This is a genomic window from Pedobacter alluvionis (assembly GCF_003664035.1).
Classification (GTDB): domain Bacteria; phylum Bacteroidota; class Bacteroidia; order Sphingobacteriales; family Sphingobacteriaceae; genus Pedobacter; species Pedobacter alluvionis.
Genome location: NZ_RCCK01000012.1, coordinates 1 through 115,343, shown reverse-complemented (window position 1 = coordinate 115,343; position 115,343 = coordinate 1). Strand labels below are relative to the sequence as shown.

Here is a 115,343-nt window from a genome sequence, read left to right as displayed (position 1 = left end):
AGCCATCGCCACAATAAAAAGTAGGCCTGTAACCCATTCCAGGTAAAATCTGAATCGTTCTGTTGTAAATATTCTCTTGTCTTTCTATCGTAAAAACGGTAGCACCCAGCTCCATTAAAATACAGGTTTGATAGCCCGATCCCGTTCCGATCTCAAGTACTTTATCTCCTTTTTTAATGTGCAGCAATTCACTTTGGTAAGCAACCGTGTAAGGTTGAGATATGGTTTGCCCATCCCCTATTGGAAAAGCAATATCTTTGTAAGATTGGTTCCAAAAAGTTTCGTCAAAAAAGAAGTGCCGCGGAACTTTACCTATGGCTTTTAAGACATTTTCATCTTCAATTCCGCGAGATTTTAGCAACTCAACCAGTTTTTTTCTCGCTCCACGTTCCCGGTAATTATCAACAAATTTATACGCCATGAGCTTCAAAATTAGCTTTTTTTAACGGTGATGCAAGATAAAGAAATCCACATTACCGTAAGTAACACTAAATCAAAACTTAAATCCGCAATTAATTTAATCTGTCATTCTGAACGCAGTGAAGAATCCATTGCCTAAACGCATCAACCTCAAAAACAGTGCTGTGCTTAATTAAAGTTTAGTACTTATCGCTTGCAGATGCTTCACTATGTTCAGCATTGACAATACACTCTCCCTTTCTAATACGGATCTACGTCTATTTGTGTAAAAACACCTTTAAATTCTTTGGTGGCATTAAATTGGGTCAGGGTTTCTTTTAATGCATCTTTAACCTTTTGAATGGCCGTATGCTTATCAGCTTTGATAATGATCTGTTTGATATAAAGATTCCGTACACGGCTTACTAAAGGTTGTTCGGGGCCTAAAACACGTTTACCAAATTTTCCTTTTAGGATGTTAGCCAAAGTGAATGCCGCGTGATCTAGTATATGAGAATCTTTATGTTTTACATACAAGAATATCATTCTGGAAAAAGGTGGATACAAGAATTTCTCGCGTTCAACGATTTCGTCGTTGTACATCCCTTCGTAATCATTGTTTACCACTTGTTTTATGATTCGGTTTTCGGCATCGTAAGTCTGGATACAAACATTACCCTGATCGGCCCTTCTACCGGCCCTACCCGCAACCTGTGCCAACAACTGGAAACTCCTTTCGTAAGCACGGAAATCAGGGTAACCTAAAAGTGTATCGGCATTAATTACCCCAATAAGATTCAGGTTGTCGAAATCCAATCCTTTGGCCACCATCTGTGTGCCAATTAAAATATCGGTTTTCTTCTCTTGAAAGTCGTTTAAGATCTGCTGAAGCCCATTTTTTGTCCGCGTACTATCCATATCCAGCCGGGCAATGGTCACTTCGGGATAAAGTAATCTGAGTTCTTCTTCAATACGCTCGGTACCAAAACCTTTTTGCTCTACATGTACCGAACCACAAGCCGGACAAATATTTACACTGCTTTGCTGATAACCACAATAGTGACAATGTAATTTCCCACTGCTTTTATGATAGGTTAAACTTACATCGCAGTTTACACATTTTGGGGTATAACCACAGGTTGCACAGATTAAAATAGTGGCATAACCTCTCCTGTTCTGGAATAACACAATCTGCTCTTTTTTAGAAAGTGCCAGGTCGATATCTTTGATCAACACGCTCGAAAAATACGAACTCATCGTTTTTTTCTTTGTTTCTTCCGAAATACTTACCACTTGCTGATTAGGAAGCTGAACACCTCCAAAACGCTCTTTCATCTCTACAAGTCCGTATTTTCCCTGCAAAGTATTATAATAACTCTCTAAAGATGGCGTAGCTGAACCTAAAATCACTTTCGCCTGATGCAGGTATCCTAAGTAAATGGCTGCATCCCTTGCCTGGTAGCGTGGTGCCGGATCGTATTGTTTATATGAGGGTTCATGTTCTTCATCAACCACAATTAGTTTTAAATCCTGAAAGGGAAGAAAAACAGCTGAACGTGCGCCTAAGATTACTTTATAGGCACCTGTTCTTACTTTATTCCAGATTTCTACCCTTTCGCTATTGTTGAATTTAGAATGGTATACGCCTATCGAATTGCCAAAATAACGTTTAATCCGCTCTACAATCTGTGTGGTTAAGGCAATTTCGGGCAACAGGAACAATACCTGTCCATCTGTATTTTGAATAATTTTTTCAATCAGTTTAATATAAACCTGTGTTTTTCCTGATGCAGTGACACCATGCAGCAAAACCACCTCTTTCTCTTCAAAGTGTTGGTTAATCTGACCTAATGCTTTCTGTTGACCTTCGTTCAGTTCAAAATTAACACTAAACTCTTCATCGTGAGCGGCCAGGCGACTAACCGGCCTTTTCATTACCACAAAAATATCTTTGTCGGTTAAAGCTTTTAATGCTGCTGGTCCGCAATTACTTTCTTCCAAAAGCTGTTCTTTGGAGATCGGGAGATTTGATTTTTGTAATTTCAGGTAAGCCAGTAAAGCGTCTAATTGTTTAGGCGCCCTATCCAAAACATTAAAAAGCTGTTTCAGATTTTCTTCATCGCTATAAAAATCATTTAAAATGATAAATGATTTAAGCAAAGGTTTATATTTCTGCACTACCTCCTCGGCAACCAGAATCAATTCTTTATCGAGTAAATGGTTGATGATCGGATACACCGTTTTCTGTCCCAGTAGCTTAGAAACATCATTAACTGTAAGTTTCTGTTGCTGTTTCAGTGCATTGATGATGATTTCTTCCTTATCAGTAAGCGCAGTATCTTCGTTATAATCTTCACGAAGAATCAATATAGTTTCGCTGGCCAATTTTAAACTTGCAGGTAATGCAGCCGCCATTACATCACCTTCATTGCACATATAATAATTGGTCATCCATGTCCAGAATTTAAGCTGCATGGGTGTAATTACAGGTTCGGCATCTACAACATCGATAATATATTTCGCCTCATAAGCCACTGGTGGTACCGTGCTGATTCCGCTAATTAAAGCCGTATAAATTTTATGCTTTCCAAATTGCACCACCACCCGTTTTCCAACAGCAATCTGGTCGTTTAAATCAAAAGGTACCCGATAAGTATAGTTTTTCGCCAAAGACAATGGCAAAATAACTTCCACAAAAAGTGTTTCTCTTTCTGAAAAAATATCGTTTTCGAAAGTATTCATTATTTATCTTTAAATGCCGCAAAAAAGAGCATTATCCATCCCAATACAAATAAAAGGCCGCCAATTGGTGTAATTGGGCCAATAAATTCAGTAAATCCTAAATGCGATATGCTTCGGGTAGCCAATAAATATAACGATCCTGAAAAAAGGATGATTCCAAATGTGAAGCAGAAATAAGCAATATTAATGAGTTTGTTCCGATAACGGGCGAAGGTAGAAAGGTACAATAGTGCAAATGTATGATAGAACTGGTAATCAACACCTTTTTGCCAGATTTCTAATGATGGTCCATCAATTAGGGCCTTTAGGCCATGGGCACCGAATGCACCCAGTAAAACAGCAACAGCACCAAAAAAAGAAGCAGTAAGGATTATTCGTTTATTCATAGTTAATTGCTAGTAGCAATCGCTAAATTAATAAATTGGCAAAGAACTTCTCACTAATCAATGTAATAAATTAAATTTGTTGCACAGCAGATGAAAAAAATCGTAATTCTAACAAGTGCATTATTTTTAAGTGTAGCCTTTATGGCCTACCTCTATTTTTCGAAATTGGGAATTGATAATGATGCGAAAGACCTGGCGCTGCAATCGGCAACCAATAATGCCGCTTTGGTGTTTTCTTTTCAAAACGATAAAGGTTTTTACGATATCATTGAAGGGCAGCAGCTTCTCCAACAGGTTTTAGGGAAAGATAAAATGAACCTGTTAAAACAGCTGAAAGCAAGCATTATCGACGATAATCTGTTTAACAGATACCTGAAAGATCAGCAGGTTTATATTAGTGTACTGCCGGACTCGAATAAAACGCTGAACTTCTTAATCACCGTGCAGATACAACGTGATAATGACATCAAAAAACTCTACGAACAGTTAAAATTAAAAAAAACGATCAGCGAAAATGCTAAGGACCTGTACACGGTGAAGCTCAATGACAGCTTATCGGTTTATTTAGGTATTCATAACCAGGTATTAACTGCATCAACATCACTCAAACTGATTAATGATGCCAATGTACGTTTAACAGAAAACCCATTTACCGAATACATTAAGGAGAATAACCGTCAAATTAAAAATGTGCTCAGCCATGTTTATATTAATTTTAACCAGGCTACCTTATTGCTCAAAAATATTATTGCAGGTAACATTAATGGCGAAATTGCCCTGTTTAACCAGCAGAACAGTTTCGCTGTACTCAATTACAATTTCAGTAAAGAGAAAATTCTTTTCAACGGGAGTACCGAATTAAAAGATCAGCATAATTATCTTAAATTATTCGAAAACACCGCGGCCCAAAATACATCTATCCAAAATATCCTGCCTGATAATACTGCGAATTATGTACTTTATGCTTATGATGATTATGGTAAATGGCTCAAAAAACTGAATAGCTGGCAGGAACAGACGAAAATACTTTCAAAAACCAATGCCGCAATAAAAAAAGTAAAGGATGATTACAGAACAGATTTAAATTTGATATTCACTACTTACACGAAAAATCAGTTTATTCTTTTTCAGTTAAGCACCAGCGAAAAACTAGGCGCAATTTCATTATCAAATGGTGAAAAGGTAAAACAGTTATTGCTGGATGTAAGTGCAGAGTATAACGAAGAAATTAAGCTCTTTAAATCGACAGATATCTTATACAGTTATTTTGGTGAGCCTTTTAAAAAATTTGCACGCCCTTATTACGTCATTATAGATAATAATTTAGTTGTAGCCAATAATGCCAGCACGTTGCAATCATTTCTAAATAATTATAAAAACAACAGGCTTTTAATACAAACGCCACAATATTTAGGTGCAATGAACCAGATTTCTACCACGTCGAATATCAGCTATTACATCAATACTAAAAATTCTGCAGATATTTTCAGGCACAACATTCAACTGAATTTCTACAAACATTTACGGGCCGATAGTGGTTTAAAAAGTTTCGATACCTTTTGCTACCAAATGAGTTCAGATAAAAACAAGTTCATCACTAACTTGCTTTTAAACAAATATATACAACCAGAAATACCAGATTCATTAAGTAACCGTTAATAAGGAAACCATCCCTGGAAACTATTTTACATGAAGAAACTTTTACTTGCGTTACTGGCAATAGCCAGCTTCGGGGTTGCAAATGCACAACAATATGCGCTTTTTGACACAAAAACCATGTTTGATGCATTCGAAAATCCATCTCAAAACTCTTTCACCCTGAATTCATCACGAAGATTTTCTTCCAATTTCTTCTTACCCTATCTTGGAACAAATGCCATTAATAAGGGAAGCTCCGGGCCAACCATAAGAAAATTAACACAGACAGGTGTTTTTGATAGCAGAAGTTTACCGATTGGCACCGGAGAAGTAAATCATTTTTTTGAGAACAGCAATATCTATGTAGCAGCCTTCAGGCTTTTCATGTCTTATAACGATCAAAATGAAATGGGGTTTTCGTGGCAGATCAGATCTGATGCAAATATAGATTACACTAACGAAACTTTGGTTATTTTTAATTCTTTCGAAAGATTTAATACCGCCCAACTGTATTCCGGGATATTGGATACCAAGGGTTATGAACAAAGCTACCATCAATTTAGCTTTACCTATCGGGAAAACTGGAATAAAAGGCTGGCATTTGGTTTAAAAGCAAGTATATTGAGCGGAATACTTTATAACAAATTAGATGTTTCTGATTCTTATTTATATATCACACCCGGATCAAATGATCCGTTAATTAGCTTGAAAGGAACCTATTCCGCTAACTTCTCTGACTTTAAGGAGGTAGATCAGAAAAACTTCTTCCCAAATTTTAAAAACCCTGGTTTATCATTAGGTTTTGGAACAAATTATACCACGGAAAAGGGTTTGTTTTTAATGGCTAACATTAAAGATTTAGGATTTATCTGGTGGCGCAGTAATACCCAACGTACTACTATAAATCAACCGGACGGTATTCCGAATATAGTAAACAACCAGTCGAATATCAATCAGCAAATAAAAGACATTTTCCTCCGTTCAGGGCAACCCAAAAAGTTTTTGGCCCCAACAAATGCTAAACTGGATGTTTACCTATCTAAACGTTATGATTTTTACAAACCCGCATTGGCCGTTTCGAAAAACCTGTTTTACAAAGGCGGGGACATCGCTTTTGTAAATACCTTTATTTTTAACGATCTTTCAGGAAGTATTACCCCATTATATAATTTAAATGGTGTTTTTATGGTTGGCCTGCAAGGAAAATACCAGACGCCAAATTTCGAATTGTTTATGGGTACCGATAATTTAGTGGCTACCAGTTTCCAGGCTTATGGACTACTTAAAAAAGATGCTACAATAGGCAATGGCCCCAACGGTGCTTCTTTTTATATGGGTGTAGGCATTAAATTCGGCAATGAGGTTAACCATCCGCAGTTTGCCGATGTAATACCTGGCATAAATAACAATGAAGGGGGGAGTTTCTTTAAAAATTTGTTTTCGATCTTTAAAAAACGATAAACGTTTTAACCCTGTGCTTGTTGTTTTTTAGATTGGGTAACTACAAAATCTTTCAGGTAAAAGGGTTCGAAATAGGCTACATCTTCAAATTTACTGTTGCTGAAAGCTTTGTTAGCTAAACGCGACATATATGTTGCAGAATTAAAGTTAGCTTCATCGAATTTTGCATTTTGATGTGTTAAAACTTCTGCACACTTGGCTGCGCCATCACCTATAAAAGTAAGCGTGTCCTGTGCCAGATAATCTGTAAAACTTGTTTCATCAATAATTTTAGCTTCAGTTGGTAAAATTATGTTTAACGATAGGTCGAAAATTGAGGTATAAACTTCCATTCTACGGGCATCAATCATCGGACAAATTAAACCAGAATAATCCGGGTTCTGTGCTAAGTAACCGGCAGCCATCATTTCTAATGTTTCAATTGCAATCAGGGGTTTATCTAAGGCATAACAAAGTCCTTTAGCAGTAGAAACACCAATTCTCAATCCGGTATAAGATCCAGGACCTTTACTTACAGCGATGGCATCAATCTCCTGATAGCTTAGTCCTGCAGTTCTAACTACCTCATCAATAAACAGGGTTAAATTTGCTGCGTGCAGGTTTTGTCCGTGCTCTTCTTTAAATGAAATTGTTTTCCCGTTAACAGATAATGCTACAGAACAGATCGCTGTAGCGGTTTCTATTTGAAGTATTTTAGCCATGGACCAAAGATAAGTAAAAATGAAAGATGTAATAGGGATTGTAGAAGATGGGCGCTGCTTGTCCGCAGTCTTTAGTCCTAAGTCCCGAGTCAAATACCCTTCGTGCCGTGTTATACTGAGGGATAATTTATTTAAAAAAAATCAATATTTTGACGTATAATTGATTTCTTTTGCCGTGCACCACGGTCTTGCCTCGGCTCGCCGCCGCCGAAGGGCTCTTTCTTTTTGGCATCAAAAAGAAACAAAAAATGCCGGCTGAAAATTTATTCATTTGTTGTTTATAACTTTCAGCTGCATTCATGAGGGCTTCGCCGTTTTCTTTTGAAGCCGGTTGTACGGCCAGAACAGTGCAGCCCGAAAAATTTGTTAGGCCGGATTTAAGTAGAACGGGGATACCGTGCTATGGCCTAGTTGGGCGGAAATGCGAAAGCAGTTAAAATACTGATTAATAACAATTTGTAAAATAACATCAATGGCAGTGTAGTCGAAGGATCTTTACCCGAATCTTTCAATTGTGATAATTGAGTGCAAAACTGAATTAGTTAGCCTGCAGTCCTTGACAAATCAACCATCAATAAAACAATAACCGATCGATTAACCGATTAGAAATAAACTAATGACAAATGAACTAATGACTAATGAACGATTAATCCTCACTATGGAACCGGATCGTGCCCATGTTTGCCCCAGGGATGGCAGCGGCCTATACGCTTCAGTGCCAGCCAGCCACCTTTAAACGGGCCATGTTTTTTAATGGCCTCTATCCCATATTGGGAGCAGGTTGGTGTAAAGCGGCAGTTTGCGCCAAGCATAGGTGAAATGGCGTATTGGTAAATTTTGATTAACCCTAAAAAAAACCATCCAAAAATTTTATTGATGAATTTCATTGGGCTGGATTAAATTTTGGAAACGCTTAAAGGTAGCAATCAGTTTTTTCTCGATGAAAGCAAATTCATACTTATCCTTTCCTACAAACTGGATTGAAAACAAAAGCAATCCCCGATCTGCAGGTAATGACATGTAAAATTTATCTTGTTTATTTAGGCGATAAGCTTCGCGTATGCGGCGTTTGAGCAGATTGCGGTCTACTGCCCGTTTATATCTTCTTTTAGGAACATTGATCACCACCTGTGCTTGTACATTAGCAGGTGCATCAACAAAAAGATAAGAAATCCGGAAGGGATATAATAAAAAAGAAGAACCGTTTTTAAACAACAGGTCTAAATGTTTCCTGCTGCATAACCGTTCTTCTTTCTTGAATGTGTACATATATTTTGATTGATAATTGCAGATTTTGATCTGCCAATTCCGAATTAACGGAAAAGCAATCAAAAATTATGCTTTATGCTTGCGTTCGTCAGAAACTGTTAATCTTTTTCTTCCTTTAGCACGACGTGATGCTAATACTCGTCTGCCGTTAGCTGTTGCCATTCTTTCGCGGAAGCCGTGTTTGTTTCTTCTCTTTCTTTGCGAAGGTTGGTATGTTCTTTTCATGACTGTATATTATCTATTGTAAAATTAAGAGGTGCAAATATAAAGCGATTTCTCTACAAATGCAAGAGTGATTAATTATTATTTTTTTCTATTTAAATGCAAATGTAATAATTCTTTTGAAAAAGATGCCTTGTGGGCATTTAAAATATGTGCTTGTATGTTTTATTGTTTCACCAAACATGTCTACCTATGATTCGTCCCGATGGGACGGGCTAGTATTCTATTTCGCATGTGGCGCTAGAAAAGCGCAAAACATTAATAGCAGCACGGCAGCTGTAAAATAAACCTGATTGGAGTGATCCCGATTCTTCATCGGGAGTAACGAAAAGCAGGACTAACAATAGTTCTAGCACTCAATTGCTTTGCAAAAAACTAATGACTACATAGTGAGCTAACATCTTTCTGGCAATGAAGGTCATGATCCCGAAGTTTCGGGACAGGGTGACGCCAGTTATAAACATTACTTTTTTACAAGCCCAGCGCGGCCTTCAATTTTACATAGCCTGTTTTACTCACCGGCAACCAGATATCAGACTTTAACAAAACCACATAACTATCTTTCTCTTTAAGCTCTATTTTAGTTACCTGAGCCAGATTAATGATGTATGACCTATGGATACGGATAAACTGGCTCACATCGAGTGTTTGTTCAAAATAAGCCATCGTTTTATTCTTATAGAAAGCACCATCAACAGTACTTAATTTCACATAATCATCATCGGCCTCTAAATAGTTGATATCGGCAACAGGAATAATCTTAATTACGCCATCTTTTTTAACCACTACCCTATTATTTTGGGCCGGACTTAAAGCTGCAGCATCCAAAACGGCCTCTGTATTTGCTGTTTGATTTAATTTGCCCGGTAACTTTTTAATAGCAGCATCGAAACGCGACTTATCAATCGGCTTAAGCAGATAATCTACTGCATTAACTTCAAAAGCTTTAATGGCATATTCATCAAAAGCTGTGGTAAAAATTACCGCAGGTTTGTCTTCCACCAGTTCGAGCATTTCGAAACCACTGATTTTAGGCATTTGTATATCGAGAAAAATTAAATCAGGCTTATGTAAGGTAATGGCTTTTAAACCTTCAAACCCATCCACACATTCTGCTACAATCTCTATTTCTGCATGATCTGAAAGGTAGTATTTTACAATATCTCTCGCTAAAGGCTCATCGTCAATTAGTATTGTTCTGATCATTTTTCTGTGGAATTTTTAGGGTGGTAATATATAAATTATTTGCCTCAATATCGGTTTGTAATAAATGGGTATTTGCAAATAACAGATATAACCTGCGCTTAATGGCACTTAAACCAAATCCTGTACCTCCGGCAGCTTTCATCTCCGGATCGAAAGGATTTTGTACGCGCAACTGTAAAATATTGTACTCTACAGTAACATCAACTTTGATGGTAATGCCTGCAGATGTGTTATACAGTCCGAATTTTATGGCGTTTTCTACGATAGGTTGCAATAATGTACCGGGCAGGCAAAGGTTTAAAGTATCTTCAGCAACGTTAACTTCAATGTTTAACCTATGGCTAAACCTTACTTTTTCGATATCAAGATACAGCTGAATATACTCCATTTCTTCCTCCACAGAAACCCATAATTCATCATCGCGTTTTAGGGTACCACGTAAAAAAGAAGCTAATTTTGTAATCATTACCCCCGCCTCTTTTGGATTAACCATGGTAAGTGCAAATACCGAATTTAAACTGTTAAAAAGAAAATGCGGCTGTAATTGGTGTCTTAACTTATTTAACTCAGCTTCTTTGGCTAAACTTTTAGCTGCCGATAGTCTTTCGTGTGTTTCTGATTGTTCTTCTAGCCTATACCATAAAATATTAGCTAAGGCACACCAGGCTAAACACATAAAAGAAATTAAGCCTCTAAAGGCAAAAGAGAAATTGTAAAAATCTTTGTATTCTTTATAATCGGCAAAAATATAAAGCACGCTGTATTTAGCTGCATAAATAATTACAAATGTTAGGGCCAGCGTAATAATCAGTACATAGAGAATCCGTTCATTTTTTGGCTGATAATAACCCAGCATATTGCTTAACCCTATACAAGCCAAGGCCAGCAAAAAGTTATTGGTTAAGCTATCGGTTATTGCTATCCACCAGGAAAAATTAACTACATAATGCAATCCGGCACCACACAGTACCGTCCACACTATTGCAATGGTAAGCGATACTTTCTGTATTTGTGGAACGGATAAAGGTCTAGTTGTCAAAATCGTTTTGATTAGTTAATGATTTATTACGGTGTGCCAGCTTTTCCAGGTATTGTGTAACTGATTTGGGCTCAACAATCCTGGAACTTACTTCAACACCATCGGTAAGTTTTGCAACTTCCGATATTCCACCTACACCTAAAAACTTCCATATTACCTGCTCTCCCTGGCAATTATTAAAAGAGGGATTAAAGTGTACGGCATTCAAATTAGCTTTGCTTAAAGCCTGCTTTATACCTTCTGCCTGGATTAAACGCGTTTGTTCATTAAATTGGGGCGTATGGTTTCCTTCACCACAAATTACCTGATAGATACAATTTACTGCAAACCATTTCATCGGCAATGTTTATAATAAATATTTAGAAACTTTTAATTTCAATCCCGCCAAATAAAGCCGTCCCATCTAAAATTAATGTTTTTTTCAACTCTGCTACCGGCATCACATGTGATCTTTTATCTTCAACGCTCCCAAAAAGTGCCGTTACGTTCGATTTTATTGCCCAGTTTTGGGGTACAACTAATTTAATTCCTCCAAAAACTGCTGTTACATCAAGCGACACAGTTTCAGGAAAATCTGCCTGGCTCATTACAATATCCGCTCCTCCAAACACAGCCGTAATATCGCCTCCCTGAAAGTTTTTAGAGTAAACCGTTTGGTTACTGCCCCCAAAAACCGCCATTACATCAATAACATCATTATTATTTGCCGTTTTCTGATCGCTGGCTGTTTCAAAATCAAAATCGGCTTTGTTTTTATCTTTGCGTTTTTTCTTATAACCAAAAGTATCCTTTGGTCTGAAGATTAAAAAACCGCCTACTATCACTAAACCAATACCTAATGCATATTTAGATAAGTCGAGATCTAATCCGGGAATATTACATAAAGTATTGTAAGCGCCGATCAAAATCAAAATCAGCCAGGCTATTCCTTTAAAGTTACGACGAACGCCGAGAAATACACCAAGTAAAATTAAAAAATTAGACCAGCTGAATATCCACCTCGGAATCGCTAATCCCATATTGTTCAATAAAAATGCAAATCCGATGATGACTATGACGAAACCGCTCCAAACCCTTCCTGAGTTTTTAAGCTGGCTGTTATCGTTATTATTTATATTTTCCATTTGTGCTCGTATTTAATAATCCAAAAATATTGATAAGCACCCAATCATAATATATATAACATGCAAGAACCCGGTAAAAGGCGGTAAGTGCCCCTATTTTATCGGTGAAAATTATTTTGTTATTTTGATGGCATGAAATTTCTCTTATTAATGTTTGTTCTTGTTACTTCTACCTGTTTACAGGCACAGGAAATGAGTAGCCATTATCAGATCTACGATGTAAAAAAACAAAAACTGATAGCAATAGACGATATTGTTGCTGATATGGAGCAGGCAGATGTTTTATTCTTTGGCGAAGATCATAACGATTCTGTAGGGCACTACCTTGAAGCGCTGCTTTTCAGAAAACTCCATTCAAAATATCCATTAAAAACGGCGCTATCTTTAGAAATGTTCCATACCGATGTACAACCTGAGTTAGACGAATACCTGGCAGGATTAATATCAGAAAAAAATTTTATTAAAGAAAGCAGGGCGTGGGGAAATTACAAAGATTACAGACCTTTAATTGAGTATGCCAAACAGAACGGGTTAAAAGTTGTTGCCGCAAATGCGGCAACACGTTACAGCAATGCTGTTACACTAGGCGGACTTAAGGTTTTAGAAAATTTCCCAAAAATATCATCCAATTTTTTACCTCCCTTGCCTATTGATACGGCTCAGGGTAGATATTATGAAAAATTTACAGAAACTTTAGGTGGACACAGTATGGGTTCGATGAAAATTTATCAGACCCAAAATTTATGGGATGCGACCATGGCCTGGTCTATTAATAAGTTTATTAAAGCAAATAAGGGCATAAAGGTTTTTCAACTTAACGGGCGTTTCCATAGCGATGAAAAACTGGGGACACTGGCAAAACTCAAACAATTAAATCCAAAATTAAAAATCCTGAATATTTCGTCGTTTTCTGATGAAAGCTTTATCAACCCCAATTGGGAGAAATTTAAAAATCTTGGTGATTATATCATAATAACAGATCCAAAGGCAAAAAGGAGTTATTGACCTGAATCAGTTAAAAAGATGTTCAGCAGATATTTACCACTTGAGCCGTCACCCCGACAGAAGTACCTAAAAATAAGTTCTTAAAAAGAAATGGCTCCGCAACCGGGATCGGTCTGCGGAGCTTTAATTTTATGCTTTTGCTTTTAGTAAATCTCTGATTTCAGTTAAAAGCACTTCTTCTTTTGTAGGCACAGGTGGTGCGGCAATTGCTACGGCTTCTTCTTTCTTTTTCATTCTGTTAATTGCCTTAACCATAATAAAAACAATTAATGCCAATAGTATGAAGTTGATCGCAACCGTAATAAAATTACCGTATGCAAATATAGCGGCATCCGGAGCAGCTTTTTTGGCATCTGCCAACGATGCGCCTTCAGGAATAAGTTCTGATCCTTTACCCATTGCAAAGTAAATGCTGCTGAAATCTGGTTTACCCACCATAGCAGCAACTACAGGCATTATCAGGTCTTCAATTACACTGGTCACAATCTTACCGAAAGCTCCACCAATAATAACCCCAACCGCTAAATCGAAAGCATTCCCCTTAATGGCAAACTCTTTAAATTCTTTTACGAACCCCATACTTATTTTCGTTTAGTTTTATTTATTTACTAAAGTAGCAAACATTAAACTCAATACAAATGTTTAGCAAATTAATTTTAAAACCAAACATATCGATAGCATTTAGATCAAATCAGCATAATATCTGAAATCTATTGTTTATTTTTGCCCTATTCTTTTCTATTTAATATGCTAAAACAACACCTACAACAAAAATTATTACAAAAGTTATCACCACAACAAATACAGTTTATTAAATTGTTGCAGGTACCAACCGTTGCTTTAGATACCCGTGTTAAAGAAGAACTCGAAGAAAACCCAGCGCTTGAAGATCCAAGCTTAATGACTCAGGATGAGCCAAAGAGCGAATATGATGATCTAAATGATGGACCTGAAGATTATGAACAACCATCAGAAGATACCAGCATGGATGAATTTAACGTAGATGATTATTTACAGGATGATTCGACCAACGATTACAGCACCAATTACAATAATGGCGACGACGATGAGGAGAAAAAAGAAACGCCAATAGCTATAGAAAGTACATTTTTTGAAAGTTTACAAGAGCAATTAGACCTTATTCCCCTATCCGATCAGGATTTTATTATCGGCAAACAGATTATTGGCAGTTTAGATGATGATGGTTATTTACGCCGTCCGTTGGGCTCCATGATCGATGACCTTGCTTTTTCTCAGAATGTTATTGTTGAGGAAGAGGATGTATTGGAAATGTTAAAACTGATCCAAAGCTTCGATCCTCCGGGCATTGGCGCAAGAGACCTGAAAGAATGTTTACTGATCCAGTTAAAAAGAAAAGATCCGAACAATCCTATTATAGTTAAAGCAATGAATGTTGTAGAAAACTATCTGGATGAGTTTACCCGTAAACATTACGATAAATTAGAAAAAAGTTTAGGCCTGGATAGCGAAGAGCTTAAAGAGGTGGTTAATGAAATTTTACGCTTAAATCCGAAACCAGGTGATGCCAATCAGGTTACGACTAAACAAATGCAGATTATTCCTGATTTTCACATCAGCAATAACGATGGCATATTAATTTTGACTTTAAATTCGAAAAATGCTCCAGAATTAAAGGTAAGCAGATCTTACCAGGAAATGTTTGAGCATTACGACAAGGCTGCATCCAAAGATAAAAAGCTAAAAGAGGCTGTTCAGTTTGTTAAACAAAAATTAGATTCCGCCCGATGGTTTATAGATGCGATTAAACAAAGACAACAAACTTTGTTAAAAACGATGAATGCCATTATGCACTATCAATACGAATATTTTTTAACGGCCGATGAGCGTAAAATGCGCCCGATGATCTTAAAAGATATTGCAGATAAAATCGATATGGATATTTCAACCGTATCCAGGGTAGCCAACTCTAAATATGTACAAACCGAATTTGGCACATTCCTATTAAAATCTTTCTTCTCAGAAGCAATACAGACTGAAAACGGTGAAGAAGTTTCTAATAAAGAAGTAAAAAAGATTTTAGAAGATTGCATTGGCAATGAAGATAAGCGCAAACCTTTGGCAGATGAAAAACTAACCGAAATTTTAAAAGAAAGAGGTTACAACATTGCCAGAAGAACGGTTGCGAAATATCGTGAACAAATGAATATTCCGGTAGCAAGGCTGAGGAAAGAACTTTAGTTCAGTTGGCAGTTTTCAGTTATTAGTTTACAGTTACTATCTAAAGTATAGCATTTCAAATTGCCAAATGATAGGATAGTGCTGCGCTCGAAATATAAGTGGTGTATTTTGTGATTGGGAAATGAGCGGTTCTTTGTGCGTGGCAGCTTCAGTCCCGCTTTCCATTCCAAGTCCGCACTCGTTCCTCGCTTACGGGCTTTCCATTACATCCGATAGCTATCGGATCGGGCTTATGAGCATAGGCCTGTGCATTTTCACCTTTGAAATTGAATAATGGCTTAGCTATTTAGCTCCTGTTATAGCGTTACTATAATATAGTCCTCGTTTGCAGCATTACTCTAATGTCATTAAGTTAAACACTGCGATTGTCAGTCTGAGCGTAGTCGAAGACTTATTTAGATTGATAAATCACAATCAATAGAATCCAATAAAGATGACAACTCCACTTTAATATGGTTCCCTGTTAAATCATCAACTGATTGATATTAATAAATATCACCTTTATTTAATTTAATTGGCTAGATGATAAAAATTCAGTTATTTCCCTGATCGGACTGGTCGCCGCTACCATATTTCTCTGAAAAATCTTTGGCCTTTTCATCTGCCTCATGATCACTATGCGCTTCAGGTTCCAGATTCTCCTCTAAACGATCGTTCCAGTTATCGAGTCCTTTTTCAGGATTTTCAGTATTTTCTTTGGTAAAATCTGATTTTGATTTGGTCAGGTCTTGTTTTTGATTTTCCATATTGGTGTTTATTTATGGTAAAACAGTGACTATAAAGGAAAGTTTCATTTACAAAAATTATTTAACTGGCGGCTCATTTTTGGCATCCTTAAATTCTTTTACACTCTTCCCTATCCCCCTCATTAATTCAGGTAGTTTCTTACCACCAAAAATAAGCAGGATAACCACGCCGATTAAAATAATTTCTACTGCAGACATATCGTTATATTTTCCCCAATATACGTGATTTCTTTTAAACCGGATTGTTTGATTATTGGTTTATTGGCCATTATCAAATTTGGTCATTGGTTTCCTAGTACCCGGCATAAACTCCAAATTGAATGAAAACTAAACCAGCAACGCATTTAAAGTTCTTTTTTTAATGTTTGGTACCGCACCATGGCGCATAAATTCAGCAAAACCTTTTAACTGTTTAATCGACTTGATGGCTTCATAGCCTTCATATGATGTTCTGATTTTGTTCAGCAACATGGTATCTGTTTTAAACAGGTCACTTTCAACCAATATTCCTTTATTCAAAAATTTCTTAATCAGTTCGGCCATTTTGCCATTGGCATATAAATGAAGGGGCAATTTAAACACCTCATTATTCAGCTTCTCAAAAGCTTCATTAATCCAGGCTACTTCAGTTTCTGCATTTACCGCAATTTTTCCATCTTTCAATACAATGGAAGTCAAAAATTCGCGTGCACGCTGGCGGGAAATTACCCCACCATGAATACCATCGCGTAAAGTATAATCCAAACGATCAGCACAGAGTGCCGGCAAAGGCTGTTCTAAAATGTCAAAGGTGCCATACAGAATCTGGTTAACATTATATCCATATTTCAACAGCACATCAGGCACTTCCGATTTACATAACACTTCGGCAAAAACCTTTTCATGATAATCTTCGTCCAGATTATCGTAAACATAATCGCCTACATGAGAAAAAGCAGTATGTGAAATATCGTGTAGCAAGCCTGCAATTTGCTCCAGTTCCGAGCCACCAAGCATCCTGATCAGCATGGTTACTCCAACGGCATGCTCTAACCGCGAATGGCAGATATCCGGATTGACCAAAAATATAGCACCGCTTTGATGAACCCCACCTAACCTTTTTAAAGCGTCAGTATTTAACAGATCAGAAAATACCATTGGCAGTTCCATTTTGCCATACAAAAAATCGTTCACCTGAATCATATTACCGTGCTTTAGTTAAAAGAATAATCAGCAACAAAAATACTAAATAAATTAGCTTTACAGCGAAAAATTATCAACATTAAAACAAGCTAAAAACTAAATTAATTAGTCAAAAACCAACTTTCAAATATTTTGAAAGCTATTATTACAATTTCATGATCAACAAAAAACCAGCAGTAAAAACAACCCGATTAATTAAACGTTATACTTGTAAAAAATAGCGATATGGCAACTGTTGAACAAATTAGAAAAGGGTATTTAGATTATGTTTTAACGAACAATGAAAAGCCTAAATCGGTTTACATTTTTGCAAAAAAGATTAAAATTACCGAAGCCGATTTTTATCAGTTTTTCTCTTCTTTCGAAAGCATTGAAAAAACAACATGGTTCGAACTTACTTTCGAAACCATTACAAAAATCAAAGAGCAGGAAGTTTGGCTCCAGTATACGGCCAGAGAAAAAATGCTTTCTTTCTTTTACAGTTATCTCGAAAATCTGAAGAATGAGCGCAGTTTTGTGATTTATAGCTTAAAAAATCACCGGGGTAAATTTTCTACCCCTGATGTACTGGCTGGTGTAAAGCCTATTTTCGAGAACTTTGCACAGGAAATTATTGAAGAGGGTTTAGATAGTGGAGAACTTGCTGAGCGCCGCTTTTTAAGCAAAAGATATAAGGATGCCTTATGGATCCAGTTTGCCTTTATTCTTAATTTCTGGATCAACGATGATAGTGAGGGTTTCGAAAAAAGCGACGAAGCCATAGAAAAAGGCATCAACGTTACTTTCGATCTTTTTCAGCATTCGCCAATTGATAATTTATTGGAATACGGGAAATTTTTATCCAGAAACGGAAAATTTGCAGAAAAGATGAGGTTTTAAACATTAGATGAAGACACAAAAAAGTATTCCAACTACAAAGGTAGAGCGTTCGGCAAAATTTGTTAAAACTGGCATTCAGATCGGCGGTAATTACATCAAACATTATTCAAAAAAACTGTTTAACCCTGAAATGGACCGGGAACAGCTTAACGAGGATAATGCTACCGACATTTATAAATCACTGAGCGAACTTAAGGGAAGCGCCTTAAAAATTGCACAAATGCTGAGCATGGATAAAAATATCCTGCCGAAATCTTATGTCGATAAGTTTAGCCAGTCGCAATACAATGCTCCCCCGCTTTCAGGCCCATTAATTGTGCGCACTTTCACCAAAAATTTCGGTAAAACACCTGAAAACATTTTCGATAGTTTTAACTTAAATTCCAGCAACGCAGCTTCTATCGGGCAGGTACACCAGGCCATGCTTAATGGCAAAAAATTAGCCATTAAAATTCAATATCCTGGCGTGGGCGATAGTATTTCGTCTGATTTAAAACTGGTAAAACCTTTCGCATTCCGTTTACTGGGCATGTCTGAAAGAGAATTGAATATCTATATAAAAGAAGTTGAGGAACGTTTGCTCGAAGAAACTGATTATGAACTGGAAGTTAAACGTTCTATAGAATTTTCTGAGGCCTGTAAAAACCTAGATCATGTGGTTTTTCCGAAATATTATTCCGAATTATCTGGCAAGCGTGTCATTACCATGGATTGGATTGATGGCCAGCACTTGAAGGAATTTTTGCAGACCAATCCCTCGCAGCAACTTCGGAATAAAATTGGTCAGGCCTTATGGGATTTCTATAACTTTCAGCAACACGAGCTGAGGGCTGTACATGCAGATCCACATCCGGGAAATTTTATGATCACTCCAGATGAAAATTTAGGCGTAATTGATTTTGGCTGTATTAAAGAAATGCCAGACGACTTTTATTACCCGTTTTTCTCCTTAATTTCTACTGATGTCATCAATGATAAAAATAAAACCATCGATGCTTTTAGAAAACTGGATATGATCCATGCAGAGGATTCTGCTGAACAGGTTGAGTTTTATTATAAATCGTATAAGGAAATGATCAGTCTGTTTGCCAAACCTTATATCAGTAAATCTTTTGATTTTAGTAAACCTGATTTTTTTGAGCAGCTTTATGCTTACGGTGAAAAGATCTCTAAGATGCCAGAATTTAAACAGGCACGTGGCGTAAAACATTTTATTTATGTTAACCGGACTAACTTTGGATTGTACCAGATTTTGCACGAGTTAAATGCAACGGTTAAAACAGATACTTTTAAACCATCCTTAAATAGATAAACTATAGTTAGCGGCATTAAAATTTTATTTTGATTGGGTTATTGTTAATCCATCAAAATAATTTCCATTTTGTAAGCCTACAGACAAAAGCCTATCAACATTTGTAGTATTCTCATTCATGGTAATAATAATTTTGTTTCCATCCTTTCGCTCAACCTGAAAATCAGCGTGATTAACAACAAAATTCATAGCGGTTTCTTTGATGTTTCTTACATCAACTATTGTATTGTTATATGCAATACTATTTAACCACCAACCTGTAGATTTGGTAGTTATTATGATTGAATTTTTACTGGAATTAAGAATGGCTGTTTTTTGAGATAATTTTATATTATCGTCCCATTTCCCAATTTGTTTCCTACAAGAAATGGTAAAAAGGAGTAAGATTACTGATGAAATGTAAAAGATATTTTTTTTCATAAAAATTAGCTTTATTATTTTAGATATAATAAAACTAAACATTCTATTTAAAATTAACTATTTTTCTTTACCACATTAACCATGTGATCGATATCAAATGGTTTTTCGATATAATCATCGGCTTTACAATCTTCTGCCTGTTGTGGTAAGTTATTGGATGTTGAGGTGAGCACGGCCGGTACATCTTGCGTTTCAGGGTCAGATTTAAGTTCTTTAATCACTTGCGACCCCTTCTTTTTACCTTTGATGTGATCATCAACAATCACCACATCGGGCTCAATTTCATCTATTTTATCTATAGGATCGGTTGTTAATGATGCCGTAACATCAAAGCCCTCGTCTTCTAATACCTGGTCCATTATATCAAGGATATCTTTATTATCCTGAACAAGTACAACCTTTTTTTTCATAAATAAACAGCCTAAATTCTCACTAAAGATAAAAAAAAAGAGCAATCCAAAAATGAATCTTAAAAGATTTTACAAATGCTTGGTAAAGTTTCAGGTTTTCGTCTTGGATTAATGCCTGTTCGTCGAGTAATACACATCGATTGTATAAAAATGCAACATGGCCTGCAACGTTTTTGATTTCATGGCGTCTTATCATCAAAACAAAAACAAAAAACTTAACCATTTAAATAACAATTAATTAACATTTAATTATTAAATAAAAATATTATGAAAACCGCTATTAAAATCCTCATCGCAACTTCATTAACAGCAATTGTTTTATCATCTGCTGTATTTACTACAAGCGTTTCTGCTATTGAAAAAGAACCAGATGCCATTACAAAAATATCAGCCTTTAAAAGAATTTCCGTGGCAGGGAATGTAGAAGTAACCATTATCCAGCGAGGTAATGCTGGTATTTCTTATAGCGAAGATAACACAGGCACAGCAAAAGTGATGCAAAATGGAGATAATTTAAAAATCACATCAACCAGTACCGAAAAAACAAAATTAATCGTTTATGTAAATGATTTTTTCAGGATTGAAGCATCTGGAAATGCCGTTGTTAAAACCGAAGGAAAACTAACCACTAAATATCTTCAAATCTTTTTAAAAGGAAATGCACATGCAGATATCAATACTAGCTCAGAAGGTTTATATACTGTAATTTCAGATCATGCAGATTTAAAATTAAGTGGCTCTACCGATATCCATACACTGGTAATGGGTAAATCACAAAAGTTAACCATTGATAGATTTGCTGCTTTAAAAACCAACATCAGTTCGATAGAAACTGATGCTGTTGAAAGAGAAATCGCCGCAATTAACTAAGGATAACATACACAAATGAAAAAAGGCTTTCTGATCGGAATCGGCAGGCCTTGTTTGTTGTCATGGAAAATGCAAGATGGGTGATGGAGTGCACACCAATCATTACCATAGGTTATGGCTTCAGTAACAAGTCCGTATTGCATTAGCTTTTAAGGCGAAGAAAAATAGGACTCTTTTTATTGAACGCTATCGATTTACACAAGGGTTAAAACAAAAAATCCGCTGGTATTATGCCAGCGGATTTATGAAGAATTTAGTGCTGCAGCACTTTTGCAATTTCCTTCTCAATAGATTTAATTTCTTTAGGTTTAAGCTTCTTAGCGGCATCTGTTCTGGTTGTTACTTTATTTTCCAGATACTTTATACCTACCCTTAAAGCTTTTAAGCCTGATACGCCCTGAAGTTCATCCAATTCCAATTGCTCTAAATCGTCGTTTAAATAACCTTGAACCTGCATGTATTTGATATATTCTATATACTCTTTGGCTTCTTCAGGATTAAAGTAAACCATAGAAATTTTATGCGGCTGCGTTAAACGTTCTGTAGTTCCTTTTATCAGTACTTTATCAATCCGTTTTTTAACTACCTCGTAACGGATATTGTAGGCTCCTTCTACATCAAAACGGCGTTCATCGTTCCTGAAACTAATGTCAATAGCATTTGAGTGGATAAAAATTAATTGCGTAGTTTCCAGTGCGCGTGGCATTTCGGCAATTAAACTATTTGATAAACGGGCAATATCGACCATGGATGTAAGCTGCCACAAGCGGATATTTTTCAGGTAAAGTAAATCGAACGGTTTTTCGGGTGCAATGTCCTGACCAATATAAATATCGTACTCTACCCCATCTGTTCTAAATTTGGCAAAATAACAAGGATAAGAAGCCTGCAGCTTTGATTGCGATTTTTCCAGGTACTGGCTTACTTCAGTATTGATCAGCTGCATAGAAACTTCCAGCTGCCTGCGGTTTTCGAATGCGGCTCCGGTTTCCGGCACTACCACTTCGAAATATTTATCGATTACGGCTGCTGTTTCAGGATGGTTTCCTTTAATAATAGATAAAAAAGGATAAACCTCAACTTCCAAAAATTCGTTTAGCTGGCTTTCTTCGTTTGATGAAGCAAAATCGCCAATTCTTTTAATCCAGTCTTTACAATTAAAAACCAGCTTATCAATCAGCTCTAAAGAAACATGTTTACGGATAAGTTTTAAAGTATCAATTAAAGCATTTAACTGCACTCCCATATCATCTTTAAGCGCTTTGTTACGCTCGATGGTGGAGTTGCGGATATCGATAGCACCAAAAAGCGGATATAAATGTTTAAAGGTAACGGTCTCAATCTCTTTTAACTTGTGATAACCATTATTCTGCTGAAGGAAATGCCAAACAGCTTCGTTAAATTTCCATTGAACGGAAGGTTGCAAGGCCGTAAATTTATCCATTAAAATTTCGTCCATTTTGGCATTAAACTCTTCAATGCTGTATTGGAAAAGCTGACCGATTAAAGGCATGGCCGGACGTAACCTGGATAACAATTTATCATCAACTACTACCTCATCAGTAGAATATACCTCCAGTACGCCTGCCAGTTCTTTATTATAGTAAATAGGCAGCACAGAATAAGAACAAACACCCTCAGCTTTTAAAACCTTTAAAAAAGGATCTTTCTCTATCTGATCGTCGTTAATGGCGCTCACGAAAATAGCCCTCGGGTTTTCCTTGTATTTGTCAACCAGCGAATAAAAAACTTCTTCTTCTAAATTGGATGCTTTTGCCGAATTGATGAGTTTGCTTTGCGAAAACTCCTGGTTATCGAATACGAGCTTATTGTTAACCGTTAAAAAAGGCATTAAGCCAAATTCCAGCTTGCTGTTACCACTAAGTGTTTTTAACGCATGGATTACATGAGTATAAGCTTCGGTTTGGTAGTTATGATCAGCCAATGCACTGCGGATACCTTCAATGGAGTGTTGTAAAGTAACATCAGTAATGGAAATGATGCTAAAGCCTTCGAAATGAAAATTATTCAAAGGCAGATTTTCTACCAGGAATTCTAATTCTGTTTCTTCCTGAAAATGTTTACCCAGCGCTTCAAAATTCAGCTCAGGCAAATCACCCTTATGCATAATTTCTACAAACTTGGTATCCGTCTGGATATTGTAGTATTGCGTAAGCTTAGTTTCGGGATTAATATGGGCATAAATGATTTCGTTTTTCAGTACCGGGGTAAAATTATAAAAACGGCCTAAAATTACGTTGTAGATAAACTTAAGCTGTTTTTTCTCAACCGGCTCGTTATCTTTCGTTACCTTATTTTTAGGATCGTGATCCTTAAAAAATTTATAAAATGCATTGGTGCTAAAAAAAATCTGATCCGGAATCGGCGTACTTAAAGCCCAAAACAAATCGTCTTCGTTATCCATTAAAGGCGTTAGAATGGTAAAAATCAATTCTAAAGTATCTTTATATTTGGATAATTCTTCTGCACTGATGTTGCCAAGAAGCACATCGTCTTTTTCAATTTTTTGAAGTAAAAACCTGTAAAATTCAGATTTTACCGATTTTTCTGTTTTCAACCTGCCCTTTAGGTATTCCACAAGGGGGCGGAAAGACAGAGATGATTCTACCTGGCAATGTATACATTCGTTTTTATGTATCTGTATTACATTGGTATTCATTGTATAAGTTCTGCTATATGGTAAAAATTATAATTATCTAATGTGTTACTAATCAATTGCAAAGATAGCTACTACCCTATACAATGTTAGTCTGCTGAACGTAATACTTAGATAAAACATCCATATTGATGTTACACAAATTTAGTACCTAAAATTCAATGACACGTACGGATACCAGCCATCACTGGAGTGTCCCATCACTAATCGCACAACTGTGAGTGATGCCGGAGCAAAATAAACCCCTCCGCCAACACCATGGTGCCATATTGTTGAGGTTTCGTCACGTTTCCAGACCCTGCCAACATCGTAAAAACCAAGCAAGCCTACTTGTCCGGGTAAAACGTAACTTACCAAATCGCCAAGCTTTGCCCTGAGCTCCAGGTTGTTGTAAAATATATGTTCGCCGGCAAATCTGAACTGACGGTAACCTAACAGATTCCCTTGTCCACCTAAAAATAAAGCCTGGTAAAATGCGGGTTTACCAATGGTTACACCGCCGCCGAAACGATCGGCCAAAATGAAGTTTTTTCTGCCATCTAAATTTTTATATAAGGCAATGCTACCGGTAAGCTGGGCTATAGAATTAGAATATTTATTTACGCCCTTGTAGCCCAATAGTTTAAAATCTACAAAACTGCCCAGTGTTGGCAAGAGGTCATTATCGCGGGTATTGTTGGTGAAATTCACAAATGCTCCGGCAAACATTTTTTCATTGCGTACGGTTAAACTATCTGATGAGTGCAGCTGAGAAGCATTTTCAATAAACCTGCCTGCATTATCTTCCTGGTTAAGTTTGTAATACTGAAATGCAGGACCAACGCTAAATGTAGATTTAGGGCGGCGCCAGCGAATGGCAGCATCTACCTGATACAGGTTAAAACGTGCACGGTAGTACCTGATATCATCGCCATGTTCATCAAAATGGGTTTCGTTACCAAAACCAAAGAAATTCTGTGTGTTGTTTGGTGCGAAGGCATCGGCTTTCAAAACAAAATCGCCCTTACCTAAAGCTTTTAACCACTCACCTTTATAATTAAACCTGAAAGCTTTAGTCGAAAATGAATGCAAAAAGGAAATAGTTTGCGAATTGCCATAAGGTTGCTTTCTGAAACCAGGATTGGTCTGTTTGTAGATCAGGCCCAATAAAAGACCATCATCCTGATTATAACCAGCATTTAATAACCACGAATTCCGGCGGTACATATCTTTTGGGATATAGCTAAAGTTGGCGGTATCGTTTGAGATAATTTTCCTGATCTTATTGACATCTTCCCCATTATAAGTTGCCTTATCGGTTCTGCCGTATAATTTAACAGATCCGTTACTGTTTGCAAAATCATAAACTTTAGTGCCCTTTCCACCAATAATCCGCAGTTTAATATTCGAATTTTTGTTGTTTAGGATCAGGCTATCGTTACCGTTATGCATATACACCCTGATCTCTTTGGTTACTTTAGGATCAAATTTCCGATCGAAAAGCTCATCTTTAATATTACCTTCTTTAGAAATTTTATTGATTTTTACACGTAGTCCATCTTTTTCAGCATCGGTAATCTGAATCAGTTCATTCTTATTGGTCACTTCAATATCTACAATTCGGTTAAAGAAATGATAATACTGGTTCATTAATTTTGGCAAAGTGGCTATCCGGTTACGCATCTGTGCCAAAAAGGCATCGTGATGTAATGAATAACTTGGCTCAGGAAGTTTTTTCAATGCTTTTTCGAAAACCGCATCGTTATAATTTGCGCAGAAATCTTTTACAATTTTATCAAATTCCTCCTCGTCAATATTGGCTGTCCAGCGGCTGCTGATTTCTCTTCCCTCCCATAAAAACCAATTGATATCTTTTATACCACGCTCATAGCCCTGCATCATCGGTAATAATGACGAAGATTGAGTATAACGTTGCAACAGGCCATCAGATCTGAAAAATACCTGATCGCGATCTCTTGGCACCGGCGAATAAAGCGACCCATCTTTAGTCTTCGTTTCTTTCCAGCGCCACTGGTCTTCGTGTCTGTCCCAATCGCCCAATAATACATCAAATGCCCTTGCTTTTACCCAGGCTGGTCCGTCTAATTTATTGTCGTTATCTTCGGTTAGTTTTTTGTCCATTTTCGGCGAACTATCTGATTCTCCGGTTGGTTCTCTTTCTTCGAACAAACACAAAGTATTGGCAAATGCCGATTCAAATTCGCCCAGATTATCATCAGGAGAAACCCAGCCAATAATCGGATTGCTATGTGCAATGCCACCAGCTTTAGCAAGTTCAGGAACTACGAGTGCAGAAAACGGATGCTGTGCAGACATATTATCCTTTATAATATCTTTAGCAAAAGTTTCGCGCAATGCGGCAGGTAAAAGTACCTCCGGGTATTTTTCAACGCTGCGCAATACGTATTCTTTACCATTTTTATCTTCTAAGCGCAAAGACCGCGATTGATTACCTCCACCACGTTGTGTAGCCTTTAAACCACCCACCATTTGGGAAACCCTTAGTACCGGAACTTTCGTTTTGGCGGCATATTCTTTACGGTAATTTTCGCCAAAAATATAACGGTGAAAACGGCCTACGCTATCATATTCTGGCTTAACCCGCACAAAAATGCTATCTGCAGTTATTGGTTTATCTCTATTTCTTGTTTTTTGAGGAATGGTTTCGAACTTTTTAACGTAACTATAAACTTTTTTAACGCTCGTATCCGAATAAATATAATATTCGTAGCGCATATCATTGTTTTTCAACTGATCGGCTACTACATATCCCTGTTGCATTTCATGGAACAAAGAAGTTTTACCTTCCTTATTGGGCGATACTTTTGATCCCGAACCACTGATAATCTGCAATTGTTTTCCTTTAATTAACTGTAAACCATGTTCATGGCCGGCCACATAAGTTACATTCGGATAATCGCCAAATACACCTGTAACCGACTTAATCATATCCTTATAAGCCGGATGGTTTAAATCTTCAGGACTCAACAAGGTAGAACGTAATAACGGATAAACAGACCCTAAACCAGGCAAAGGGATATATAGATTTTTGTTTAAAGAAGTTAGCGGAAACAGGTGATTCCGTAAGTTAAAATAACCACCATGTGGTCCATAACTTTGAAAGGGATGGTGTGATGCCAGAAGAATTACTTTATCCTTATTTTCTTCTAATAACTGCTCCATTTTTACCAGCACCTCATCTTTGGTACGGCAGTCGCAATCGCCATCAGGATTAGCTTTATTGTAAGGAAACAGCCACCATTCACTATCGTAAGCTATGATGGTGAGTTTATCAGTTAATTTAATGGCTATGGGATCGGGACAACCATTATCAGGAATCAGTTTCAACAAAGGATCGTTCTGTTCTCTGAGATAATCGCCCTGGGCTTTTATTTTGGCCAGTCCTTTAGGCCCTGATTTATCCCAATCGTGGTTGCCGGGAATAAAATAAACCGCAGCGCCCATATTACGCATCGGTTCGAACTGCGAACGCAGAATCTTTTTGGTTTCCTCTTCGTCTATACTTCCCGGCAAGCCCATTCCGGTTGGGTAAATATTATCGCCCAGATATACAACGGTTGTTTTTTTTGGAAGGATCTGCTTTGCAGCGTTTTTTAAATCCTGCATTTGGGCAGGGTTCATTTCGCCTGCGTCGCCAAAAAGAATTACACGGTATTTTACATCATCCTGCGCAAAGGCAATGAAGTTGATTAAAAATAAGATGTTAAAAAGGGTAAATCTTTTAATCATAGACTAAGCGTTTGTATAAAGGTAGTTATTTTAAAATTTATTTTATTTCTCATTAGCATCGTTCCAAAAAAGATCGTCATTGCGAGGAGGAACGACGAAGCAATCTATCATGCTAGTGATCCTTGATATAAAGATTGCTTCGTCGGCTGAAAAAGCCTTCTCGCAATGACGATCCCTCGGGGAGATTTATTTAAAGGTAGCAACTCCACCATTAAATTCTACTGTCATTTATATTGATTTTATAAATATATACCCCTACCATAGACAAAATCTATCAGTACGGCCATCATACGATAGCTATCGGATCTCGCGCAGGCGGGAATCTTAAAGCGCTTGCATTACGATTATTCATAAGTTTCCCTTGTTTCAAAGGCATTTATGATCACTCCGTGATTCCCAATCAAGTTGGGAATGACGATTCCTCGCAACTTATAATACGATCGCGTTAGGATACCTCTACCAAATTTACTTTTTCAATTTAAACAGTAAAATATTACCAGCGGCCAGGGTCCCACCCTCATTAGAGATATAAAGGTTATTATCGCGGTCAAAGGCGATGCCTTCTGGCTGGTTAAATAACTTCGGATCTAAGGGATGTGTTGTTTTAACCTTGAAATCAGCATCTGTAATGACCAACATTTTGTTTACTGACGAAAGTACATACCACTCGTTGGTTTTTGCATTTTTAGCCAATGCTGATGGACGGAACCTTGATTTTGAGCTTTCGGATGCTTTTTCGATCGCTTTATGCGAAAGGCTGAATTCTCCGGCTGCTGTTAATGAAGCATCATCAGCAACTTTAAAGCCATAAATACTGGAAACTTTTGCTTTAGAATCGGGTTTGCTATCTTTAGTCAGCACGTAAATCATGTTGTTTTTTTCATCTGCCGCCAATCCTTCATACTCTGCTTTGGGCACAAGATCTTTGGTTTTGGTTACATTAGCGGCTTCTGGCTTGCCTACTTCAGCAATTGGAAAAGTATGCAGTTCGCCATTGCTTTTTAACACAATGAAATAATTTTTGATGATGGTTACATCTTCATAATCGCCTTTGCCACCAAATTTCGTAAATTTTGACTCTTTATCGCCCAAACCTAAATGAAAGAGGTCTCCATCTTCATCCTGTATCGCAAATACTTCTTTTGGATCGCCATTATGAAATACAATGCCTGAAATTTCGAAAAGATTATGTGGCATGTTGTATTTTACCGGATTGGCAAGATCATAAGGAAAATCTGATTTTGCTGCCCCGCTGGTTGAAGCTGTTGTACTGGTTGAATCATTTTGTTTATCATCGCGGTTACCGTTTACACACGATACGCTAAAAAAAGCTGAAGCGACTAAAAGACCTGAAGCCAAAAAAGTTTTATTGTATTTCATAAGGGTAAAAATTTAATGTCCTTGGTCTGTGAGGACACAGACCAGGGCACTTTATTTATTTTTCAATAATTCATAAATATCATGCTGAGAGGAAACAAGAACCCCGCCAGTTTTAACAGGAATATTATTCATGTTTTCATCTATACAAACCGCCTGCACGTTATCTTGTTTTTGGATTTCGATAATAGCTCTTATTTCCTCCTTAATCTGCTCGTTATAAATCGGAAAGCAAACTTCAATTCTTCTATAGATATTCCTGTTCATCCAATCAGCAGAGCCCAGGTAAACGTCATATTTACCTAAGTTGTTAAAAACAAAAACACGTCCGTGCTCTAAATAACGATCTACAATACGGGTAACCTTAATGTTTTCGCTCATCCCTGCTACACCTGGAATCAGGCGGCAAATGCTCCGCACAATCATTTCAATCTTTACCCCTGCTGCTGACGCCTCGTACAGTTTATTGATTAAAACCTTTTCTTCCAGGTTATTCATTTTAATGGTAATACCTGCTGGCTTACCTTGTTTGGCGTGTTCAATTTCCCTGTCGATAAGGTTGAGAAAAACCTGCTGTAAATTAAACTGAGCCACCAATAAGTGATTAAATTTAACCTGGTCTGAAGAGGTAGGTTTAACCCTTTTGGCCAGAAAAATAAACAGTAATTCTACCTCACGCAGCATTTCTTTATTGGCCGTCATTAAAATATGATCGGTATAAAAAGCAGCTGTGCTTTCATTAAAATTTCCGGTAGCAAACAAACCAGAATAACGCATTCTGTTACCAACCTGGCGTTTCACCAAAGCTACCTTGGCATGAACTTTTAAAGCGGTAACACTGTAAATAATATCAACGCCAACTTCCTTCATTTTTTTCGCCCACTTGATGTTATTCGCCTCATCAAAACGAGCCTTAAGCTCAACCAAAACGGTAACTTTTTTGCCGTTTTTTGCCGCGCTGATTAAAGCATTTACAATTTTCGAATCGCTGGCCACGCGATATAACGTAACGTAGATCTCCCTAACTTCAGCATCAATAGCGGCTTCGTTAAAAAAGCGCAACACACTATCGTAACTCTGGTAAGGTGTGTGTACAATAATATCATTTTTGTAAATAGCCTCGGTTAACGATCCATCTATTAAATCGGTATTGCAGATTTTTGGCCAGTTTTGGTTGGATAACTTTGACGAACTAACCGGAAAACCCATAAAATCTTTCAGGTTATGGTACTGCCCGCCTTCTATCCTATTGGCTTTTTTTAAATTGAAAAGTTTTTTAAGCAGTTCAAATACATTGGCCGGTATGCCGGGCTGGTGAAGAAAACGTGTCGCCAAACCCGAATCACGTTTTAGCAATTGTTTTTCCAGCTGCTCTGATAAACTACCGGAATATTCATCTTTCAGGTCTATTTCAGCATCTCTGGTGATTTTGAAACTATAACATCCGGTCACTTCACCTTGCGGAAAAATACGGTCTAAATGAAAACGCACAATATCATCCAGAAACACCACAAAGGTTTCATCACCTGATTCGATCTTATAAAAACGGGGTAACTGATTGGAAGGGATATTTAAAATAATTACTTCTGCATCTTCTTTATTTTTTAGTGTAATCAGAAAATACAGCTCATTATTGGAAGGAAAAAAATCGGAATCCGCATTGAGGTAAACAGGCTGCAAAAAGGCCATTACCTGGCTTAAAAAATACCTGGTTATGCTTTTCTCAATTTCTGCGGGGAATGGCGCTCCGTAAATTAAGTTTATCTTATTTTCTTTGAGCAAGGGAATAAGCTCTAATTTAAGCACCTTACCGTAACGCTGCTGCTGACCGGAAATGAGCTGATTGGCTGTATTCAACAAATTTTCATCAATCCTGATATCGTTATCTTCCTTATTGCTCAGTTTCTCTAAGGCGAGCAATACAGGCATGCGTACGCGATAAAACTCATCAAGGTTAGAAGAAAATATCGACAGGAATTTAATGCGTTCTAAAAGCGGAACGGTACTGCGCTCTGCTTCCATTAAAATACGCTCGTTAAACTTTAGCCAGCTTAAATCTCTGTTAAAAAAAGAGCTTTCTACAATCTGTTCCATTAAAGTTTACCGTAAGCTGCGTAAGCAATTACAAATGCAAATACTGCTGCAATTAAACCAAACATGAAAATATTATAGGCCAGTCGGATCAGCTTATACTTTCTGCCTAAAACTACACCCTGCGAGTATACATCGGTAATTAAGGTTCCATATAAAAAATCTTTATCGTTCATCACCTTAATCATCCCGTCGGTATAACTTGGCAAACTCATTTTATAAAAGTTACCAAAAAACAACAGGTTTACCTTTTTCTTATCCATATCTTCTTGGGTAAATTCTCCTTTCGGAATAGATGGCCGGGTTGATAAAATGGAAACAACTACGCAGGTTAAACTTACCAATAGCAAAATAAATGTTGGGATAATCAGGTTGCCATGGTCTTCCAACCGCCTTAACAATAAACTTACAATTAGTGAAAGCATAATCGAATTTACGGTGATGAGGATGTGCGCCTTATTATCGGCCATATCACTCAGCCGTTGGTTATTGGCTGAGGTAATCCTAAACATGGTTTCGATCCCTTTATCTGGCCTATCGTCTTTATCCTTCTTTTTTTTATCTTTAACAATAACGGGTGCAAAGCTTTTAGGTTCTTCGAGTTCGGTATTGATTACTTCTTGTGCAGTGAGTTTACTTTTCAGTTTTTCGATATTTTTCTGTTTCTGATCGCTTAACAGCAGATTGGCGTAGTCGGTATGGTAATGGTGCGATTCCATAAACTGGATATCCTTTTTGCGCCAATCAGATTTACTGATCTCTTTTTTATAGATCAGTTCATTTTCCTTATGCATTAATTTACCTTTTGCACGAAAATCGGCCAGTCCTAAATGGAACAAATCTGCGTCGCAAAGGATTTTATCAATTTCACTTTTAGGTTTCTGAGGAATTTTAGTGGCCAATATTGCACTTTTAACCTGATCACGGATTTCCCGGTTTACCTTATGTTTTGCCAAAAAATCATCAGCCAGCACTGCTCCTTTTGCTTCGTGGTTTAATGCATCTTCAAAATATCCTGTATCATGAAACCAGGCTGCAACGGTTACCGTAAAAAAATCCTGCTCGTTTAACTGGTAATGATTGGCAATTTGCTGCGCAGCATTTACTACTTTTTCCGTGTGTTCGAGGTTATGATAAACCAGGCGTGGATCGCTATGGGTATGGAAGTAATCGCCAACATGCTTTTCTACATCTTCCTGCAATTGTTTATAGTTCATGAGCTTATTGGGGTTGCGATAATTTGATATGATGAAGGAAATGCATTTTATTGAAAATCTTTAAAGCTGAAAAATCGGTTTATTTTTATAGGGATAAAATTACGCTATTTTTTTAAAAACAACACTGATCTCCGCTCAACAATAATAATGCCCCTTTTATTTTACAATTAGATTTAGAAATGTGAGTGTTTGGCACTATAACCTCATGAAATCAAGTTTATTCTTGTTAAAAAAAGATTACAATTTGATATAAATAGCAAATTCATTGGCGCTAGAAAGCACTAATTTCAATTTAATTAACTTTATGGTCAATCATCAGTAGAATTTTAGTTTAATGCTAATATCACCAAATTGAATAATAAAAACAGGTGTATACGCGGCACATTTTACGATCAGCATTCCTGATTTAAGCTGCTGCAAATATGACCTGAACTTTTTCCCGGAATAAATAATGAAAAGAAAAAACACCTATTTTTTTTACTGTTAATGGCAATAGCGCTGAATGGCTTTGCGCAAAAAACAATAGAAATCACAACAAAAAACAATGTACTGATTTTAGAAACAGATCGTGACAACACTTTATTATCAACCTACCTTGGCAAAAAACTAGACAACGCGGGCGAATACCCGGGCATACAGGCATTAGATAAATATAAGCCTGGCTCTGATGATCTTTTAAACAAACGTGAAGCTTACATTGCCTCCGGCTCGCTTAATTTATTAGAGCCGGCATTAACCGTCACCCATAACGATGGAAACAAATCGACGGTATTAACATTTTTTGATGTAAAAACTGAACAGCTGGATCAGAACAGAAAATTGACCAGCATCATCCTTAAAGATCTAAAATACAATTTTCAGGTGACCTTAAAATACCTGGCTTATTTTAATGAAAACGTAATTGAGCAGTGGACTGAAATCAGGCATCAGGAGAAAGGCACAGTAGTGCTCAACAAATATGCTTCAGCAAATCTTACGCTGAGTGGAAAAAAATTCTTCCTTAAAAACCAATATAGCGGTGCTACCCGCGAAATGCGATCGGAAGAGCAGCAATTACTGCATGGCATAAAAACCATCGATTCGAAACTGGGAACCAGAACAAACCTGCTTCATTCTTCTTCTTTTATGGTTTCGATAGATCAGCCTGCAACTGAAGACCTGGGTGAAGTAATTGCCGGATCGCTGGCATGGACCGGAAACTTTAAGTTGGATTTTGAAACTTTTGACGAGTATTACCTCCGGGTAACCGCCGGGATCAATAATTTTTCGTCGAATTATACTTTAAAGGCTGGCGAAAATTTCGTTACCCCCCGCTTTATTTATACTTACTCATCGGCAGGAAAGGGCTTAGCCAGCAGGAATTTGCACGATTGGGCCAGAAACTATCAGCTATTAGATGGCAAAGGCGAAAGGTCTACCATCTTAAACAACTGGGAAACCACTTATTTCGATTTTAATGATGAGAAACTAAATGAATTGACTAAGGATACCAAAAAATTAGGTGTTGATGTTTTTTTATTGGATGATGGCTGGTTTGGCAATAAATATCCACGTAATGGCTCTACTGCTGGTTTGGGCGATTGGCAATATAACAGGCAAAAATTGAAGAACGGCATCAGTGCTTTGGGTAAAGAAGCCACAGCTAGCGGTGTAAAATTTGGCATCTGGATAGAACCTGAAATGGTAAACCCTAAAAGTGAGCTGTATGAAAACCATCCCGATTGGATAATCAGACAGCCTGAAAGAAAAGAATATTACATGCGCAACCAGTTGGTGCTGGATTTAACCAACCCCAGGGTTCAGGATTTTATTTACAAAACAGTTGATGATATTTTTAAGGAAGTACCGGAAGTTGCCTTCATTAAATGGGATTGTAATTCTCTGATATACAATGCCAACTCCCCTACGTTAAAAAACCAGGATCATTTTTATCTTGAATATATCAGGGGATTAAACAGCGTACTGGATAGGATTAGAAAAAAATACCCTAAAACACCGATGATGCTTTGTGCCGGAGGTGGTTCGAGAGTTGATTATGCTGCACTACAATATTTCACCGAATTTTGGCCCAGCGATAATACCAATCCATACGACCGGATTTTTATTCAGTGGGAATATTCGTATTATTTCCCTGCTATTGCAATAGATAACCACATTACCGATATGGGTAAACAGTCTATTAAATTTAAAACAGATGTGGCTATGATGGGGAAACTCGGTTATGATGTACGCGTAAATGAGTTAAGTAAAAATGATTTACTTTTTAGCCAGAATGCCGTTAAAACCTATAATAGCTTTAAAGATATTATCTGGCATGGCCAGCAATACCGCCTGCAGGATCCATACGAAAATAAAATAGCTTCAATTGCTTATGTTAATGAGTCAAAAGATCAGGCCATTGTTTTTAACTATTATGTGGCCACCCTGTTTACAAACGGTGTGATATTACCGATTAAACTAAAAGGATTAGATTCAGCTAAAAGGTATAAAATAGAAGAAATTAATCTATACCCTGGCGTTAAATCGCCGATTGACAGCATCAAAGTTTACTCTGGCGACTTTTTAATGAAAGTAGGCTTTAATCCGGAAGCAAATGCTTACAGAACCAGCGTGGTTTTAAAGATACAGGCTATATAAATTGTTAAAAACATCAACGAGCTATCATTGACAGAATTAAAAATTAAACGTCATTTCGACTGTAGCGCAGCGGAATGGAGAAATCTATAAGCGCAATATTAACGGCTTTTATCTTATCGGGTGCTCCTGTCCAACTTGTAAGAAAAACTTACAAGTTGCTCAATCCCAAACACACACCCCATTACCCCCTCTTCACCTCATACCACCGTTCTACCCCCTCAACATACCCCTCAAAAAAATCCTTATAATACCCTTTCGGCACCTGCACCCTAAAATTTACCTTACTAAAAAACCAAACTAGTTTATAATCCATTTCAGCCTCAAGCAAATACCACAAATACGGCCTACCCCTATCGCAAACTAAAAATAAGCCAGGCTTATCGGTATTAAAATGCAGACTTTTCCCTTTTACCTTAAGCTTCAGCTGCAGTTCGTAATAATCGCCCTCATCTTTTAATACGAAACTTAAAACAGGCACATCCATCGTAAAATCAACCAATTTCATATCCCGCATTACAGGTTTGCCGGTAACATTGCGCAGGCCATAACTATAGAAGTAATGTGTAAAACGCTGTTGCATCAATAATGGCAAAGCCTTGTTCCATAACTTAAACAGGGCGAGCTGGTTGGCATCATTAACCGCATTAGTTTTAGCCGCGACCTCGGGCAGGTTGCCATTTGCACTGAAGCGTATGGCCGCTAACTCTTTCATCGCGAAGCAAATGCCGTTCAGCTCCTCCTGTTGTGGCGATAGGCTAATGCCATCCACATCGTTCGCATTAAACACAAAACGTTTAAAAGATTTTACCGTTTTTAGGTAAGCCGTGGCCGCAAAAACATAAGGAATTAAAAAAGGATAATGGTTGGTGTGGAAATTAAGCAGATCGGTATTGGCAAAGCAATAGCCAATGCTAACCGGTGCCAACCGCGCCATGCCGTGTTTATCCAATAGCCTTTCACGCGGTACTACCGCCCGTTCCGTAACATCCGGGAAATCATCACCAGGCCTGAACAAACCGTTAAACCTTTTCTTCAATGTAATGGTAAAACCGCCAGGTTTTTTAACCACATCTACATATTTCGACCGTTTGTTACCCAAAGCAAAACATGTCGGCCAGTAATATTCCTGAAAATCGCAGTAACCACTCCGCATCATGGCACGCAAAGTAAGGTAAGCATAACGCCCGAGGTAGGTTTCATCAGTATCAACACTACAGCTCACCAATAAATGATCGTATTCTACCGCGATGTAACCCCTTGCTTCTTCCCCTCCCAATTTAACATGAACGATCAACAAACCCTGATCAAAAGAAAGCGATTGTATAACTGGCAGATCAGGCTTTTTACCAACGTTGAATGTGCTATGCAATCCGATAACTATCGGATCGATAGCGATCTGATCCAGCACCGCTAACCTTAACACCCTGCTACCTTTTTCGAAAGGCAGTTTGTAAAACTGCGAAAGTGGTTTCCCTGTAATTGTAATTGGTTTAGTCATCATACTCGTATGGTTTTACGAGTCTTGCTGGGAAGCAAAGTCCCTAAATAATAAATGTGGGACTGCTTACCATAACCACATCAAAGTTTCTGACGCCTTACGTTGAAATGGATTTACAGCAGTCCCACATCTATTTCGATGTACAAATATATACATCTACGCATAGATATGGGCATTAATCTGCTGTCTTGCTTCAACGGCGTCAGATTCTGTGGTTGCAAGACTTTTATTAGTACCTAATTATAATATTCGAATATAAATAAAATATTAATAGTAAACAAATTTGTTGACCAAAATCTGTATTATTTCGTGAGTTTGCGATATGAATGACGAAGTTAAAACCTTTAGGAAAAACCTAGGCAAACGAATACTACAACTTAGAGTTACTAAAAAATTAGAACAAACTGAACTAGCTGCTATTCTTGATGGAAAAGACAAACAGTTCATAAACAGATACGAAAAGCAAGGAGCTAATCCAACTGCTTATATTTTAGTAAATTTGGCAAAAGCGTTAGACGTAAGTGTTGATGAATTACTAGATTTTTCTAAGTTAGCGGATAAATAGAAAAAACGCCAATTAATTTAGAGAAGAAAATTCGTTTCGATTTCTGTCTTTGGTATCAAGTTCCTAATGAGAAATTACTTACTTGTAACAGCTTATTTTCAATATCCGGGAGAGCAAAAATGAAAGAGAAATAAATATATTTCAATATCGCCAGTGGATCTTTTATCATCAAACTTTTAGAATCATTAAGCAATCCACTTTTGTATTTTTCAAAGCTCAAGACATCTGTTACTACATTTTCATTGAACTTCTTCAAAACAAAATCAGAAAACCAAGTATCTTCAAAATCTAAAATATATTCTTTATATCTGGTTTTAATTTTGAAAATATCGTCCCAAACATAATAGCAATCAATATTCCCATTGGCTAGCGTAAATAAAATCTTCCAATCTATATCATTCAATAATGTTCCTAAATTTACAGAATTAAATGTTTCTTCAGGTGCAATACTAATGCTCAATTCATCAATAGAATAAGCATTATCGAAAGGAAAAATAACTTTTTGTCTTATACTATTTTTTAACGGCGTATCATATTCTTTTTTTTCATCAGAATTGCAGTCATGACAAGCTGGAAATAAATTCTTGAAATTGATAGAAACGAAAGGATACTTTGCCTTTGGAATGTAATGATCGTAAGCATTTCTTCTTTTTCTATCAGTTTTTGGCTTTAGACTACTGATGCCACAAAAGGGACAAACTTTGCCTTTTTGAACTTTCTTGAACTCGTTAAAATGATCTTGAACATCTTTATATTCATTTCTCAATGCCTGAGGTAAATCATCATACTTGTCCCAAAGCCACGTTAAAAATTCCTTTAGTAGCATTCGAAAATCCTCATTAACTATGTCCGTATATTTTAGCACTTCTATTGTAGTATCATTACACAGATTTTCAATGTTGAGATGATTTGAATAGGCTTTTTTTACGATATCCTTTTCTCCGTTAGGTAGCACAATATATTTTTCCGCGATGTCCTTTAAATAGTCTTTAAACTTGTTTGAAGAATCTATTAAGGTTATAAAATCTGCTTGAAGCACTATATTGATATCGTAAGGGACTGGTTCAACAGCAAACAGACGCTCAAAATAATAGCAAATATTATCTTGCAATTGTTTGATTGGGTGATCTATATCTACGTATGTGTATAACATTATTTCTTCTTCACTTGGCTTAAATAGTTATACAAATCAAATTTTTCTATGCTTTCTCCAAAGTCCATTAAACGTTCTTCCACTTCATCAATTTTTTCTTCCAATAAATCGGATTGAGAGATGTTTCGTATTTCTTTTTTCAATTCTTTCAGCTCATTATTGGCATAGTCAGATATAGTGATATCTCGATCAAAAATCTGCTTCATTAAAAAAGTAATAGAAGTGCCATAAGTCTCATGCTTAGGATTTTCCAACTTTAAAGTCTTACCGTTTCTTACAAACTTATACACATTTTCTTTATGATTATCGCTGATAATAAAAGGTGAATGTGTAGTCATAATCAATTCTTGTTGGTGTATGTTTTCAGGATTTCCATGTGAATCATATTCTTTTCCGGAAACCTTATTGAGCATAGTGACCATTTTAGCACGCCATTTTGGATTGAAATGGGTATCTGGTTCATCCATTAAAAATAAGCAACCATCTTCTTCCATCATCATCACAGAGCCGATGACTTCGTTTAACTGATGCTCACCATCCGAAAACGATTTGTAGTATAGAGTATCTTTTTTATTGTCGTCAGATTTTTGCCTTTTTATCCTGATTTTTTCGATTCTAAATATCAAATCCGAAGGATCAGGCTTGGATAATTCATCGGTGATATTGATGGTTTTGTGAGCATTAGTTACAAATTTTCGAGTCGCTTGCTTTTCGATTAAAAGATTCAAGCTTTGCAATTCGTAAAATGCTTGAAATAATTTAAAAGCTGTTTTGTAATAATGATGAAACGCTTGATGAGTAGCTTCATTAATCATAAAGTCCAATACCAAACATTTCGAATTTGTATCATCTCTCCAGGTAGTTGCACAAGCTTTTAGAGGATTCCATAAGGCTTTCTTTTCTTCTAAAATTTTTAATGCTTCTCGGGTATTGTGCTTATAATTAAACGTAATGCGGAACGAATACAAATCTTCTATACGAAAAATGCTTTTCAGATATTGTAATGGTGCCGTTTTGCCCAAGAGCATATTGGCTATAAAAATGCTGTAGTTACTTTCGGTATCTAAAAAATATAAACGGCGATTAGAACTTTTATTTTCACTATTGACCATTTCTGTAAAGTAATGATACCGCAAACGAGTAAATGGATTGCTCAACAACTCATTTTGTCCCGAAGTGTAAGCAATAATTTTTGAAGGTAAAAATTGTCCAAAATCATCATCTATTACAGTAAACTTATCTTCTCCCGCTAAAGAATAAGACATTTCCAAAAAACCTTCTAAATCCTTTTTGATACTCACATGAATATCTTGCTCAATAGGCAAGTCTAGATTGATTACATCTTCTTTGGATTTATTTTTATAAATCGTATAAAAATTGTTTTCTTTTTTGGGTAAAATATATTCTATCTCAAAACCAAAATTTTTATTTTCGACATAGGACCTTGGGGTATCTTGAAGCTTTGTTCTTTCTAAATAGTAAAAAATCTCTGCTAAAAGTTCTAGAAAATTAGATTTTCCACTACCATTTAAACCAGCAAATACTTTGGTAGATAATTTACTGTCTTCCGAAGCGACATTAAATTCGTAATCCACATTTGCAGGCAAACTACGAAAGTCTTCTCCTAATATTTTAAGGCGTAGTAGTTTCATCTTTTACATGGAAATAAATGCCAGAGCGTTCTTTTTTATCTTTTTTACTGAGGCTTTCTAAATCCTTTTCAGTAAAACTAATATCCGGGATATTCTCTGTTTCTGCGTTATAAAATACTTGTTCTAACTGCAAAAAATAGTTTTCTCTAGTAAGAGCAGTTGAAATAAAGCGGTAAAAATCATCAGCATTTTCGTACTGCGGATTTTTCTTTTGCTCTGCAGAACTGTAATAGTTTACTTGTATATCTAATTCTTTATCTAGAAAATTTAATATCATTTCTGAATTAAAATAATGCCTACTAAAATATTTAATGATACTATCTGCAATTTCTTTAAAGCTATACTGCTCCCAACTTTCCAAGTGTCTTAAGGCTTCGAAACCAAATTCTAATCCTTTGATGTTGTTTTTAGATCTTACTTTCTCAACCCCTTTTTTAGATACTTCTTTTTTTTCAAAAACATCGAATTTATCTATGGGTTCTTTATTAGTAGGAACTTCAATAGGGTTGGGTAGCAAACTATCATCAAAAGGCACTTTGGAAAGATCTATATCTCCCTCAAAAACTTTTTGGCTTACCGAGTTATATAATTCTTCAAAACCCTTTAAATGAGCTTCTTGCTCTGATTTAATGGTTTCTATTTTTTGAGCAATGTCTGCAAATTGGTTTTGAAGTGCGATTGGAGGAAGGATAATAGGTATAGTATTACACACAGTTTTATTCATATACGGAACTGTAGTAGTTGATGCCATTCTATACATATGTGACTTTGATAAACTCAAACAGTACATAGTAAAAACATTGTTCAGTTCAGTTTTACACTGATATGAATGTAATTGTTGATTAGCTACACTAGGAAAATCTGTAACAGAAACAATTCCTAAATCCCCAACACAAGTCATTAAAATGCTTCCTGATGGAATAATTTTTGATTTTGCCTGCTGTATTTCATCTAATGATAAAAAAAGTGAAATTCTATTCTTGTCTAGATGTCCTAAGTTGGTTAATTTATCAGTGGTTACCCAAGGAATATCGCCTGTAAATGATTTTGGTTTATCCCTTCCTGGCACCATTGAATCTGCATATTTTCCAACTTCATCTTTCCTCCATCCTTTTTCATTTCTCACTGGATCACCAAACATTTGATAAAATGTAGCCTTTACCAATTCATCCAATAAATCAATGCCGTTTTTTCGTTCGGAAATGGTAGCTTCTATTTTTTCTAATAGCTTAACAATACGAAGTTGATTTTCGTAGGATGGGAGCGGGATTTGGATTTCTTTTAGATCAGAGATGTTGAAACTAGCCTGATTTACTGATTTTTTAGTAATAGGAATTAGTTGTTTTCTGAATTTATTAGTGAGAAAATAATAATATGAATACTTAGGGAAAACTTTAGATTTATCACTTTTTAAAACTAATAAATTCATTCCGTGTATGATATCAGTATCAATATTTTCAACAACAGCAACTTTTCCTAAATGGGTTACACTATTGATATGTGACATCAATATATCGCCATTTTTTAGATAAAAATCTTCGTATTTATCACTAAAAATATCAGCATACCCAACTCTAGTTAAATCAATTTTATTATGAACTATAGTTTCTATTCGAGTAATCGGCTTCCCTGTTTTATTAGATGATTGTTTTATATTAGCTCCATTCCTAATTTCGAGAAATATATTGTCTAGTTTTTTATATTCCATTACAACATTTTTTCAAGTTCATCAATCAAAGTTGCAATGGTAGCTTGCTTCTGTTTTAAATCTGACATAATATCTGTCGTAGGTCGATGTATTATATCTTCGTACACGTCTTTGCGGTAGCGATTAAAACTCAAATCGTAGCCTTTGTCTACCAATTCTTGCTTGGGCACATAAAAATAACGCTTGGTGCGGTCGGTTGGGTTTTCTTGTTCACGTTTGTTGTAATGTTCTATAATTTTATGAATATCGCCAAAATCACGATTGCCTTCTCTATCAAAACGGTCATTGCGTTTGTCGTCCAAAGTTTTGCCATCTTGCTCCATATCATAGAACCATACACGCTCCGTTTCGCCACCTTTGGTAAATATCAATATTGCTGTAGCCACTCCTGCATAGGGCTTGAACACCCCCGAAGGCATATTGACCACTGCTTTCAATTCACATTTGTCCATCAAGATACTACGCACATTTTGAAAAGCTTTGCCAGAGCCAAACAACACACCTTGCGGAATAATCACACCTGCCGTACCTCCCATGCGAAGCATTTTGTAGATGCGTTCCAAAAACAAGAGTTCCGTCTTTTTGGTATCTGTAGTAAAACTTTCGTTGATTTCGGCTTTATCTAAACTTCCTGTAAATGGCGGATTGGCAAGCACCACGTGGTATTCGTTATCTTCATTGTAAAACTTGCTCAGCGTATCGGTATAGTCAATATTGGGATGCTCAATACCATGCATCATCAGGTTCATTAAACCTATACGAATCATATTTTGGTCGATGTCAAACCCATAAAAGGTCTTTTTGTTCAACACTTCTTTGGAGGTATCATCTACCAATCGGTCCGCTAAAGTACCACGAGTGAAACCATAGTTGTCTAATACTTGGTGTTCTGCAGAGGTAAATTGTGTTAAGATATATTGGTAAGCCGCCAATAAAAAACCGGCTGTACCGCAAGCTGGATCTGCGATTTTATTACCTAATTGTGGTTTTACCAATTCTACCAACATCTCTATAATATGCGTAGGTGTACGGAATTGTCCATTTTTACCTGCGGTACTGAGCTGTTGTAAAAGGTATTCATAAATATCTCCCTGAGCATCTACAAAGCGGTCTTGTGCATGTAAAACATCGTATATTTCATTTATCTTTTTTACCGCTTCTGTTAGTAAACTGGGCTTGGGTATGATGAAGACCGCATTGTCCATGTGCTTGGCAAAAGGGGAATCAGTTTCGCCCAATGTTTTGATAAAAGGAAAGATACGGGTTTGCATTAATTGATACATTTCATCTGAAGGTTTGCGGGAAAAGTTTTTCCAACGCAGTTCTTCTTTTGCAATGCCTTTGTCTTCTTCCTCACCAGGCAAGAAAAATTTACCCTCAAATATTGACTTGTATTCTATTTCTAAAAATGTGGCATCTCCTTGTCGTTTTTGGTCATTCTCATCTAGTTGCTTCATAAACAACAAATACGTGATTTGTTGTATGGCATCGATTGGATTACTTAATCCACCTGACCAAAATTTATCCCAGAGCTCGTTTACTTTACTTTTAATTTCTTGATTATCCATTTTTAAAAATTATGCCGCTAAAGCATTTATAAATTGTAATATCTCTTCCATCCTTTTCCCGTCAAAAACCCCACGGATTCCATTGGGATGAATTCGGGTAAAGGGCGCTGAGATTAAATCTTTGCGTTCTACACGTCCCTTTTCTATCAGAAAAGTTTGCAAAAGTCTTAAAAAATCCAACTGTTTTACACTTAAATCTGATTGATTGGCAATGAAAGTATCAAAAGCTTTGGTGATGGTCGTGGGGAAATCTTCTAAAATCTCGATTCCCAAAATATGTTTAATAAATTGTACCAAAGCAGCATTTCTATTATTGTATACTTTTCTGAGCAAATCCACCGTAATGTGCGGACTTTCGTGCGATAGCAGCCAAGTCACTTCTTCAATTTCTATTTCGGAGATTGGCTCATTGTTTTTTATTTTTTGCAGAACTGGCAAATCACTAAGAAGTATTTTTATCTTTTCTTCCACCATTTCCTTATAGCGTTCTATGCTTACGGCTTCTTGTTGTGGGCCAAAAACTACCCTTTCTTTTTCTAAAAGTACATCTACAAAATTGTATTTAGCAGGAAGCATCCTCATTGTACCTTCACGATATATCATCAAAGGAGCTAATTGCTCCACCAAATTTGATAATTTCTTTTCTGTGATGGTATTCCAGTAATAATCTGTTTGTGCTTGTTGTATCAAGTCTTTATGTTTGGCAACAGTATTGACGCTTAAAGGCAATTCTGAAATCTCTTCGACAATGGCATTTTTTAAGGCTTCAAACTTCTTTTTATCTTCTTGCCAGTGTGCAATAGAAATTTCCACGATGTCTTTTTCAAAACGCATGGCTTTAAAATCTATTCCGCTAATGGTGCGGAACAGAGGACGAATCGTCTCTTGCAAAAATCCCAAGCCGCCGGGGGTCAATTCGTTATAAAAGGAATCCTCTTTTACTCGCTCTACCAAAGTAATCGCGTCCCGTATCACGATAGATTGCAAGGGTAAATCAGCAATCGCTTTTTTGACTTTATTTAAGGTCGGTTCTACTATCTCAGTATCGGCCAATTCTAAGCCTATCGCTAACTTATCTACATACAAGCCAAACAATCGTACGGGTAAAGGAACTTGAGTAGTAGGATTTTTTCCTTTAGGATTAAGTTTGAAATACTCAAAATTATCCCAACAATCCAAAATCAAAAAACTTTCTTTTTCGGTACACCAAGGCTTTATTTTGGTAGGTTCTAGCAAACGAGTGCCTCTTCCTATCATTTGCCAAAATTTGGTATACGAATAGACAGGTTTGGCAAACACTAAATTTGTAATTTCTCGTACATCAATACCTGTATCCAACATATCTACGCTGATAGCTATTCTGGGTAAATCTTGATTTTTGAATTGGTCCAGCAATCCCCCTTTACCATATACACGAGGGTCATCGGAGACAATCACTTTTGCTAACTCTCCAGCATATTCGGGATAAAGCGAATTAAATATTTCTTCTATACGCCTTGCGTGTGCTTTGCTGATACAAAAGAAAATAGTTTTACCGGGCAATACACCATTGTGGTCTTTAATGGATTCCTCCATAAATTCACGAACAATGAGTGTATTGGTACCTTTATTGATTACTTTTTTTTCTAGTTCGGTTCCTTCATAATTGATTTCTGCTACTTCCTTTCCTTCCAAAATCAACTTCTTTTGGTCTTCTAGAGAAATGGTTCTCTTATTAATTCCTTCTACTTGAAACTTGGTTTTAATTTTCATTACCTGAAAATCGCAGAGATAAGGCGGTATGTGATTCACAGCTTCTTCATACGAATAAGCAAACGTAGGTAAGCCATCTTCACAATCAAAAATCTCAAACGTATTGTGGTCAATCACATCGGTTGGTGTGGCAGTCAAGCCCAAAGTAATGGTATTGAAATATTGCAATATTTCTTGATAGGTATTGTAAATACTTCGATGGCTCTCGTCAACTATAATTAAATCAAAAAAATGCGGACTTATTTTGGTGTTTTCATTTCGTATCACATTCAAGATCGTGGGATAGGTAGAAACATATATTCTTCTATCCGTAGCAAAATTAGTTTCTTGATATTGCGGCCAACGCGGCTCATTTGGTAAATATTCTTTAAAATCATCTAAAGCTTGCCCTTGTAAAGCAATTCTATCCACCAAAAACAATACCTTTTCTATCCAACCGCCTCGCATTAGAGCATCAATAAGAGCAATCACAGTTCGGGTCTTACCTGTGCCCGTCGCCATAATAAGAAGAAACTTAGAACGTTTTTTCTCTAAAGATTCCATTACGGAACGAATTGCACGAATTTGATACTCTCGCCCTGCAATTTTAATATTAATAAATTCTTGTGATAAACTTTTACGATGTTTTCTTAGATAAGCATAACGCTCTAGATCATCACGAGTCGGAAAACCATAAACTCTTTTTGGAGGATAGTTGTCTAAATCCCAAAAGTATATTTCATGACCATTCGTATAAAAACAAAATGGCAATTCACCTCCAGACTGTTTTTGTAAATGATAACAATACTGCTTTGCTTGCTCTCTACCAATAGCGGCATCCACAATAGATTTCTTAGCTTCTATTACCGCTAATGGTTTACCATCCTTTCCAAGTAAAACATAATCACTAAACTCAGCCCTATATTTAATTACTGGTTCGTTAATAATGTGGTGATCTTCTGTAGATGTAGAAATTAAAAACTCTTCTATAACTTGAGTGCGATCATGGATATTCCAACCTGCTTTTAGCAGCTGGCTGTCGATAATTTCTTTTCGAGTATATTTTTCAGTCAAGATAAGAGCTCCTTATTTTTATTAAAATAATTCGATTAATAAATTACTTTTTCTAATCTTTTATTAAAATAATCTGTTCCTTTTTTGAGCAACTGTTCATAAATAAGCCCTGATAAGCCTTCCATGTAAATTGGCACACTTGTACCATTTTCCAAAAACTGATAGCTAAGCACCTTTAAACGATACTCCTCCTGTTCATCTAATATTTTAGAAATTTCTTGGTATATAAAACTTTCTAATATATTGAAAGAATCAAACCTTTCTGTTTGCAACTGATAACAAAATTCTTCCCACACATTTAGTAACCCCAAGTCTGATCGCATTAAATCTTTAGGAGCCGATTTTAATCGCCTTTCAACTTTTCTAATTATTTCTTCTAAATAAACAGATGAGGCTTCATCTATCAGACTCTCAGCAACTTTTAATTTACTCATAAGATATTAACCAGATCAGTAAAAGTATCAATAAATGTCTCACTTTTCAAGCTTCCTTTCATAAAAGTTTACATACTTAATTAGAAGTATAATAATCTATTTACACAAAGAAAATCAATCAATCTTTGCTATTTCTGCCAGTTCCTCTCAAAAAAAAAATCTCCACTCCTTTTAGTTGTAAAGAAAATAATATTAACTTAATGCCAATTAATCTATTTTATTTACTTTTTAAAACTACATTTTATGTCTAAAACGAATGAGACCGGCCACGCCAAGAACGTAGCCAATTTCGAAACCCTCTTAAGTTATTTAACCGGTTATGGTGCCGTGTACAACCCCAGCAATGCCAACATCCAGCTGAGCAGTTTAACCGAGAAAGCCACCGCAGCCAAAACCATTAACGAGCAGGTGCACGATGCTGCCGCTAAAAACAGCAATGCCATAGCCCTGCGCGATCTGGCTTTTGCACCCTTAAAAAAGTTGAGTACCCGCGTGCTGAGCGCCGTTAAGGCCAACAGTGTAGCCCAACAGGTATTGGATAATGCCGTAAGCCACCACCGCAAAATACAGGGCCAAAGGGCAACGGCCAAACTCACAGCCGAAGAAAAAAATAACCTGGCCGCCAGCGGTACGGTGGTTAACCAGGTTTCGGCCTCGCAACAGAGTTACGATAACCTGCTCGATACGCTCGATAAACAGATTAAACTGTTAGCCACCATACCGCAGTATGCACCTAACGAGGTAGATTTGCAGCTGGCCAGCCTCACCAGTTTATATAACGATTTATTGCAGAAAAACCGCGATGTGGTAGCCAACAGCTCGCAGTTGAGCAGCCTGCGCATTAACCGCAATAACGCGCTGTACGATACAGAAACCGGTATTGTTGCCTTGGCGCAGGATGTGAAAAATTATGCAAAATCTGTTTTTGGCTCAACCAGCCCCCAATACAAACAGATTTCGGGTATCCCGTTCCGAACCCTGACCTAAAACACCGATAATACCCTAAAAAATCATCCCTAATTTACTTCCTCATTCCACTTTAACAGATCCCAAAACGGCTTACTGTTTCTCTTTTATGCAATGCTTAACCGTAAAACGGCTCATTGCAACGCCTAAACTGTCGACCGCAACGTCTGAACCATCGACCGCAACGTCTGAACTAACGATTGCAACGTCTGAACTAACGACTGCAACCTCTGAACTAACGACTGCAACCTCTGAACTAACGACTGCAACCTCTGAACTAACGACTGCGACCTCTGAACTGTCGACCGCAACGTCTGAACTGTCGACCGCAATGTCTGAACCATCGACCGCAACGTCTGAACTAACGATTGCAACGTCTGAACTAACGACTGCGACCTCTGAACTAACGACTGCGACCTCTGAACTGTCGACCGCAATGTCTGAACCATCGACCGCAACCTCTGAACTAACGACTGCAACCTCTGAACTAACGACTGCAACCTCTGAACCATCGAACCGCAACGTCTGAACTATCGACCGCAACGTATGAACTATCGACCGCAATGTCTGAACTATCGACCGCAATGTCTGAACTGTAAATCAGAAATACGACAACGAGAATAGCTTGATAGATTACTCCTCCGAACGAGTTCTTTTGAAACATCTACAGTCGAATAACGGGTCGATCAAAATAACGGTAACTAAAAGATCCTTCGCTGCGCTCAGGATGACAAAAAACCGGAGGAAAATACAAGGAGGATGAATTGATCAAGATTGAAACAACGCGATAAATCCGCTGCACTATGCTATCTGCACCCTGCTATCCGGCCTGGCAGATTTCCGCCGGAAAAAGCATGGAAATCTTTGCAGTTTCCCCTCATACCCCACAGCCTAAGGCAGGATCAAAGCGGGAGCGGTGGAATAAGCAAGGCTAAGAGCCTCGATGCTGCCGCAATTAAGATTTCCGTAGCTTTTTACAAGGAATTGCGCAGCAATCTTTTATACCTATAAAAACAATATGAACACATAAAAAACGGATGCAAGCCTTTCAGTTATGCCTTGTTGTTGCTGTTTTTTAAGGCAGGCATGCTTTCGCTGCGCTCAGGTTTGTTTCTTTTGGCTTGGCCCAAAAGAAAGAGCCACTCGGCGGCGGTGAACCTGTACCGATTTTTCATCGGTAGCCGAGGCAAGACTGCGTGAAGGGCAAGAAAACCTTTAATTGTTATTCTGAACGTAGTGAAGAATCTTTCAATCAAAAGATCCTCCGTACCTATCAATGACAGACTCCAAAAAAAGGTCGTCATTGCAATGACGATGCATTGTTTTGAAAAATTGATTTCAGGTAGCTGGTATTGGCTGCGAAATTATATTTTACGTTTGTAGGTTGTTTGGCATCGCGGCTTCTTTCTACAACCAGCCAACCACTCCAGCCCATATCATCAAGTGTTTCTTTTACTTTATGGAGATTAATTTTCAGATCGTTTTGTAACCAAACTCCGTCTTCATTGGTTGCATGGATTTGAATGATGTTTTTCTTTCCTAAAATCCTGAGTTCTTGATGTAAATCTCTACCATTTTTTATCGCATTAGAGAAATTGAAGTAGCTTTTAACATATTTAGAGCCAACATCTTTTAATAACTGTAATTCCCCTTTTGCATCTAAAGCACTTTCGATTCCAATTGTAATTCTGGCTTTGGCAGCCATTTTTCCAGCAACTTTTAACCTTTCTACAATAGGTTCGCGCAGTTCTGGATTTTTAGTTAAATCGCCTTGAATACCCAATGGAAGAAAGACCACTTTAATATTCATTGCTTTAGCGGTATCTAAACAGTCCTGAATCATTTTCTGATAAGTTGGTCGTTTGGCAAATGATTGCGCATAAAAACCAGTCATCGCTAAGGAACAGATTTCGAGGTTTAGCTCTTTTGCCTTATCCAGGTACTCCTGTCTGATTTTTGGATCGGCTAGTTTATTGTCGAAGGTTTCCCGATCGCCCAAGCTACCCATATCAATTTCCAATCCGTCAGCACCGATTTCTTTTGCAAGCGGCAAAGCACTGATTTTCTGACGCTTCAAGATCATTAGATCAATGACGGCAACTTTAAAACGATTCTTTTTCTCTGTAGCTAAAAGCAATTGATCTGGAACCATTAAACCACCTGTTAACAAGGCTATGCTACCAATAAAAGATCTTCTATTTTGATGTTGCATATCCAATTATTTGCTTGTACTTAATGGGAATAATTTCTCCAGGTTTTCGAAGCCCATTACCGCATTTTTAGGTAGTTTTTCGCCCTTATCACCAAAAACATATAAGGCATTTTCTTTTTCGATGGTTACTTTACTTTCATCGTATTTACCGGTTTTACCTTTAACGGCAACAGCATTTAACTTGAAGTTTTTGATTAGAAAATCGTATAATGCAATACGCTTATTGATCCCAAAATCGTGCTTCTCATCAGGAAGGTGAACATTCTCGACCTTATCTTTAGCACCATAATAACTGTACATTTTTTGCAGGTAAGGGAAATCGTGTTCAGGTGTATGTGCCGTCCAATCGCTACCATCTGACACCAATAATTGCGGACGTGGAGCTGCCATAGCCGCTAACTCTACGTTATCGGTCCCACCTCCACATTGATGAATGGGCATCCCGCTTTCGCATGGACAACCGCCATAAAAGTAAGATGACATCGCCACTACCGGCGCACTTAATTTAATCCGGTCGTCCATAGCGGTCATCAAAATAGAATGACTTCCGGCACCCGATCCACCGCTGATTCCGATCCGGTTAATATCTGTTTCTTTCAGCGAGCTGAAATAATCCAAAATCCTGATACCACCTAAAGCTTGAACGGTCTGTGCCAGGCTTCTGCGGTGATCTTCGTATTTAAACTGCAACATCGATTCGCCCCAGGCAAACAGATCGTAACTAAAGGCCATCGCCCCCATTCTGGCAATCATAGCACAACGGATCTGGCAATCGGGCCGGTAGCGCTGTTTTTCCCAATGTCCGTCCGGACTAAGTACAACAGGAATTTTTCCTTTAAAGTTTAATGGTTTGTATAGTGAACCGTTGATCCATACTCCAGGTAAAATTTCTAATGCAATGTTCTCTACCGAATAGCCATCGAAAATTCTTTTTGCCGTTACAATCGGTTTTGAATTTGGTTTTGCAGGTAGCGGCGACAGCAGTAAGGCTTTGTACAGTTCGGGCTTAATTTCTGCTTTACGTTTTTCCCAACTTGCCCGATCATGATATTTTGTAGCCAATTGGTCTAAGTACGCCCAACCATCCTGCACTTCCCAACGGTAATATTCGTATTCCTTTAATTTGTAAACACCAGGCTTTTCTTTGTTCACTTTCATATCCAAAGGCGTAAGCACATTAGTAAGTGTTTCGTCTACATCTGCCCGGAAACGCCAACCTGCATAGTTTACCCATTTATCCTTCACCTGCGGTTCTGAATATTTAATTTGTACTTTAAAACGCGTTTGAATCTCGTTCAAAACATCAAGAAGTGGTTTTTTATAGCGGTTATCGGTGTTTTGGATTTGGGCGGAGAGGTTATTTACAGCCGATATATAGGCAATAAATAATATAGCAAAATATCTAAGCACCCTGCCCGTCATTGCGAGTGCTGATTTTTCATCAGCCGAAGCAATCTTTCTTGACAGGATAGATTGCCGCGTCGTGCCTCCTCGCAATGACGATCGCCAAAATCTCGAAATGACGTTTTTAATTAAATTTATCATCCTAACTCTCCTCATTTTTAGTTTCATTAATCACTGGCGCAGTATAACCTTTTAGTTTCGGCCAGATACCATTTTTAATTTTCTTCAATTTTAACTTTGATAGATCTACCACTACATGTTTTATTTTTTCCCTTCTCCAGGTATAAATAAAATGTAACAGGCCATCAGCAGTCTGAATAACAGCCGGATAGGAATACTGGCTGATCGGTGAATCTTCCAAAATTAAAGCTGCAGACCATTCTTTGCCGTCTTTGGAAACGGAAACATTTAATGGTGTTCTGGGACCTTTTGCTAAATCACCCGGAGGCAAAACATGGTTATACACCAATACCTGCCGGCCATCTTTCATGGTTACGGCATCTGTACCGGAATTGTTATTTGGCAAGGTTGTTTTGGTTAATGCCGACCAGGTTTCACCGTTATCGTTTGACCATGCTTCTACGATTGCACGGTTGGCAGTTCTTGCCAGTAGCTGCAACTTTCCGTTTCCATATTGTAATATACTCGGTTGAATGGCTTTAATGCCGTTTTCAGGAAGCGGGCCAACTTTTCTCCAGGTTTTACCGTTGTCTTTTGTTACTTCAAAATGGATTTTCCAGCCATCACCCTCTTTGCTCGATGGCGCAAAAAGATTTCCATTACTTAATAAAACAGGCTTGTTTTTTACAGGGCCAATATAACCATGGGGTAGTTTAGTGGCATCAGACCAGGTTTTCCCACCATCTTTTGAAGTTTTCATCATGCCCCACCACTCAGATGGTTTTGGTCCGATTTTATAAAACAGTAACAAATCTCCTCCAGGAACCTGGTATAAAACCGGATTCCACGTTGGTAATCTTTTAGCATCAGGCTGAATGCCATTGGCAACCGAGAATGGTGCTAACCATTTACCATCTACAAAACGGCTGATGTAGATTTCTACATCAGGGTTTCGTTCTTTTGTGCCGCCAAAAAATGAAGCGACTAAACCTGTCGGCGTTTCTGCTATTGTAGCTGAGTGACATGAGGGGAATGGTGCCTTATCGTATAAAAACTCTTGTTTTACGATTCCTTTTTGCCATTTCTCTACCTGCGCATTGGCACTCGTCAAGACTGCAAAAATAAAGGCCAGTGTAATGTGTATTTTTCTTTTTAACATCATGTTTATTTATTAAAAAAAGGTCGTCAGCAATGACGACTTATTTCATTTTTATTTCCGCTCTACCACAAAAGCATAATTGCCAGAACCAAGCTCATAAACGGCCCTGTTATTCTCCATTCTTATAAATTTTAAATCTCTTATGGATTTCAATTTTTCTGAAATCTCATTTTTATTATTTGCAGGAATACACACCATTGCAGTTGTATTTGCGGGTATGGTTACATTCCACTTAAATTGATCGGCTGTTTTGGTATAACTACTTTTTATCAAACCATAAACCGAATTGTAACTGGCATTAACTGAATTTAAGCCATTGATCATCTCTGGCTTCATGATGATCTTTTTAAAAGCTGCACTTTCTGATTTTATACCAGCCAGATTTTCATAATACCAGATCAGTAGATCGCCAAGCATCATCACGTGGTTCTGCGAATTCATTTTCGGATCGGCTGTATTTCCATTCCAGAGTTCCCAAATGGTAGTTGCGCCGTTATCAACCATGTAACCCCAACCTGGATAAGTTTTTTGGGTGGCAACGGTATAGGCCAAATCCGGACGGCCATAATCGTTTAAACATCGCATTAACCACTGAATCCCCACTAAACCATTGCTCAAATGCCCTTTGTTTGTAACCTCAACCGTGTAAGTAATGCGCTTAAAAACTTTATCTACTTTGTTCTGAGGAACCATCCCGAAGTAAAGCGGAATGATGTTATCGGTTAATGCATTTGAAGCATAATATCCTTTGTCGTTGTAATATTTCTGGTTGAAGGCTTCCTTGATATTATATCCCAGAAGCTCATATATTTTTATATCTTCATCGTTGCCGCTTACCTTCGCAAATTGCATCATCAATTGGGTGAAATGATAATAATATGCTGTCGAAATCAATTCAGACGGATACTTTTTATCTGCACTTTTACCACGGCCAAATTCGATGGTAATGGGCGGCATACACCAATCGCCATAACTATCTTTGGTCAAAATATAATCTTTCATGTAACGGTCTTGCATGTAAGCCAGCCATTTTTTCATTGCTGGATAGTTGTCCCGTACGGCCAATACATCACCAGTTTGCTTGTATAACATTTCAGTAACTAAAAGCATAGCTCCGGGCCAGGTCATGTTGTCGCTGTAGTAGCGCCAAAAAGCGGGTGCAACATCCGGAATGGCACCATCTTCCTTTTGCGAGTTTCTGATGTCCTGCAACCATTTGGCATAAAACCGCCCGTTATCAAAAAGAAAACTTTCACCATAAGCCACGGCGCCTCTGTCGCCTAACCAAGGCATGCGTTCGTTGCGTTGCGGACAATCAACCGGAATCCCCTTGTAACTCCCTGCAATTCCCCACCAGGCATTTTTGAAAATCTGATTGGTCAGCGCATCCGAAGTCTCGAAGGTTCCAACTGTTTTAATGTTATCGTAAATCATTTTGCCTACAAAATCATTTACTGATGGTTGGTAAGGATATCCTGAAAGCTCAACATATCTAAACCCACGGTAAGCAAAAGTTGGTTCCCAGGTTTCTGATTCACTTCCCTTTAAGGTGTATAAATCGGTACATTTTGCATTGCGAAGATTAGCGGTAAAAAGTTCGCCATTATCTTGTAATGATTCTGCAAAACGCATTTTGATCTGTTTGCCCTTTACGCCTTTTACCTTGATCTGTAACCAACCCACCATGTTTTGACCCATATCCAAAATATACCGGCCACCAAAAAGTTTGGTGATTGAAACAGGCTTAATGGTATTCATCACTTTCATGTTTTCATTCATCTGGGCCTCAATGGTTCCGGTTGGTTCCTGTACAAATTCTGCTTTCGCCCACTTGCTATCATCAAAACCTATCCTGTTCCAGCCTGAAGCTTCTTTTGTAGCATCATATTCTTCTCCATCATATTCGTTATTGGTTCTGATCGGCCCATCCGTTGTACCCTTCCAGCTATCGTCGGTATCAATATTCACTGTTGTTCCGTCAGTATAAACAATGTTGATGTTCATGAGCATTTTCGGAAAACCAAATGTTTTAATTTTATAAGGTTTCTCATTTTGGCGCATCGCGAAGAAACGGCCATTTCCGAGTATGGCACCCACTGCATTTTTACCATTCTGAAGGTAACTCGTTACATCGTAAGTGTTATATTTTACGTTTTTAGTATAATCTGTAGGTGACGGAGACAATACATCTTTCCCAACTTTCTTTCCGTTGATGTAGAGTTCGTATAAACCTAAGCCAATGATAGATGCTGTGGCAGACTTGATTTGTTTCATGCTCTGAAACTCCTTTCTGAAATATCTTGCTGATAAACGTGAATCAGTTTTAATATTATCCCATGGGAAAGCCCGGTCGAAACCAATCCAGCCCTTAGGCCAATCTTTGTAATAAAGCAAACCCATGGAAAAAGAGTTGTTAGCCGACCAATCACTTTGACCAGCGGTTGTCCAAACTTTAACCTTCCAATAGGTTTTCATACGGCTTCTTAATGCCATACCGTTATAGCTTACATGGATAGATTCTGGTTCGTTAACCTTTCCTGAGTCCCATAAATCACCCTCATTCGCCTTTAATTTTTCTGCAGACGATGAAACTAAAATTTGATAAGCGGTTTGCAGTACATTACGTTCGTTAGAAATGATATGCCAGGCGAAGCGAGGTTTTACAACATCAATGCCCAACGGATTTTCGAGCATCTCGCAGGTGGTGTTTTGCAACGAGACTTGCGCCATCACCTTTGTAAAGGATAGGAACCAAATGCTGATGATCGCTATGTATATTTTAATGTTCATTACGCTTCGCGGTTGATTACACCGATTATTGGATTACACAGATAATTGATTACACTAACTCAGTTATTATTTATTTGCTCCCGCTGATTTTGAAGATTTACGCATACCAATAATTTTCTCCTCTGCGTAAATCCTCGTTATCTGCGGGCTATTCTTCATTTTGCTTTGCGAAAAACTTAGCGTTCTTTGCGGTTAAACCTATCTACCTGAAAAATCAAAATACAAAGTCATATTCAATGCCCTTCCCGGATCTTTATCAAAATCGTAATAAATATTCTTCATTCCCATTGGTCCTGTTGTTTCTGGTTTTTGTGTTTTTGTACCAATTGCCGAAATGGCATTCATAAAGGAAATATCACCATCCGGAAATGTCGGACTCATGTTATCATATTCTGTATCTTTCGATTTTTTAGGTGTAAATAACCTTAAAAAAACATCTTCCCGATCGGTTACAACTTTGAATGATTGTTGTTTGCCAATAAATTCGCACCAGTACATATTTGAATAATACCCCTTAAATTCGGGATATTGCCAGGGTGCTTCACCGGTTGCCGAATTGTTATAATCCTTTTTCCAAATGCCGAAAGCTGTGCCTTTAATCCTGTTTTTCCAAACGCGGTATGGTCCGTTTCCTTTATATTCAACTGCTTTGATTTCTGTTTCAGGATAAGAAAAGTTAAGTCCAACAAAAGTGGTAAAGTAATCCGATGGGAAATATTTTACCTCCATTTTTAACCATCCTGACGGATAAATCGTCCACTGTAGCGTATTCCAGCTTTCCTTTTTATCAAATTTAGATGAAATCACTAAGTTCTCGCCATCCATTTTCTGAGTAAAACCTTTAAAGTTATTTACACCTTTCTGCAAAATCGGACCGTTCGAAAACGGAATTACACCTTTGGCATTCCTGGCCTGTTGCAACAAACCCGTTATTTTGTCGAAAGTCAGATCAATACCGTTAGCAGATACCTGGTAAAATTTAGCGTCTTCTTTCAGATTGACTTTTGAAGAACCTGTTTTTACAATAATTTTCTCTGCTTCATCTTTAGGCAATGCAATGGGAAAACTCCAGGTAAACAATTCCTTACCATCTGGTGCATTGGCAGTTAAGTATAAAGCATCAAAGCTTCTCCAATCTGATGGAAGATTAACCTGTAATTTTCCTTTTTCGAATGGTTTAATGTTTGGTGCATCGGCTTTGCCAGATTTGAATGCTGCATCATCACCAGCTTTTAACTTTTTTAACTTCCAATCAAAAGTACATTGATTGAGGTTGGTAAAAGCATAACGGTTTTCTAATGTAAACGAACCGTCAAAGCCTGCTGTCATTTCTCTTTTTTCTACAAAAACAGGACTCCAAATTTCTTTAATGGTAAAGAAACTACCTTCTTTTTCGTGGTAAGGTCCAACAATTCCGTCAGGGCCATGGTTTCCGTCAGTATCTAATTCGCTGTTTTTATCCGTACGCACCACCGCCTGGTCGGCAAAATCCCAAAGGAAACCACCAGCAGAAAGTGGATTATTCCACATGGCATTCCAGTAATCTTCAAGGCCTGCGCCATGACCGCCGTCCCACATACCATGCAGAAACTCAGTAGGCATTAAAATGTTGTGCCCGTGATCGTAATTACCAATTCCGTAATTAAACTCTCTGTAGTGTGTGGTTTCAAATCCACCAAAAACTTCCCATGGATGAATTAAAGGTCTTTTTTGAAGATCTTCTTCAGCAAAAAGGTGATCGAGTTCGCGATTATGCCCACCCTCATTTCCATTTGCCCAAAATATAATTGATGGATGATTTTCATCATTCAACATCATTTCTTTCATTAATTTTGTTCCGGTTGGTGTATCATAAGTGCCGTGCCAGCCAGCCAGTTCGTCCATCACAAACAAACCCAGCGAATCGCAAACATCCAAAAAATGAACATCAGGCGGATAATGCGACATCCGAACGGCATTCATGTTCATTTCTTTCATTAGTAAAACGTCGGCAATGCTGATTTTTTTACTCGTTGTTCTGCCCGATGATGGGTAAAATGAATGGCGGTTTACACCTTTGAATTTCATCTTCACTCCGTTTACATATACGCCATCACGTTCTTTTACTTCTACTGTTCTAAAACCAATCTTTTTTGAAACCTGGTGAACCGCTTTGCCATTTTTACTCAGGGTAAAGTTTGCAGTGTACAAGTTTGGAAACTCTGACGACCATAATGCCGGATCCGAAAACTGATGATTCAACTTTACACTTTTACTTCCCTTTTTTATTGGAGTGGTAAATCTATTACCGAATCTTTTTCCATCTTTCCCTAAAAGCTCCACCTCAACTTTATCTGCATCACCAGTATAATTTAATTGCGCATTTAAACTGCCATCAGCTCTTGCATCGATCTGAATCCTATCGATATGATTTTGCGGCGGCAGCGATTCGAGATAAACAGGTCTGAAAATACCACCGAAGATCCAGAAATCAGCCTTACGTTCAGCTTCATTAACAGATTGATTTTCAGAATGCTTAAATACTTTTACTTCAAGTAAATTATCATCGCTAAATTTAATCAGTTTGGAAATGTCATATTTAAAAACATAAAATGAACCCTGGTGAATCTCTCCCGCCAACTGACCATTAATTTTGACTTCGGTATCGGTCATTGAGCCTTCAAAAACGATATTAATTTCCTTATTTTTCCAGGCGGTGGGAACCTTAAACTTGTACTTGTAAAGTCCTTGTTCTTTCCCTTTATTTTCCTCTTTGTTAAAGCCATAATTATATTTCCCAAAACCTTGTAATTCCCAGTTTGAGGGTACTGGAATGGTCGTCCATTTACCAGAATTTGCTCCAGCTGTACAGAAGAAATCCCAGTTAACGGTATTATCATTTCCGGTTCCTGATAGGTATAATTTCTCTGTTTGCTGTGCTTTTACCGAGCAAAACATAGTTATTAAACACCAGAAAAGTATAAATCTGCGTTTCATTAATTGGTTTTAAAAGTTTTAATTAAGGGATTATCGGTACGGAAAGGCAAAGCAGGTAAACCATTGCTATAAAAGTTTCCTGAAGGGTTTTGCGTCCAGTTATAGCGCACAGCCATTGGCCTTTCAACTTCTTTTGAAGAAACGATAAGCTTTCCATCTTTTACGATCGCATCAGCATTCACAAATTTCCCGTCATTTCCTGCGATGGTAAAACCGGTAATCGAACTAGGCGAAGTTGCTTTTAAATAATCGAAGTCCAATAAAGCTTTTCCATTTTTAAATGACACTGATTTATAAACAGGTCCAGAGAAATCATTTTTTTGATTATAGGTTTCGGCTAAAGCCCAAAGCGCCAATCTTCTTCCCACTTCCCACTTGTATGTTGGGTGCAGATCTTCGTTGGAATCGGTTAAATCATTTGTAGATATCATTCCGGTATTTGACAACCGCAACAATTGTGTTTGGGCTTCCCAAAATTCAGGTTCTGTATTTTCATCAACAGGTACTTTACCTTTTGTTTTGGAATAATTGAAAGGCGCAATCTGAACATAGTAAAATGGCAGATCGTTTTCTTTCCAGGCTTTCCTCCAGCTATTGATTAATACTTTCATTTTATAAGCATAGCTGATTTTCTCGTTCAGAAAACAATTGGTTTCGCCCTGATACCAAAGAAATCCGCGGATTTTAAACTGTGTTAAAGGTTCAATCATCGTCGGATAAAATTTACCCGGATCGTTTCCTACTTTTTGGTTTTTGAAGTAATCTTCCTGTGCAAATGCATTTTCTGAAATCCACGGTTCAATTGCACTCCCTGGAATGGCCGAAGAGATCATCCCGACAGGAATACCTAATTTATTCTGAATTTCTTTCGCGAAGAAATAACCGACAGCTGAAAAAGCACGTAAAGCTGAATCCTGCGCTAATGCCCAGCTTTTATGAATCGAATCAGGTTTAATTAAGGTTTTTCGGTTAACCAGGAAAATCCTGATCTGATCGTTTTTTGCCTTTGCAACTTCATCAGACGGGAAACCTAGTTTTTCATTCTTTAGTTTCGGGATTTTGGCCAGTTTGCGCATGGCATATTCCATATTGGATTGACCTGAGCATACCCAAACTTCGCCTATCAGAATATTGGTGAGTTCGATCTTATTTGAGCCACTAATGGTCATTATTTGAGGTTTTGTAGCTGTTTTTAATGGTGCTAAAACCACTAGCCAATTTCCGTTTTTATCGGCAATAGCTTCTTTTTTATGGCCTGCAAAACTTACTTCTACTTTTTCGCCTGGCGAAGCAAAACCCCAGATATTGATGGGTTTTTCGCGCTGCAAAACCATATTGCTCGATAAAATTTGAGGCAGGAGGATTTTTGCGTTGGCGGAAAAGGAAAATAAAGCAAGAATGGCTACGAGTAAGAAAGATTGCCACGTCGTACCTCCTCGCAATGACGATGAGGCGGCCGGAATGACGAACGCTTTAAAACGCAACCAGGGAAAAACTGAAAACTTCAAACTGAAAACTGCGAACTGTGTCAAAATCCCTCCGTTTTTAAATACTTAATCGAATAAACAGCTTCCTTTTTCTCTGATTCTCCGGCATTTTTCAAATCATAGGTTTGATCGGCAGGTGTATCTACATCAGAAAAACGGCGAACATCGCCGGTGCGGAAAACAATTCTGGAAACATCAGCCACAGGTTGAAAAGCCAGACTGGTTAATACATTTTTTCCATTTACGGTGATGGTGTAAAATCGGGTAAAGGCATCTAATTTTAATTTGATGTCGTAACTTTTACCCGCCTCGTATTTCATAAAATTTTTATACCGTGCTCCCGCTTTTGCGCTTAAAGTTCCGGCGGTATCAAAAGTCAGGCGCACAGTTGCTGTTCCTTTAGCATCCTGCAATTCGATTTCCAGCAAGCCAAAATCATTTTGCTTTGGTATAACCGAAAACGAAGCAATAATTTTTCTGGATGCAGGAAACAATCTTTCAGCTTTGGCATAGTCGAATGGATCCTTATCTTTTAAAACCAAAAATCCATTATCGACTTTAACAGGCGCCCAAAGCGGACTATAGATGTCCCACATTTCGAGTGCCTTATCAGCTGTTATTTTACTAAAATCATCATTTACATGTTGTGTGGCCTTATCATTAACGGGTACCGGAACTGAAGAAACCCAGATATCTTCCTTGTTCATGCTGTAGGTTACCCATAATTTCCCATCGGAAGGTTTGCCATTACCTTCGATAATTCCTCGAACATACTGTGGCCCGTACGATTTATAGTTACCTCCATAACGCATTGGCGTAATTTCACCATGCACCAGTAAAAGGTTGGTATAATTGAGTCCGTTTTTACTGGTTGATATAGCTAGGGGCCACCGATATTCAGATGGATTATAAACTGTTGCATAATTGCCATCTGAAGTTTTTTGTCCCCATATTTTGGCATTGCTGTTCACAAAACCGGGTGCCCGCGATGCATTTTCTGGCCAGCTTTGGCCATTATCATTGCTAATGGCTGTTAAGGCATTTTTCCATAAGCCCACAACTCTTCCATCAGGCAAGTGATAATAACTGAATGCTTTATACTGTTTTTGTAATGTGATCAAAGGATCTTTCCGATCAGCCTCTTCATTCCATTGTTGAGTCATTAATTTACTGGACAATAACTCATTACAAGCACCAACAAAAGCTTTACTTTTACTTTTGGTATATAATGGATATTTGGTGTTTTTCTCGGAGTAGCCGGGGTTGTAGTGAATAAAATAAATCGGGCCATACTTTCCGTCTGGCTGAATTTCTCTTACGGCCCTGCCAATTCCGTGACCATCGTTCGGATCGTCTTTAGCATCGAAACTGATCGCATAGAAACCCAAAACCAGGAATACATTTTTAGTGGAAACATAAAATCCCATGCGTTGATGCATCACAGCATCTAAATCTTTTGCAACATTAGTTCTGCCCTCTTTTCTTGTACCATCGGGAATCCGGTAAACCGGAAAAATAACCTCTGGCTTGGTCCAAGTGTAGCCATCTTTTGACGATTGCAATAAAGTTTGCCCCGGCGGGATGCTTTCGCCAATTTTATCACTCAGGTATTCGATGTAAAATTTATTGTTCCAATAGGCCAGCATTGGTGCATGGTTGTATGTCCAACCGAAGTTTTCAGCCAGTTCCGGGTGTTCCCGGTTGGCACGGAAAGTCTGGATATTATGCACACCCATTGCAGGCGAAAGCTGACCGTGATGGTAATCTGCATTAACCAAAGTTTTACCTGTATAGCGCACCGTATCCTGCGCGTGCGAAGTTGGTATCGCAAATGCAAATGGTAAGCTTAAACAAAGTATTTTAAATATTTTCATTTCATATTTTCCTATCTGTCATTCTGACGAAGGAAGAATCTCTAACCGATTCCCACTGCCTGAAATTAACCTACTACTAATGGTTGTAATGTATTCAGAGCCCAGTTTTCTATCGTTTGCAGATCCTTCGTGCCTCAGGATGACAGCAGTATTTAATTATTTTCTATTTTTTCAATTCCTCAATCACTCTTCTTTTCACTTTTATAATTGTTCCGTGTTTATGTCCTTCGGGGATTGAAATTGATGCTGTTACATCCTTAAAAGTCTTAAAATCTGACGTTTTATAAGCTGAATAAATCTTTTGTCCGTAAGCATCGAAATAAATCAGCCAGTCATTTTTTACTTTTACCACAGTTGGTCCCTCCGTTAATTTCGGACTAAAAGTCTCCGAAACATCTTCGTAAGGACCTAAAGCATCCTTTGCAAAAGCAACTTTTAAATTTCTGTTCGGGCGGGTATTGTCTTTTAAAACCAATACATAATCTTTGCTTGCCCGTTTCACAATCACTGCATCGATTACACTGAAACCAGGATCAAGAAACAATTTCGGTTTAGAGAAGCTTATAAAATCTTTTGTCGTAATGCTATACATTCTATGGTTATTTTCCTCCTCTTCTATTCCTTTAGCAAAACGGAACGGTATGGTTGAAGCCCATATAATTACATACTCCTTTTTCGCGTTATCGTAAAAAATTTCGGGTGCCCAAACATTAACTGTTTTTGGTTCACTTTCCATTACCGGAAGGAATTTTTGTTCGCTCCAATTGATCAGATCCTTTGAACTGGCGTAACCAAAACCTTTGTCGCCTTTCCAGCTGCAGGTCCAAACTAAATGAAAAGTGCCGTCTGGCCCTTGAGCAATTGATGGATCGCGCAAAACTTTCTGCGTTCCAACCGCTGGTTTCAAAAAAGTTTTATTTAAATCTGTCCAGTGATAAGCATCATAACTGTATAATAACCTTAATCCTTCGTTTGCCGGCTCGTGGAAAGAGGTAAATAAATAAGCCTGTTTTGAACAGGATGTTAATCCACAAAACAGCAGGCCAATTATGGCTAAGCGAAATGATGATATGGAATTGGGTTTAAACACTCTTTTTTATTTTCTTTTTTCGTTTGGTCGTCATTTCGACCGAAGTGGAGAAATCTGTTAATTTGTTATAAAAGATCTCTCGATTCCGCTGCGCTTCACTCGAGATGACGATTTTGTTTAGACCTAAACGCTTCTCCTATATCTCCTCCAACACCAGCACCCAGTCGTTACCATTTGCAGGTTCGCCGGGTGGGTTAAACTCCTTAATGCCTTTATTTTCAAATTCTCCTATTTTTGTGCTTTTACCAGTTCTTGGATCAAACCATGATGCTTTTACTTCATCACCATCGATTTTGCCCATTTGTACACTGAAATTTCTTCCTGTATAGGTGTAAAGCAATGCAAATTCTTCGCCTCTTGTCGCAATAACCCGTTCGTATTTTTCGCCATTCTTTCCAGCCACTAAAGTTTGATCGGGTATGCGGTCGAAATAAGAATGAGAAAGCATTAAATCTTTCAGGTATTGCATCTGTTTTGCTCCGGGAGCATTAATGGCAGTGATCCAATGGTCTTTCGGACCATAAGCAGGTTTTAAATCTGTTTTTTTATACATCTGCATTACCGAATTGTGACCATAAGTATAACCAAATGCACCCGCAAAAACCGACCAATAACCGTATCTTCTTACATCGCTAGCTGTCCAGCGTGGCTGGAGGGTATCGTGCAAACCTTGTGGAATATCTTCATAAGAAGGCTCCCCATCAATGGTTGGTTTGGTTGGTTTTAATTTATAATCGGCTTCGATATATTTCCAGTTGTCTTCTCCATAATGTAATTTCTCGTTTTTAGAGGTGTCCTGATCATACCGGCGGTGACCAGATTGAACCATATCAAAATCACACCATTTTGCATTTTGAAACCATTGTGAGGAAGCAGTTCTGCCCCGGGGATGGAAAGTTATTAGATGATTCGGATCGTTTGCCCTTAAGGTTTCGCCAATGGTATTCCAAACGTCTGCACCATCAATACCTTTAATATCGCCACCATTGAGCCAAATGATGTTCCATTTGTCTTTATAACGTTTTGCCAGAAACTCAGCATAAGCCTTTGCCTGCGTTTTATTCACTTTTTTATTTTTCACATTGGTACCCCATACCGGAACCAGGGCCATATAAAGTCCCTTTTCTGCTGCCTGATCTACGATATAATCTACATGATCCCAATAATCATAGGCCGAAGAGTCTTGAAGATTATTGCCTGGTGTAAGCATCGGCTTTGATACATCTGCATGTACAACTGAGGAATCGAGGTATACATTTCTCGAAGGCACATCATGTAATAACATCACCTGAATTACATTAAAACCTTTTTGTTTACGGTCTTCAAGGTAGATATTTGCTTCTTCACGGGTTAAACGACCAAACAGCAACCAACCTGTATCGCCAAGCCAAAAGAAGGGTTTACCATCACCTGTGGTTAAATACCGTCCGTTTTCTGACACCAAAAGACTTTTATCGCCAAAATGAGGCTTTTTCTTACAGCCAAAAGCAAGGCAAGAAAGCACAGCAAGCAGAAATATTTTTAATTTAAGGTTCATATTCAGTTTAATATATTTACAATGTTGGTGGGTGTAGACACCCGCAATAAAAAACGTGCTGTCATGCTGAGGTACGAAGCATCTCTTACCTATTATGTATACAGCTTATGTTTGCTCAATCCATTTTTAATGGTTATTAACGTTTTGTTTCCATCGCCTGGAGATTCTTCGCTGCGCTCAGAATGACAAAACTCAATTATATTTTATTTACAATGATAACTTCATCTCCTGATGCTACTTTGTTCAATTTTACCATTGCACCACCCTTAATTTTCTCTTCCTTAAGCACTTTCCCGGTTCGTGTATTGAGCACTTTTACGGTAAATTTCCCCGTGATTTTACTCAAATCAAGATCTATGGCCTCTGCTGAAGAATTGTATAAAATATAAGCTTTACCTGCATTCTCCAGTCCATATTGTTTAGCTGATTTACCTGCAGGAAGAAAAGGTTTCATTGAAGATGCGGCACTTAGAACTGTTTTATCTATCTCATTAACATTTGATAAAGAACCACCCGCCATTAAGATCGCCCATCCGAAACTATCAAAATTATCTCCTGAGTAAATTACTGCCTTTTCAGGGAACTTGTTTTTATATTCGGATACAGCGTGGTAAACTTCTTCGAAAGACGTTTTCTTCGGTTTTAGCAAACGGGCATGCTGACGAGGCGCTAAACTTAAACCTCCTTGCGGCGCATAAGCAGTTCCATCGGCCTGATAATGCCAATACCTGATATCGATCAGGTTGACTACGCTAGCACGTTCAGGATCAGCTAAAATGGCATCCTGCACATCTTTGGTCACACTTAAACCGATAATTGGGTGTTTACCTGTTTCTTTCTCCCATTCCTTAATGATATCGATCCAGAACTGAACAAAATGCAAAGGGCCTGTAAATTCGGCACCGATTAATTGAATGACTCCGGAATTTCCGTCAAAATTCTCTAAACATTTTCTGATGTAAGCTTTATGGATTGCCCTGCGGTGTTCGTTGGTGATGTCGTAAAACTGCTCAGCCATAAAAATGCGTTTATCGCCGGCATACGGCACTGGTTCAGGGAAGCCTGTATTGTTGATATTGTTTGCAGTACGCCAGGGAAAATCGGCATAATGTGCGCCAGCTTCAATAATATTGTGCTGGAAATAATTTTCGTGGATCAATACCAACCCTTTTTGATCGGCAAGATTGGCGAATTGCTTTAACCTGTCCCAATACCAAAGATTGTATTTTGTGATGTCGTATTTGCTTAAACCATCCCAGGCTTTATCCTGCCCGCTACGGGCAAATGGCAATTCATAAAAAGGTGCCCAAACGTCGCCATCCATACGGCGGATGCGTTCGTGATCGTCTCTTCTCCTATCATACCAAAGGCCATAATTATGATCAAGTACCTTAACCGAACCATTTTTCATCGAATCGGTAATTTCCTCAAGATCATCGGTTAAGCCATTTCCGGAACGGCCGGGAACAAAACGGGTGACATGAAATTTAGTGTTTTTTAATCCATACGGACGGGCGCTTCCATTCCACCAGGGCACATCCTGACGATTGCCCACTACAATTTCGTTGCCACGCACCAACCAGCCATTTTTGATCGTCATTGCATCCTCAAGTACAGGTTTGACGACTTTATCCAAGCCAATTTTATCTATGCTTTTTGCAGAACCGGCATCGGTTGGAATTTCATCCCGATCGGCTGCTGCATCAATGTATTCTGAAACTGTTAAAGCAGGTTTGTACGCCAGTTTAGTCAGTTTTAGGGCTACATCAACGGGAGGACTGCTCGATGCTTCAGTTTCTACGGGAAGAACAAAATTCCGTTTATCAGCTTCGTTACCCAATCTATCTTTTAACTGCGCATAATATAAGCTTCGCGGCTGAATCTGTTCGTTAGACATATCCCAATAACCGTTTCCGGCAAATTGCGCCCATGTTCCGAATGCCCAGTTCTGAGCAGTTGGCGGCTGATAATTATCTACCCTTGCAGCGCTGCATTGCCAGAACATACTGTTTGCGGCACTCCAGCCCGCTCCCTGCCCGTCTTGTCCGCGGTTTAAATAACTTAAGGCCTGCCCATCAATATTTACAATATCGAACAGCACACCAGATGCCCAGCTATCAATAGCACCACTAAAACTGAAAGGCAAATAAGACTGGCATTGCACAAAAACATTAGGTCCCGGTGCACAAAAGCCAACAGCAAAATCATGGTAACCATATTCTGAGTATAACCTTTGAAAAAGTGTTTGCTGACCAGTAGTTAAAAAGGTAAAACGGCGTTCACCACCGATTTCAGAAATTGGGGTAAGTGATTTACAATCTTCTATAGTAATTCTTTTAGCGGTTTCGAGTACATTAACGGCAGAGCCAGCAAAATGCTCAAAAACAACCTGACGAACCCATGCATCCTGTACATTTTCCAAACAGATGGCTGTCCAGCGATGGTATTCATCCTTACTATTTTCTTTATGATAATCAGATTCGATTTTCAGGTTTTCAACCCCCGTTTGCGCAATTCTACCGTTCCATGCATATTTAGCGATGGTTGCTCCACCAAACTTAACATCTAATGCTGTTGTAATTGGTGCATCAAAAGTGATGGCATTGCCATTTATGGCGATAATTTTTCGATCCCAATGGATATCCCTTGTTCCAGGTTTCCAGCCTAAAGCACTTTCTCCTCCACCAAACTCAACCGTTTTCAGCGTTTCGATCCATTCTTTGGTTGATGGACGATGGATCAAAATCCCATCACCAATTTTTAATCCGCTCGTATTGGCTAAAGTAATCTTGTTCGCATTAACAGGCACATAAGTATCTGTAACCGAAATTGCCTTTTCTTCTATTTTGTTTTTTTGCCCTAAAATTCTGATTACACCAATCCTATCTAAACCAGTTGCAAAAATCTTTGTGCCATTTTCGCCCATTCCACTACCACGGAGTACCACTCCAGATGCTGACAACTTTAATATTCCTGCAACTTCGTAAGTGCCTTTTTCAAGTAAAACCGCTCCGCGTAAACCATCTTTACCAAGGGGTAATTTCGAAACATAATTAATGGCCGATTGAATCCTTAAGGTAGCATCGCCCTTTGAAACAGGAACTATTACCTTTATTGTTGCATTAGGAATTGCTTTTTCGCCAGCCATGTAACCTGCATAAGAAAAATCGGGAATCCGGTTTCCATCTGCATCAGGAGTGTAAGCCATTTTACCATCTTTTCCTTTAAAAATCGGCTTTGGAGGTTCAACAGGCTTTGTTTTTTGCGCAAAAGACAAGTTAGTCGCCAAAAGAGCCATTACCAAAATTGGTAAGGTTTTTAGTTGTATAACTTTTAATATGTGGTTAGTTTTTGGCATTATTTATTTGTATTGTCATGCTGAGGCACGAAGCATCTGCAACCTAATATTTCTATTTTTGCCTAACCCACTTACGTTTTGGGTGTGGGTTATTAAAGTTTTAATTTCACCGCTTACAGATTCTTCACTGCGTTCAGAATGACAGTAATGCGCTAAGGCCTCACCTTATTTACATCCACCAAACTATTCAAATAAACTTCAATATTGGCATAATCAGATTTCGATAGCTTTGTAGCATCCTTTGCATCTTTAGGATTCAAGCCATTTTTAATTTCGTATGCATCTGGCATCCCATCATCGTCGCTATCTTTATAAGGCGTTCCTTTATATTCCGGATAACCACCTACCTGAGAAACTTCTGTAATGATACCTTGTTTGTAAGAATCGCCAGGTAATCTGCGGTGTTCGAATTGGAATGCAGATGGTTTAGCGTTGGGGTGAACTTCAATTTTTCCGGTAGCCACCTGTTTAACTACGCGGGTATCAACCGGATCTCTCTTTGGTAAGGTAGCACCTGCATTTGCCAATACATAGTCTTTCGCTTGTAACGTTGGGATAATGCTGATTTTAGGCATCGGGAATGGATCTTTAGCTTTCATTGCTGCGAAATATTTACTTGCAGTTTCAAACGACATGAGGTTCCCTTTTTTATCTTCTAACTGAACACCTCCATTCCAGTTGTCTTTAGTTACTTTTTCATTGCCATCAATGATATTTCCTGCTACATAAGCACGTCCGAAAACAACATAAGGTAATTTACTGCGACCAGATTCCGGCTTTAAAATACGGTAGCTGATCGGGTCTTTTAACTCAGTAACGGGACCAGGTTTGTAAAAGTTATTGATGATATTGTACTGCGCGGTATAATCGCCGCCATCTGTTGAGCGGTTGTTCCAGTTAAACACTACGTTATTGGCAAAGTTAAAAATGCCGTTCCAACCAATTGATGGATTACGGGCGCCATTATCGGCCCAAAGATTACGTACAAACGCACAGTTTTCGCCACCTAAGGTACTCCCGAAAGCGTGATTCCAATAATCTAAAGCTTCAGAGAAAATAGAGTTTTGGATCGTAATGTTAACTGTTCCTAATTTTTCTTCGGCTTTACCTGTGCTATCATTATACATGTGGCGATACATGGACATATTTTCATCTAAGCCCCAACTGGCAGAAACGTGATCAATCATGATGTTTCCAACCGGATTTCCGCCTATGGCATCATCGCGGCGACCTACAAAAGTTTCACCTCTTCTAAAACGCATAAAGCGAACAATAACGTCATGGGTATTTAACCAAACTGATTCTCCAGCTACACAAACACCATCGCCAGGCGCCGTTTGTCCGGCAATAGTAATATATGGGGCACGGATAATTAATGGTGTTTTCAACCTGATGATTCCCGCAACATTGAAAACAACAATCCTCGCCCCACCTTGTTCGCAGGCATCACGTAAAGAGCCCGGACCACTATCGTTTAAATTTTTGACTACAATTACCCTGCCGCCGTGACCACCAAAGCTATATGCACCTCCGCCTTCTGCACCTGGAAAGGCCAATAATTTAGATTGAGGTAAATCGGTCGGTCGGCCAGCCCATGGAATATATGGCTTACCTTCAGCAGCTTCTTTTGCCATAATGGGTTTCGCTTTTTCCCAGGCGATGTCTGATTGGCGATAAGCTTCTTTCATCATTGAATCAGAAGACTTTTTGATGTTTGCCGGAATATTCGGGTATTGTGCAAACGTATAATTTGCCGAGAGAATTAATGCTGTTGTGCACAACAGATTTAAAAAGTTCTTTTTCATTTGTGTTTGCTCGTTGGGAAGATCAATAAGTTACGAATTATTTTGACCAGCAAAAAACTGATTGCTTATATTAAAATTCATGGCTCATTTCTTTGTCTATCCCTGTAAATAATTATGGTTAGAAAGTATATTATATTTCAATTTTGCACGCAAAAAGCGGCTATTTATGGTATAATTTTGGCTAGCTATTGTACTATTTTATCAATAGACTAAAATACCTATAACAAATTAATTTCGTTCTCTGAGCCATGTTACAAGATAGTAATTATATTCATATATAAATGTAACATTCTTGAATAAAAAAAGGAAACAAATTAATGTTCCCTTTTTTCAAAAACCAAATATAAAAAACCAAGGCGGTGAGCAAACCGCCCTAAGATCTTAACTCATTTATTTTAACGGATCAAAAGTGCCAGCACCTTTAAGGCTGTTCCATCCTTTAGTTTGTTCTAAATAAGGAGATGAACTTAAAATATTTTCATTTAGCCCAAAAAAATAGTATTCTGGATACCACTTGAATTTCCAGTCAGTAGGGTTTGTTTTGTCGAGATCATCTTTAACCATAATTACGAAAACATTATCGTACAAGTAATCTAAATATGCTGCATAATTTGCGCTGCCATTTGGGGTTGGGTAAGTTGCAGGATCGCGATCGATTATTGGTGCGTTACCTGTTGCAGGTTTAATCAGAGGATCATTATTGCCTACATATTTCGCTCCCGCCAAAGATTTTACGGCAATAAAATAACCCGTCCTGCGTGTTCCATTTAATGGTTTTATACCCAAACGAAGCGCTGTCGGAGAATCTTCTTCAAATAACATCCAGCGTCTAAGATCAAAAAACTTTTTTCCTTCGTATGCAAACTCGATGTTTCTCTCTTTTAGCACTGCGGAGAACAACTGATCTCTGCTTGCTGCACCTGATAAACCATATACACCATCTAAATTTTCCACGCCAGCCCGTTCTCTAATCGACTTAATTCCTTCTAAACCTTCAGTCAGCCGATTAGATCCTATAGCTGATTCTGCCAGATTTAAAATAACCTCGGCAAACCGCATTTCCATGAAATCCATGCCACTTTGCTGGAAGTTTCCATTCGCATTTGAGGCGGCCGGATTTGTTGCTTTGCTGATATAAATTGCACTTGCATTAGCACCTTTAGTTTCGGTAGTCAAGCTAGGTACTGTTTCTGCAGCAGTTTTATACCACTTATATGTCCATTGCTTAAAGTTAGCGTTTCCGGCATAGGGCCAAATAGCCCCATTGTAAGCAAATGTTTTGTAGAAACGGGGATCTCTGTTTTTATAGAATTTCTTAGCATCGTAAATGTATGTTGCAGATGTGCCAGGCATTTTACCATCCTTCATTGGGAAAGCATCTACAAGTTCGCGTGTTGGCGATAATGCCCCTCCACCATTTATTTCTTTTGAACGCGCAGCTTGCTCCCAGCCACTATTCTTAGTCGTGTTACCACCTATTGCTAAATTGTTAAAACCATAAACGATTACTGCTTCTGGATTGTTCACTTCAGAAAACCACATATTACCCCAGGCCACGCCATTAGCTGTACCTCCATTTTTAAATAAGCCTCCACCGTTTTCTTCCAATAATGTTTTAGCAGCTAAATTTGCCTGGTATGCGGCTTCCCAGCGTGTAACATCATCGGTACGGTTAAATAATGGACTGGCCCATGTTAACAGTACCCGGCCTTTCATTGCGGCACATGCTCCGCTTGTAATTCGACCCCAATCAGATCCGCCCCATTTTCCAGGCAATAACGATTGTGCCATGTCTAGATCAGCTAAAATCTGTTTAATACAAGCAGATGAAGAACTTCTTGGAATTTGCAACTCAGTTCCATCAGCCAGAATAGGGTCTTGCGGTGTTAATGCCAAAGGAACGCCACCGTATAATCTTAACAGATCGAAATACTGCCATGCCCGCCAGAAGTACATCTGCCCTTTCAACTTATTTCTTATATCTTCTGGCAAGCCATTTTTATCAATTTCAGCCAAAAAGATATTAATCTGTTTTAATCTGGTGTAAGGATTATTAACTATGCTAGTTGAAAGCCTCGCGCCGAAATAATTCAATGCGTGTGCATTTGTATAGCTTATTGATGCCCAAATTTTATTAAAATCTGTTTCACCAGCAAATTCATCAGTTGTTTTTGCAAAGGTATCGTTATTGGTAGCTAAATTCCACGAGAGAGACTGTGCATTATTTGCGGGTAGGAACAGGCCATAAACATAGTCTACATAACCCTGGGCTAAGGCCGCATCTTTAAAAACTTCTTCATTGTAACCGGCCAGATCCCTCTTTTCTTCGAGAAATGAATCTTTACAGCTACTGGCTAGGATAATCATTACAGTAATTAAACCTAATATTTTATTTCTTTTCATCTCTATAATAGATTATTGAATTTACAAATTTCCCTGCTATTACAGGGTTAAGTTTACACCAAAAGAAAGCGTACGCAAATTGGGGTAAGCATCCCATGCGCCATCCGGGCCTTTGTAGGTATAAGGATTATAAAGGTTAACAGGATTTAATGCAGATACAAAAACCCTGGCATTGTTAATTTTAAGTTTCTCTACAATTATTTTTGGAATACTGTAGTTCACATTGAAACTAGGTATCCGGATCCTCATTGCATTAACTTTATAAAAGTTAGAAGTAGGCGTTAAATTGATGCTTTCAAAGCTAGGGTTTGGCATTACACCTCCCGGGTTGATTGCCGGATCATATATACTTCCCCAGATATCAGGAAGGCTTGTAAAGTTTCTTGCAATAGATGCATTTAATGGCTTGCGCTCGTCTATTTCAGACCATCCACCAAAAGACCCTGCAATAACGGCATCAACACTAAAACCTTTATATCCAGCTTTTAATGTAATACCAAAGCCGTAATGGTTGGTGGCTTTTTTAGATAACTGAACCTGATCGTTTTCATCAATTATTCCGTCGGGACCTGCAAAACTTCCGTCTGATTGAAGCGGACCTCTCACATCTCTATAATAAAGTGTTCCTGGCTTTAGCTGGTTAGCGGCTACGCCAAAAACCTGGGTAATTTTGTTCTGATTAATATAGTTGGTTACTTCATCCTGGGTCTTAAACATTCCTAAATAATCATAACCCCACATCCCATTATCTGAAGACTCGCCAGGTTTTGGCATCCAGGGTTTTAAAATATCGTTAGCATTAAAATTACTTACTTTCACTTTATCATCACTCCATCCGAAACGTGCGCTAACTCCGTAATTAAAATCTTTACCAATTTTATCATCCCATGAAATACCTAGCTCATAGCCAAAATAATCTGCTGAACCCATATTTATTGAAGCCACTGTTCCTCCAACTGTTACCGGTAAACTAGCCGTTGGTTCAATTAAAATATTTCGTGCCAGATTATAATAACCCTCAACAGTAACTCCTAGTCTATTCTTTAAAAACTTGGCATCAATACCTATGTTGTTTTTATATTCTGTACTCCAGGTTGCATCTCTGTTAGGGGCTGCTTCCATTTTAAAGCCGGCTGTTGTTGCAGAGTTACCACCAAAAACCCCACCTTTTCCATCCTGGAAAGTATAACGCTGACGCCATAGCCATGCTTTGGTCTGGTCATTTCCAAGCACACCAAATGCATATCTAAGTTTTAGATAATTTACAGCTGGTACTTTAAAAAAACTTTCTTCCGATATTACCCAGCCCACAGATCCTGAATAAAATTTTCCCCAATAGTTTTCAGGGGCAAATTTTGTAGAAGCATCACTTCTGAATAAGAATTCGGCTAAATATTTGTTTGCATATGCATAATTGGCTCTTCCTACATATGAAAGGGAGCCGGCCTCGTTAGCAGATGTTGAACCATCAATTGCCCCGGTAGCCGAATTAAACTGACCATTTGTAGCGGCAATTGGGCTTGCTTTAAAAACAACTTGCTGTGCGTTTTCAGACTCTGACTTTTCCACTGTAAACAAGCCGCTTACTGAGTGTTTACCAAAGTCTCTGGCATAATTTAATACAAAATTGGTCTGCTCACTTTTTTGATTCGTATTTGAATAATAAAGACGATCACCATTTGTAACCTTAAGCGAACTTAAAACTGTTGATCCTTCGTAAATATGTTTATTTTCACCTAAACGGTTAAACTCATATAAGGTATAAAATGTACCAACCTGATCTCCAACAGAATTACCGGCATTTCTTGCGTAAGCTAATCTGGCCTTCAACCCTTTTATATATGGTAATTCGTATTCTGCATAAACATTAACGGAGAAAAGATTTGATTTAGTGGTTGCCAAATTGTTTAGCCTGTTAATTTCGCCAAAGTGATATCTCGATAAATCGTTTGTTGTTCCTGGAAGTTTTACAGGCAAACCGTTAACGTAATCTGGCACATATCTTGGTGCAAGCAATAAATTCTTATAATCGTCTTCAACACCTTCACCCGAAACTTTATTAAACGTTTTAACCAAATTTCCACTATTTCCGGAAAGCTGCACGCCAACCTTAAAATTAGTCGCCACAGTTACATCTGTACCTGCTCTAAAATTCCATCTATCATAATCCAATGTGGCTAAATTTCCATTTTGTTTATTGTATGATGCACTTGCAAAAAAGGTTGCTTTATCTGCACCACCACTTACACTTAAGGTATGCCGCACATCAGAAGCAGATTTCCATGCATCTTCCAAACGGTCGTAATCAATGGTTTTAAAATACTCAAGTTCGTCGTTAGAGAAGAAATTATCAACTCCTGGCAATTTTGGATTGCTACTGTTTGCTCCATTGAGGATATTCATATACTGACCAAACTGATAAGCACTCATCATTTTAGTACGATAGGCCTCATCATTAACTGCATACGAACCACTATAACTTATTCTTGGTTTACCCACCCTACCGCGCTTTGTGGTTATCAAAACAACTCCGTTACCACCACGGGTACCATAAATTGCTGCAGATGCATCTTTTAAGAACGACATGGTTTCAATCTCAGAAGCATCTAAATTCCCGAAGTTTGTGGCATCTGGTTTTCCTTGTCCATCAATCTGTATTACCCCATCAATAACATAAAGGGGATCTGTACTACCTCCATCTTTAGAGAAAATGGCATTTGGATTTCTAATGGTAATTTTTGCAGGAACACCCGGGCGAGCTATACCTCCACTAACGCCAACGCCCAAAAGTCTGCCACTTAATGCAGCAGCAACGTTAGTGCCGGGCAGATCTTCGATCTCGGATGCTTTTATGTCAACCACAGAGCCAGTTAACGTGGCTCTTTTTTGTGTTCCATATCCTACTACAACCACGTCGTCCAGGTCCTTATTTTCAGAAACCAGCCTAACGGTTAGCGTTGTTTTTGCGCCAACAGCGATCTGTTGTCTTACATACCCGATGTAGGAAAACACTAAAACATCTGCATCTGATTTTACCTGAATGGTAAAATTTCCATCAGCGTTGGTACTCACATTACTAGGGATGCCCTTTAAGCTTACATTTACTCCTGGAATCCCCTGCCCATCGGCCTGGTCTACCACCTTGCCCGTAACCTTTCGATCCTGGGCAAAGAGCATTGTACTTGCCATGAGCATCAGCAGCAAAGGCAAAGAAATCTTGCGTAAAAATTTTAAGTTCATATTGTTATTTGGTTAGTTTTTAATTTGATTTTTGGATGAATTAGTAAGGTTCCTCCATTTAATGTTCGGGGCATCTCTAGTTTGGCCTCATAATAATTACCGTCGTAAATTAATTATCGGTAATAGGCGATCAATTATTACCTTAAAAAAGATAACATCAACTAACGCTTATTAAAATTTATAGGACAAAAAATTTAAGGTAATTTGGCTCATTTATATTTTGATCTCTGTGAATTATCTGGTTAGAAAATGTATTATAATTCGAACTATAATTAAATTGGTAATCCTAGCTAATCTCCCCGTTAAATTTTGAATTATTTTTCAGCATAAAACAAAATTTAAGGCGCATTTATACCTTTTTTAATTGATCATACAAGGTATAAATAAATTCATATATAAATGAAGTATTCTTAAATAAAAAATAATAAAAAAATTTATGCCCTTAAATTATTAGAAATTAATTGACTCCAGCCTTGGCCTTTCGCCTTTTCTCCCATTCTATGCCTTCCTTTTTAAGGTCGTAACCTGCTGCTGAAAGGTAATTGTTGATGCGGCCTTTGTATTTGCCAAACCAAGCATGTTTTTTATCAGATGACTCTGCATCCATAGCATGCTCCCGGGCCTCGGTTAGCCAACTCAGGATCTGTTTTTTCTGATCTTCGGTCAGCGTTAAAATTTCTTCCTGATAAGCTTTATAAGTGATGGGCAACACATTATAAGTCATGCCGTTTTTAACCAGCTCTACCTGCTCATTAGTCAATTGAGCAGAAAGTTTGCTGATGTATTTTTTGTGCAGCTTATTTAAAGCTCTTTCTACAATAAGGCCATCTTTTGCCAGTGCCGAGTCGCGTTCTACTTTATTATCTTTGTTTTTTTCTTTAATTTCTTTAACCCTGGCATCACGGGCTGCATAAATATCATTCAAATTGCTGTATTGATCGCGCACAATTACCGTTGCCTTTTCTGTTTTCTTCGCATCATTAAGGTATAGCTTGGTCACAATTTTAGCCGCGCGCTCAGTAATCATTTTGGTATAGGCTTCCTTATTGGCAGCTGAATTGGTCTGTGCAAAAATGGCTGTTATGCCGGAGAACGTTAACAAAAAGGCCAAAATGGATAATTTCATGTATTTGATATTTTGAATTGAATATGTTTTAACTGGATTTGCTTTTTTTGGAAGCATAAAATTTTTAATTGCAAACCTTCCACCACCAACAGTTTTGATGAAGAGGATGTTTAAATACCCAGTCTAAATTAGTGGAATTTTTGGTTGTTTTTCCTTGTCTCATAATTTATTAATAAACAAAAAATTTATATGAAAATAATTTGTCTGTTTATAATTTGGTTACGCCCATTTGGCTTAATACAAAACTCAACATAGAAAAACACTATTTTCTAATGGTTTTTAGCCAATTAATATAGGATATTATCATTTAACTCTTTAACTTTATGTCTGCTGCAAAAATTTAGCTTAGTAGATTGTTGCAGTGCTAACCAAATATTTTAATCCTGAGATGAAACCCCATTTCCATAAAGTTCCCATTACTTTACAAAGTTCTTTTAGTATCCGCCATGATGTTAAACCCGATTTTGGAAACATCTGGCATTATCATCCCGAACTGGAACTCCATTATGTAATCAAAGGTGAAGGTGTACGTTTTATCGGCGATAACATTAGTAATTTTGTGCCTGACGAAATGGTATTGCTGGGCGAAAACCTGCCGCATACCTGGCGCTGCAAGGATGAGTATTTCCAGAACAATCCCAATCTAACAACGGAAGCCATGGTGATCCATTTTTTGCCTGATTGTTTGGGCAAATACCTGCTTACTTTGCCCGAAGCTTACCTGATTCCTAAACTGTTCGAAAAAGCCAAAAGTGGCATGGTAATTAAAGGTAAGGCTAAAGATAAACTGGTTGATTTAATGCGGGCAGCTGTTGATGCTACGAATTTAGACCGCATTATTATTTTACTTTCGATCTTAAAAACGCTCGCAGAAACGGATGAATATTCGACCATTGTAACCAGTAAAAATACTTTTTATCAATCGAACGAATCGGAAACTTTACGCATCAATAAAATCTGCAATTATACGCTTAGTAATTATAAAAAGGATATTACTTTAGAGGAAGTGGCATCGTTAAGCAATTTAAGCGTGACTTCTTTCTGCCGTTATTTTAAATTAATGACGAAAAAGACTTTTTATGATTTTTTGATCGAGATCAGGGTGAGCCACGCCTGTCGTTTCCTGATTGAGAATAAACTGCCAACCGAAATGATCTGTTTTGATTGCGGCTTCAATAATGTATCGAATTTTTACAGGCACTTTAAAAAAGTAACAGGAATGACGCCATTGGATTATAAAAGGAAGTATTTGAATTAAGCCAGGATAACAAACCCCGCAGTTTTTTGAAACCTGCGAGGTTTAAAATATACTTTGCTAACGCGCGTTGATTAGTTTATCGTTTGCAAACGATAGAATCGTTTAACTATTCCCCTCGGTCTGTGTCCCCACAGATCGAAATCTTTGATTATGACAATTATGGTCTGTGGGGACACAGACCATGGAAATGAGTCAAACCACGCAGATTTTTTAAACCTGCGTGGTTTAAAAAATATCATATAAAAACCTTAATATTCAAATTATTGCGTAGCGAAGTATAATCATCAAATAAGGTTTCCATTCCTTTTACTTCGCTTGTTGTAAATGCGCCCACATTTCTGCGTGTAAAAGTCGAAATATTTAAACCCCTTTTTTGGAGAAAATATTTGGAGACCACCGGATAAACATGATGCATCACCTCCATATTATCGATCAAAAACTGCTGCACGGCATGTACCTCCCCATTAAGCGATTCGTCATTATAATGATCACATAACCAAACAATTAATTCAGGAAAGTAATTACCCTGAATACAGGATACCCCTGAAGCACCTGCTTTCAGCGAATCAACTGCGTGAACCATGTAGGCATCGTACAAACCAAAAGCATACCCCTCGATGAGTTTAAGTTTTTCTTTTATCTGATTAAGATCCAGGCTGGTATCTTTATGATAAATTACCCTTCCTGTAGCGACAAAATCGGCCAGTTGCTGTGGTTTTAATACTCTTTTGTAGGGTACAGGGCATTCGTAAAAACCCATCGGAATTTCATTGGTTTGATGTAACAGGTCGAACACACGTTCGTTAAATATTTCATCGCTTTCCGCTTCATTAGCCAATAAACTGGTAATGGCAATTACGGCTTCTACACCTGCATCACTTACTTCTTTTATAAAATCGGCCTGTTTGGTAATTTCGCCGCCAAAGGTTCCGGTAGCTACAACAGGCACTGCACCGTTTGCCACTTTTATTACGTGTTTTATGACCTGGATTTTTTCTTTATCACTCAATTCGAACATCTCGCTCGACAGGCAATTGGCAAACAAACCTGAAGCTCCTGCCTGTAAATAAATCTCCGTAAGTTGTGTTAAAGCAGGATAATCAATGTTCCCATTGTTTAAAAATGGCGTGAGCATAACCGGGATGAACCCTTTTTGTGAGTTTTCCATTATAATTTGATATGGTAAATGTGCTATATTTTTTGCCTCGAATAAGTACTTAATGAGCTTAATGGGCTGTTTTTATCTTTTTGTTCTTAATTTTTGTCAGGAAAAGTCCTGTTAAAAAAATGGTTAAAGTACCGATTACGATAATCATGTTTTTATGTAAAGGATTTCTAAAAACTTCATATTGCGGAGGAAGAAGTGAAGAAAATGTCATCCATATAATTACAGCAATACCGATGATGGTTGCAGTAATGGCTTCATGATTTTTAGTTTGCCTGCTGATGATACCCAATAAAAACAAGCCCAGCATGCCGGCCGCAAAAATGCCGGATAATTCCCACCAAACATCCAAAATGCTTTTTACACCGATCATGGCAATTCCAGCAATCATGCCCAGCAAGCCAAATCCTACCGTAGCCAAATGTAACAGCGATAAATTTTGTTTTTCGGTGATGTCGGGTTTGAAATATCTTTTGTAAATATCTACTGAAAACACGGTTGCCGAAGCATTCATTCCAGAACTAATGGTACTCATGGCTGCAGATAAAATGGCCGAAACAATCAGTCCAACCAAACCAGCCGGAATCTTGGTAACCATAAAATGCGGCATTATTTTATCTCCATAATCTGACGGAACCAAAGCATTTTGTACTTTCAGAACATCTACTACCGAAGCATGTAAAGGCAAATGCTCAATAGCTACCTGATGTTTGACCGACTGCACCAATTCCGGATTAACCTCATAGTAAGCGAATAAGCAAGATCCTATAATGAAAAACAGCAATGACGCAGGGATGTATAACCAAACACATAACCAGATTGATTTCGAAGCCGCTTTACCTGATGATGCGGTATGGTAACGCTGAATATAATTCTGATCCATTCCAAAATTGTTCAGGTTAATGAAAAAACCATAAAGCAAAACCACCCAAAACGACGATCCGACAAAATCGAATTTAAAACTGCCAAGGCTAAATTTATCGGCAGATTTCCCAATCTCTACAATCTTTGATACACCTCCCGGCATATTCGTAATAATCAGGTACAAAATGAGTAGCGCACCCAGGGTTTTCACAATGGCCTGTACCACTTCTGTCCATATTACCGCTTCAATCCCTCCTAAAACGGTATAAACAATGATACAGATCCCCATTACGATCATAATCATCAGCATAGAATAGCCTGTAAGTGCCTGCAGGCTCAGCGCAATTCCGAAAAATATCGATCCCATTCTGGCCAACTGCGTCAACAGAAAACAAACTACTGCATATACCCTTGCCCATGCGCCGAAACGTTTTTCTAAATGGGTATAAGCTGAGATCTCTCCGCTATTGCGGTAAAATGGCACAAAATACTTAGAAGCCACCCACGCCGCCAATGGCATCGAAATACTAAATACAAATGCATTCCAGTTGCCGCCAAAAGATTTACCGGGCACACCCAAAAAAGTATTACTGCTTAAAAATGTCGCATAAATAGATAAACCTATCGCCCATCCGGGGATCAGGCCCGAAGCTTTTGTAAATTGCTCGGAGTTTTTATTTTTTCGCGAAAAATAAACCCCAACTAATATCATCCCGACAAGGTAAATGAAGATGATCGCAAGATCGAATACGGGTAGACCTCTCATTACTTGTTGGCTCGTTTATTAATTTGGTTAAAACAAATATGCATCGCTAAATATCATCATTAATATAAGATTTTTGCCACATATTATACCATCTTATCTTATTGAACATCTAAAACATCAACTGCCAGTCCTTTGGTTTCTGTGGCGGTTAAACGCAATTGGTAACTTCCGGCATTAATCATGCTTCCGGTATTGGTGTTCAGGTAATTCCATTTCCCCTCTTTTGTAGGGGCAAATTCTGCTATTTCTGTTTTCATTAAGGTTCCATCTGCCGATAAAAATTCCAGTTTAGCTTTCAGTGGCTGATTGGACGGATTATGATATTTAATGGTTAGAGAGTAGGTATCAGCAACGCCAACTGAAATATTCCAGGTGAGGTTCCCCCGGTTGGCAGCATTAAAAATTACGCGCTGTTTGTTCATTAATACTGCTTTTGTAATATCTTTCCCATCTAAAATGCCATCAGTAGCTTTATAGCTTGTGGTGGTTTTTAAATCGTAAGCGGGTTGTAAATGGGTAACGGGCAACACAAAAACGCTGACCACCCTGCTATCAAAAATGATTCTTTCGGTCGGGACAAGTCTTCTGCGATAAAGATCAAACGTTTCATTATTGCTGTTGCCTAAAGTGCTTTTGGTATTTTCAAATCCTTGAAGAACACTACTGTTTTTATTCAGTGCAATAAAGGCATCAACACTATCAGTAGCGGTAAATTCGATGCTTTCCTGTCCACGTGTGGCTTTTAGCCATTCAGCGCCGTATAAATTTGAAGGTAAATCAGTAAATGCTGATTTTTCGTTTTTAAACTGCGCTTCGCCAATATCCAGCCAGCTGTTTAATTCAGCATTTTTGATGTTGGTTAAAAGCGAATTGCTTGCTTGTGCAGGTTTAATACTTTGATCTAAACTGGCTATTGCAATGCCCGAAATCACTGCCTGCCCCACTTTCACCTCAGGGAAATTAATATCCAAAAAGCCGCCTTTGATTGAAGTTTTGATTGTTTTCTTCAATAATGTATTGCTACCGGCTCCTTTCCAGATATCTAAATCTTTAATAACTGTTTTTCCGTTAAAGGCCACATCAAATAAACGCATGGCCTTAGCATCAAAACCGCCACCAATGCCCAGCCAGGGTTCAATGAAATAAAGTTCAACCAAATATTCTCCATCTGGCAATGGAAAGTGATATTTTAACTGGTCTCTGCCATATCTGAAACTTTGAAAAAGCTTCCAGTCTTTAGTGCCGTTAATCGGTTGAAAAGTACGGCGTTGACTGGCGAAAAAATCGGGCACACCCGGAAAATTAGCCGTCCATGAGGTAGATCCAAAACGATCAGCCGAAGTTAAATTCCGGTCGGCAGACCATTGATTGCCGTTCACATCAGTATAATCCCCTCCTCCACAGTTTAAACGATAAACATAGTGACAGCTATTTTCAGGATTGATTATTTTCTTATCGGTAACCAACAGATTGAAATTAGGGCTTTGTGGCAAGTTCTGTAAAATGATCTGATCTTTAGCTACAGGCATCCCGTTAACATAACCTATAGCATACAAAACATTATACTGAATATTCGGTTTATCCCATTGGAAATGCGTACCAATTGCCCCACGTTTTTTCTTGCCTAATGACTGTCCGTTTACATCATTAAAAAGTTCTACTTCATCACAGTTAGAATACACCACTACACTATCTTTGATGCCAGCTTTTATCCAACGGTTTGGCCAGGTATGCGATACAATATATACCATCGGTTGTGTTGCTTTAAGCGCATAATTAGACCGGAACATGTAAAAAACATCTGTTGGTTCCTCCCAGGGAGTAAACATGCCCTTGTAGTTTACCGGACCAATGCGATCTAAATCGCGCAGACCTTCCCCACCCTGAACCCGGCCAGGATTATCATGCGAGCTATACAGCCAAAAAAAATGACCTGCTGTTTTATCTTTTACCGATTCGGCCAGTCGCACCTTGGTTTCCATCAGGTCGGTCATTTTGTTTTCCGTGTATCCTTTTCCATTGGCATCAGTGGTATGAAGATCAATGGTTCTCCAGGCACCATATTCTCCTACTAAAATCTGTTTTTGTAAGTCTTCACCATAGGTTAAAGGATTGCCTCCATAGGTACCTGTCCAGTTTTGAGGTACATCCCAATCGGTTCCTTTACCGCCATTACAGGTAGTTACTTTTCTTTGTGAAGAAGCGGTTGGATCCAGTTTTCTGATCAGTTCGGAACACTCTTTTGCGAAATCTTCAGGAAGGGTACTTTCATTTTCCAATCCCCATAACACTACCGCAGGACTGTTCCTTCTTTCTTTTACCCAATCCGTTAAAAGCGCTTTAAAATTCTTTCTGAATTCGGGCGTATCGTACCAGATATGGGCCGCCATTTGCGTCCAGCACAAAATCCCCTCCTTATCCCAATAATCAGAATACAATAAATTGTGTGGCTGGTGCGCATCGCGAAAGGCATTAAAACCTGCTGCTTTAATCTGCATCACCCTCGATCTGATCTGTTCCTTACTAAAAGCATGGCTCTGTCCAATTAAATGCTCATATTCTGCAATACCATTGATAAAGACTGGCTTTCCATTTAATAAAAATTGCTTTTGGTTGGCCTGATCGCCTGTAGGCCAGCTGATCCAGCGGATGCCGTAAGGTGTGTTCAGTTCATCTACAATTTTTCCATTTTCGATGATGGTGGTTTGCAGTGTATAGAGATATGGGCTTTCCAGAGACCAAAGTTTTGGATTGATTATTTTGTCGGTTTGCTGATTGATCTGGATTTCTTTCCCAGCAGGAACAACTAGTGTTTTTTTAATTTCCTTAACTAGCTTTCCGCCTGAATCAAACAGTCTGTTAATTACCGATACATTTTTTGGCTTTAAAGCATAGTTTTTAATGTTTGTACTCAGGTTTAATACTGCGGTCTTTTCTGAAATTTTGTTGTCGTTCCAGATGTGGATACCAAATGGTTCAACACGGATATCATTGGTTACAATTAAATGCACCGGACGGAAAATTCCCATGGGTTGCGAACCTTCCGAAAAACCGCGTTCAGTAGCGCAACCGCCATCAACCCAGGGTAAATCCTGAATGTTTGCAGGATGATCGGCACGAACGGCCAAAATATTTTCCTGATTGTTCAGCTTAATTGCAGCAGTAACATCTAATGTAAAAGTTGTTCTTCCGCCCGCATGATAGCCTACTTTTTTGCCATTTAACCAGACAGTTGCATAAGAACCTACCCCTTCAAAATATAAGAAGAACCTTTTACCGGGTTTAATTTCATTGGTGTTGAATGTTTTCCGGTACCAGGCAAAACCATGTTTATTGCCATGAAGTTTCCGTTGATAGCCTTCGTATTGGTCCCAATTGTGTGGAACATTAACATTTTTCCAGTCTATAGTTTTAAAATTGGCCTGCTGAAAGCCATCATAAGTATCGCTTTTTTCATCGGCAATGGTGAACCAATTGGAGTTTAAGGAAATATCTTTTCTGATTGAACTTTGGGCATGAACGAAATTGATTCCCAGCAAGAAAATAGCGCAAAAAGATAGTAAAAGTTTCCGTCTAAGATTTGAGTAGGTTATCGGTTCGTGGAGACACGAACCAAGGCGACGCAAAAGGTTTCTTCCGAAGTTTTGTAAGATGGTGAGATGGCAAACTTCGGAAGTATTTACTGGACTATAGGCTAAGACTGACGAAATCTTCTCCCGCTCAGTCCCTTTAGATTTCGTAAGTAAATTCATCGCTCTTTCAAATCTATAGCCGAGGTACGTGTCCCCACGGACCTCATTACGTTCAAATTTCTTTCTAAAATGCCTTTAAAGTCTCTTGTCATTTCAAATCTCCATTCAGTTTATAAGTTCCACCCATTTTGGTTTCAAAACTTATCTTATTGTTTTTATAATGGACTTTACAATTCCCCCCAGTTTTAGATTTTATGGTAAGCGAGGTTAGTAAGCCGTTTTTCCATGTCAAATTCAGTTCAAATCCACCACGTGCCTGCAAGCCTTTAATTTCTCCATTTGGAATAGCTGTTGGCAAAGCTGGTAAAATATCCAGATAACCCTGATGGCTTTGCACAATCATTTCAGCAATTCCTGCTGCACCACCAAAATTTCCATCAATCTGGAAAGGAGGATGTGCATCAAAAAGGTTTACATAAGAACCTGCACCATTATGGGCTGGTTTAATTAACATTTTGATCAGTTTCATCGCATGGTCGCCATCCTTAAACCGTGCCCAGAAATTTATTTTCCAGGCTAAACTCCAGCCCGTAGCATCATCTCCGCGATACAATAAAGATTGTTTTGCAGCTTGCATTATTTTTTCGTTACTGTCCCATGTAATGTCATTTCCGGGATAAACACCCCATAAATGAGAAACGTGACGGTGTTTATTGGTGGTATCGTCTTTATCTTCCAACCACTCTTGTAGTTGTCCATATTTGCCAATCTGATTTGGAGCAATTTGTTTAACTTTCTCTGTCAGGGATTTCCTGAAATCTTCATCAACATTTAACACCTCGCTAGCAGCGATACAATTTTTAAAAAGAGATCGAATAATCTGATGATCCATCGTCGGACCAGCCACTAAACCACCATTTTCGGGCGAATTGGATGGTGTACTGATCAACCAGCCTGTTTTTGGGTCTTTCACTAAAAAATCCTCAAAAAACAAAGCGGCCTGTTTCATTAAGGGATAAGCCTCTGTCTCCAGGAATTTACGGTCTTTACTAAATTGATAATGTTCCCACAAATGCTGACTTAGCCAAGCACCACCACTTACCCAAATGCCATGATCGGAAGCGTTAATCGGGGCTGTAGCATTCCATAAATCAGTATTGTGGTGTAATACCCAGCCACGGGCATTATAATATGCTTTTGCCGTTTCAGCACCAGTTTTTGATAAGCCTTTAATTTTATTAAAAAGTGGTTCGTTTAAGGCTGATAAATTGAGGATTTCGGTGGGCCAATAGTTCATTTCGAGGTTAATATTCGTGGTATACTTACTTCCCCATGGCGGTGTGAGCAGGTCGTTCCAAATCCCTTGAAGATTAGCAGGCTGTGTTCCTGGCCTGGAACTCGAAATCAACAAATACCGACCGTATTGCAGATAAAGCGCTGCAAATGCAGGATCATTAGCGCTCGCAAATTTTTCCAATCTTTCATCTGTCGGCAGGTTTTCATTCTCAGAATGTCCAAAATCAACGCTAAAGTTGTTATAATAGGTTTGATATTCTTTAATGTGGTTCTGTTTAATTTCGGTGTATGCTTTACCTTTTAAACCATTAAGTGCTTTAACATTGGCCGTTGCCGGATTTCCTGAAACATCCTGCGCACTAATAAAATTGGTACCCGCAGTTAAATAAAGCATCACTTCATCTGCCTGATTGATACTGATTTTTCCATTTGCGATTTTTAAACTGCCTTTTTTAATAATGGCTGTTAACCTGCTTTCTCCTTTTAATACACCGTTTTTAACCGACACCGTCAAAGCCAGCGTCTGTTTATCCAGTTTTTTAACCGCCGACTTGCGGTGAGGGCTCGATAATTCGGCATCAAAACTGATGGCTTTAGATTTATCGGCAGTTAAATGAATGACTATAGCCTGATCAGGCTGGCTGGCAAAATATTCGCGCTGATAATTTATCCCATTGCTGGTAAAGCTAGTTTTAGCAACAGCAGTACTGATATCAAGTGAGCGTTTATAATTGCTCACCAGCGATTTGTTAAGTTTAAAGTATAAGTTCAGGTCGCCAAACGGCTGGTAACTTTCCTGATATTGAGGAACGGCCGGTGGATTTTCATCCTGGATTTTATATTCCCACGCTTTAACCAATGAAATGCCCTGCTCAACACTGCTGCCCACAGGGTAAATGCCTATTTTTTTTGAAGTATCCTTATAACCTACTAAACCGCCTTTATCGAAATAGTTGAGTACCTGTATGGCAATTGTATTTTTCCCCTTTTTGATCAGCTTTGCAGGAATAGTGTATTTTCTTGGATCACTATTATCGGTATTGCCAACCAGTTGGCCATTGATATAGGTAAAATCCTGATCACGAATGCGGTTAAGATCAATTACCAGATCTTTTCCAATCCAATTTGCGGGAACATCAAAACTTGTTCTAAACCACACTGCACCATCTAAATTGGCTAAACCCACAGTCTCCCATCCATTAAAAGCAGGTACTTTAATGCTTTTCCAAAGTTTATCATCGAAACTGGCTAACGCAGGGTTGCCCTGAATGCCCTTCCCGTTTTTCATTTGGTTTACCCAGGCATTCCTGTCTCCTGGTTCGCTTTGCAGTCCCATAAATTCTGCCTGAGCAAGAGCCTCGGCTTCTTTTTGTTTGCCCTCAAAAAGCAATTCTCTAATGTCGTTTAAATATTTAAAGGCTCCTTTGCGGTTGTAACCCCTTGGTTTTCCTGTCCATAAGGTTTCTTCGTTAAACTGGATATGATCAACCATTGTGCCTGCAAAAATCATAGCGCCGATGCGGCCGTTACCAACCGGTAAAGCATCTGTCCATTTTTCTGCGGGTTTGGTGTACCACAAAGTATGGTTGTTTTGTTGCGCAAAACTGTCGCTGTATGCAACCAATGTCAAAGATAAAATGCCTAAAAAAAGTTTAAACCTCATGTTATTGTCCTTTATCGCCCGAAATAATTTCGATGCTTGCTGTTACTTCTTTTTCCTTTTTAACGGCCTGTTTAACCTTTCTGAAATTATTATTCCCAAGGTATATATTTTTGGTTTCCGCCCCGCTTAATTTCAAATACGTAATAGTTTCTTTTACAGGAAAAGCATTGTACAAAAACAGATCAGATACATCCTTAAGATCGATTACTGCTGAATTTGCATTTGGTTTATTGCTTTTAAAACCATCAACAATTAAATTATTCACGTTAGCTACCTTCAAAGATGGTCCCAATTCTGTATTTACGGTTACATTATGAAATTCAATATTACTGGAATTATTGATGGAAAAACCAGTTTTAGCGTCCATATTGATGTCATTGAAAGTAATATTGTCGATAGGCATTTCTTCTAAACCATTTAAATAGCCTGCCTGATTAACCTGACCAGTAATACTGCTGAAATGGATATTTCTAAAAACAGGCGTTCGATCAGAAACAGGTACTACATTGGTTTTTGCATACTGCATATCCAATACGATAGCCTGATCTTTAATGTTTTTCATGATAATATTGCTCACCCTGATCTCTTCAACCACACCGCCTCTTCCACGGGCAGTTTTGATGCGGATTCCCCGATCTGTTCCATCAAAGACACAATTCGAGATGGCTATTTTGCGCACATCGCCCGACATCTCACTGCCAATAACCACTCCGCCATGACCTGATAACATCGTACAATTTGTAATCACGTAATTTTCTGCCGGAACGGCCATTTTTCTCCCGGGTGCATCCTTGCCTGATTTAATGGTAATGCAGTCGTCGCCCACACTGATGTGGCAATCTGAAATGTGTACATTTTTACAAGATTCAGGATTGATCCCGTCTGTATTCGGCGAATGGGGATTGTTGATGGTAACCGCATGAACTTTTACATTTTCGCAAAACTCAGGATTTATGGTCCAAAAAGGAGAATTGCGGATGGTAATTCCATCAATCAATACGTTTTTGCAAAACATAGGCTGTATAAAAGGCGGACGGAGAAACCCTCTCTTCATCTGTTTAGGGTCTTCAGGAAGAATAATATCCTTATTTAAACCATCAAAAGTAGTCTGCCATTTCGATCGCGGTTGACCTTCTTTATAACCTTCTACAAAATCCCACCACTTTTTGCCATGTCCATCGATAATTCCACGACCAATGATTGAAATATTTTCTGCCTTATAGGCGTAAAACAAAGGCGAAAAACTGGTTACATCTACGCCCTCGTAACGGCTTTTCACCATCGGTAAATAATCATCAAAATTATCGCTAAAATGTAATTCGGCACCGGCATCAATCAATATGGTGATGTTACTTTTTAGGTGAATTGCACCTGTTAAATATTTTCCGGCAGGAAAATAAATAGTACCACCACCTGCTTTGGATGCGGCTTCTATTGCATTTCTAATGGCAGTTGTGGCCAGTTTACTGCTATCATTTTTTGCACCGTATTTAATTACGTTATAGTAAGATTGGGCTTTAACGGTTAAGGAAGTGCTTATTGCAAGTACAAAAAGCAAGGTTTTGAATATGTATTTCATTGATTTTTTATTATGGTTCGGTTCGTGAAGACACGAACCGAGGCATTTAATTTATTCGTAAAATCCTCGTCCTCGTTTGTAACGAGGATGAATGAGATCAGCGATTTTATCGCTTTTCTATCTCCCTGGTTCGTGTCTTCACGAACCAATAAACATTTACTTCGGTCTGTGGGGACACAGACCGAGGACGAGAGATAGTTAATTTAATCCATCCTAACCTTTAAAGGCTTCAAATCTTTGCCTTTATAAATTTCTTTACCATCAACAAACACCAGTAACCCCTTACCCCTGTTATATTTTGTTCCTGTTTTGTCCCATAAAACCGTTACTATTTTACCATGATAGAAAACATTATCCAGTATAAACCAATCCCATTGATTTTTAGGAATTAAGGGAAAAATTTCAAGCACATCATCCTGACGTGGCTTTATACCAATCAGGTCATTGATAATTAAATCATTAAAGGTAGAGTGGTTATAGAAACTACTTCGAGGGTTGTCACCCTTTAACCATTCCCCGGTTTTTTCGTCCTGGTATTCCCCTATATAAGGTTTTCCGTTTTTGACATGCGATGCTGCATACTGGTGCAATTCCTGATAAAAGACCTCGGCATTCATTTTACCATGTTTTTTATAATTCGTGAGCAGATTTGCCAATCCTTTTAATGTCTGCGAACTGGCAAAAGGCCAAAGTGCTCCATCCCATTCGCAGCTATGTCCTGTTCCTCTTGTTCTGAATGTTGGGTTTCTCCTTTCGGCTGTGGTTAATCCCCAAGGCGCTTTAAATCCGGCAGTATCCAATAACTGGTCCCAGGCTTTTGCATAGCTGGCCTGATCATCGGGTAAATTAAAATCCCAGGGCGTAAAACCGATAGCTTCCCGTACATCAGCTGAACCGCCTTTGGCTTTTCTTGTTTCAAAAAATGAAGCAGAAGCATTCCACAAACTATCCTGAACCAGTTTTTTAAGCGCAATTGCTTTGTTTTTATACTTACCAGCGAGCGCGCCGTCACCTAAAAGTGTAGCAATTTTATCTAAAGCCATGGCGTTGCCATACATGTAACTGTTTATTGTTGGTCGCTGGTTCTGGTCTTTGCGTGATCCGCTGATTGATTCTTCCATGCCGTCCTTAACATCATGCTGCCAGAACAATCCGTTTTTAAGCTGTCGTTGCGATTCCCATTTTTCGTAATCTTTATCCAGTGCAGGCAAAATTTCTTTCAAAAATCCCTGATCCGGTTTCACCAGATAGTTTTGATACACCGCATCATCCACCCAGCTGCTAAATTGATGAAAACGCTGCTTGCTTTGCCCCACATCTGCATGGTAAAGCCAGAATTTGACATAATCTTTCAGGTAACTGTTGTCCTTTAGCCACCTGCCTTCGTAAATGTGGTGACCTAGTGCACAGCTTATGGAATTGTATTTTCCTGCATGTTTAACCGGTTCAATAAACTCGGTAAAAATGAAACCTTCGGGCGTTTTAACCAGATGTTTACGGTAAGTCCACCAGCGGTAGTAATAATTCTGTTCCAATACCGAATCAGGACATTCGAATAAAGGAGCCTGATCGGCAAGCCATTCAAAAGCCTCGCTATTTGGAATATAATTCTTTACCGCTTCCGTATCTATCGAATTAAAATATTCGACGTACTTCTTCAGCTTTTCTGTTCCTAAAATAGATTTCTGTTGCGCAAAGCCAGTAATTGTCAATATGGACAATGCTGCCGTGGCTATAAATTTTCGTGTATTTTCCATTATTCGAATAACCAGTCTATATCTTTTCCCCTACCATCTAAACCTGCATTAAAAATGCGTAGTTCCTGTTTATCATCAATAAAACCTAAAACCAAACAGACTCCTTTTCCTAAATTTAATGTATGCGTTCCGGCCGGGAAAGCATAAGCGTGTACATTTACCGGAGGAAAACCATAAGGTACCAGCGCATTCGATATTTTAATTTCGGATTGACCATAATTATTGGCACTTGCATCAGTTTCCAATTGTGGCGGAGCCAGGTATTGCGGATCTTTCTGGTTAAAAAAGCCAACCAGTAATTTTACAGGAGATTTTGTGCTGAACTTTATTTCTGTACCATTTTTAATTTGTTGTGCTTTGCTCAATTTGACACCCCTTAAACCACTTAGCTGCGCCGCAACTTCTTTAATTTTAACTGTTGTATCCGTAAAAAGCGAAGCATCTTTGGCGATAATATAACTTTCAGTTTCGTTCATTACCTTAACATCGGCCGTTTTATAAGGTTTAATTGCAGCAAGCGTTCCTTTTTTTATTAATTTTAAAGAATCGATACTCCTTTTAAAATGATTTAATTCATTAGTAAAAACGGGTAACATTTCTCTCCAATGGATAAAAGTCTTATCTACACCACGCATTGGTATTTTACGCTGTTTAGTCTGCATACTGTTGGCATATAAATAAGTATGATCGGTTAGTTTAACCAGTTCCGAATAGTAATTAACGCTTTTTTGCAGAAAAGGCAAGGCCTGTTCTAAATCGCTTACCTGGTTCGAATATTTATACCGCAATATCCAAAGCGCCGCTTTTACTTTCTCTGCATAAAAATTGGCCATGGCATCGTAGCAATAAATATCATTTTTAAGCCTTTTAAATTCTGCCGTATCCCTTTTTACGTCTGGTGCAGCTTCATTTATCGATTGGATGGCTCGTTTTCCATGTTCAACCACCTCTTTTGCCACCTGAACGGGTGTTTCGCCGATATGTCCCTGCTTCTTCCATTCCTTTTCTGCATAATCAATAATCATTTCACCTTCTGGCGCTTCTGATTCGTATAACAAGGTAAAAAGTCCGTATCGGTAAGGATTAATCAATTGTGTCATCAACATACCCAAAGTCAGCGTTTGCCGGTTACCATCGGTAATGCCGTATCTACGTAAAAGTTTAGGCGATATCTCTCCCGATTCTTCGTAGGCATTTAAAATGGCTTTACCACCTGCTAAATTGGTACCGTATTTATCGCTGAGTTCTTTGCCCCAATAATCGATTTCCTGTTTGCGGTCGCGCTGCGAATTCCACGAATACCTCGCCCATTCTTTATACCAGATCCAATCGCGGTCTACTTCTAACAACCTGCCATTAAGCTTCTCTGCCGAGTAAGGCCAATCCCAATAACTGGCTTGTGGATATAAATGCAAGCCTTTCGCACCATAAATCTTGTTCATCGCTTGAACTGATTTCTGGATAAAATCTGCCGAGCCATAGCGAAAAGGCTCTAAATTGGCTAAAATATGTACGTTCGAGATATTAATAGTGCCAATAGCTGCCAACTTTCTGTTCAGATCGGCCCATACGCCACGCGGCGTATAAGTGGTCAAGGCCTCTCCGTTAAACTTATTTTCAGTATATAAATTATGATAAAGTGGCAATGCGGCTTTCATTACGCTGGGCGCATCTGTATCATGTGCACGCAATACAATTGGAGGTTCTTCCTTAATTCCGGCAGCTTTTAACCCATCTTTTACTCCTGGAATAATGGTTTTGGTAAACCAATCAATATCATCTTGCCCAACGCCTTCCATCGCTTCTCCCAAAGCCACCATTAACCCCACATTTGGATATTTCTCTACAAATGCAGCAATCGATTTTCTGGTGTAATCAGCAATTAAAGGAATAATCGGGCGGTTTCGATCCTGTGTTTTTAATCCATGTTTAGCGGCAAAAGGTTTTGGGATGATGATATTATAAAACATTTGGATTACCCAAATTCCGCGTTTATCAGCTTCTGTGGTTAAAAACCGAAAAATCTCTTCATTCTTTTTTAAAGTAGCATCATCTACCTCTACAGCATAAGGATAATCTTTTAACCTCAATAAAGAAGAAAAGGGATGTCCATTCCACAAATAAAGCGAGTTATAACGGTTCTCGACCATCATATCGAGGTATTTGATCCATAAAGCTTTATCATATAACCAGGGAAAAGTTTCGGGTGTGTATGGATATTCGTAAACATCATGTCCGGGCAGGTAGTCTGGTTTCTGCAAGCCGATACAAGTGCCGCGTAATACCATTTCGGGTTGATCGGACATGGTTAGCTGCAATGGTAATTTACCGTTACTTTTAATTTGATCTGCTAATTCAATACAGCCATACAAGGCACCCGATGCATCGTTACCAATGATATAAATGGCACCATTTTTTGAGGTATAAATATGGAAACCTTCTTTTTTTGTAATGGAGATCTTATTTTTAACTTCAGCAGGAAGATGATTGGCGAAGAGCTTATCGGAAAATATACCGATTGCAATCATATTGCTTACGCTACCGATTTTGTCTTTCTGTTCGATTTTGATCGAATAATTTAATTTAGTTAAAGCTTTTGAAATTCTTTCTGCGCCAAAACCTACGCGAACATGGTGCTCAGTAGAAATAACAATCGTTTTTTGTGCACGCTGCGTTGCATGAGAAAATGGTATACATAAAAAATAACAGGAAATAAAAATCAGAAAATTTCTCATTCAATTTGTGGCTTACCGCTCTCCTTTTACAGAAAGATGAAATGTGATATTTGGTTAAAATATTATTTAAATATAAAAATAATATTCAAATATAAGTAAATTAGCTTTCTGTGTTTGTAAAATTTACGCAAGGTAAGGCAGTTGGGATGTTACAGGCGGAGTATGACAATATCTGTTAATATTTAGACAAGAAGATAAAATTTTTAACCAACAATATTTATTTTATTTGTATTGTATATTCTAATCAATTATAATTTATAACCATACATGTTTTCATTAAAAAACAAAAGAGCCGTGGTTACAGGCGGAGGAAGCGGCATTGGAAAGGCCATTGCAACCATTTTAGCTAAACAGGGCGCTGAAGTTCACATCATCGAACTGGGAACTGAACAGGCGCAGGATACGATCAATGAAATTAAGGAAAATGGCGGTACAGCATTTAGTTATGCCTGCGATGTTTCTGACCATAAAGCAGTTCATGAGGTTTTTAATCAGATCGGGCAGATCAACATCCTGATCAATAATGCAGGCATTGCGCATATCGGAAAGGCTGATACGACTGAAGAAGCGGATTTTGACCGTGTAATGCGCGTAAACGTTAAAGGTGTTTACAACTGTTTGCATGCAGCCATTCCGCAGATCCGTTTGGCAGGTGGAGGTGTGATCATCAATATGGCGTCAATTGCTGCTTTGGTCGGCCTACCCGACCGTTTCGTGTATAGTGCGGCTAAAGGTGCAGTGAAAGCCATTACCATGAGTGTGGCCAAAGATTATATCGGCGAAAACATCAGGTGTAATTCCATCTCCCCGGCAAGGGTACACACGCCTTTTGTAGATGGCTTTTTACAGAAAAACTATCCGGATAATATCCCTGAAATGTTCGAAAAACTTTCTAAAACACAACCTATCGGCCGGATGGCGAAACCGGAAGAAGTAGGCGCGCTGGCTTTATATTTGTGCAGTGATGAAGCTGCTTTTATTACGGGCTGTGATTACCCGATTGATGGCGGATTTACAACCTTAAACAATTAATAACGAAATTTTAAATATAAAATAATGAAATTAATACGATTTGGAGAAGCGGGAGCTGAAAAACCAGGAGTAATCATCAACGATAATTATTTCGATGTTTCTGCACTGGTAAAAGATTATAACGAAGAGTTTTTTGCTGGCGACGGTTTAGAAAAACTTAAAAAAGACATCGAATCTGCTGATTTACCACAGGTTGATAAAGCTGTGCGCCTTGGTCCTGCTTTGGCTCGTCCTTCTAAAATTATCTGTGTAGGTTTAAATTACAAAGACCATGCTGCAGAAACCAATGCCCCTATTCCAACCGAGCCGATTTTATTCTTCAAGGCTACTTCGGCCATCGTTGGCCCGAATGATGACTTAATTATCCCAAAAAACAGTAAAAAAACCGATTGGGAAGTAGAATTGGGCATTGTTGTTGGTAAAAAAGCGAGTTATGTTTCTGAAGAAAATGCGTTGGATCACATCGCAGGTTATGTGTTGCACAACGATTATAGCGAACGTGAGTTTCAGATTGAAAGAAACGGCCAATGGGTAAAAGGAAAAAGCTGCGATACTTTCGCGCCGATCGGGCCATTTATTGCTACTCAGGATGAAATTGCCGATGTACATAATCTTCGCCTTTGGTTAACCGTAAACGGAAAAACCTTACAGGATGGAAATACTTCGAACCTGATTTTCAATGTTCCTTTTATGATTTCTTACATCAGTCAGTTTATGACGCTTTTGCCAGGCGATGTAATATCTACAGGAACACCAGCCGGCGTTGGATTAGGCCAGAAACCTGAGCCCTGGTATTTAAAAGCAGGCGATGTGGTTGAGTTGGGTATTGATGGTTTAGGTACCAGTAAACAAACGGCTAAAGCTTACGGTGATAATTAATATGAAAAGATATTGCCTGGCGCTCGATCTGGTTGATGATGCAAAGCTTATTGAAGAGTATAAGCAATACCACCAATCGGTTTGGCCCGAAATTAAAGAAAGTATCAGCTCCTCTGGCATCGAAAATCTGGAGATATACCTCACGGGCAGCCGGCTGTTTATGATTATGGAGGTAAATGAAAGTTTTTCTTTTGAAGCCAAAGGTGCAGCCGATTTAGCCAACCCAAAGGTGCAGGAATGGGAAACCCTGATGTGGAAATTCCAGCAGGGTTTGCCTGGAGCTAAACCGGGCGAAAAGTGGATCTTAATGGACCAGATATTTAAACTTTAATGCCTTTACAACATGATTGATACGCACGTACATTTTTGGAATTTCGATCCGGTTAGAGATAATTGGATTAGCGATGATATGAAAATTATCCGCAAAGATTTTTCTCCGGAAAACCTTACGGATCCTTATAACCAACTTCATATTACCGGATGTATTGCCGTGCAGGCCAGTCAGTCAGAAGATGAAAATCATTTTCTCTTGAAGCTGGCAGCGCAAAACGAAATCATAAAAGGCATTGTGGGTTGGGTTGATTTGCTTAATCCCAATCTGGATGAACGTTTAAACTACTGGCAAAATCATAAGATCATTAAAGGCTGGCGACATGTGCTGCAGGCCGAGAACCGTGATTTTATGCTTAACCCGGCTTTTATTGCGGGTGTTAAACAGTTAAAAAAATACAATTATACTTACGATTTATTGTGTTACCACAATCAGTTGGAAGCCATTATACAAATGGTTGATCAAATTCCGAATCAGCCATTTGTATTGGACCATTGCGGTAAACCAGATGTAAAAAGTCAGGATTTGAAAACCTGGACTGAAAACATTAAAACTTTGGCCGCAAACCCAAATGTACAATGTAAAGTGTCGGGCCTTTTAGCCGAAGCCGACTGGCAAAACTGGACGGAGAAAGAATTATTTAATTGCTTCGATGTGATCTTTGAAGCGTTTGGCCCTGAACGTGTGATGTATGGCAGCGATTGGCCGGTAATGTTAATCAGCAGGCCTTATGAAGATTGGTTTAATTTAGTTACTAAATACACAGCTCGATTTTCTGAAGCTGAAAGGAAATTAATTTTCACCGATAATGCGAAAGCTTTTTATGGGGTTTAACAACATATCTTCTCCTCATTTGTCATCCTGAATGCAATGAAGGATCTTTTTGATGTTGCTTTATTTGCAAAGGATTCTTCACTTCGTTCAGAATGACAGATCAGACCTGCGCAAACAATATTTTTCTACATTCTCCTTAACTAAAATTAAAAATAGCAGATAGTGCAGGATGGAAAACATAATACAAAACATTAGTTTTCAATTTTTAAAACACAATCTGACCAATACAATATTTAATTATGAGTAAAAAGATTACATTCCCTTACCATCCTCAATTCCCTTCTGTAGCCGATTTAAGAAAAAAAGCAAAATCAAGAATCCCTAAATTTGCTTTTGATTACCTGGAGGGTGGTTGTAATGAGGGACTTAATTTATCGAGAAACGAGAGCGACTTCGGTAATATTTACCTTAAACCGAATTACTTACGTGTTGGTGAAGATATCGACATGTCGGTTGAGCTTTTTGGTCGTAAATATAGTGCGCCATTTGGCATATCTCCTATCGGTTTACAAGGTTTAATGTGGCCCAACGCACCTGAAATTCTGGCTAAAGCAGCGGCCAAACATGATATCCCCTATACACTGAGTACGGTATCTACCAGCAGTATCGAACGCATTGCAGAAGTTTCGGAAGGAAAAGCCTGGTTTCAGCTTTATCACCCTACTGAAAACAAACTGAGGGATGATATTTTATCACGATTAAAAGCGGTTGAGTGTCCGGTGTTGGTGGTACTGGTAGATGTTCCTGCCTTTGGATTAAGGTATAAGGAAATTAAAAGTGGCTTATCTATTCCACCAAAAATGTCAATAAGCAATATTTTACAGGCCTTCGCAAGACCTTTATGGGGAATTAAAACACTTCAGCACGGCATCCCTTCATTTGCTACCTTAAAGCCATATATGGAAAAAGGAATGGATATGTCGCAGCTCGGACAGTTTATGAACAGAACATTTACGGGGAAAGTTGATATCGAAAAAGTTTCAGCCATCCGCGAAATCTGGAAGGGTCCTTTGGTTTTAAAAGGCATCGCTACCGACGAGGATATGCAGGCAGCCATACAAATTGGTGTTGATGGGGTTATTGTTTCGAATCACGGTGGACGACAAATTGATGCGGGCGAATCATCGATCAATTCTTTAATTAAACTCGCCGGAAATGAAGCTTACAAATCAAAACTCAAAATCATGTTGGATGGAGGAATCCGTTCGGGTGTTGATTTGGCAAGGGCATACGCCGTTGGTTCTGAATTCAACTTTATGGGCCGTCCGTTTATGTATGGCGTTGGCGCTTTAGGTGATGAGGGCGGTGAACATACCATCAATATGTTTAAAACCCACTTATACCAGATTATGCAGCAACTCACCATCGAAAAAATTTCGCAATTCCCTGAAAGGTTATTGTCAGTATAAAAAAGGCTGTATCAATCAATCTTGCTTTCTCAGAAGTTTGTCACGTTGAGCCTGTCGAATGCCCCATACGCATAACGGAAGGCTTTCTACAGGCTCAGTATGACAATTCTATATTTGATACAACCCGTTAACGCTATTTCGAAAACTTGTAAGTGGTACTCGTTTTATAGGTTTCGCCCGGTTTAAGTACCGTTGAAGCAAAATTCGGGTGGTTTGGTGCATCAGGGAAGTGTTGCGTTTCCAAACAGAAAGCTGAACGGTGCGGGTAAGATTTACCACCTTTACCATCCTTATCCGCCCCGGTTAAGAAATTACCACTATAAAACTGTAAGCCAGGCTCGGTAGTGATAACCGATAAAACAATCCCGGTTTTAGTACTTTTTACTACAGCTACCGGTGTTTTACCATCGTGGTGGGTTAAGGCAAAGTTATGGTCGTAACCTTTACCAAATTTTAACTGCTCGTCGTTATCGCCAATTTGTTTACCAATTAGTTTTGCTTTGTTAAAATCGAAAGCCGTACCCGCAACAGGCTGCAATTTTCCGGTTGGAATCAGGGTCGAATCAACTGGCGTGTAAGTATTGGCATCAATCATCAGTTCGTGATCCAAAATGGTACTGTCGCCTTCACCGTTTAAATTAAAATAAGCGTGGTTAGTCAGGTTTACAATAGTCGTTTTGTCAGTGGTAGCCGCGTAATCAATTTGCAGCGAATTATCGTTGGTTAAAGTGTAGGTCACTTTAACGTCCAACTTGCCAGGGTAACCAGCTTCGCCATCGTTAGAAACGTAACTCAATTCAAGTTTGGTACTATCCACTTGTTTGGCATCCCATACTTTGCCGAAAAAGCCATCAGTACCGCCATGCAAGGTATTTACGCCATCATTAAGCTGCAACTGGTATTCTTTTCCATCTAAAGTAAATTTACCTTTGCCAATGCGGTTTCCATAGCGGCCAATCAATGCGCCGAAAAAGGGTTCACCTTTTTTACGGTAAGCACCCACGCTATCGTAGCCGAGTACCACATCGGTTAATTTGTTGTTTTTATCTGGCACCAATAAGGAAACTATCCTACCGCCGAAATTGCTAATCGATACCGAAGCACCTTGTTTGTTTTTCAACGTGTAAAGTTTAACTGCCTTACCATCAATGGTCGCGCTGTATTTTAACGAATCTTGCTGTGTACTACTTGTTGCACCTTTATCGGTTTTAGGATTACATGCACTAAAAGCAAGGGCTACACACAAGGTAGCCAATGGTAATGCCTTAAGAAATGGTTTTTTCATCAGTTATTATTGTTTTAAGTTGATGAAGCAATCGTGAATTTTACCTGGCAAAACTCCTGATGCTTGCATATAGATTTATTTTTGGTTACAGCTAAAGTAGTAAAAATAATTAACGTCGCGTTAACGATTATAATATTATTTCTGTTAATATTGATCATCATTCCCAACATCAAAAAAAATCATATAATTTAGCAGCTATGCACGATTTTAATTTTAAGCCCAAAGCCCTTCTTTTTGATTTAAACGGAACCATGATTAACGATATGGAATACCATACGTTAGCCTGGTACAGTATTATGACGGAAGATTTAGGTGCAGCACTAAATTACGAAATTGTAAAGAAAGAAATGTACGGCAAAAACCACGAAGTACTGGAGCGTGTTTTTGGTAAGGATAAGTTTAGTCCTGCAGAAATCGAACGCCTTTCGATAGATAAAGAAAAGCGCTACCAGGAGTGTTATTTACCGCATTTGGCCTTGATAGCCGGTTTGGACGACTTTTTGGAGCGGACTAAGGCTGCACAGATTCCGATGGCCATTGGCTCCGCAGCTATTCCTTTTAATATTGATTTTGTGGTAGATGGTTTAAACATCCGCCATTACCTGGGTGCCATTGTAAGTGCCGATGATGTACAAATAAGCAAACCCGATCCGGAAACCTTTTTAAAGGCTGCAGCTGCCCTGGGTGTTGCACCGGCCGATTGCCTGGTTTTTGAAGATGCACCCAAAGGTGTAGAATCGGCTTTGAACGCAGGTATGCAATGCCTGGTATTAACGACTACCCATAGCCTGGAAGAATTTGATGGTTATCCAAATATTTTGGGCTATATTACCGATTACAACGATGCTAAATTAAATCTGCTTTTTTAAACCATGAAAAAATATCTAAATCAAAAACCTGTATTGGTTGCCGTAGACTGTATTATTTTTGGTTACGACGGCGAACAACTGAAACTTTTGGTTATTAAAAGGGCCATTGAGCCAATAAAAGACCAATGGAGCTTAATGGGCGGTTTTATCGGCGAAAACGAAAACCTGGATGGTGCTGCGAAGCGGATCCTTTTGGAGCTTACCGGCCTGCACGATGTATATTTAGAGCAGCTGCATGCTTACGGTAGCCCGGACCGTGATCCGATTGAACGGACGGTATCGGTAGTATATTTTGCGCTGATCGATATCAATAAATACAGCAAACAGATTAATGATCAATACCATGCAGAATGGTTTACACTTAAAGAAGTTCCTGAACTGATTTTCGACCATAACGTTATGGTTAAAGCAGCGATGGATAAAATCCGTTATCAGGCCGCCCTCCACCCTGTTTTGTTCGAGTTATTACCCAAACGCTTTACCATACCACAACTGCAGGCTTTATACGAACAGGTGTACGATACACCGATTGATAACCGCAACTTTATCCGTAAAATTACCGCCAGTGGCTTATTAATCAAACAAGCAGAAAAAGATAAATCGAACTCCAGACGTGGTGCCTTTTATTTTAAACTGGATAAAAACAAACATAAAGCACAGTTTCAGTCGTTTTTGAACTTTATACCGAAGTCGGTTAAATAATATATTTCGGGTAAGCACACCCCTATTTAGCTTGTTCAACTTTTTATTTTTAAAAGATGAAAATTATTTTTGGCGCTTAGCCATTTTAAAATCAAGAAGTTACACCCTGATAACTTTATTTTAACAATAAAGGCCTAAAACATTTTGTAAAAACATTTGCAAAGAAAGGATTTATCTCTATATTTGCACCTCCTTAAACAAAAGGAAAATGATTCCGTAGCTCAGCTGGTAGAGCATTACACTTTTAATGTAGTGGTCCTGGGTTCGAATCCCAGCGGGATCACAAGAAACAATATCAAAGAGAACTAAAACCCTGCAAATCAAATGATTGCAGGGTTTTTGCTTTTACGGGTTATGCCAAAATATGCACGAAATCGCATATAAAATGTGCGTCATTCGGTGCGTCGTTCTTTATAATATCAAACTCCCCTAATTCGTATTAAAACATTGATATTCAACTCGTTTAATGGATGAACATCTTGTATGAATGAAACTGCAAAGCTATTTTTGTTTAACCTTAATGTTATCGTTATGAAAACTAATTTTAGCGTGCTTTTCTTTTTGAAAAAGCCAAAAAACTACATAAAAGGGGCTGTTTACTTTATCTTTTTAAGAATTACGGTGGACGGGATTCGTGCGGAAATGTCAACAAGCAGAAATTGCGAACCAGAGCGGTGGAATGCAAAAGCCGGAAAAGTCATCGGCACAAAGGAAGATGTTAAAATACTGAATGCCTATCTGGAAAATATGAAAGCGGAAGTTTATGCAGCCCATAGCCAGTTAAGCGTGGACGGAGCTGAAATAACTGCTGATAGTGTTAAATGCAAATTCTTAGGTAAAGAAGAAAAAGCACACACCATATTGGAGGCCATTAAAACTCACAATGAAAAAATGAAAGCATTGGTGGAGAAAGAAGAATATGCGCCTGGCACGCTTAGAAGATTTGAAGTATTGGAAAGGCATGTAGAAGAGTTCATTGCCGCCAAATACAACAGAACCGATTTTAATGTAAAACGTATAGACCACGAGTTTATCCACGGTTTTGACTTCTACCTGCATACGGTAAAGGAAAACGATACCAACACCGCAAATAAGCATATTAAAAATCTCAAAAAGATCGTAAGCATCTGCCGGAAGTATAAATGGATTAATACCGACCCTTTCTTTGGGCATACGCTTAAATCAAAACCTGTCCACAGGGAATTTTTAACCGCAGATGAATTGCATAAGATCACCGAAAAACAGTTTACTACCGCAAGGTTATCGCAGGTACGTGACTTTTTCCTGTTCAGTTGTTATACCGGACTTTCTTATGCAGATGTTCAAAAACTTAAACTAGCCGATGTAAGTATTGGGGTTGACGGCGAACGTTGGATATTTACCTACAGAAAAAAAACAGATACAAGGGTGGCAATACCTTTGCTGCCAATAGCGGCAAGCATTCTGGAAAAGTACAAAGATCACCCTTATTGCCTTCATAACAACAAGGCTCTACCAATTTCAAGCAATCAAAAGATGAACGAATATCTGGTTGAAATTGCGGCACTTTCAGGCGTTAATAAAACATTAGGAAACCGGATAGCCAAACGGACTTTTGGCACCACCGTAACTTTATTGAACGGTGTACCTATCGAAAGCGTATCTAAAATGCTTGGGCACACCAATATCCGTACTACACAATTATATGCCAAAGTATTGGATACCAAAGTAAGTGAAGATATGGCGCCACTTATGGGGAAATTTGTTGCTCAACATACCAAAGCTAATGAAGTTACAGAATCGAAAATAAGCGCTGATATTGCCTTGATCCGGGAAAAATACACTGTAGTAACACCAGAAATGGAAGAAGCGTCGTAATAAAAGCAATAGCACTTTTCATCTACTGACCACGTATTGTTATTGCAATGCGTGGTTTTTGTCCCACTGCAAAGGGTGCCGATCATATACCACACGACCAATGTACTATGGCAGGAAACCAAGGTAAACAACTCCGTAAATGCCCAGAGCGAGAACAGCGGGTTGGCTTACGTGTGATGGGGTTTCGCAGGCCGCACCGTGCGGGTGGTGCTGATTAATAAGCAAATATATGTCAAGGATTACCAGCTCTTTAAATTTAGGTTGTCTATTTCCTTAAAGTGCTTGTCCTTGGTGTGTAACTTTAGGTCAAATTGCTTTGATACTGCGGCTATCCACATGTCATTCTCCGGTATTGGCTTACCTTTTTGCAACAAGGCAGTTTTGATTAAGGCATAGTGATTTGCTGTTTCATCATCAGCAATAAGAACATTACACCTTTCTAGAAAAGAGTTGATCTGTTTAATGTGCTTTTTTGGGTTAGCTGATCTGTAAGCACCCAGATATAGTTCCCCTAATACAGCAAAAGGAATATTTATTTCCTCCTCTAAGGTTTCAAGAAACTCTGTAATTGTTGGATTGCCTTTAAATAACTCAATAACGATATTGGTGTCTAATAGGTTACTTCCAGTCATCTGGGTGGATTGTTTCACAAGATTCTGCAATAATACGTTCCATTTCTTCCGCCTCGTCCTTCGACCAGATTCCAGAAAAATCTTTTAAGCTTAGCGTTTTCTTAACTGTTCTATTATTGGTATTCTTTAATAGCTTCTCCAAAGCAGATAAAGTAGCTTCACTCTTTACTTTGAGCATTTCTTCTATCAAATGTAATTTACGTGTTTCTATGTGCATGGATATGATATTGAGTGTTAACACAAAAATAAAGAATTATTTCTACAATAACCATACCCCTAAATCCTAATGAACATGAACAATTGATAGGTAAACATGTAATTTCAATTTTTTAATTTTTTCGTGATCTTTATTTATCAATAAACCTATATCCCATCCTTAGTTGATCTACAAAATCTTTAAAATCACCGTCATAGTGTTTCTTTAGTACTAAGAGCTGAAATTGGCTTTGCTGAAAATAAGTAAGCAGTTCGCTATCTACAACAGAGTTCAATAGCACATATTTTCTCGGGCTGTAGCTCAGCATAGCAAAGAAAGCGGTATTGAAGTAATATTGTAGCGGATGTATTTTTCCTAGAAGCATTAATCGAAGCTCCAGTTTATAATAATCGCCCTTATCTTTCCATAGAAAGCAGATTTCTGGTGTTTCATTATTAACTTCGCATGGAGTCATATACGATCTTATCGGTTTGCTCTTTACATTACGCATTCCATACGTATAACTGTAGTGTGTATACAGCCTTCCTGAAAGTAAAGGGAGCGCCTTTTGCCATAGCTCAAAAAGCTGATTGAAATTATATTGGTTCTGTTTCCGTTTTTCAGCTAGACTATGAGCGTCTTCTTTATATTCTGGGTTAGCAACTAAGGCTATCTTTTTCATGTCGAAGCAAATCTCAACGAGGCTTTGCTGTTCGTCCGTAAGATCAATTTCCGAAAGGTGCATTTCATTAAGTACGTATGTTTTAAAGCTCCTAACTCCCGTTTTGCCTTTGTTCAATATACCTATACAAGGAATTAGAAAAGGGTAATGGTTAGTTCGGTATCTTTCATTGTTAGTGTCTGCCAAGCAGAAACTCAATACGATGTGGGTCTCACTCGGTGGCTGTTCCTGAATTGAGGGAACTGCTTTTCGTAGCTCAATTATATTTGCAGATATATTAGGAAGTTGTTTTCCAGGTTTATATAAGCCTTTATACCTCACTTTTGATGATACATATAAACTGTCCTTTGACTTATGGATCATCAGATACTTAGATACCCCTGTTTCCTGATCAAAGAATCCCGGCCAATAATAGTCCTCGAAATCGTATTCAGTATGATAGTACATCAGTTGGTTAAGCGAAAAATAAGCGTATCGGCTCAAATAGTTTTCATGGGTATCAACGCTGCAGCTCACCAGTAGTTTGGATGTGGTGACTTTGATATAAACAAGCTCTTCAGGCTCTTTGTCCAGAATTACACCTATTACGAGCAGTTCATTGCTGAAAGATATTTTTCTGATTTTAATGGGGAAATAACCCCTTTTGGGTTTTCTGATTTCGGAATATTGGTTCAGTGTATTTTCTGTAAGTATTCTTGTATTTGGCGTAAAGGGCAAATGAAAGAAGTTCATCGATGGAATAGTTTTATCCGGCATAATCCACCTCTCTTTCTTTTTTTAGTTGTGTGTAGGATTCTGCCACTTGTGCAAGGGATTTTATCTTGTCACTGCACATAATTTCAGTAAGCTTTAAAAAGGTTGAAACACGGGTGAAAATTTGCTCCGCATCGACTAGTTCAACCTTAAAGTTATCCTTGTAACGTGCAGCGGAATAACTTTTTACCATAATGTCAAAGAGCCGTTTGTCCTCTTCACTGCCCGATAAAAATAGCCTTGATGGTGCCGGAGAAAAGCTATCGCACAACCGAAGTTGTCTATACAGGTTGTGTATATCAGAACGGTAAGCCAGATGAACCCTGATCAAAACAATACAGCATTGTTCTACTACCTGATGTGCCATAAATGCACTAAGATTGTAATGTTGGTTGGTCAGGCATTCTTTTGCACTTTTTAAAAAACCTGTTGCCAACGGAAAGCGATGGTTGTAATGTTTTTGGGCTTTTACTGCTCCCTGTGTGGGAATCAAACTTATAGCCTGGAAAGGTTGTACCATACCATCCCGACTATAGAGAATTTTACCCTCGTTATAAATGGTAATGAAAAACCTGTTATTGGCCTTTATTGCCGCTGCAATGGTTTCTTGCCCATGAGCCAATATGGTGATTTTTCCGAAAGGGTATTTATTATTGGCAAAGTCTTGCACCTCGTGTTCAATTCTGGTGACGCTTTCTGTGACCATCAGCAAAAAATAATGATAGTTTTCTGTACTATGGTTCTGTATAAAGCACCCGTTATTGACTTTAAAATCGATGTATTTTCCAAAGCTATATATTTGCTCGGGCTTGAATTTTTGAACCAGCTCTTTTATAAAGGCTGAAAAATTTTCTTTCTGGAACTGACCAGATTGCGAGAATTGTGTTTCCATAATCGTGACATTTTTGATTTCTGAGATCAAAAATGAGGTACGGCAATGCCGTAACCTACCAATTAAATTGGTATCTTACTACAATACATTGGTTCATTACTATCTTAGGAATTTATTATATTTGCTTTATGGAAACGCCTACAAAATCTAACAAAGTGCATATCGGCAGAAAGATCAGCCGTATCAGGGAAATACGTGGTATAAAACAAGATTTTCTTGCTATTGAACTTGGCGTAAGCCAGCAGACTATCTCAAAGATTGAGCAGAGTGAGGAAGTTGAAGTTGCAACATTAGAAAAAATAGCAAAGGTCTTAGGCCTCAGCGTGGATGCTATTAAAAATTTCAGTGAAGAGGCTGTTTTTAATATAATTGGAAATACTTACCACGATAATTCAGCATCGTTAAATTATCAATGCTCATTTAATCCTTTGGATAAGATTGTAGAACTTTATGATGAGAAGGTAGCCCTTTTGGAGCGTTTGTTACAGAGTGAGCATGAAAAGGTAGAATTATTGAAAAAAGGAAATCAGTAAGCTTTCTATCAAGTTCATAAAATACAAGAGAGACGGCTCATAGTGAACCGTCTCTCTTTATTTAAAACCATCTCGCTAGACTTTTGCAACGAAAATTTTATTGTGGTATAGCTCCGATTTGAGTCATTAAAGCTAGCAAATCAGGTTGTCCTATTTCTTCTATGATCTGGTTGTCAGACAAACGATAAAAATTCATTGCGCTAACTGCGATTGGTTTTCCGGTTGCGGATACTCCGAAGAAGGTTCCTTTATGGGTTCCCTTCATTGTAAATCTAACGGCTACTTTGTCATTCTCAGCGATCATATCTTCGATACTCCATTGAATATCAGGAAAGCCGCTGCGCATCATTCCTATAATCGTTAGATAACCTTTAGGCCCTTGCAACGGATCAGCCTGAAAAGGCACATAGAATTTCGCAGCAGGACTTATTAGTTGTTGAGCCAAATTTTCATCAGCAGTATTAATGAATTGTAAAAATTGATTGAAGAATTCTTTTGTTGCTCCCATTTTATATTTTTTTGACTTGTAAAACTGAGTTGTTATACGATGCAAAGATGGTTTACAAATGTCTTTCCAGCCAATAAACAAGCTTAAGAAATAGTCTTAATGTAGTTTAAGGGTAACTATTATTTTAATGATATATCTTTTCTGATTTTGCTCAGAAATTCAGGTGTGATGCCCAAATAGGAAGCTATCTGAGTATTGGGTAATCTTGATGATAGCTCGGTATACTGTTCAAGAAAATCCAGATATCGTTGCTCTGCATTTGAACTGAAATTTTGTAACAAGCGGGTTTGAAGTTCAATAAATTTTTCCTCCACGATCACCCGAAAGTTTCTGTCAAACTTTGGTGAATTCACAAAAAGATAAAGCAAGTCCTGCTTCTCAATCTGCAAAATTGTAGAAGGTTCAATTGCCTCTATGAACAGTTTGCTTGGTTTTTCCGAATAGAAACTTCCCAGGTCAGCAACCCAATCATTTTCTGCTGCAAACCTTAGATTATGTTCCGTCCCTTTTTCATCAATGCCATACATTTTAAAACAGCCTTTCTCAACAAATGTATAATGTTTGCAAACAAAGCCTTCCTGTAAGATCATCTGCCTCCGTTTTATTTTCCTTGGTGTTACTCTTTCGGAAAGCAAAATTATTTCATCGGAATTTAGCGGAAGGTACTTTTTAAAATATTCAATTAAAGGTTGTATCGTCAAGTTTTTGATATTAAGCCTGTTTAGTTTTTACAGAAAGGAGTTCCTAAATAAATCAGCAATTTAGAGATCCAAAAATAGAACTAAATTCTGTAAATCATTAACAATGATAAATTGGATAAATGGATTTTAATTCATTTAAGCAAAATTAAAAGAACTAAAATTAATTAGATATATGGAGGCTGCTCTGTCGCTGTTCAGATATAAAGTCATCTGCTTATCCCGTAATCCTGTGATTCCCTTTGCTTTTTTTTCTTACGTTTGGATGGCTCACCTGGATTTTCTTCGGGTGCGATGTAAACAGGCTCCATAAGAAGACTTAACAGGTCAGCACCTATCTTTCCAGTTGTAGAAATCATTTCCCCGACACTTTCAAATACTCATTCAGCAAAGCTTCTCCCCAAATCGTTAATAATGGTCTGGTTAGACTTTTGGTTAGGAATGTTTTCCAATAGGTTCATCTGTGTTTTCTGCGCGATAGTCCCATTTTGCATCGTGTTGGCATTACATCTCATTTTTTTATTGTTGATAATAACGATATTATTAGCAGTTAAACCGCCACTTAATTCCGGCAAAAAGCACGCTTAAACGCTTTTCTTAATGCTCTTTAAGCGCTTTTCGTTGCTTTAATCAACGATCCAATTTTGAAAGACCAGGTTTGAACAGGTGCTAATGACGCCAGACGATCGCTGGGATATCAATTCACGCTGGCTTTTCCCGACACCGAGCTATTTTCCGAACGAACAAAAAAATCATACTATGCCCTTTGAAATATCAAAAATTCATCCGACATTTGTGTTATACAAAATTGTCAGACACTATGTTGAATAGCGAGGTTACTACAGATACCGAAACACAGATTAAACTTGCCGCCAGAAAAATTTTTTTACAAAAAGGTCTGGCAGGTACTCGGTTGCAAGAAATTGCCGATGAAGCCGGTATTGGACGCACGGCACTTCATTATTATTTCCGTAGTAAAGAAAAGCTTTTTGCAGTAGTCTGGAAGGATTTCTTCGGCGAGTTGGCCGCACGGATGCTTGATCTTAATGCCGACAATTATACTATCGTAGAAAAAATGCAGCTTTTTGCCGGTCACTACATGGACGATGCTATGCAGAAGCCAGAAGTTGATATATTTTTGTTGAACGAATTCAACAAAAACCCTGCATTGTTTCAGGATATTCAAAAGCTTCTTCAGAAAGATTTTTATGAATATTTTAAAACAGGAATTGCCGAGGCTGTCAAAAGAGGTGAAATGATAGGGAATCCGGAACAAATCTTTCTCACCTTTCTGTCTTCCTGTATGTTTCCATTCGCAGGGATGGGCATGATCAAGTCTTTGCTGAATCTTTCCGACAAAGCTTATTTAAACTTAATGAAAGAACGAAAACAGTATCTGATTGATTTTTTGGCAAACGCGTTTAAGGCTTAGTTTTTTTATCTAATATTCGACAAAAATGTCGAACAATCACATAAAACATTTACGTTAAAAGCTAAATATATTATGAAGTTTGATGTATCAAGAAACAGCTCAACCACATTTTTATTCAGTATTCGACAAGAATGTCGAACAATTATATAAAACATTTAAATAAAAAGCTTAGTATATTATGAAGTTTGATGTATCAAGAAATAGCTCAGCCACATTTTTACACACTATTTGACAAAAATATCCAACAATTAAATAAAATAAAAAGTATGAAACCAAAAAAAAATGCCTTCGGTATATCATTTGTAATATTGATTAGCATAAGTTCGATGGCTCATGCGCAGACGCACTATACGCTTGCCCACTGCACAGAAATAGCCCTTAGGCAAAGTCTACAACTCAAAGCAGTTACGCTTGATTTTGACAAAGCTAACGCCGGCATCAGGCAGGCTTACAGTGCGCTACTGCCAAACATTAGTGCCAGCGGCTCTTATCAGTATTCGCCCCAGATTCAAACCTCCATCCTCCCTGCTTCGACCTTTGGAGGAACTGAAGGCACGTATATCCCTGCACGTCTAGGCATCGACCAGACCAAATTAGTGTCTGCTGAACTAAGCCAGAACATTTACAATGCATCGGCCAAAATAGAGCTAAAAGCGGCGAAAGTTCTGCTGGCTGGCAGTCAGCTTCAGATCAGAAGCTCACAGGAAGACTTGGTCTACAATGTCGCTGCTACCTACTACAACATCCAATCGCTGTTAAAACAGGAAGAACTAAGCGGTCAAAGCCTGCAAAATACCGAAACCTTACTAAAAGGCACTTCGGAGCAGTTGCGGGCAGGGCTTGCTACCCAGACCGACGTAGATAGGCTGACCGTTACCCGTGACAATAGTAAGGCCGATCTGGAAGGGCTTCAGAACTCCAAAGAAAAATATTACAACCTGCTTAAAGTGCTGATGAACATGCCACTCAGCGAATCCGTCAGTATCGATACCTTCACTGAAAACGAAATAAGTCACAAGGCAGACAGCGACTATGACGCGGCTAAAAAAACAAATTATTTACAGTTGCTTCAAAACAAACGAATTGCCGAACTCGAATACAAGAACATAAAAGCAGGTTACTTGCCAACAGTATCACTTTATGCCAATTATGGGCTATATGGATATAACGTTAACGCCAATCCATTCAAAAATATCAACGACAAGCTCTATCCGGCGTCCAACATTGGGATTAAATTCAAAATATCCATTTTTGATGGTTTTAATACCAAATACCAAGCCCAGCAAAAACAACTTGAAATTGGCAAGCTTGATGTTCAGGCCACACAGATATTGCAGCAAAACGATAAGGATGTTGCTAATGCCCGGGCAGATATACGAAGCAATATGATCACATATGAAAACCAGAAAAGAAACTTGGCCCTAGCTCAAAAGGTATTGGCTGATATCAATCAGCAGTATCAGAGTGGGATCGTTAAAGTCAGTGATGTGATTAATACTACAAGCGATCTGCAATCGGCACAAACAAAATACGTTACGGCACTGATCAATATTAAACAGGCAGAACTAAACCTGAAACAAGCCCAGGGTACCCTGCTCCCATAAAATTTCAAATTAATATAAACATAGATTAGATCAAACATCATAACAACACAAAACCATGAACAAAATAACAAAAACGGTTTTAACGGTCGTCATTGCTGGCGCCCTGTTAGCTGCGGTGGCTTTCAAACTGACCAGCAACAAAGAAGAGCTCACCGAAAAGATTTACCAACCCGATGTCAACACCGCTGTAATGGTGCAGATAGATTCAGTAAAAATGGCACGGTTTGACCAGTCGGTTACTTTTACGGGTTCTTTTGCACCCAACCGTGAAGTAACCCTTGGTACTGAGACAACCGGAAAAGTGATCAAAGTCAATATCCAGGAAGGCTCCCGAGTGGCAGCTGGCAGCGTGATTGCCCAGCTCGATAGTGACCTTTTGAAAACCCAACTACAATCAGCAAATGCTAGTTACGACAGAGCCGTCAGTACGCTCACCAGGTATCAGCAGGCAGTTTCAGGGGTCACCCAGTTACAAATAGACAACGCCAAAACAGACGTTCTTATTACAAAAGCCCAGATCGACCAGCTTAAAAAACAGATCAGCCAGTGTACCATTCATGCACCTTCTGCTGGTGTGATCATCAGCCGGAATTTCGATCTGGGGGCTATCGTATCCCCAGGCATGCAAATGGCAACCCTGATCGATATCAGTTCCTTAAAACTTGAAATCAATGTTCCTGAAAAAAATATTGCCCAGTTTAAAACAGGACAAGCTATTGATGTAACCTCTGATGTTCACCCCGGTACCAAATTTAAAGGAATAGTAGAAATGATTGGATCAGATGCGGACGCCTCGCACAATTTTCAGATCAAAGTCCGTGTAGCCAACAACAATTCCGCTTTACGGTCGGGTATGTACGGAACTGTTGAGCTTACAAATACGCTTTCAGCTGACGCCTTGACCGTTCCCCGTTCAGCCATCATCGGATCTTCGGCAAAACCACAGGTATATGTGATTGAAAATAATGTTGCGAAAATTCGGGATATCCAGCTCGGTAGCGGGAACGAAAACCGCGTTCAGGTAACCAGCGGACTAGCCGCAGGCAACCTAGTTGCATCAGGCGGACTTGTTAATCTCAGTGATGGTTCACGGGTATCCATTGCAAAATAAAAGAACCTGCAAGTTGCCAGGTTATTCAAGCTAAAACAACATAAAAAATGTCATTAACCGAAATTTCAATCAAACGCCCCTCGCTGATCATTGTGATCTTCACAGTCCTTCTCGCCGGGGGTATATTTTGCTACACCAAGCTAAGCTATGAGCTGATGCCTGAAATGAGTAAGCCAACGCTGGTGATCACCACGCAATACCCAGGAGCTGCACCTGTCAATGTGGAGCAGACTGTTACAAAAAAAATAGAAGATGTACTCAGCGGTGTGGATGGTATCAAAACAGTATCCTCGCAGTCACTGGAAAGTAACTCGATCATTACAGCCGAATTTAATGTCGGAAGCGATATAGACAGTAAACAACAGGAAGTACAAAGGAAAATCAACAACATTTTAAGTGATCTTCCTTCTGATGTGAAGTCTCCAAGCATCTCCAAGGTGACACCAAGCGACCAGCCCATTATTCAGCTGGCAGCCGTATCTAAATTAAGCGGTTCTGAATTTTACGATGTCATCAAAAATGAGATAAACCCCCAGTTTCAGCAAATCACAGGTGTGGGCGAAATAACGGTCATTGGCGGCCAAGAAAGGGAAATACAGGTCAATGTACTAAAAGACAAACTGGACTATTACGGGCTTTCGATCCTGAATGTTACCCAGAAGATTACCAACGCGAACGTAGAGTTTCCGGCGGGAAAAGTTAAATCTGAGAATAACGGTCAGATGACAGTCAGGCTAACCGGCAAGTTTTCTTCGGTCGCCCAATTGAATGATTTGACCGTCGCTCTACCCTCGGCAGGCAGTCCGGTTAAACTAAGTGACGTTGCTACCGTTACTGATGTTACAAAGGAACCTGCATCCGTCTTTCGCTATAATGGCGAAAATGCTATTGGTCTTTTGATCAAAAAGCAGGGGGATGCCAATGCGGTCGATATCAGCAGGCAAGTTAAAACAAAGATCTCAGCCATCCAAAACAAGTATGCCAGTAAAGGCGTGAAATTCATCATTGCAGACGATACAGCGGATTACACTTTAGAGTCTGCAGACGGCGTAGTACATGACCTTGAAATTTCGGTGCTGCTGGTAGCGGCCATTATGCTTTTGTTCCTGCACAGTATCCGCGATTCGCTGATCGTCCTGGTGGCAATTCCGACCTCGCTGATTTCTACCTTTATCGCGATGTATTTCTTTGGTTTTAGTCTGAACCTGATGAGTTTGCTCGCTCTTTCTCTTGTTATCGGGATTTTGGTCGACGACAGTATTGTGGTACTTGAAAACATCCACCGCCACCTTCACATGGGAAAAAATAAACGTCAAGCAGCGCTTGACGGAAGAAATGAAATAGGTTTCTCTGCCCTTGCAATTACAACAGTGGATGTGGTGGTGTTTGGCCCGTTGTGTGTGATCCAAAATACAATTGGCGACGTACTTCGCCAGTATGCCGTTACCATTGTCATAGCGACACTGATGAGCTTGTTTGTATGTTATACGCTGACCCCCTGGCTGGCATCACGCTTTGGCAAGGTAACTGTGCTGGACAACAAAAATATGTTTCACAAAGTATTGATCCAGTTTGAAAAGCTTCTTGACGGGCTTACCGCCTGGTACGTCGGCGCGCTTCAATGGACATTAAAGCATAAATTAATCACGGCAGGGTTCGTGCTGACGCTTTTTGCGGCGATTGGCTTGGTGATGAACATGGGCATCATTGGCAAGGAATTTATTACACAAACCGATAAAGGACAATTCAGACTCGCCCTGGAATACGACAAAAGCCTGACAGTTAAGCAAAATAACTTACTCAGTTATGAAATTGAGAGTTATCTGCGCCAGCAGTCTGATGTTACCACCGTATTCAGTAATGTGGCAGGCAGTAGCACTTCCTCAATCGTAGCCGGTGTGGGATCCGATTATAAAACCGAATTAACCGTGACACTGGTTGACAAAGATAAGCGTGCGCTTTCAACCGAAAAACTGATGCTTAAAAAAAGTCAGCAGATTGCCAAACATTTTGCTGGCGTGAAGGTTAGCCCAAGTATGGTTAGCATGGTAAACATGGGCGATCCGATCCAGATCGTTTTGAACGGAGAAGATAACGACCAGCTGATGAAAGTGGCCAATGAACTGAAATCCAGGATAGCGGCAATGCCCGGAGCGATAAATACGAATCTTAGCGTTGAGGCCGGGAACCCTGAGGTGGAAGTCAATATTAACCGTGAACAAATGGGGCAGTTAGGCCTGAACATTTACAGTGTCGGCACAACATTACAAAACGCCTATTCAGGAAATGACGACGCAAAATATCGTGTCGGTAACAATGAATATGATATCCGGGTCAAGTTTGATGATTTTAATAAACACGATGTGGAAGATGTTAAGAATATTTCTTTTATCAATGATGTCGGCAAGTCTATCAAGCTATCGCAGTTTGCCAATATCGTGCAGGGAAGCGGCCCCAGTGTATTGGAGCGTAAGGGCAGAAGAACCTCCGTTACGGTAAAAAGCAATGTACTCGGCCTGCCATCAGGTAACGTGGTCGACAAAATCAAGCAATCGCTGATGGAAAAGCCTCTGCCTGCCGGTATTGATTTACGGTGGAGTGGAGATGCTGAGCGCCAGGCAGATTCCTTCGGTGCACTGGCTGCAGCTATTGTCGCTGCCATTTTCCTGATGTACCTTGTTATGGTGGCCTTGTATAATAACTTCATATACCCCTTTGTAGTGCTTTTCGCTATTCCGGTGGCATTTCTAGGTGTTTTTCTCGCACTTGCACTGACCAAATCTTCCATGAGTATTTTCACCATTCTGGGTATGATCATGCTTTTGGGGCTTGTAGCAAAAAATGCCATCCTGATCGTCGATTTCGCCAACCAGCGCAAGGAACATGGCGACAGTACCTGGACAGCTTTAATAAAAGCCGGACAAACCAGGCTACGGCCTATTTTGATGACGACCATTGCCATGGTAATTGGTATGATTCCTATTGCCACCAGTACCGCTCCGGGCAGTGAATGGAAAAATGGCCTTGCATGGGTGGTGATCGGTGGATTGTCTACCAGTCTTTGCCTTACCGTGTTTGTGGTGCCGATGGTGTACTACTGCGTTGATAGGATCGGAGATAAATACAGACAAAGGTTCCCAAGGAAGGAAGATCACTCCAGTAGCGTGTCAGTATCTGTGCATTAACAAGATTGATCCCCGGTTCACGCTACTCTATCAAGTGGCGGAGATCGGGGATTGTTATCCTAACCATAGACCGTTTACCTAAAATGAAAAAAATCTTCATCAGTGGCGGTGGACTTGCCGGATTGGAACTTGCGAAAGGGATGTCAGGCAATAAACAGTTTGATGTTCTTTAATAGATCAGAATAATTATAATGTCTTTTCCCCATTCATTTTGGTATCTTCAAATAAATTAGCCTAATTGTATAATGTTCGTAAAGCTTTGGTAAGATTCAGAAAATAGCTTTCATTAAATTTGATTTTTCCTTTTGTAATCCGGAGAATTCTGCCGCAAATGTGTCAATTAGTCTTAACTCCCCGAAGAGCCCCATCGTATTCTGATTTTACTTTACAGTCTTGAAAGTGAGCAAGTTTGAAGTTGCCCGGTCGCAATTTGTGACGCATAACGGTTTGAGTATTGGCGGCGGTTGTTTTTCAATTCCATTCCGTCTTCACTTTTTCACGGTGTAATAGTCCCCACTCTCTCAATGCCACAATTACAGCACCAAGCGAATTTGTATATTCTGTCAGTTCGTATTCAATGCCTACAGGTTTCGTTCCGTAAACACGTCGGGTTATAAAACCATTTAATTCTAGTTCTTTTAATTCGTGTGAAAGCACTTTTGCAGAAATCTTATTTATTGTCCTTTTAATTTCACCAAAATGCTTGTTGCCTTCAAGCATTGCAACTAAAATTGGAATCCTCCATTTTCCGCCCAATACATATAATGCGTCTTGTATTGGGCCTAATGAGGATTTACATTCAGTTAGATTAGGAAATAGCTCGATAGATTTCTTTAGTTGTTTTGTTATCTCAATCATAAAGTTAGTTACTTAAAGGTAAGTAGTTACATTTGGGTAACCACTTACATTTTGTAAGCAATTTAGGTATTTTTGTTACACTAAAATTAAAATGTAAGTAAATGGTAAAAACTATTGCAATAATTGGTGCCGGTCCAGGTGTTGGATTTGCTGTGGCAAAACGTTTTGGGAAAGAAGGTTACAATGTAGCTCTTTTGGCAAGAAGTGAAGAAAAATTAAATGATCTGGTTAAACAGCTTGAAGCACAAGAAATTTCGGTTGCTTCTTTTTACGCTGATGTTTTGGATAGAAATTCTTTAAAAGATGCTTTGGTTGCTGTAAAAAAACATTTTGGCTCTATTGATGTTATTGAATTTAGCCCTACTCCTTCAATGGA

General features: G+C 38.5%; 83 protein-coding genes and 1 tRNA gene (1 of these 84 running past the window's edge). 26 read left to right on the top strand and 58 right to left on the bottom strand.

Annotation, left to right across the window (positions count from 1 at the left end; genetic code table 11):
* The 3 genes from BCL90_RS14410 to BCL90_RS14400 form a co-directional block, all read right to left on the bottom strand.
* A protein-coding gene (locus BCL90_RS14410; protein ID WP_121284707.1) for a protein-L-isoaspartate(D-aspartate) O-methyltransferase crosses the window boundary here: on the bottom strand, positions 1 to 421 show its 5' portion. Its footprint begins 236 nt before the window's first position; only the first 421 of its 657 coding nucleotides appear in the window; the start codon lies at positions 419 to 421; the stop codon falls past the left edge of the window.
* Between the two features lie 239 nt (positions 422 to 660).
* On the bottom strand, positions 661 to 3,141 hold the full coding sequence (gene priA, locus BCL90_RS14405; protein ID WP_121284706.1) for a replication restart helicase PriA: 2,481 nt from the start codon (positions 3,139 to 3,141) through the stop codon (positions 661 to 663).
* Positions 3,141 to 3,527, bottom strand: coding sequence for a DUF423 domain-containing protein (locus BCL90_RS14400; RefSeq protein ID WP_029279875.1), 387 nt, complete (start codon positions 3,525 to 3,527; stop codon positions 3,141 to 3,143). Before BCL90_RS14400 ends, priA begins: the two co-directional genes overlap by 1 nt.
* A 90-nt stretch (positions 3,528 to 3,617) precedes the next feature.
* Between BCL90_RS14400 and BCL90_RS14395 the strand changes: the two genes are divergently transcribed.
* Both BCL90_RS14395 and BCL90_RS14390 read left to right on the top strand, forming a co-directional pair.
* Positions 3,618 to 5,186, top strand: coding sequence for a hypothetical protein (locus BCL90_RS14395; protein WP_121284705.1), 1,569 nt, complete (start codon positions 3,618 to 3,620; stop codon positions 5,184 to 5,186).
* Positions 5,187 to 5,216: 30 nt separating this feature from the next.
* The gene (locus BCL90_RS14390; protein ID WP_121284704.1) at positions 5,217 to 6,626 is read left to right on the top strand and encodes a DUF5723 family protein; all 1,410 of its coding nucleotides are present in this window, start codon (positions 5,217 to 5,219) and stop codon (positions 6,624 to 6,626) included.
* A gap of 5 nt (positions 6,627 to 6,631) precedes the next feature.
* Here BCL90_RS14390 and tsaB read toward each other — a convergent pair whose 3' ends face one another.
* The 8 genes from tsaB to BCL90_RS14350 all read right to left on the bottom strand — a co-directional run bounded on the left by tsaB (position 6,632) and on the right by BCL90_RS14350 (position 12,187).
* Complete coding sequence (gene tsaB, locus BCL90_RS14385; RefSeq protein ID WP_121284703.1) at positions 6,632 to 7,327, bottom strand: tRNA (adenosine(37)-N6)-threonylcarbamoyltransferase complex dimerization subunit type 1 TsaB; 696 nt, start codon at positions 7,325 to 7,327, stop codon at positions 6,632 to 6,634.
* Positions 7,328 to 7,983: 656 nt separating this feature from the next.
* Positions 7,984 to 8,214 carry a membrane protein insertion efficiency factor YidD gene (yidD, locus tag BCL90_RS14380; protein WP_025142648.1) on the bottom strand — a complete coding sequence of 77 codons (231 nt, stop codon included), beginning with the start codon at positions 8,212 to 8,214 and terminating at the stop codon, positions 7,984 to 7,986.
* Positions 8,198 to 8,596 carry a ribonuclease P protein component gene (locus BCL90_RS14375; protein WP_121284702.1) on the bottom strand — a complete coding sequence of 133 codons (399 nt, stop codon included), beginning with the start codon at positions 8,594 to 8,596 and terminating at the stop codon, positions 8,198 to 8,200. Before BCL90_RS14375 ends, yidD begins: the two co-directional genes overlap by 17 nt.
* Before the next feature lie 66 nt (positions 8,597 to 8,662).
* Entirely contained in the window at positions 8,663 to 8,821 is a 159-nt protein-coding gene (rpmH, locus tag BCL90_RS14370) for a 50S ribosomal protein L34 (RefSeq protein WP_010601723.1), read from the bottom strand.
* A gap of 468 nt (positions 8,822 to 9,289) precedes the next feature.
* On the bottom strand, positions 9,290 to 10,024 hold the full coding sequence (locus BCL90_RS14365) for a LytR/AlgR family response regulator transcription factor (protein ID WP_121284701.1): 735 nt from the start codon (positions 10,022 to 10,024) through the stop codon (positions 9,290 to 9,292).
* The gene (locus tag BCL90_RS14360; protein ID WP_244095085.1) at positions 10,002 to 11,063 is read right to left on the bottom strand and encodes a sensor histidine kinase; all 1,062 of its coding nucleotides are present in this window, start codon (positions 11,061 to 11,063) and stop codon (positions 10,002 to 10,004) included. The genes BCL90_RS14365 and BCL90_RS14360 overlap by 23 nt, the downstream gene beginning before the upstream one ends.
* Positions 11,053 to 11,400, bottom strand: coding sequence for a DUF4288 domain-containing protein (locus BCL90_RS14355; protein ID WP_121284700.1), 348 nt, complete (start codon positions 11,398 to 11,400; stop codon positions 11,053 to 11,055). Before BCL90_RS14355 ends, BCL90_RS14360 begins: the two co-directional genes overlap by 11 nt.
* A gap of 22 nt (positions 11,401 to 11,422) precedes the next feature.
* Positions 11,423 to 12,187, bottom strand: a complete 765-nt coding sequence (locus BCL90_RS14350) for a LiaF transmembrane domain-containing protein (RefSeq protein WP_121284699.1) — start codon at positions 12,185 to 12,187, stop codon at positions 11,423 to 11,425.
* A gap of 132 nt (positions 12,188 to 12,319) precedes the next feature.
* Here BCL90_RS14350 and BCL90_RS14345 point away from each other — a divergent pair, with 132 nt between their 5' ends.
* On the top strand, positions 12,320 to 13,192 hold the full coding sequence (locus BCL90_RS14345; protein ID WP_121284698.1) for a ChaN family lipoprotein: 873 nt from the start codon (positions 12,320 to 12,322) through the stop codon (positions 13,190 to 13,192).
* 129 nt (positions 13,193 to 13,321) lie between these two features.
* Here the strand turns inward: BCL90_RS14345 and mscL are convergent, their stop codons facing one another.
* Positions 13,322 to 13,771 carry a large conductance mechanosensitive channel protein MscL gene (gene mscL, locus BCL90_RS14340; RefSeq protein ID WP_121284697.1) on the bottom strand — a complete coding sequence of 150 codons (450 nt, stop codon included), beginning with the start codon at positions 13,769 to 13,771 and terminating at the stop codon, positions 13,322 to 13,324.
* Between the two features lie 168 nt (positions 13,772 to 13,939).
* Here mscL and rpoN point away from each other — a divergent pair, with 168 nt between their 5' ends.
* Positions 13,940 to 15,412: an RNA polymerase factor sigma-54 gene (rpoN, locus tag BCL90_RS14335; protein WP_121284696.1), complete on the top strand. Its 1,473-nt coding sequence runs from the start codon at positions 13,940 to 13,942 to the stop codon at positions 15,410 to 15,412.
* 533 nt (positions 15,413 to 15,945) lie between these two features.
* Here the strand turns inward: rpoN and BCL90_RS14330 are convergent.
* The 3 genes from BCL90_RS14330 to BCL90_RS14320 all read right to left on the bottom strand — a co-directional run bounded on the left by BCL90_RS14330 (position 15,946) and on the right by BCL90_RS14320 (position 17,340).
* Entirely contained in the window at positions 15,946 to 16,158 is a 213-nt protein-coding gene (locus BCL90_RS14330) for a hypothetical protein (protein WP_121284695.1), read from the bottom strand.
* Positions 16,159 to 16,215: 57 nt separating this feature from the next.
* Positions 16,216 to 16,356 carry a Sec-independent protein translocase subunit TatA/TatB gene (locus BCL90_RS14325; protein WP_121284694.1) on the bottom strand — a complete coding sequence of 47 codons (141 nt, stop codon included), beginning with the start codon at positions 16,354 to 16,356 and terminating at the stop codon, positions 16,216 to 16,218.
* A 129-nt stretch (positions 16,357 to 16,485) separates the two neighbouring features.
* Entirely contained in the window at positions 16,486 to 17,340 is an 855-nt protein-coding gene (locus BCL90_RS14320; RefSeq protein ID WP_121284693.1) for an HD domain-containing protein, read from the bottom strand.
* Between the two features lie 225 nt (positions 17,341 to 17,565).
* On the opposite strand from BCL90_RS14320, the gene BCL90_RS14315 reads away from it, so the two are divergent.
* Both BCL90_RS14315 and BCL90_RS14310 read left to right on the top strand, forming a co-directional pair.
* Positions 17,566 to 18,219 (top strand): TetR family transcriptional regulator C-terminal domain-containing protein, encoded by a 654-nt coding sequence (locus BCL90_RS14315; protein WP_121284692.1) that lies wholly within the window; start codon positions 17,566 to 17,568, stop codon positions 18,217 to 18,219.
* 7 nt (positions 18,220 to 18,226) lie between these two features.
* Positions 18,227 to 19,531, top strand: a complete 1,305-nt coding sequence (locus tag BCL90_RS14310) for an ABC1 kinase family protein (protein WP_121284691.1) — start codon at positions 18,227 to 18,229, stop codon at positions 19,529 to 19,531.
* A 24-nt stretch (positions 19,532 to 19,555) separates the two neighbouring features.
* Here BCL90_RS14310 and BCL90_RS14305 read toward each other — a convergent pair whose 3' ends face one another.
* Positions 19,556 to 19,951 carry a hypothetical protein gene (locus BCL90_RS14305; RefSeq protein WP_121284690.1) on the bottom strand — a complete coding sequence of 132 codons (396 nt, stop codon included), beginning with the start codon at positions 19,949 to 19,951 and terminating at the stop codon, positions 19,556 to 19,558.
* A 53-nt stretch (positions 19,952 to 20,004) separates the two neighbouring features.
* On the bottom strand, positions 20,005 to 20,361 hold the full coding sequence (locus BCL90_RS14300; protein ID WP_121284689.1) for a response regulator: 357 nt from the start codon (positions 20,359 to 20,361) through the stop codon (positions 20,005 to 20,007).
* A gap of 267 nt (positions 20,362 to 20,628) precedes the next feature.
* On the opposite strand from BCL90_RS14300, the gene BCL90_RS14290 reads away from it, so the two are divergent.
* A complete protein-coding gene (locus tag BCL90_RS14290; RefSeq protein ID WP_121284687.1) occupies positions 20,629 to 21,231 on the top strand; it encodes a GIN domain-containing protein in 603 nt (200 codons plus the stop codon).
* Positions 21,232 to 21,484: 253 nt separating this feature from the next.
* Here BCL90_RS14290 and BCL90_RS14285 read toward each other — a convergent pair whose 3' ends face one another.
* The 5 genes from BCL90_RS14285 to BCL90_RS14265 all read right to left on the bottom strand — a co-directional run bounded on the left by BCL90_RS14285 (position 21,485) and on the right by BCL90_RS14265 (position 32,343).
* Positions 21,485 to 23,911 carry a GAF domain-containing protein gene (locus BCL90_RS14285; protein WP_121284686.1) on the bottom strand — a complete coding sequence of 809 codons (2,427 nt, stop codon included), beginning with the start codon at positions 23,909 to 23,911 and terminating at the stop codon, positions 21,485 to 21,487.
* Between the two features lie 141 nt (positions 23,912 to 24,052).
* Positions 24,053 to 27,658: a BamA/TamA family outer membrane protein gene (locus tag BCL90_RS14280; protein WP_121284685.1), complete on the bottom strand. Its 3,606-nt coding sequence runs from the start codon at positions 27,656 to 27,658 to the stop codon at positions 24,053 to 24,055.
* 465 nt (positions 27,659 to 28,123) lie between these two features.
* Entirely contained in the window at positions 28,124 to 29,038 is a 915-nt protein-coding gene (locus tag BCL90_RS14275) for an SdiA-regulated domain-containing protein (RefSeq protein WP_121284684.1), read from the bottom strand.
* 51 nt (positions 29,039 to 29,089) lie between these two features.
* Complete coding sequence (ppk1, locus tag BCL90_RS14270; RefSeq protein WP_166792209.1) at positions 29,090 to 31,129, bottom strand: polyphosphate kinase 1; 2,040 nt, start codon at positions 31,127 to 31,129, stop codon at positions 29,090 to 29,092.
* Positions 31,129 to 32,343, bottom strand: coding sequence for a Pycsar system effector family protein (locus tag BCL90_RS14265; protein ID WP_121284683.1), 1,215 nt, complete (start codon positions 32,341 to 32,343; stop codon positions 31,129 to 31,131). The genes ppk1 and BCL90_RS14265 overlap by 1 nt, the downstream gene beginning before the upstream one ends.
* Before the next feature lie 486 nt (positions 32,344 to 32,829).
* Between BCL90_RS14265 and BCL90_RS14260 the strand changes: the two genes are divergently transcribed.
* A complete protein-coding gene (locus BCL90_RS14260; protein WP_121284682.1) occupies positions 32,830 to 34,980 on the top strand; it encodes an alpha-galactosidase in 2,151 nt (716 codons plus the stop codon).
* 181 nt (positions 34,981 to 35,161) lie between these two features.
* On the opposite strand, the gene BCL90_RS14255 is transcribed toward BCL90_RS14260, so the two are convergent.
* On the bottom strand, positions 35,162 to 36,481 hold the full coding sequence (locus BCL90_RS14255) for a hypothetical protein (protein ID WP_134380648.1): 1,320 nt from the start codon (positions 36,479 to 36,481) through the stop codon (positions 35,162 to 35,164).
* A 319-nt stretch (positions 36,482 to 36,800) separates the two neighbouring features.
* Here BCL90_RS14255 and BCL90_RS14250 point away from each other — a divergent pair, with 319 nt between their 5' ends.
* The gene (locus tag BCL90_RS14250; protein ID WP_121284680.1) at positions 36,801 to 37,043 is read left to right on the top strand and encodes a helix-turn-helix domain-containing protein; all 243 of its coding nucleotides are present in this window, start codon (positions 36,801 to 36,803) and stop codon (positions 37,041 to 37,043) included.
* Between the two features lie 55 nt (positions 37,044 to 37,098).
* Here the strand turns inward: BCL90_RS14250 and BCL90_RS14245 are convergent, their stop codons facing one another.
* The 6 genes from BCL90_RS14245 to BCL90_RS14220 are packed head-to-tail and all read right to left on the bottom strand — an operon-like array spanning position 37,099 to position 46,363.
* Positions 37,099 to 38,196: an HNH endonuclease gene (locus tag BCL90_RS14245; RefSeq protein ID WP_121284679.1), complete on the bottom strand. Its 1,098-nt coding sequence runs from the start codon at positions 38,194 to 38,196 to the stop codon at positions 37,099 to 37,101.
* Positions 38,196 to 39,848 (bottom strand): restriction system-associated AAA family ATPase, encoded by a 1,653-nt coding sequence (locus BCL90_RS14240; RefSeq protein ID WP_121284678.1) that lies wholly within the window; start codon positions 39,846 to 39,848, stop codon positions 38,196 to 38,198. Before BCL90_RS14240 ends, BCL90_RS14245 begins: the two co-directional genes overlap by 1 nt.
* Entirely contained in the window at positions 39,829 to 41,556 is a 1,728-nt protein-coding gene (locus BCL90_RS14235; RefSeq protein WP_121284677.1) for a restriction endonuclease subunit S, read from the bottom strand. The genes BCL90_RS14240 and BCL90_RS14235 overlap by 20 nt, the downstream gene beginning before the upstream one ends.
* Complete coding sequence (locus BCL90_RS14230; RefSeq protein ID WP_121284676.1) at positions 41,556 to 43,124, bottom strand: type I restriction-modification system subunit M; 1,569 nt, start codon at positions 43,122 to 43,124, stop codon at positions 41,556 to 41,558. Before BCL90_RS14230 ends, BCL90_RS14235 begins: the two co-directional genes overlap by 1 nt.
* Positions 43,125 to 43,133: 9 nt before the next feature.
* A complete protein-coding gene (locus tag BCL90_RS14225; protein WP_121284675.1) occupies positions 43,134 to 45,929 on the bottom strand; it encodes a type I restriction endonuclease subunit R in 2,796 nt (931 codons plus the stop codon).
* 35 nt (positions 45,930 to 45,964) lie between these two features.
* Positions 45,965 to 46,363: a hypothetical protein gene (locus BCL90_RS14220; protein WP_121284674.1), complete on the bottom strand. Its 399-nt coding sequence runs from the start codon at positions 46,361 to 46,363 to the stop codon at positions 45,965 to 45,967.
* 243 nt (positions 46,364 to 46,606) lie between these two features.
* On the opposite strand from BCL90_RS14220, the gene BCL90_RS14215 reads away from it, so the two are divergent.
* Positions 46,607 to 47,350 carry a hypothetical protein gene (locus tag BCL90_RS14215; RefSeq protein WP_121284673.1) on the top strand — a complete coding sequence of 248 codons (744 nt, stop codon included), beginning with the start codon at positions 46,607 to 46,609 and terminating at the stop codon, positions 47,348 to 47,350.
* 1,279 nt (positions 47,351 to 48,629) lie between these two features.
* On the opposite strand, the gene BCL90_RS14195 is transcribed toward BCL90_RS14215, so the two are convergent.
* From BCL90_RS14195 to BCL90_RS14125, 14 genes are all read right to left on the bottom strand, one after another.
* Entirely contained in the window at positions 48,630 to 49,541 is a 912-nt protein-coding gene (locus BCL90_RS14195; protein WP_121284669.1) for a sugar phosphate isomerase/epimerase family protein, read from the bottom strand.
* Between the two features lie 6 nt (positions 49,542 to 49,547).
* A complete protein-coding gene (locus BCL90_RS14190) occupies positions 49,548 to 51,086 on the bottom strand; it encodes an acetylxylan esterase (protein WP_244095084.1) in 1,539 nt (512 codons plus the stop codon).
* Between the two features lies 1 nt (position 51,087).
* The gene (locus BCL90_RS14185; protein WP_244095083.1) at positions 51,088 to 52,227 is read right to left on the bottom strand and encodes a sialidase family protein; all 1,140 of its coding nucleotides are present in this window, start codon (positions 52,225 to 52,227) and stop codon (positions 51,088 to 51,090) included.
* A 48-nt stretch (positions 52,228 to 52,275) separates the two neighbouring features.
* Positions 52,276 to 55,014 (bottom strand): alpha-L-rhamnosidase, encoded by a 2,739-nt coding sequence (locus BCL90_RS14180; RefSeq protein WP_166792208.1) that lies wholly within the window; start codon positions 55,012 to 55,014, stop codon positions 52,276 to 52,278.
* 198 nt (positions 55,015 to 55,212) lie between these two features.
* Entirely contained in the window at positions 55,213 to 57,990 is a 2,778-nt protein-coding gene (locus tag BCL90_RS14175) for a glycoside hydrolase family 2 protein (RefSeq protein ID WP_121284667.1), read from the bottom strand.
* On the bottom strand, positions 57,990 to 59,324 hold the full coding sequence (locus tag BCL90_RS14170; RefSeq protein WP_121284666.1) for a sialate O-acetylesterase: 1,335 nt from the start codon (positions 59,322 to 59,324) through the stop codon (positions 57,990 to 57,992). Before BCL90_RS14170 ends, BCL90_RS14175 begins: the two co-directional genes overlap by 1 nt.
* A 194-nt stretch (positions 59,325 to 59,518) precedes the next feature.
* Positions 59,519 to 61,351 (bottom strand): sialidase/neuraminidase family protein, encoded by a 1,833-nt coding sequence (locus tag BCL90_RS14160; protein WP_121284664.1) that lies wholly within the window; start codon positions 61,349 to 61,351, stop codon positions 59,519 to 59,521.
* Between the two features lie 163 nt (positions 61,352 to 61,514).
* The gene (locus BCL90_RS14155; protein ID WP_244095082.1) at positions 61,515 to 62,441 is read right to left on the bottom strand and encodes a glycoside hydrolase family 43 protein; all 927 of its coding nucleotides are present in this window, start codon (positions 62,439 to 62,441) and stop codon (positions 61,515 to 61,517) included.
* A 136-nt stretch (positions 62,442 to 62,577) separates the two neighbouring features.
* On the bottom strand, positions 62,578 to 63,978 hold the full coding sequence (locus BCL90_RS14150) for a glycoside hydrolase family 140 protein (protein WP_121284663.1): 1,401 nt from the start codon (positions 63,976 to 63,978) through the stop codon (positions 62,578 to 62,580).
* 196 nt (positions 63,979 to 64,174) lie between these two features.
* Positions 64,175 to 67,336, bottom strand: a complete 3,162-nt coding sequence (locus BCL90_RS14145; RefSeq protein WP_121284662.1) for a DUF6298 domain-containing protein — start codon at positions 67,334 to 67,336, stop codon at positions 64,175 to 64,177.
* 152 nt (positions 67,337 to 67,488) lie between these two features.
* Positions 67,489 to 69,141 carry a pectate lyase family protein gene (locus tag BCL90_RS14140; RefSeq protein ID WP_121284661.1) on the bottom strand — a complete coding sequence of 551 codons (1,653 nt, stop codon included), beginning with the start codon at positions 69,139 to 69,141 and terminating at the stop codon, positions 67,489 to 67,491.
* 390 nt (positions 69,142 to 69,531) lie between these two features.
* Entirely contained in the window at positions 69,532 to 71,544 is a 2,013-nt protein-coding gene (locus tag BCL90_RS14135) for a RagB/SusD family nutrient uptake outer membrane protein (RefSeq protein ID WP_121284660.1), read from the bottom strand.
* A 39-nt stretch (positions 71,545 to 71,583) separates the two neighbouring features.
* Complete coding sequence (locus BCL90_RS14130) at positions 71,584 to 74,784, bottom strand: SusC/RagA family TonB-linked outer membrane protein (protein ID WP_121284659.1); 3,201 nt, start codon at positions 74,782 to 74,784, stop codon at positions 71,584 to 71,586.
* 457 nt (positions 74,785 to 75,241) lie between these two features.
* The gene (locus BCL90_RS14125; protein ID WP_244095081.1) at positions 75,242 to 75,910 is read right to left on the bottom strand and encodes a DUF3826 domain-containing protein; all 669 of its coding nucleotides are present in this window, start codon (positions 75,908 to 75,910) and stop codon (positions 75,242 to 75,244) included.
* A 388-nt stretch (positions 75,911 to 76,298) separates the two neighbouring features.
* Here BCL90_RS14125 and BCL90_RS14120 point away from each other — a divergent pair, with 388 nt between their 5' ends.
* Positions 76,299 to 77,168 carry an AraC family transcriptional regulator gene (locus BCL90_RS14120; protein ID WP_121284657.1) on the top strand — a complete coding sequence of 290 codons (870 nt, stop codon included), beginning with the start codon at positions 76,299 to 76,301 and terminating at the stop codon, positions 77,166 to 77,168.
* Positions 77,169 to 77,403: 235 nt separating this feature from the next.
* Here BCL90_RS14120 and BCL90_RS14115 read toward each other — a convergent pair whose 3' ends face one another.
* The 7 genes from BCL90_RS14115 to BCL90_RS14085 form a co-directional block, all read right to left on the bottom strand.
* Positions 77,404 to 78,336 (bottom strand): dihydrodipicolinate synthase family protein, encoded by a 933-nt coding sequence (locus BCL90_RS14115; protein WP_121284656.1) that lies wholly within the window; start codon positions 78,334 to 78,336, stop codon positions 77,404 to 77,406.
* Positions 78,337 to 78,394: 58 nt separating this feature from the next.
* Positions 78,395 to 79,963: a sodium:solute symporter gene (locus BCL90_RS14110; protein ID WP_121284655.1), complete on the bottom strand. Its 1,569-nt coding sequence runs from the start codon at positions 79,961 to 79,963 to the stop codon at positions 78,395 to 78,397.
* A 98-nt stretch (positions 79,964 to 80,061) separates the two neighbouring features.
* Complete coding sequence (locus BCL90_RS14105; RefSeq protein WP_244095080.1) at positions 80,062 to 83,502, bottom strand: malectin domain-containing carbohydrate-binding protein; 3,441 nt, start codon at positions 83,500 to 83,502, stop codon at positions 80,062 to 80,064.
* A gap of 301 nt (positions 83,503 to 83,803) precedes the next feature.
* Complete coding sequence (locus BCL90_RS14100) at positions 83,804 to 86,614, bottom strand: glycoside hydrolase family 95 protein (protein WP_121284653.1); 2,811 nt, start codon at positions 86,612 to 86,614, stop codon at positions 83,804 to 83,806.
* Position 86,615: 1 nt separating this feature from the next.
* A complete protein-coding gene (locus BCL90_RS14095) occupies positions 86,616 to 88,193 on the bottom strand; it encodes a glycoside hydrolase family 28 protein (protein WP_121284652.1) in 1,578 nt (525 codons plus the stop codon).
* A gap of 203 nt (positions 88,194 to 88,396) precedes the next feature.
* Positions 88,397 to 89,950, bottom strand: a complete 1,554-nt coding sequence (locus tag BCL90_RS14090; RefSeq protein WP_121284651.1) for an MGH1-like glycoside hydrolase domain-containing protein — start codon at positions 89,948 to 89,950, stop codon at positions 88,397 to 88,399.
* Positions 89,950 to 92,685 carry an alpha-d-galacturonidase gene (locus BCL90_RS14085; protein ID WP_121284650.1) on the bottom strand — a complete coding sequence of 912 codons (2,736 nt, stop codon included), beginning with the start codon at positions 92,683 to 92,685 and terminating at the stop codon, positions 89,950 to 89,952. The genes BCL90_RS14090 and BCL90_RS14085 overlap by 1 nt, the downstream gene beginning before the upstream one ends.
* Positions 92,686 to 92,952: 267 nt before the next feature.
* On the opposite strand from BCL90_RS14085, the gene BCL90_RS14080 reads away from it, so the two are divergent.
* The 5 genes from BCL90_RS14080 (at position 92,953) to BCL90_RS14060 (ending at position 97,170) form a co-directional block, all read left to right on the top strand.
* Positions 92,953 to 93,717: an SDR family NAD(P)-dependent oxidoreductase gene (locus BCL90_RS14080; protein ID WP_121284649.1), complete on the top strand. Its 765-nt coding sequence runs from the start codon at positions 92,953 to 92,955 to the stop codon at positions 93,715 to 93,717.
* A 24-nt stretch (positions 93,718 to 93,741) separates the two neighbouring features.
* Positions 93,742 to 94,596 carry a fumarylacetoacetate hydrolase family protein gene (locus BCL90_RS14075; RefSeq protein ID WP_121284648.1) on the top strand — a complete coding sequence of 285 codons (855 nt, stop codon included), beginning with the start codon at positions 93,742 to 93,744 and terminating at the stop codon, positions 94,594 to 94,596.
* A 1-nt stretch (position 94,597) separates the two neighbouring features.
* Complete coding sequence (locus BCL90_RS14070; protein WP_121284647.1) at positions 94,598 to 94,927, top strand: L-rhamnose mutarotase; 330 nt, start codon at positions 94,598 to 94,600, stop codon at positions 94,925 to 94,927.
* A gap of 12 nt (positions 94,928 to 94,939) precedes the next feature.
* Positions 94,940 to 95,761: an amidohydrolase family protein gene (locus tag BCL90_RS14065; protein ID WP_121284646.1), complete on the top strand. Its 822-nt coding sequence runs from the start codon at positions 94,940 to 94,942 to the stop codon at positions 95,759 to 95,761.
* Positions 95,762 to 96,000: 239 nt separating this feature from the next.
* Positions 96,001 to 97,170, top strand: a complete 1,170-nt coding sequence (locus tag BCL90_RS14060; RefSeq protein WP_121284645.1) for an alpha-hydroxy acid oxidase — start codon at positions 96,001 to 96,003, stop codon at positions 97,168 to 97,170.
* Positions 97,171 to 97,303: 133 nt separating this feature from the next.
* On the opposite strand, the gene BCL90_RS14055 is transcribed toward BCL90_RS14060, so the two are convergent.
* Positions 97,304 to 98,455 (bottom strand): aldose epimerase family protein, encoded by a 1,152-nt coding sequence (locus BCL90_RS14055; RefSeq protein WP_121284644.1) that lies wholly within the window; start codon positions 98,453 to 98,455, stop codon positions 97,304 to 97,306.
* A 197-nt stretch (positions 98,456 to 98,652) separates the two neighbouring features.
* Between BCL90_RS14055 and BCL90_RS14050 the strand changes: the two genes are divergently transcribed.
* The 4 genes from BCL90_RS14050 (at position 98,653) to BCL90_RS14035 (ending at position 101,883) form a co-directional block, all read left to right on the top strand.
* A complete protein-coding gene (locus BCL90_RS14050) occupies positions 98,653 to 99,324 on the top strand; it encodes an HAD family hydrolase (RefSeq protein ID WP_121284643.1) in 672 nt (223 codons plus the stop codon).
* A gap of 3 nt (positions 99,325 to 99,327) precedes the next feature.
* The gene (locus BCL90_RS14045; RefSeq protein WP_121284642.1) at positions 99,328 to 100,026 is read left to right on the top strand and encodes an NUDIX hydrolase; all 699 of its coding nucleotides are present in this window, start codon (positions 99,328 to 99,330) and stop codon (positions 100,024 to 100,026) included.
* 210 nt (positions 100,027 to 100,236) lie between these two features.
* Positions 100,237 to 100,309 (top strand) — tRNA-Lys (locus BCL90_RS14040).
* A 248-nt stretch (positions 100,310 to 100,557) separates the two neighbouring features.
* Entirely contained in the window at positions 100,558 to 101,883 is a 1,326-nt protein-coding gene (locus BCL90_RS14035) for a site-specific integrase (protein ID WP_121285148.1), read from the top strand.
* A gap of 239 nt (positions 101,884 to 102,122) precedes the next feature.
* On the opposite strand, the gene BCL90_RS14030 is transcribed toward BCL90_RS14035, so the two are convergent.
* The 4 genes from BCL90_RS14030 to BCL90_RS14015 all read right to left on the bottom strand — a co-directional run bounded on the left by BCL90_RS14030 (position 102,123) and on the right by BCL90_RS14015 (position 105,038).
* Complete coding sequence (locus BCL90_RS14030; RefSeq protein WP_121284641.1) at positions 102,123 to 102,515, bottom strand: type II toxin-antitoxin system VapC family toxin; 393 nt, start codon at positions 102,513 to 102,515, stop codon at positions 102,123 to 102,125.
* Positions 102,502 to 102,732: a hypothetical protein gene (locus BCL90_RS14025; protein ID WP_121284640.1), complete on the bottom strand. Its 231-nt coding sequence runs from the start codon at positions 102,730 to 102,732 to the stop codon at positions 102,502 to 102,504. The genes BCL90_RS14030 and BCL90_RS14025 overlap by 14 nt, the downstream gene beginning before the upstream one ends.
* A 130-nt stretch (positions 102,733 to 102,862) precedes the next feature.
* On the bottom strand, positions 102,863 to 104,125 hold the full coding sequence (locus BCL90_RS14020; protein ID WP_134380645.1) for a hypothetical protein: 1,263 nt from the start codon (positions 104,123 to 104,125) through the stop codon (positions 102,863 to 102,865).
* Positions 104,126 to 104,138: 13 nt separating this feature from the next.
* A complete protein-coding gene (locus tag BCL90_RS14015; RefSeq protein WP_121284638.1) occupies positions 104,139 to 105,038 on the bottom strand; it encodes a HEPN domain-containing protein in 900 nt (299 codons plus the stop codon).
* Between the two features lie 32 nt (positions 105,039 to 105,070).
* Here BCL90_RS14015 and BCL90_RS14010 point away from each other — a divergent pair, with 32 nt between their 5' ends.
* A complete protein-coding gene (locus tag BCL90_RS14010) occupies positions 105,071 to 105,571 on the top strand; it encodes a helix-turn-helix domain-containing protein (protein ID WP_317126834.1) in 501 nt (166 codons plus the stop codon).
* A gap of 97 nt (positions 105,572 to 105,668) precedes the next feature.
* Here the strand turns inward: BCL90_RS14010 and BCL90_RS14005 are convergent, their stop codons facing one another.
* Positions 105,669 to 106,079 carry an ester cyclase gene (locus tag BCL90_RS14005; RefSeq protein WP_121284636.1) on the bottom strand — a complete coding sequence of 137 codons (411 nt, stop codon included), beginning with the start codon at positions 106,077 to 106,079 and terminating at the stop codon, positions 105,669 to 105,671.
* Between the two features lie 119 nt (positions 106,080 to 106,198).
* Positions 106,199 to 106,714 (bottom strand): Crp/Fnr family transcriptional regulator, encoded by a 516-nt coding sequence (locus tag BCL90_RS14000; RefSeq protein ID WP_394341707.1) that lies wholly within the window; start codon positions 106,712 to 106,714, stop codon positions 106,199 to 106,201.
* Positions 106,715 to 107,543: 829 nt separating this feature from the next.
* On the opposite strand from BCL90_RS14000, the gene BCL90_RS13990 reads away from it, so the two are divergent.
* The 4 genes from BCL90_RS13990 (at position 107,544) to BCL90_RS13975 (ending at position 114,109) form a co-directional block, all read left to right on the top strand.
* Positions 107,544 to 108,209, top strand: coding sequence for a TetR/AcrR family transcriptional regulator (locus BCL90_RS13990; protein ID WP_134380642.1), 666 nt, complete (start codon positions 107,544 to 107,546; stop codon positions 108,207 to 108,209).
* 266 nt (positions 108,210 to 108,475) lie between these two features.
* Positions 108,476 to 109,813 (top strand): TolC family protein, encoded by a 1,338-nt coding sequence (locus tag BCL90_RS13985; protein WP_166792207.1) that lies wholly within the window; start codon positions 108,476 to 108,478, stop codon positions 109,811 to 109,813.
* Positions 109,814 to 109,868: 55 nt separating this feature from the next.
* The gene (locus tag BCL90_RS13980) at positions 109,869 to 110,924 is read left to right on the top strand and encodes an efflux RND transporter periplasmic adaptor subunit (RefSeq protein ID WP_121284631.1); all 1,056 of its coding nucleotides are present in this window, start codon (positions 109,869 to 109,871) and stop codon (positions 110,922 to 110,924) included.
* 47 nt (positions 110,925 to 110,971) lie between these two features.
* Positions 110,972 to 114,109: an efflux RND transporter permease subunit gene (locus BCL90_RS13975; RefSeq protein WP_121284630.1), complete on the top strand. Its 3,138-nt coding sequence runs from the start codon at positions 110,972 to 110,974 to the stop codon at positions 114,107 to 114,109.
* A 471-nt stretch (positions 114,110 to 114,580) separates the two neighbouring features.
* On the opposite strand, the gene BCL90_RS13970 is transcribed toward BCL90_RS13975, so the two are convergent.
* Entirely contained in the window at positions 114,581 to 114,967 is a 387-nt protein-coding gene (locus BCL90_RS13970) for a winged helix-turn-helix transcriptional regulator (protein WP_121284629.1), read from the bottom strand.
* Positions 114,968 to 115,068: 101 nt separating this feature from the next.
* Here BCL90_RS13970 and BCL90_RS13965 point away from each other — a divergent pair.
* Positions 115,069 to 115,343 (top strand): SDR family oxidoreductase (locus tag BCL90_RS13965; RefSeq protein WP_121284628.1); only part of this gene is annotated, 275 nt, incomplete at its 3' end.

Bases quoted from the DNA above. Each gene is read 5' to 3' on its own strand.
- BCL90_RS14025 (WP_121284640.1), bottom strand. From the start codon at position 102,732: ATGCACATAGAAACACGTAAATTACATTTGATAGAAGAAATGCTCAAA.
- BCL90_RS14280 (WP_121284685.1), bottom strand. From the start codon at position 27,658: ATGATTAAAAGATTTACCCTTTTTAACATCTTATTTTTAATCAACTTC.
- BCL90_RS14160 (WP_121284664.1), bottom strand. From the start codon at position 61,351: ATGAAAATATTTAAAATACTTTGTTTAAGCTTACCATTTGCATTTGCG.
- BCL90_RS13975 (WP_121284630.1), top strand. From the start codon at position 110,972: ATGTCATTAACCGAAATTTCAATCAAACGCCCCTCGCTGATCATTGTG.
- BCL90_RS13980 (WP_121284631.1), top strand. From the start codon at position 109,869: ATGAACAAAATAACAAAAACGGTTTTAACGGTCGTCATTGCTGGCGCC.
- BCL90_RS14020 (WP_134380645.1), bottom strand. From the start codon at position 104,125: ATGAACTTCTTTCATTTGCCCTTTACGCCAAATACAAGAATACTTACA.
- BCL90_RS14060 (WP_121284645.1), top strand. From the start codon at position 96,001: ATGAGTAAAAAGATTACATTCCCTTACCATCCTCAATTCCCTTCTGTA.
- BCL90_RS14260 (WP_121284682.1), top strand. From the start codon at position 32,830: ATGGCAATAGCGCTGAATGGCTTTGCGCAAAAAACAATAGAAATCACA.
- BCL90_RS14350 (WP_121284699.1), bottom strand. From the start codon at position 12,187: ATGGAAAATATAAATAATAACGATAACAGCCAGCTTAAAAACTCAGGA.
- BCL90_RS14035 (WP_121285148.1), top strand. From the start codon at position 100,558: ATGAAAACTAATTTTAGCGTGCTTTTCTTTTTGAAAAAGCCAAAAAAC.
- BCL90_RS14305 (WP_121284690.1), bottom strand. From the start codon at position 19,951: ATGAAAAAAAATATCTTTTACATTTCATCAGTAATCTTACTCCTTTTT.
- BCL90_RS14240 (WP_121284678.1), bottom strand. From the start codon at position 39,848: ATGAAACTACTACGCCTTAAAATATTAGGAGAAGACTTTCGTAGTTTG.
- BCL90_RS14230 (WP_121284676.1), bottom strand. From the start codon at position 43,124: ATGGATAATCAAGAAATTAAAAGTAAAGTAAACGAGCTCTGGGATAAA.
- BCL90_RS14045 (WP_121284642.1), top strand. From the start codon at position 99,328: ATGAAAAAATATCTAAATCAAAAACCTGTATTGGTTGCCGTAGACTGT.
- BCL90_RS14005 (WP_121284636.1), bottom strand. From the start codon at position 106,079: ATGGGAGCAACAAAAGAATTCTTCAATCAATTTTTACAATTCATTAAT.
- BCL90_RS14080 (WP_121284649.1), top strand. From the start codon at position 92,953: ATGTTTTCATTAAAAAACAAAAGAGCCGTGGTTACAGGCGGAGGAAGC.
- BCL90_RS14365 (WP_121284701.1), bottom strand. From the start codon at position 10,024: ATGATCAGAACAATACTAATTGACGATGAGCCTTTAGCGAGAGATATT.
- BCL90_RS14145 (WP_121284662.1), bottom strand. From the start codon at position 67,336: ATGCCAAAAACTAACCACATATTAAAAGTTATACAACTAAAAACCTTA.
- BCL90_RS14250 (WP_121284680.1), top strand. From the start codon at position 36,801: ATGAATGACGAAGTTAAAACCTTTAGGAAAAACCTAGGCAAACGAATA.
- BCL90_RS14235 (WP_121284677.1), bottom strand. From the start codon at position 41,556: ATGGAATATAAAAAACTAGACAATATATTTCTCGAAATTAGGAATGGA.
- BCL90_RS14310 (WP_121284691.1), top strand. From the start codon at position 18,227: ATGAAGACACAAAAAAGTATTCCAACTACAAAGGTAGAGCGTTCGGCA.
- BCL90_RS14095 (WP_121284652.1), bottom strand. From the start codon at position 88,193: ATGAAATACATATTCAAAACCTTGCTTTTTGTACTTGCAATAAGCACT.
- tsaB (WP_121284703.1), bottom strand. From the start codon at position 7,327: ATGGCTAAAATACTTCAAATAGAAACCGCTACAGCGATCTGTTCTGTA.
- BCL90_RS14320 (WP_121284693.1), bottom strand. From the start codon at position 17,340: ATGATTCAGGTGAACGATTTTTTGTATGGCAAAATGGAACTGCCAATG.
- BCL90_RS14180 (WP_166792208.1), bottom strand. From the start codon at position 55,014: ATGAACATTAAAATATACATAGCGATCATCAGCATTTGGTTCCTATCC.
- BCL90_RS14110 (WP_121284655.1), bottom strand. From the start codon at position 79,963: ATGAGAGGTCTACCCGTATTCGATCTTGCGATCATCTTCATTTACCTT.
- BCL90_RS14120 (WP_121284657.1), top strand. From the start codon at position 76,299: ATGAAACCCCATTTCCATAAAGTTCCCATTACTTTACAAAGTTCTTTT.
- BCL90_RS14085 (WP_121284650.1), bottom strand. From the start codon at position 92,685: ATGAGAAATTTTCTGATTTTTATTTCCTGTTATTTTTTATGTATACCA.
- BCL90_RS13970 (WP_121284629.1), bottom strand. From the start codon at position 114,967: ATGATTGAGATAACAAAACAACTAAAGAAATCTATCGAGCTATTTCCT.
- BCL90_RS14100 (WP_121284653.1), bottom strand. From the start codon at position 86,614: ATGAGGTTTAAACTTTTTTTAGGCATTTTATCTTTGACATTGGTTGCA.
- BCL90_RS14150 (WP_121284663.1), bottom strand. From the start codon at position 63,978: ATGAACCTTAAATTAAAAATATTTCTGCTTGCTGTGCTTTCTTGCCTT.
- BCL90_RS14290 (WP_121284687.1), top strand. From the start codon at position 20,629: ATGAAAACCGCTATTAAAATCCTCATCGCAACTTCATTAACAGCAATT.
- BCL90_RS14075 (WP_121284648.1), top strand. From the start codon at position 93,742: ATGAAATTAATACGATTTGGAGAAGCGGGAGCTGAAAAACCAGGAGTA.
- BCL90_RS14010 (WP_317126834.1), top strand. From the start codon at position 105,071: ATGAGGTACGGCAATGCCGTAACCTACCAATTAAATTGGTATCTTACT.
- BCL90_RS14125 (WP_244095081.1), bottom strand. From the start codon at position 75,910: ATGAAATTATCCATTTTGGCCTTTTTGTTAACGTTCTCCGGCATAACA.
- BCL90_RS14265 (WP_121284683.1), bottom strand. From the start codon at position 32,343: ATGAACTATAAACAATTGCAGGAAGATGTAGAAAAGCATGTTGGCGAT.
- BCL90_RS14015 (WP_121284638.1), bottom strand. From the start codon at position 105,038: ATGGAAACACAATTCTCGCAATCTGGTCAGTTCCAGAAAGAAAATTTT.
- BCL90_RS14185 (WP_244095083.1), bottom strand. From the start codon at position 52,227: ATGATGTTAAAAAGAAAAATACACATTACACTGGCCTTTATTTTTGCA.
- BCL90_RS14330 (WP_121284695.1), bottom strand. From the start codon at position 16,158: ATGGAAAATCAAAAACAAGACCTGACCAAATCAAAATCAGATTTTACC.
- BCL90_RS14090 (WP_121284651.1), bottom strand. From the start codon at position 89,950: ATGGAAAATACACGAAAATTTATAGCCACGGCAGCATTGTCCATATTG.
- BCL90_RS14395 (WP_121284705.1), top strand. From the start codon at position 3,618: ATGAAAAAAATCGTAATTCTAACAAGTGCATTATTTTTAAGTGTAGCC.
- BCL90_RS14135 (WP_121284660.1), bottom strand. From the start codon at position 71,544: ATGAAAAGAAATAAAATATTAGGTTTAATTACTGTAATGATTATCCTA.
- BCL90_RS14070 (WP_121284647.1), top strand. From the start codon at position 94,598: ATGAAAAGATATTGCCTGGCGCTCGATCTGGTTGATGATGCAAAGCTT.
- BCL90_RS14220 (WP_121284674.1), bottom strand. From the start codon at position 46,363: ATGAGTAAATTAAAAGTTGCTGAGAGTCTGATAGATGAAGCCTCATCT.
- BCL90_RS14245 (WP_121284679.1), bottom strand. From the start codon at position 38,196: ATGTTATACACATACGTAGATATAGATCACCCAATCAAACAATTGCAA.
- BCL90_RS14300 (WP_121284689.1), bottom strand. From the start codon at position 20,361: ATGAAAAAAAAGGTTGTACTTGTTCAGGATAATAAAGATATCCTTGAT.
- priA (WP_121284706.1), bottom strand. From the start codon at position 3,141: ATGAATACTTTCGAAAACGATATTTTTTCAGAAAGAGAAACACTTTTT.
- BCL90_RS14190 (WP_244095084.1), bottom strand. From the start codon at position 51,086: ATGATAAATTTAATTAAAAACGTCATTTCGAGATTTTGGCGATCGTCA.
- BCL90_RS14115 (WP_121284656.1), bottom strand. From the start codon at position 78,336: ATGGAAAACTCACAAAAAGGGTTCATCCCGGTTATGCTCACGCCATTT.
- mscL (WP_121284697.1), bottom strand. From the start codon at position 13,771: ATGGGGTTCGTAAAAGAATTTAAAGAGTTTGCCATTAAGGGGAATGCT.
- BCL90_RS14375 (WP_121284702.1), bottom strand. From the start codon at position 8,596: ATGTACACATTCAAGAAAGAAGAACGGTTATGCAGCAGGAAACATTTA.
- BCL90_RS14170 (WP_121284666.1), bottom strand. From the start codon at position 59,324: ATGGTTTTGCAGCGCGAAAAACCCATCAATATCTGGGGTTTTGCTTCG.
- BCL90_RS14215 (WP_121284673.1), top strand. From the start codon at position 46,607: ATGTCTAAAACGAATGAGACCGGCCACGCCAAGAACGTAGCCAATTTC.
- BCL90_RS14050 (WP_121284643.1), top strand. From the start codon at position 98,653: ATGCACGATTTTAATTTTAAGCCCAAAGCCCTTCTTTTTGATTTAAAC.
- BCL90_RS14315 (WP_121284692.1), top strand. From the start codon at position 17,566: ATGGCAACTGTTGAACAAATTAGAAAAGGGTATTTAGATTATGTTTTA.
- yidD (WP_025142648.1), bottom strand. From the start codon at position 8,214: ATGAAATTCATCAATAAAATTTTTGGATGGTTTTTTTTAGGGTTAATC.
- BCL90_RS14355 (WP_121284700.1), bottom strand. From the start codon at position 11,400: ATGAAATGGTTTGCAGTAAATTGTATCTATCAGGTAATTTGTGGTGAA.
- rpoN (WP_121284696.1), top strand. From the start codon at position 13,940: ATGCTAAAACAACACCTACAACAAAAATTATTACAAAAGTTATCACCA.
- BCL90_RS14255 (WP_134380648.1), bottom strand. From the start codon at position 36,481: ATGATGACTAAACCAATTACAATTACAGGGAAACCACTTTCGCAGTTT.
- BCL90_RS14275 (WP_121284684.1), bottom strand. From the start codon at position 29,038: ATGAAATACAATAAAACTTTTTTGGCTTCAGGTCTTTTAGTCGCTTCA.
- BCL90_RS14400 (WP_029279875.1), bottom strand. From the start codon at position 3,527: ATGAATAAACGAATAATCCTTACTGCTTCTTTTTTTGGTGCTGTTGCT.
- BCL90_RS14325 (WP_121284694.1), bottom strand. From the start codon at position 16,356: ATGTCTGCAGTAGAAATTATTTTAATCGGCGTGGTTATCCTGCTTATT.
- BCL90_RS13985 (WP_166792207.1), top strand. From the start codon at position 108,476: ATGAAACCAAAAAAAAATGCCTTCGGTATATCATTTGTAATATTGATT.
- ppk1 (WP_166792209.1), bottom strand. From the start codon at position 31,129: ATGGAACAGATTGTAGAAAGCTCTTTTTTTAACAGAGATTTAAGCTGG.
- BCL90_RS14285 (WP_121284686.1), bottom strand. From the start codon at position 23,911: ATGAATACCAATGTAATACAGATACATAAAAACGAATGTATACATTGC.
- rpmH (WP_010601723.1), bottom strand. From the start codon at position 8,821: ATGAAAAGAACATACCAACCTTCGCAAAGAAAGAGAAGAAACAAACAC.
- BCL90_RS14140 (WP_121284661.1), bottom strand. From the start codon at position 69,141: ATGAAAAAGAACTTTTTAAATCTGTTGTGCACAACAGCATTAATTCTC.
- BCL90_RS14130 (WP_121284659.1), bottom strand. From the start codon at position 74,784: ATGAACTTAAAATTTTTACGCAAGATTTCTTTGCCTTTGCTGCTGATG.
- BCL90_RS14055 (WP_121284644.1), bottom strand. From the start codon at position 98,455: ATGAAAAAACCATTTCTTAAGGCATTACCATTGGCTACCTTGTGTGTA.
- BCL90_RS14065 (WP_121284646.1), top strand. From the start codon at position 94,940: ATGATTGATACGCACGTACATTTTTGGAATTTCGATCCGGTTAGAGAT.
- BCL90_RS14195 (WP_121284669.1), bottom strand. From the start codon at position 49,541: ATGCAACATCAAAATAGAAGATCTTTTATTGGTAGCATAGCCTTGTTA.
- BCL90_RS14175 (WP_121284667.1), bottom strand. From the start codon at position 57,990: ATGAAACGCAGATTTATACTTTTCTGGTGTTTAATAACTATGTTTTGC.
- BCL90_RS14345 (WP_121284698.1), top strand. From the start codon at position 12,320: ATGAAATTTCTCTTATTAATGTTTGTTCTTGTTACTTCTACCTGTTTA.
- BCL90_RS14030 (WP_121284641.1), bottom strand. From the start codon at position 102,515: ATGACTGGAAGTAACCTATTAGACACCAATATCGTTATTGAGTTATTT.
- BCL90_RS14390 (WP_121284704.1), top strand. From the start codon at position 5,217: ATGAAGAAACTTTTACTTGCGTTACTGGCAATAGCCAGCTTCGGGGTT.